92 protein-coding genes and 9 pseudogenes (1 of these 101 running past the window's edge) are annotated in these 115,343 nt (G+C 58.5%); 30 read left to right on the top strand and 71 right to left on the bottom strand.

The window, feature by feature from the left end:
• Positions 1 to 1,113 carry the 5' portion of a PepSY domain-containing protein gene (locus tag XI08_RS08910; protein WP_271574128.1) on the bottom strand. It extends 72 nt beyond the left edge of the window, so 1,113 of the gene's 1,185 nt are visible here — the first part of the coding sequence; it begins with the start codon at positions 1,111 to 1,113; the stop codon falls past the left edge of the window.
• Between the two features lie 30 nt (positions 1,114 to 1,143).
• The gene (locus tag XI08_RS08905; RefSeq protein WP_271574127.1) at positions 1,144 to 2,421 is read right to left on the bottom strand and encodes a M20/M25/M40 family metallo-hydrolase; all 1,278 of its coding nucleotides are present in this window, start codon (positions 2,419 to 2,421) and stop codon (positions 1,144 to 1,146) included.
• A 1,386-nt stretch (positions 2,422 to 3,807) separates the two neighbouring features.
• Between XI08_RS08905 and XI08_RS08900 the strand changes: the two genes are divergently transcribed.
• Positions 3,808 to 4,293 carry a prepilin peptidase gene (locus XI08_RS08900; protein ID WP_161533271.1) on the top strand — a complete coding sequence of 162 codons (486 nt, stop codon included), beginning with the start codon at positions 3,808 to 3,810 and terminating at the stop codon, positions 4,291 to 4,293.
• A gap of 416 nt (positions 4,294 to 4,709) precedes the next feature.
• On the opposite strand, the gene XI08_RS08895 is transcribed toward XI08_RS08900, so the two are convergent.
• The 10 genes from XI08_RS08895 to XI08_RS08850 are packed head-to-tail and all read right to left on the bottom strand — an operon-like array spanning position 4,710 to position 12,886.
• Positions 4,710 to 5,339 carry a general secretion pathway protein GspN gene (locus XI08_RS08895; RefSeq protein WP_271574126.1) on the bottom strand — a complete coding sequence of 210 codons (630 nt, stop codon included), beginning with the start codon at positions 5,337 to 5,339 and terminating at the stop codon, positions 4,710 to 4,712.
• 13 nt (positions 5,340 to 5,352) lie between these two features.
• On the bottom strand, positions 5,353 to 5,916 hold the full coding sequence (gene gspM / locus XI08_RS08890) for a type II secretion system protein GspM (protein WP_271574125.1): 564 nt from the start codon (positions 5,914 to 5,916) through the stop codon (positions 5,353 to 5,355).
• A complete protein-coding gene (locus tag XI08_RS08885; protein ID WP_246740484.1) occupies positions 5,913 to 6,974 on the bottom strand; it encodes a PilN domain-containing protein in 1,062 nt (353 codons plus the stop codon). The genes gspM and XI08_RS08885 overlap by 4 nt, the downstream gene beginning before the upstream one ends.
• A 2-nt stretch (positions 6,975 to 6,976) precedes the next feature.
• Positions 6,977 to 7,915 carry a general secretion pathway protein GspK gene (locus XI08_RS08880; protein WP_161533267.1) on the bottom strand — a complete coding sequence of 313 codons (939 nt, stop codon included), beginning with the start codon at positions 7,913 to 7,915 and terminating at the stop codon, positions 6,977 to 6,979.
• Positions 7,915 to 8,643 (bottom strand): PulJ/GspJ family protein, encoded by a 729-nt coding sequence (locus tag XI08_RS08875; RefSeq protein ID WP_271566372.1) that lies wholly within the window; start codon positions 8,641 to 8,643, stop codon positions 7,915 to 7,917. The genes XI08_RS08880 and XI08_RS08875 overlap by 1 nt, the downstream gene beginning before the upstream one ends.
• Complete coding sequence (locus XI08_RS08870) at positions 8,643 to 9,032, bottom strand: PulJ/GspJ family protein (RefSeq protein ID WP_161533265.1); 390 nt, start codon at positions 9,030 to 9,032, stop codon at positions 8,643 to 8,645. The genes XI08_RS08875 and XI08_RS08870 overlap by 1 nt, the downstream gene beginning before the upstream one ends.
• Positions 9,025 to 9,486, bottom strand: a complete 462-nt coding sequence (locus XI08_RS08865) for a prepilin-type N-terminal cleavage/methylation domain-containing protein (protein ID WP_161533264.1) — start codon at positions 9,484 to 9,486, stop codon at positions 9,025 to 9,027. The genes XI08_RS08870 and XI08_RS08865 overlap by 8 nt, the downstream gene beginning before the upstream one ends.
• Positions 9,479 to 9,991 (bottom strand): type II secretion system major pseudopilin GspG, encoded by a 513-nt coding sequence (gspG, locus tag XI08_RS08860; protein ID WP_161533263.1) that lies wholly within the window; start codon positions 9,989 to 9,991, stop codon positions 9,479 to 9,481. Before gspG ends, XI08_RS08865 begins: the two co-directional genes overlap by 8 nt.
• A gap of 21 nt (positions 9,992 to 10,012) precedes the next feature.
• The gene (locus tag XI08_RS08855; protein WP_161533262.1) at positions 10,013 to 11,224 is read right to left on the bottom strand and encodes a type II secretion system F family protein; all 1,212 of its coding nucleotides are present in this window, start codon (positions 11,222 to 11,224) and stop codon (positions 10,013 to 10,015) included.
• 9 nt (positions 11,225 to 11,233) lie between these two features.
• Complete coding sequence (locus XI08_RS08850; protein WP_161533261.1) at positions 11,234 to 12,886, bottom strand: GspE/PulE family protein; 1,653 nt, start codon at positions 12,884 to 12,886, stop codon at positions 11,234 to 11,236.
• Between the two features lie 1,499 nt (positions 12,887 to 14,385).
• On the opposite strand from XI08_RS08850, the gene gspD reads away from it, so the two are divergent.
• The 3 genes from gspD to XI08_RS08835 all read left to right on the top strand — a co-directional run bounded on the left by gspD (position 14,386) and on the right by XI08_RS08835 (position 19,177).
• Complete coding sequence (gspD, locus tag XI08_RS08845) at positions 14,386 to 16,509, top strand: type II secretion system secretin GspD (RefSeq protein WP_333927151.1); 2,124 nt, start codon at positions 14,386 to 14,388, stop codon at positions 16,507 to 16,509.
• Positions 16,481 to 17,131 (top strand): tetratricopeptide repeat protein, encoded by a 651-nt coding sequence (locus XI08_RS08840; protein WP_161533259.1) that lies wholly within the window; start codon positions 16,481 to 16,483, stop codon positions 17,129 to 17,131. Before gspD ends, XI08_RS08840 begins: the two co-directional genes overlap by 29 nt.
• A gap of 714 nt (positions 17,132 to 17,845) precedes the next feature.
• Positions 17,846 to 19,177, top strand: coding sequence for an MFS transporter (locus tag XI08_RS08835; protein WP_271574123.1), 1,332 nt, complete (start codon positions 17,846 to 17,848; stop codon positions 19,175 to 19,177).
• A gap of 918 nt (positions 19,178 to 20,095) precedes the next feature.
• Here XI08_RS08835 and XI08_RS08830 read toward each other — a convergent pair.
• Positions 20,096 to 21,685, bottom strand: a complete 1,590-nt coding sequence (locus XI08_RS08830; protein WP_442869783.1) for a S10 family peptidase — start codon at positions 21,683 to 21,685, stop codon at positions 20,096 to 20,098.
• 114 nt (positions 21,686 to 21,799) lie between these two features.
• Here XI08_RS08830 and XI08_RS08825 point away from each other — a divergent pair.
• Positions 21,800 to 21,949: pseudogene (locus XI08_RS08825) on the top strand (hypothetical protein); the annotation flags it as partial.
• 526 nt (positions 21,950 to 22,475) lie between these two features.
• Here XI08_RS08825 and XI08_RS08820 read toward each other — a convergent pair.
• Positions 22,476 to 22,766 carry a hypothetical protein gene (locus tag XI08_RS08820; RefSeq protein ID WP_161533258.1) on the bottom strand — a complete coding sequence of 97 codons (291 nt, stop codon included), beginning with the start codon at positions 22,764 to 22,766 and terminating at the stop codon, positions 22,476 to 22,478.
• A 213-nt stretch (positions 22,767 to 22,979) separates the two neighbouring features.
• On the opposite strand from XI08_RS08820, the gene XI08_RS08815 reads away from it, so the two are divergent.
• The 6 genes from XI08_RS08815 (at position 22,980) to XI08_RS08790 (ending at position 29,949) form a co-directional block, all read left to right on the top strand.
• Complete coding sequence (locus tag XI08_RS08815; protein ID WP_271574122.1) at positions 22,980 to 23,156, top strand: hypothetical protein; 177 nt, start codon at positions 22,980 to 22,982, stop codon at positions 23,154 to 23,156.
• 792 nt (positions 23,157 to 23,948) lie between these two features.
• The gene (locus tag XI08_RS08810) at positions 23,949 to 24,299 is read left to right on the top strand and encodes a hypothetical protein (RefSeq protein ID WP_271574121.1); all 351 of its coding nucleotides are present in this window, start codon (positions 23,949 to 23,951) and stop codon (positions 24,297 to 24,299) included.
• 1,761 nt (positions 24,300 to 26,060) lie between these two features.
• Positions 26,061 to 27,131: a cytochrome-c peroxidase gene (locus tag XI08_RS08805; protein WP_271574120.1), complete on the top strand. Its 1,071-nt coding sequence runs from the start codon at positions 26,061 to 26,063 to the stop codon at positions 27,129 to 27,131.
• A 462-nt stretch (positions 27,132 to 27,593) separates the two neighbouring features.
• Positions 27,594 to 28,082, top strand: a complete 489-nt coding sequence (locus tag XI08_RS08800) for a hypothetical protein (protein WP_143279336.1) — start codon at positions 27,594 to 27,596, stop codon at positions 28,080 to 28,082.
• Positions 28,083 to 28,116: 34 nt separating this feature from the next.
• Positions 28,117 to 29,241, top strand: a complete 1,125-nt coding sequence (modC, locus tag XI08_RS08795; protein ID WP_271574119.1) for a molybdenum ABC transporter ATP-binding protein — start codon at positions 28,117 to 28,119, stop codon at positions 29,239 to 29,241.
• A 123-nt stretch (positions 29,242 to 29,364) separates the two neighbouring features.
• On the top strand, positions 29,365 to 29,949 hold the full coding sequence (locus XI08_RS08790; RefSeq protein ID WP_333927153.1) for a DUF2478 domain-containing protein: 585 nt from the start codon (positions 29,365 to 29,367) through the stop codon (positions 29,947 to 29,949).
• Here XI08_RS08790 and XI08_RS08785 read toward each other — a convergent pair.
• Positions 29,846 to 30,364 (bottom strand): hypothetical protein, encoded by a 519-nt coding sequence (locus tag XI08_RS08785; RefSeq protein WP_271574118.1) that lies wholly within the window; start codon positions 30,362 to 30,364, stop codon positions 29,846 to 29,848. The two genes, XI08_RS08790 and XI08_RS08785, sit on opposite strands and share 104 nt — an antisense overlap.
• 936 nt (positions 30,365 to 31,300) lie before the next feature.
• On the opposite strand from XI08_RS08785, the gene XI08_RS08780 reads away from it, so the two are divergent.
• Both XI08_RS08780 and XI08_RS08775 read left to right on the top strand, forming a co-directional pair.
• Positions 31,301 to 31,855 (top strand): peroxiredoxin, encoded by a 555-nt coding sequence (locus tag XI08_RS08780; protein WP_271574117.1) that lies wholly within the window; start codon positions 31,301 to 31,303, stop codon positions 31,853 to 31,855.
• 6 nt (positions 31,856 to 31,861) lie between these two features.
• Positions 31,862 to 32,410 (top strand): carboxymuconolactone decarboxylase family protein, encoded by a 549-nt coding sequence (locus XI08_RS08775; protein ID WP_271566383.1) that lies wholly within the window; start codon positions 31,862 to 31,864, stop codon positions 32,408 to 32,410.
• 207 nt (positions 32,411 to 32,617) lie between these two features.
• On the opposite strand, the gene XI08_RS08770 is transcribed toward XI08_RS08775, so the two are convergent.
• From XI08_RS08770 to nifH, 7 genes are all read right to left on the bottom strand, one after another.
• Positions 32,618 to 32,914: a ferredoxin family protein gene (locus tag XI08_RS08770; RefSeq protein WP_161533252.1), complete on the bottom strand. Its 297-nt coding sequence runs from the start codon at positions 32,912 to 32,914 to the stop codon at positions 32,618 to 32,620.
• 38 nt (positions 32,915 to 32,952) lie between these two features.
• Positions 32,953 to 34,260 carry an FAD-dependent oxidoreductase gene (locus XI08_RS08765; protein WP_271574116.1) on the bottom strand — a complete coding sequence of 436 codons (1,308 nt, stop codon included), beginning with the start codon at positions 34,258 to 34,260 and terminating at the stop codon, positions 32,953 to 32,955.
• 11 nt (positions 34,261 to 34,271) lie between these two features.
• Positions 34,272 to 35,381, bottom strand: coding sequence for an electron transfer flavoprotein subunit alpha/FixB family protein (locus tag XI08_RS08760; protein ID WP_271574115.1), 1,110 nt, complete (start codon positions 35,379 to 35,381; stop codon positions 34,272 to 34,274).
• Between the two features lie 985 nt (positions 35,382 to 36,366).
• The gene (gene nifW / locus XI08_RS08755) at positions 36,367 to 36,708 is read right to left on the bottom strand and encodes a nitrogenase stabilizing/protective protein NifW (RefSeq protein ID WP_097669272.1); all 342 of its coding nucleotides are present in this window, start codon (positions 36,706 to 36,708) and stop codon (positions 36,367 to 36,369) included.
• A gap of 190 nt (positions 36,709 to 36,898) precedes the next feature.
• On the bottom strand, positions 36,899 to 38,047 hold the full coding sequence (locus tag XI08_RS08750; RefSeq protein ID WP_271574138.1) for a homocitrate synthase/isopropylmalate synthase family protein: 1,149 nt from the start codon (positions 38,045 to 38,047) through the stop codon (positions 36,899 to 36,901).
• Positions 38,048 to 38,345: 298 nt separating this feature from the next.
• Positions 38,346 to 39,137: a nitrogen fixation protein NifQ gene (locus XI08_RS08745; RefSeq protein WP_271554240.1), complete on the bottom strand. Its 792-nt coding sequence runs from the start codon at positions 39,135 to 39,137 to the stop codon at positions 38,346 to 38,348.
• 148 nt (positions 39,138 to 39,285) lie between these two features.
• Positions 39,286 to 40,170, bottom strand: coding sequence for a nitrogenase iron protein (gene nifH, locus XI08_RS08740; protein WP_097669307.1), 885 nt, complete (start codon positions 40,168 to 40,170; stop codon positions 39,286 to 39,288).
• 398 nt (positions 40,171 to 40,568) lie between these two features.
• Between nifH and XI08_RS08735 the strand changes: the two genes are divergently transcribed.
• The 3 genes from XI08_RS08735 to XI08_RS08725 all read left to right on the top strand — a co-directional run bounded on the left by XI08_RS08735 (position 40,569) and on the right by XI08_RS08725 (position 42,359).
• Positions 40,569 to 40,778: a hypothetical protein gene (locus XI08_RS08735; RefSeq protein ID WP_271574114.1), complete on the top strand. Its 210-nt coding sequence runs from the start codon at positions 40,569 to 40,571 to the stop codon at positions 40,776 to 40,778.
• Positions 40,779 to 40,852: 74 nt separating this feature from the next.
• On the top strand, positions 40,853 to 41,149 hold the full coding sequence (locus XI08_RS08730) for a hypothetical protein (protein WP_333927150.1): 297 nt from the start codon (positions 40,853 to 40,855) through the stop codon (positions 41,147 to 41,149).
• Positions 41,150 to 41,615: 466 nt separating this feature from the next.
• Complete coding sequence (locus XI08_RS08725) at positions 41,616 to 42,359, top strand: OmpW/AlkL family protein (protein ID WP_271566385.1); 744 nt, start codon at positions 41,616 to 41,618, stop codon at positions 42,357 to 42,359.
• Positions 42,360 to 42,790: 431 nt separating this feature from the next.
• Here the strand turns inward: XI08_RS08725 and XI08_RS08720 are convergent, their stop codons facing one another.
• From XI08_RS08720 to XI08_RS08650, 14 genes are all read right to left on the bottom strand, one after another.
• Positions 42,791 to 43,138 (bottom strand): (2Fe-2S) ferredoxin domain-containing protein, encoded by a 348-nt coding sequence (locus XI08_RS08720; RefSeq protein ID WP_271574113.1) that lies wholly within the window; start codon positions 43,136 to 43,138, stop codon positions 42,791 to 42,793.
• Positions 43,139 to 44,529: 1,391 nt separating this feature from the next.
• Positions 44,530 to 44,979 carry a Rieske (2Fe-2S) protein gene (locus XI08_RS08715; RefSeq protein ID WP_271574137.1) on the bottom strand — a complete coding sequence of 150 codons (450 nt, stop codon included), beginning with the start codon at positions 44,977 to 44,979 and terminating at the stop codon, positions 44,530 to 44,532.
• 609 nt (positions 44,980 to 45,588) lie between these two features.
• Entirely contained in the window at positions 45,589 to 46,743 is a 1,155-nt protein-coding gene (locus XI08_RS08705) for a DegT/DnrJ/EryC1/StrS family aminotransferase (RefSeq protein ID WP_271574136.1), read from the bottom strand.
• A gap of 41 nt (positions 46,744 to 46,784) precedes the next feature.
• On the bottom strand, positions 46,785 to 47,054 hold the full coding sequence (locus tag XI08_RS08700; protein WP_271554231.1) for a hypothetical protein: 270 nt from the start codon (positions 47,052 to 47,054) through the stop codon (positions 46,785 to 46,787).
• Between the two features lie 34 nt (positions 47,055 to 47,088).
• On the bottom strand, positions 47,089 to 47,448 hold the full coding sequence (locus XI08_RS08695; RefSeq protein ID WP_097669278.1) for a DUF3024 domain-containing protein: 360 nt from the start codon (positions 47,446 to 47,448) through the stop codon (positions 47,089 to 47,091).
• 15 nt (positions 47,449 to 47,463) lie between these two features.
• Complete coding sequence (locus XI08_RS08690) at positions 47,464 to 47,703, bottom strand: nitrogen fixation protein NifZ (protein WP_271566388.1); 240 nt, start codon at positions 47,701 to 47,703, stop codon at positions 47,464 to 47,466.
• Positions 47,700 to 48,014: a nitrogen fixation protein NifZ gene (locus XI08_RS08685; RefSeq protein WP_097669310.1), complete on the bottom strand. Its 315-nt coding sequence runs from the start codon at positions 48,012 to 48,014 to the stop codon at positions 47,700 to 47,702. The genes XI08_RS08690 and XI08_RS08685 overlap by 4 nt, the downstream gene beginning before the upstream one ends.
• A 356-nt stretch (positions 48,015 to 48,370) precedes the next feature.
• Positions 48,371 to 48,595 carry a 4Fe-4S binding protein gene (locus XI08_RS08680; RefSeq protein ID WP_271566389.1) on the bottom strand — a complete coding sequence of 75 codons (225 nt, stop codon included), beginning with the start codon at positions 48,593 to 48,595 and terminating at the stop codon, positions 48,371 to 48,373.
• Between the two features lie 10 nt (positions 48,596 to 48,605).
• Positions 48,606 to 50,165 carry a nitrogenase cofactor biosynthesis protein NifB gene (gene nifB, locus XI08_RS08675; RefSeq protein ID WP_271574112.1) on the bottom strand — a complete coding sequence of 520 codons (1,560 nt, stop codon included), beginning with the start codon at positions 50,163 to 50,165 and terminating at the stop codon, positions 48,606 to 48,608.
• Between the two features lie 341 nt (positions 50,166 to 50,506).
• The gene (locus XI08_RS08670; RefSeq protein WP_271574111.1) at positions 50,507 to 51,370 is read right to left on the bottom strand and encodes an SIR2 family NAD-dependent protein deacylase; all 864 of its coding nucleotides are present in this window, start codon (positions 51,368 to 51,370) and stop codon (positions 50,507 to 50,509) included.
• Entirely contained in the window at positions 51,367 to 51,591 is a 225-nt protein-coding gene (gene nifT, locus XI08_RS08665; protein ID WP_097669282.1) for a putative nitrogen fixation protein NifT, read from the bottom strand. The genes XI08_RS08670 and nifT overlap by 4 nt, the downstream gene beginning before the upstream one ends.
• Positions 51,588 to 52,769 carry a cysteine desulfurase NifS gene (gene nifS / locus XI08_RS08660; protein WP_271574110.1) on the bottom strand — a complete coding sequence of 394 codons (1,182 nt, stop codon included), beginning with the start codon at positions 52,767 to 52,769 and terminating at the stop codon, positions 51,588 to 51,590. Before nifS ends, nifT begins: the two co-directional genes overlap by 4 nt.
• Entirely contained in the window at positions 52,766 to 53,032 is a 267-nt protein-coding gene (locus tag XI08_RS08655) for a NifU family protein (RefSeq protein WP_271574109.1), read from the bottom strand. Before XI08_RS08655 ends, nifS begins: the two co-directional genes overlap by 4 nt.
• Before the next feature lie 40 nt (positions 53,033 to 53,072).
• Positions 53,073 to 53,393: a HesB/IscA family protein gene (locus XI08_RS08650; RefSeq protein WP_271574108.1), complete on the bottom strand. Its 321-nt coding sequence runs from the start codon at positions 53,391 to 53,393 to the stop codon at positions 53,073 to 53,075.
• Positions 53,394 to 53,666: 273 nt separating this feature from the next.
• On the opposite strand from XI08_RS08650, the gene XI08_RS08645 reads away from it, so the two are divergent.
• Positions 53,667 to 54,257, top strand: coding sequence for a hypothetical protein (locus tag XI08_RS08645; RefSeq protein WP_271566395.1), 591 nt, complete (start codon positions 53,667 to 53,669; stop codon positions 54,255 to 54,257).
• A gap of 9 nt (positions 54,258 to 54,266) precedes the next feature.
• Here the strand turns inward: XI08_RS08645 and XI08_RS08640 are convergent, their stop codons facing one another.
• The 16 genes and pseudogenes from XI08_RS08640 to ald form a co-directional block, all read right to left on the bottom strand.
• Positions 54,267 to 54,662, bottom strand: a complete 396-nt coding sequence (locus XI08_RS08640; RefSeq protein ID WP_271574107.1) for a Rieske (2Fe-2S) protein — start codon at positions 54,660 to 54,662, stop codon at positions 54,267 to 54,269.
• Positions 54,663 to 55,072: 410 nt separating this feature from the next.
• Complete coding sequence (locus XI08_RS08635; RefSeq protein ID WP_271574106.1) at positions 55,073 to 55,609, bottom strand: hypothetical protein; 537 nt, start codon at positions 55,607 to 55,609, stop codon at positions 55,073 to 55,075.
• A gap of 488 nt (positions 55,610 to 56,097) precedes the next feature.
• Positions 56,098 to 56,382 (bottom strand): annotated as a pseudogene (gene fdxB / locus XI08_RS08630) (ferredoxin III, nif-specific); the annotation flags it as partial.
• Positions 56,383 to 56,397: 15 nt separating this feature from the next.
• The gene (locus XI08_RS08625) at positions 56,398 to 56,598 is read right to left on the bottom strand and encodes a CCE_0567 family metalloprotein (protein ID WP_097669289.1); all 201 of its coding nucleotides are present in this window, start codon (positions 56,596 to 56,598) and stop codon (positions 56,398 to 56,400) included.
• Between the two features lie 8 nt (positions 56,599 to 56,606).
• A complete protein-coding gene (locus XI08_RS08620; RefSeq protein WP_271566396.1) occupies positions 56,607 to 57,071 on the bottom strand; it encodes a NifX-associated nitrogen fixation protein in 465 nt (154 codons plus the stop codon).
• A 6-nt stretch (positions 57,072 to 57,077) separates the two neighbouring features.
• Complete coding sequence (nifX, locus tag XI08_RS08615; RefSeq protein ID WP_097669291.1) at positions 57,078 to 57,473, bottom strand: nitrogen fixation protein NifX; 396 nt, start codon at positions 57,471 to 57,473, stop codon at positions 57,078 to 57,080.
• Positions 57,470 to 58,879: a nitrogenase iron-molybdenum cofactor biosynthesis protein NifN gene (nifN, locus tag XI08_RS08610; RefSeq protein ID WP_271566397.1), complete on the bottom strand. Its 1,410-nt coding sequence runs from the start codon at positions 58,877 to 58,879 to the stop codon at positions 57,470 to 57,472. Before nifN ends, nifX begins: the two co-directional genes overlap by 4 nt.
• A 9-nt stretch (positions 58,880 to 58,888) precedes the next feature.
• Entirely contained in the window at positions 58,889 to 60,535 is a 1,647-nt protein-coding gene (gene nifE, locus XI08_RS08605; RefSeq protein ID WP_161533242.1) for a nitrogenase iron-molybdenum cofactor biosynthesis protein NifE, read from the bottom strand.
• A 93-nt stretch (positions 60,536 to 60,628) separates the two neighbouring features.
• A complete protein-coding gene (nifK, locus tag XI08_RS08600; protein WP_271574105.1) occupies positions 60,629 to 62,185 on the bottom strand; it encodes a nitrogenase molybdenum-iron protein subunit beta in 1,557 nt (518 codons plus the stop codon).
• Positions 62,186 to 62,251: 66 nt separating this feature from the next.
• Positions 62,252 to 63,754, bottom strand: a complete 1,503-nt coding sequence (nifD, locus tag XI08_RS08595) for a nitrogenase molybdenum-iron protein alpha chain (protein ID WP_097669312.1) — start codon at positions 63,752 to 63,754, stop codon at positions 62,252 to 62,254.
• A 433-nt stretch (positions 63,755 to 64,187) separates the two neighbouring features.
• A pseudogene (locus tag XI08_RS08590) lies at positions 64,188 to 65,355 on the bottom strand (cysteine desulfurase); the annotation flags it as partial.
• Entirely contained in the window at positions 65,352 to 66,674 is a 1,323-nt protein-coding gene (gene sufD / locus XI08_RS08585) for a Fe-S cluster assembly protein SufD (protein ID WP_097669295.1), read from the bottom strand. The pseudogene XI08_RS08590 and the gene sufD, both read right to left, overlap by 4 nt.
• A 22-nt stretch (positions 66,675 to 66,696) precedes the next feature.
• A complete protein-coding gene (gene sufC, locus XI08_RS08580; RefSeq protein ID WP_097669296.1) occupies positions 66,697 to 67,449 on the bottom strand; it encodes a Fe-S cluster assembly ATPase SufC in 753 nt (250 codons plus the stop codon).
• 67 nt (positions 67,450 to 67,516) lie between these two features.
• Complete coding sequence (gene sufB / locus XI08_RS08575) at positions 67,517 to 69,013, bottom strand: Fe-S cluster assembly protein SufB (protein ID WP_271574104.1); 1,497 nt, start codon at positions 69,011 to 69,013, stop codon at positions 67,517 to 67,519.
• A gap of 189 nt (positions 69,014 to 69,202) precedes the next feature.
• The gene (locus XI08_RS08570; RefSeq protein WP_035730311.1) at positions 69,203 to 69,397 is read right to left on the bottom strand and encodes a 4Fe-4S binding protein; all 195 of its coding nucleotides are present in this window, start codon (positions 69,395 to 69,397) and stop codon (positions 69,203 to 69,205) included.
• A gap of 741 nt (positions 69,398 to 70,138) precedes the next feature.
• On the bottom strand, positions 70,139 to 71,251 hold the full coding sequence (gene ald / locus XI08_RS08565) for an alanine dehydrogenase (RefSeq protein WP_097669298.1): 1,113 nt from the start codon (positions 71,249 to 71,251) through the stop codon (positions 70,139 to 70,141).
• A 452-nt stretch (positions 71,252 to 71,703) separates the two neighbouring features.
• Here ald and XI08_RS08560 point away from each other — a divergent pair.
• The 6 genes and pseudogenes from XI08_RS08560 (at position 71,704) to XI08_RS08535 (ending at position 82,174) form a co-directional block, all read left to right on the top strand.
• A pseudogene (locus XI08_RS08560) lies at positions 71,704 to 72,605 on the top strand (IS1380 family transposase).
• A gap of 142 nt (positions 72,606 to 72,747) precedes the next feature.
• Entirely contained in the window at positions 72,748 to 74,568 is a 1,821-nt protein-coding gene (locus XI08_RS08555) for an NEL-type E3 ubiquitin ligase domain-containing protein (RefSeq protein WP_271574103.1), read from the top strand.
• 1,505 nt (positions 74,569 to 76,073) lie between these two features.
• Positions 76,074 to 77,396: a C4-dicarboxylate transporter DctA gene (dctA, locus tag XI08_RS08550; RefSeq protein WP_097669300.1), complete on the top strand. Its 1,323-nt coding sequence runs from the start codon at positions 76,074 to 76,076 to the stop codon at positions 77,394 to 77,396.
• A 952-nt stretch (positions 77,397 to 78,348) separates the two neighbouring features.
• A complete protein-coding gene (locus XI08_RS08545; RefSeq protein ID WP_271574102.1) occupies positions 78,349 to 81,021 on the top strand; it encodes a PAS domain S-box protein in 2,673 nt (890 codons plus the stop codon).
• Positions 81,018 to 81,689, top strand: a complete 672-nt coding sequence (locus XI08_RS08540; protein WP_097669510.1) for a response regulator transcription factor — start codon at positions 81,018 to 81,020, stop codon at positions 81,687 to 81,689. Before XI08_RS08545 ends, XI08_RS08540 begins: the two co-directional genes overlap by 4 nt.
• 98 nt (positions 81,690 to 81,787) lie before the next feature.
• Positions 81,788 to 82,174, top strand: coding sequence for a response regulator transcription factor (locus XI08_RS08535; RefSeq protein ID WP_161533237.1), 387 nt, complete (start codon positions 81,788 to 81,790; stop codon positions 82,172 to 82,174).
• Positions 82,175 to 82,288: 114 nt separating this feature from the next.
• Here XI08_RS08535 and XI08_RS08530 read toward each other — a convergent pair.
• The 4 genes and pseudogenes from XI08_RS08530 to glmS form a co-directional block, all read right to left on the bottom strand.
• Positions 82,289 to 82,686 (bottom strand): annotated as a pseudogene (locus tag XI08_RS08530) (IS5/IS1182 family transposase); the annotation flags it as partial.
• A gap of 288 nt (positions 82,687 to 82,974) precedes the next feature.
• Positions 82,975 to 84,939: a glycoside hydrolase family 127 protein gene (locus XI08_RS08525; RefSeq protein WP_271574101.1), complete on the bottom strand. Its 1,965-nt coding sequence runs from the start codon at positions 84,937 to 84,939 to the stop codon at positions 82,975 to 82,977.
• A gap of 1,383 nt (positions 84,940 to 86,322) precedes the next feature.
• A pseudogene (locus XI08_RS08520) lies at positions 86,323 to 86,541 on the bottom strand (IS5/IS1182 family transposase); the annotation flags it as partial.
• A gap of 148 nt (positions 86,542 to 86,689) precedes the next feature.
• A complete protein-coding gene (gene glmS, locus XI08_RS08515) occupies positions 86,690 to 88,516 on the bottom strand; it encodes a glutamine--fructose-6-phosphate transaminase (isomerizing) (protein WP_271574135.1) in 1,827 nt (608 codons plus the stop codon).
• A 1,432-nt stretch (positions 88,517 to 89,948) separates the two neighbouring features.
• On the opposite strand from glmS, the gene gmd reads away from it, so the two are divergent.
• Both gmd and XI08_RS08505 read left to right on the top strand, forming a co-directional pair.
• On the top strand, positions 89,949 to 91,034 hold the full coding sequence (gene gmd / locus XI08_RS08510; protein ID WP_271574100.1) for a GDP-mannose 4,6-dehydratase: 1,086 nt from the start codon (positions 89,949 to 89,951) through the stop codon (positions 91,032 to 91,034).
• Entirely contained in the window at positions 91,015 to 92,034 is a 1,020-nt protein-coding gene (locus XI08_RS08505) for a GDP-L-fucose synthase family protein (RefSeq protein WP_271553295.1), read from the top strand. Before gmd ends, XI08_RS08505 begins: the two co-directional genes overlap by 20 nt.
• Before the next feature lie 271 nt (positions 92,035 to 92,305).
• Here the strand turns inward: XI08_RS08505 and XI08_RS08500 are convergent, their stop codons facing one another.
• The 9 genes and pseudogenes from XI08_RS08500 to bioB form a co-directional block, all read right to left on the bottom strand.
• Positions 92,306 to 93,445, bottom strand: coding sequence for an MFS transporter (locus tag XI08_RS08500; protein ID WP_271574134.1), 1,140 nt, complete (start codon positions 93,443 to 93,445; stop codon positions 92,306 to 92,308).
• Between the two features lie 1,347 nt (positions 93,446 to 94,792).
• Positions 94,793 to 97,897, bottom strand: a complete 3,105-nt coding sequence (locus XI08_RS08495; protein WP_271574099.1) for an efflux RND transporter permease subunit — start codon at positions 97,895 to 97,897, stop codon at positions 94,793 to 94,795.
• A 703-nt stretch (positions 97,898 to 98,600) separates the two neighbouring features.
• On the bottom strand, positions 98,601 to 99,452 hold the full coding sequence (gene panC / locus XI08_RS08490) for a pantoate--beta-alanine ligase (protein ID WP_097669505.1): 852 nt from the start codon (positions 99,450 to 99,452) through the stop codon (positions 98,601 to 98,603).
• Positions 99,427 to 100,338, bottom strand: a complete 912-nt coding sequence (panB, locus tag XI08_RS08485) for a 3-methyl-2-oxobutanoate hydroxymethyltransferase (RefSeq protein WP_097669504.1) — start codon at positions 100,336 to 100,338, stop codon at positions 99,427 to 99,429. The genes panC and panB overlap by 26 nt, the downstream gene beginning before the upstream one ends.
• On the bottom strand, positions 100,335 to 100,769 hold the full coding sequence (gene panD / locus XI08_RS08480; RefSeq protein WP_097669503.1) for an aspartate 1-decarboxylase: 435 nt from the start codon (positions 100,767 to 100,769) through the stop codon (positions 100,335 to 100,337). Before panD ends, panB begins: the two co-directional genes overlap by 4 nt.
• A 242-nt stretch (positions 100,770 to 101,011) precedes the next feature.
• Positions 101,012 to 102,274: an adenosylmethionine--8-amino-7-oxononanoate transaminase gene (locus XI08_RS08475; protein WP_271574098.1), complete on the bottom strand. Its 1,263-nt coding sequence runs from the start codon at positions 102,272 to 102,274 to the stop codon at positions 101,012 to 101,014.
• Positions 102,274 to 102,906, bottom strand: a complete 633-nt coding sequence (bioD, locus tag XI08_RS08470; RefSeq protein WP_271574097.1) for a dethiobiotin synthase — start codon at positions 102,904 to 102,906, stop codon at positions 102,274 to 102,276. Before bioD ends, XI08_RS08475 begins: the two co-directional genes overlap by 1 nt.
• Positions 102,888 to 103,874 (bottom strand): annotated as a pseudogene (locus tag XI08_RS08465) (8-amino-7-oxononanoate synthase). The gene bioD and the pseudogene XI08_RS08465 overlap by 19 nt, the downstream one beginning before the upstream one ends.
• Positions 103,875 to 103,998: 124 nt before the next feature.
• On the bottom strand, positions 103,999 to 105,051 hold the full coding sequence (gene bioB / locus XI08_RS08460) for a biotin synthase BioB (RefSeq protein WP_271574133.1): 1,053 nt from the start codon (positions 105,049 to 105,051) through the stop codon (positions 103,999 to 104,001).
• 123 nt (positions 105,052 to 105,174) lie between these two features.
• Between bioB and XI08_RS08455 the strand changes: the two genes are divergently transcribed.
• The 4 genes from XI08_RS08455 (at position 105,175) to XI08_RS08440 (ending at position 110,040) form a co-directional block, all read left to right on the top strand.
• A complete protein-coding gene (locus XI08_RS08455; protein ID WP_442869593.1) occupies positions 105,175 to 105,813 on the top strand; it encodes a GntR family transcriptional regulator in 639 nt (212 codons plus the stop codon).
• A gap of 1,536 nt (positions 105,814 to 107,349) precedes the next feature.
• Positions 107,350 to 107,466 carry an FMN-binding negative transcriptional regulator gene (locus tag XI08_RS08450; protein WP_333924387.1) on the top strand — a complete coding sequence of 39 codons (117 nt, stop codon included), beginning with the start codon at positions 107,350 to 107,352 and terminating at the stop codon, positions 107,464 to 107,466.
• A 777-nt stretch (positions 107,467 to 108,243) separates the two neighbouring features.
• Positions 108,244 to 108,534, top strand: a complete 291-nt coding sequence (locus tag XI08_RS08445) for a hypothetical protein (RefSeq protein ID WP_202633122.1) — start codon at positions 108,244 to 108,246, stop codon at positions 108,532 to 108,534.
• A gap of 597 nt (positions 108,535 to 109,131) precedes the next feature.
• A complete protein-coding gene (locus XI08_RS08440; RefSeq protein ID WP_271574096.1) occupies positions 109,132 to 110,040 on the top strand; it encodes a TauD/TfdA dioxygenase family protein in 909 nt (302 codons plus the stop codon).
• A gap of 189 nt (positions 110,041 to 110,229) precedes the next feature.
• Here XI08_RS08440 and XI08_RS08435 read toward each other — a convergent pair whose 3' ends face one another.
• Together XI08_RS08435 and XI08_RS08430 are read right to left on the bottom strand one after the other, a co-directional pair.
• Positions 110,230 to 110,472, bottom strand: coding sequence for a DUF2274 domain-containing protein (locus XI08_RS08435; protein ID WP_271567530.1), 243 nt, complete (start codon positions 110,470 to 110,472; stop codon positions 110,230 to 110,232).
• A gap of 9 nt (positions 110,473 to 110,481) precedes the next feature.
• A pseudogene (locus XI08_RS08430) lies at positions 110,482 to 110,859 on the bottom strand (TrbI/VirB10 family protein); the annotation flags it as partial.
• A 650-nt stretch (positions 110,860 to 111,509) separates the two neighbouring features.
• Here XI08_RS08430 and XI08_RS08425 point away from each other — a divergent pair.
• Positions 111,510 to 111,707, top strand: coding sequence for a hypothetical protein (locus XI08_RS08425; protein WP_271574095.1), 198 nt, complete (start codon positions 111,510 to 111,512; stop codon positions 111,705 to 111,707).
• Between the two features lie 450 nt (positions 111,708 to 112,157).
• On the opposite strand, the pseudogene XI08_RS08420 reads toward XI08_RS08425, so the two are convergent.
• The 4 genes and pseudogenes from XI08_RS08420 to XI08_RS08400 all read right to left on the bottom strand — a co-directional run.
• Positions 112,158 to 112,559 (bottom strand): annotated as a pseudogene (locus XI08_RS08420) (DUF932 domain-containing protein); the annotation flags it as partial.
• Between the two features lie 1,050 nt (positions 112,560 to 113,609).
• Complete coding sequence (locus tag XI08_RS08410; protein WP_097670021.1) at positions 113,610 to 113,876, bottom strand: DUF3551 domain-containing protein; 267 nt, start codon at positions 113,874 to 113,876, stop codon at positions 113,610 to 113,612.
• A gap of 384 nt (positions 113,877 to 114,260) precedes the next feature.
• On the bottom strand, positions 114,261 to 114,551 hold the full coding sequence (locus XI08_RS08405; protein ID WP_271567534.1) for a hypothetical protein: 291 nt from the start codon (positions 114,549 to 114,551) through the stop codon (positions 114,261 to 114,263).
• A 411-nt stretch (positions 114,552 to 114,962) separates the two neighbouring features.
• A partial coding sequence (locus tag XI08_RS08400; protein ID WP_271574094.1) for a hypothetical protein occupies positions 114,963 to 115,343 on the bottom strand: 381 nt, incomplete at its 5' end.

Here is a 115,343-nt window from a genome sequence, read left to right as displayed (position 1 = left end):
CAAGCTCACGAGAGGATAGAACATCGTTTTCCCATCGCCAAGCGTCACTGAGCTGCCACTCCAAAATGCGCCGTCCTTATTCTTGGAGTAGTGTACGCGCAAATGCAGTTTCTGCTTCAAAGGACTGACGCCGTACCAGTCCCTATACATGTCCACAACAACCTTCCCGAAAAATTGGGCATCATTGAGCGGTGAGAACGCGCCATTGATATCATCCCCTGCGTTGTTGTAACACCTAAACGCAAAAGGCTCGTTCGTACCTTCGTCAGAGAAGTTCATGTGCTCGGTGAAAACATCTGGGCTATCCATTTGACAGATGCTGCCCTGCTCGTTCACTTCGAAGGGCGGAACGGTTTCGCTTCCATAGGTGTATTGGCCAGTCTTGGCATTTCCGCCAGGCCCCGTTCCTTTTTGGGCGTGTTGTAGGTTTTCATAGGAACTCACCGTTTCGCCTGTGATAGCGTCGATAAACAACACAGGACGTGTCGGGCGTGGAGCTGCTGTTCCGTCCCGGACAGTTGTAAAGAACGACGTGCGGTACACAAGCCGGACCTCGCCATTCTTTTGAACGAGATACACGAGATCGGCCTCTTCATTTTTGTAGCTGCTCCCGCGAAGCGTAGGAGCAGAGGAGAGCACAATCTCCTTAGCTTTTTGAAGCGCCTGCTGTTTGGTGATCTTGGCGGTCAGGGCCGGACCTAGATCGTAGGCGGCAGTTCCGCTTAAGGCAACAATTCTCGTGCCATCAGCAGATCTCTCGGCAACGATCTGCGGGCCCCACACGGGAATTCCGTTGTGCTGCTGCTCAAGGCGGAGGGTGGCGCCGGAACGGTTAGGCAGCGCCTTAAGCGACGAAGAAGTATCGAGTTCGAGTAATCCGGCAACGGAGGCCTCAGGTGATCTTCCTTGAGCTATTTCACCTAGGGGACCGGTTTGAGGTACAACCTTGTTCACCTCACGAATCTCGGCGGCGGTAGCTGACCCTAGCGAGGCACTCAATACAAAGCACGCCAGTGCGTGGATACGGTTATGACGCATGACACTGTCCTCAAGCTCGATTAATCGCTTCGCTGCGCTGAAAGTAGCGAACGTAATTGCTGCGATCTGGCTCAACCTGCATATTCATTGTCATCTCCCCCTTCATCAGTTGCGATAGCTCTCACGACCATCGACGCCTTTTGCTGTTTCGATCACAAACTCAATTGCAAGCTTGGCGAAGCGCGCGGCTTTTGTTGCATCCAACTTGGAGACCACGTCCTCCGAAGTGTGAATGTATGGATTGATACCTTCGAGCGGAGCCTCGAAAGGCCAGGCTGCGCGGATGCCATTTCTCGTCCACGAGGCATGATCAGAGCATGCGTAGCAGCCCTTAGTTTCACCGTGCGTGATCGCATGAGCACCAGAATGGTTGTATTCCTTTAGGAGCTTAGTGAGAAAACCATTTAGTTCGGGGCTGGTGTAATCATCGTTCACCAGGTAGATGTCCCGGGGGGACCGGTCGGCATTGAAGCCGGTCATGTCAAGCTGCAAGGCCGCAATTACCTTTTGCCCTTCTTTGCTGTATCTGTCCGCGATTTCTGCGGAACCTCGGAGCCCTACCTCTTCTGCCGAGTAGGCCATAAACTTAATGGTCCGCTGCGGTTTGAATCCCGTTTCCATCAGCACACGAAGCGCCTCTGTGACGACCGCGACTCCGGATGCGTCGTCGTCAGCACCAGGCGCGTTCTCTTTGGGGTTCTCTTTATTCTTATTAATTGAGTCGATATGCGCGCCAATCACCACTATTTCATCCGGCAGGGACGCGCCTCGGATTGTTCCGATAACCGAGTTCTGAACCCAGCCGTGCGAAAATAGCGCGACTGTGAAGTCTGGACGCTCCTGTCCCATGCTCTCCCATTCTCTACGAACAAACTCAGCCGCTTCTTGCCCTTTGGACGTTTCGAAGTGTCGCGTCCCGAAACCTTGGAGCATTGTGATCGTGCTGAGGATCTTATCGCCCTTAACCCGATCAAGGGCTCGGCTCACGATACTCTGCTGATCAAGCGTCTCCGGAAGGGAAGCTAAGTAGCGAAATCCGGGCTTGTAAGCTGGGTTGTCCACCTCCTTGAGGGCTGCCTCGCGCGACGCGTGAACAGTGAAGCCGCCGCAGCGTGGGCATGCGCTGCGCATCCAATTAGAAAACCTGTCTAAGTCTTTCTCAGCGATGTCAGCAACGGACATGCCGTTGATCACTTGAAACGTGGGAGCAACGAGATCGTCAGCAACTGATTGGCGGCTCGCAAGAGACCGCTGCGCGGCAGCTGCCGCATTGTCGCCAGTGACAACCCAAAGCCTTGAGGATTGTGCATAAGTACAGGGACTGCCCACCAGCAACATGGCTAAAGCAGTTAGAATTGTCTTCGAGCAACTCATTCTTTTCATGCCTACTCCTTTTCGCCGACGCATGAGCATGCCGATGACGCAACCGCGCTACGCACGGTTTGCGGCGGCTGCCGGACAACCAGTCGTCCAGCGATGACTCGCGGCCGGTCCGCTTGAGGTTGATGTCCTTTGCGAGAATTGCTGTGGTCGTGCGAACAGAGCAAGCGGCGTGCCAAATCGAAATTCCAACATTACGCGTGCTTCGTAGCATCTGGGTGCGTCGAAGCTCGATATTGGGCTAACCTGACAATCGGCACGGCTAGTGACCGACATTCGTTGCAGCGTTAGCGACGAAATTGCGACTATTCAGATACTGTGCAATCGGTGCCGCTGAGCGCACCGAGTTGCAGGACCGGCAGCCCGGCCATGGGGATCCGCGCCATCAAGTTCTGTTGAAATGGAGAACCAAGCTAGCCTTGGCGCCATTCTCAAGGTCCCGCAAGTAGCCAGCTTTGTGCTCGTGTTGGATCGTTCAGAACGAGCCGCGCTCACGGCGGGTTGCGCCAGCAGCAACTGAACGCCGGCGAGCGCTTTGTAATGGCCGGGCGGGCAGTTGTGAGAGGCCTTGTCCTGCTCAGCCGCCCGAATTGCTGCTACTAATTGAAACAGGACCGCTCGCATGAGAGCAGGCCTAATCAAAAACCTAGTCGAACTCGGACGGCTGCCAGCGTTGCCGTAGCGACGCGGATCATATTCTCACTGCGGCATATTCCGCTTGTGGCAGGGGGATCCACTCGAGACCTAGCCAAGACCTCGTTGCAAATGCGCGTGCGATCAATAGATGATCCCCGCAGATGGGGCTGCCAGCGCTACATTCTCCGGACGTGCCGCTTGCGGGGAGGAGTATGAAAATTGTAATGCGGCACTGCCGATGGCCTGGATCGCCGTCGTTGTCGAGGGGGACTCAATCGAGACGAAACTATTCCTTTCCGCCGCGGCCCAGGATCTGCAGAGCGGTCGAGTGAATGTGTCGCTGATACCGAATCCTCGTCGGGACTGCCCTTGTTCGGTCAAACCAGGGATGCCGACCTGCGGTTAGCTGGTTTGTGTGTGACGAAACCGCCGGTCACCCTCCGAGGCGAATGACGACTACGCATTCCCACGCCGCTGCTGTGCGCGGGGTACCGTCACCCAGCCTTTGACCGTAGGCGACCGGTGCAAGCAGTGTCCCGCCTCAGTCATTGCATGCCGGTTGCGGCCCGGCTAAGCTCGTAGCGTGCCTATGTGCATCGCAATTACATTCTCATTTGCCGAACCGAGTTCAGGTGGCAACGCGCACCGTCTGGCCACCCCGGTGCTCGGAAGCTGGATCGCCGCGGTCGATCTTGGTGGCCAGCCCCGCTCGCATTGTGAGCCGCCGCTCCGTGTCGTCATGCCGCCCCCTTCATGACAGACTTGACTAACACTATTTGCTACGCGCTGCTGCTGTTCGCGTGTGGCTGGCTGATCTGGACCGATCTCCGCCATGGCATCATCCCTGATTGGATCAACGGCTTGATCGCAGCGCTGGGACTTGCGAGGACGTTTGCAATGGAGGGGGCTCTTGGTCCACTGATCGCGGGCAGCCAAGGCCTGATAATCGCTGCCCTGCTCCTGCTGCTGAGAGTACTCTACTTCCGTTGGCGCAGCATACAAGGGCTCGGCCTTGGTGACGTCAAGTTCCTGGCCGCCGCTACGCTTTGGACTGGACTATTCGACTTGCCGATTCTGTTGCTTGCCGCAAGCGTCGCGGCGCTGTTCGTCGTACTCTGTCTCCATGTTGTCGGGCAAGGCGTCACCGCACGAACGTCGATCCCGTTCGGACCATTTCTGGTCGTTGGCCTACTCGTCGTGCTTGCTGTGCAGACAAGTTTTGCAAGTATCCCTTTCTAAACTATCAATTTATTGGATGGTTTTTTCCCGCCAGGCAGAATACGTCGGACATTCACGGCGCGACAACAACGCGCCGTGCTGCCTCGCCTACAACCGCTCTGGCGCAAGAGAGGTCACATAATGACGAAAATTGATGTCAACGGCGATTGCGGCATTCTGAAGGTGTTTTAGAGATCCCGAGCAACAACATGCTCACGACTAGCTCCTGGACCTTGACGAATTAGCACGCTTACCGGAAATCTGATCGAGAACGTCGTCACGGCACAGGCGAATCGAAATCGCTGGGCGCTCGGGCATTGAATCCATGCAGCGGAGAAGCGTGCAAAGGCAACACGCATTCATTCCGCGACTTCGTAGATTGACAATAAGACGGAACACAGGCGTTGTTTGGGAGGACCGGATGTTGGATCGGACCACTACTGCAGTTGTCGAGGTCCCAGCTCCTGTTCGGCGGCCGTCGAGTTCAAGGGTGATAGCTGGATCTCTCCCTCACTTCCTTTTCCAGGCTGGGGCATAGACATGATCGCCTTCTTGGAGGGGTTTTCCAACATCACCTCGCGAGCACGCACCTCGCGTAGGACCCAGCCATCATGCTGTTCGCCGACCCTCATCCGAAGCGACAACTTGCTGGACTGATCGATGAAGATCCCGAAGCTCTCGAGCCCTCCTACAACGGTTCCAACCAGCGAGAGCGCCGGCTTCTCCGGTCTCTTGGAGGACAGCGGAGGCACGGGCACAGCGGCAATGGGCGTCGACACGGGAAGAACCAGCGCCCGTCGTGAGGGCGAGAAGATGGGACGATCGCGGGTAGCGGATAGCCGGGTCAACGGAATCCCCCACAAGGGATTGGCACTGGATGCGGCCTCTTTCGGCGCCGGCACCGAATTGACGGTCAATAGCGAGGGCTCAGGCTTGTCGACTCCTGCACCACCCTCCCGCTGCCCTATCGAACGAGTGTCCGTCACTTCCTCGCTTTTCACAGCCGCTATGGCCGCGCAGACCGACAGGTTTGTTATGGCTAATACGACGGCGGCCAACCGGATCATTTGATAGGACGCATCATTTGCGTTCCTGCCATTGGCCCGATACCGTCAGCGAAATGCGCAGCTTTCCTGGCGGGGTGGTCGTGACGGTCAAGAACGTCTCGACCAAGAGTTGCTCCACAAAGAGGAATGGAAGACCGGCTTCCAGATCATAGAGCAGTTGCTGTAAGGCTGGTTGTTCGATCTCGCAACTCGTCACTACACTAATGAAGCCTGCTTTCGAATGGTTACCCTGCAGTTCGACCTCGGTCGACAGAACGTTGCCCCCAGTTTTTGTCACGGCGCCCACCACCCTTTGCACCAGTGCAGCGCCTGCAAGGGTCACAGTCTTTCCTTCGAGAAAGGCCGAGCCGCCAGGCCCGGTCAGATTAGGCTCGCCGCGGCGATCTGGCCGAACCGCTCGTCCCTCGAACTGAGCCAATAGCTCTCCAGCGTCGTGGAGCTGGTCGTATCGCGCAAGTAGATCGGTGATGGCGCTTGCGATTACCCAGAGGAAAGCGAGAACTACGATACCATAGCCTGACGCGGCTGCGGCAGGTGATGACCGAAATGCCACCTGAAAGAGAGCGGATCCCCTCATGTGCTTCCCCTGAAATAGGCATTCACATGAACCTCGATGTGAAACCGCTCGCCGGGCTCGTTTGATGATCTGGTTGTCGGCGCGAAAAATGCGGCTCGGCTGAACTGCGGCGACTGCTCGATCAGCTGGATCAGCGTCGGGGCGTCCTGAGTCAGACCAACCAGTTGCAGCCGATCGCCCTCGACACGCAGTTTGGTGACATAGGTACCATCGGGCAGGATGCTCGAAAGATGATCCAGAACCACCACCGTCGCTGGCGTAGTCTGCTTACGCCGAGCGAGCAGCGCGTCGGCAGTTGATGCAGCGTCGCTCGGATCGCTCTTGACTGCTGCCCGCTGACGCGCGATCGTGCTGCGCAGTTCTTGCAATGCTCCGTCTGCTTTGGTGCTGAGCACCATGGTTATTATCAGCACCAATGCAGTCGCAGTCCCAGCGCCGAGCAGAAAAAACTTCAGGAGTTTCGCGAGGTCTCGGCGACCGGAGATTGCCGAACGAAGACCTGCGCTGAAAAGCGTAATCGGTTGCAAGGACAACTCGCTGTGAGTATGGATCGCGACTGTGGCAGCTCCGACATGATCCGCGAACTGGACCAGCGGCTCTACCGTGGCACGCGACACCGCCGCTAAAATGAGGCCGATGCGTTCCTTGGGTGCCGACTGAGGCTCACTAAAACCAAAGAGCGCCTGTTCGGCACTCCAGGGCGTTAGTCGATCGATCTGTGAACGGATCATTCCATTTAGAAATGGTTCTGCCTGCTTTGGAAAGTCGAGCTGCCGAACCAGAACTTGGTTTGGGGCGAGGTAAATGTCCATTACGCACCCGCGCAGTACCCCAATCCAGTTGCTTGGCAGGGTATGGTCGCCGGCCAGCCGAACTTGGGCATTCTCTGGCCGCAGCTTGCGTGCGGAGTGCTGCAGCAGCTGTAGCGTCAGCCCGTCCGCTCCGTTGTGCCAAGCGCTTACCCGCCGGCGCCGGTGGACACGGTTCGCGATCGCTTCAAGAGCGCTAGCCACCGCGGCACACCACGCGTTAAGCGCCGTTTCGATGTCACTTGCCATCTTCATGCCCCACGGCGCGCGCCGCGCGCGTCGTGTGTTTGCGCGCCCTCGTCCTCGTGCGACAGAACTCGATAAGGCAATTTCCCTTCGCCCAATTCAATTACGACCACCGACGACCGCCGCCGACCATCGGCTGCCTCTAATGACACACGCAACCTCCACGCGTTGCTCTTGCCCGCGATGACCCTGGCACTTGCGGGCACCAGCGCCTGCCCAATAGCAGCCGGGTCGGCGGATAACGAGTCTCGTGACGCGAGGAAATCCTTCAGGATTAGCGGCGTCATTCCCGGAACTGAAGCGACCACCTCCGCCGGGGCGGCCAAGATGTCTATCCCAGGCGAGCCGCTGAAGACGGTGACAAACGGCATCACTCGGTCAAGCAACCAGGACGGCGGCCCCAGCACCAGCGGTAGCTCGTCGACATGGACGAAGGGGGCCAGCCTCGGACCATATTTACGTCCCGCCGCTGCATAAAGCGCCTCTTCCGATCGCGCAGCCGCCTTATCCACCGGCTTGGTACGCCACGATACCACCCTATCGGCGTAATCCTGCGCCGCTTCGGCGTCTGCGCCAAGGATATTGAAGAGATTGGCGATCATCTCCTTCGGCGCGGCATTGAGATCGACTCGGGCGGCCTCGGTTAGGAACGAGACCGCCACAACGTCCCCGCCGATCCGGATGCTGAATCCACCGCGCCTTGGCCGCTCCTCATTTTTAGCCATGAGCAACTGATAAGCCGCTAGCTCAACGCCGGCAGCGACCAACGCTTCTGCTTGCAAGGCATCATCATCAATCCGCAAGACTCGCGCCGAGTTCGAAAGGTACTGTGAGAATACCACGATGAGCGCGGCCAAGGCTGCTAGAAACCACAGCACCGCCACCAGGATGAAGCCATCCCGAGGGCCAGCCTTGCGTGACGATTGCCCTTTCGATTGCAACATTAATCGCTCCGCGCGCCACCGAAAGCGGCCTTCGGACCCTGCTGTGGCTCGTCCGACCTCGAGCTAACGCAGTCCCTCTCGCCTTCAATACATCCCGCAACCGGAGCATCGACATGAATCCGGGCCACTCTCGACATTATGGCTAATCCGCCCCGACTACGATCGAGAATAGTCAAGCGAACGGCAGTAGGAAGCCGACCCGCCTCATGCCAATCCGACCACCAAGCGAGGCTCGCATCCGCATAGGCAAAGGACAGTCGGAAGGGAGGAGTAAGCAGCACCACTCGATCGGCGAAATGCAGAGTTTCGGAAAGTGAAACGCCGACGGGCAAAGGTGTGAAAGGGGTTCGCGAGCGCACGAGCGCAACATCGGGTCCGTTAGAAGTTTCGCCAATCTGGACGATGTCAAGGCCAGGCTCGACATTCGGTCCAATCGCCTTGCGAACAAACGTCACCCCCAGCTCTCCCCCTTCAAACAGCGGCCGCGTCTGGTCGCGATTTGACGGGACAAACTCCGCTGCAGAAAGATCGTTGGCTATTCGGCGCAGGGCCAAACCGAGCATCTCCGCACGTTGAACACGATTGACGCCGCGATTCCACGCCGGAAACCATTGCGACGTCATCGTCGCGAGCACCGACATCACGAGCCCCGCGACAGCAAGCGCAGCCAGGGCCTCGATCAGGGTGAAACCGGCCCGCTCCTCACGATATTCTGATGCCGCACACATCAGCCTGCAGTCCGCGCCAGTCGCACTGTGCGCACATCGACGACGGCGCCCGATGCCGAACGGAGACGCAGCTCGACCATGCGAGGAATCCAGCCCGCCTGACCGGCGGCGACGTCCCAACCCGTCCCGATCGGCGCAACCAGAACAGTCCACTCGCCAGAGGCGGACGCACCGCGCAATGTACCGGGTAGCAACCGATCACGGCCTGGAACCGCGGTGACAAGAGCCGCGCTCGCCTCTTGGATGACTGCGACCCTCTCCTCGATCTTACGAACGGCACGCATATTGGTTGATACGACCGTGCCAATTAACCCAAGTGACAGGCTGAGCACCGCGAGCGCGACTAGCATCTCTATCAGAGTGAAGCCAGCGTCACTCTCTTCAGCCATTGATGAGGGAACGAGAGACAACCTCAATCCTCCCAGTCAGCCAGTCGATCCTGATCTCGAGACGCAGGTCAGCCCGCCAGAGTGCAATCGCACCACCGCAGGACAGGCCGTCGGGAAAGAAACTGATCGTCGATAAGACCGGACGTTGGTTGCAGCTGCGTGGCAATATCGCCTCGAATTCGACGTCGTCCGGCACCTGGACAGCAGCGGAGCTGGCCCCCGAACGAATCGCCCGGCCTCGCGGATCAACCAGAGTATCCACCCTGACGCCACCGCCGACCGACATCGCCCGGTCAGCTTTCAGGATCGAGGCGGCCGCAAGAGCATAGGCCTGCAGCCTTGCCTTGGAGGTCTGCCGCGGCACGAACGGCAATAGCACGGCTACGATCATTCCGGTGATCGCGAGCATGCAAACCACCTCCAGCAATGTGAAGCCGCGTTGACCATCACTCATTGCGTGCACTCGTCTGCGCACCGAGCATAATGTCGGCAGCCGTACCGCTACCTCCCTCCTGACCGTCGGCGCCAAAGGATATGATCTCGTATGGGCCGCGCTCGCCGGGGGAGCGATAAACATAAGGCGTATTCCAGGGATCGACGGGGATCGCGCCACCTCTCAGGTACGGGCCATTCCAGGCCGTAATGCCGGCGGGCTGGCTCGCCAAGGCGCGTAACCCTTCTGATGCCGTGGGATAACGACCCGCATCCAGATAAAAGAGGTCCAGTGCGCTCGCGAAGCTCTGCAACTGGATCTTGGCTGCCTTGACCTTGGACTCCCCGAGATAATTGAGGACCCTTGGTCCGATCAGCCCCATGATCAGGCCGATGATGGTGATCACAACCAGCATCTCGGCCAATGTAAATCCGCGCTCGCCTTCGGAGACCTCCACTGGAATACGCCATATAAGTCTCGATTGGTATGCACGACGTTCCGCGACCGGCTGGCATTCTGTTGTCATGCTGATCTCCTCTGCGCTTCGTCAGTCGACGAGCTGCGTGACGGAAAGCAGCGCCGTCATGACCGAAACGATCAGGCCTCCGACGACAATACTGATTGTCAGTATTGCGGCTGGCCCGACCATTCCCAAGACACGATCAAGGCTGCGCTGGAGTTTCGCCTCATAGAATTCCGCGATGCGGCCGGCCAGCACCGGCAATTCGCCGGTCTCCTCGCCCAGCCGTAGCATGCGAACCGCCATGGGCGGGAGCACGTTGGACTCTGCAAGCGCTTGCGACAGCTTGCCGCCGTACCGAACGCGATCAGCCGCTTCGATCCACGGGGCAGGAGACGAGGTTACGGACATCACGTCGACGAGAATGCGCTGCGTTGCGGTGAGATTAACGCCACACCCCAACAACAGTCCCAAGTTCCGACAGAACAGGCTCGTGCGGTGGAAGACGAAGATTCTGCCAATTCCAGGCAGCGTTGCAAGCGCAGCAACGATCGAAGCACGCACCTTCGTCTGCCGCATGAGCCACCAGCCCCCGGCCAGGACGAACGCGCCTGAGATCAACAGCAAAGCGCGGTTAGCTCGCATCAGATCAGAGGCTTCCATGAAGAAGCCAAGTGCCGGGTCAGCGCGGCCGCCGAAATCGCGCAGCACTGATGAAAACTGTGGCAACACAGCCAGAATGAAGAACAGCATAACGCAGCCCGCTGCAAGCAACACGAAAATCGGATAATGCATGGCATCACTGAGCTTCCGCCGAGTTGCCTCAGCCCGATCACGCTCCGCGGCCAGAATCTCAAGGACTTGGCTGAGCGTACCAGAGGCTTCACCGACCTTCATGAGTGCGCCATACATTGACGGAAACAGATCAGGTTGCGCGGAAACTGCATCGGTAAAACTTTCGCCGCCAAGCACGGCCAACCTCAATCGTGCAATCACCGGCCGCAGCCGGCCAACATCGCAATCGCCTGACAGCAGATCAAGAGCGTCATCAAGGCGCGCTCCTGCCTTCAGAAGCAGCGCAAGGTCGCGCGTGAAACTCGTGACCTCGGCGTATGAAGGACGGTTAGGCCAGAATCCGCGGCGAAATACCGACGCGGAACGGGCCTCCTCCACGGCTTCAATCGGTAGCAGATGCAGAGATGAAATCCGGCGCTCGGCCTCTGCTTGCGTCGATGCCACCAACGAGCCGGCAACGATCTCTCCGAACTGAGTCAATGCTCGATAGCGGAAACTTGGCATAATCCTGATTCAGCGTGCAGCAACAACACGAAGAATTTCAACCGGCGCTGTTATTGCAGCTCGGCATTTAGCAATCCCATCGTCCAGCATCGTCGTCATCCCCCCGCCGATCGCCGCCTGATCGATTGCCAGCCCATCGGCATTATCGGCGATCAGCTCACGCAAACCGCTGCTGAGTTCGAGGAGTTCAAATACTCCGATCCGACCGCGATAACCGCTGTGGCTGCAGCGTGCGCAGCCCCGCGGCTGCCACATGATTTCCCCTGCAGATAGTCCGAGGCGGCTCACTCTTGTGTCCTGGCTCTGTTCATCCTCGCCGAACGGTACCGGCGCCTTGCAGTGCTCGCAGAGTTGTCGCACCAGCCGCTGTGCGATAACGCCACGCAAAGTCGATCGCAAAAGATAGCCTTCCACACCGAGATCAAGCAGTCGCGGCACGGCCGCCACGGCCGTTTCGGCGTGCAGCGTCGTGAGCACAAGATGTCCCGTGAGCGCGGCATGGACGGCAACATTCGCCGTTTCCGGATCCCGGACTTCACCGACCATGATCACGTCGGGATCCTGACGAACAAAGGAGCGGAGTGCACTCGCGAAAGTAAGCCCGATGGCAGGCTTGATTTGCGACTGATTGATTCCGGGGATGTCGTATTCCACGGGGTCCTCGACCGTCAGGATTTTCCGTTCTGGCACATTAAGCATGGACATTATGGTTGCGAGAGTTGTCGTTTTGCCGCTGCCAGTCGGCCCTGTGACCACGATCATGCCGTGCGGAGCCGTGATCAGCCTGCGCAGAACAGCCTCATCGCGCTCGGAAAGGCCAAGACGGTCTACTGCAAGCTGGGAGCGGTCCTTCGGCAGAAGACGCAGAACCGCGGACTCGCCATACTGCGTCGGCATGATAGCGACACGCACGTCGATCTCGCGGCCGACCCGAATTCGCGCAGCTCCATCTTGCGGCAGACGTCGCTCCGCGATGTTCAATCCAGCAATGATCTTGATGCGAGAGATGACTGCCTGGGGCAGCACACCCGCTGGCGGCTGAATGGCACGAAGCAGCCCATCGATTCGCAGCCGAACCGTAAGGCCCATTGAGAACGGCTCGACATGAATGTCACTAGCGCGCATCTCGAGGGCTTTTTCGATCAGATCATTGACCGCGCGCACGACGGGCGCGCCGCTTGCCAGGTCGCGCAGACTTTCGATGTCGTCGTCGCGCAGCTGCTGAACGGCGGACTGCCCCCTCTCTTCAGCAGCCCCGAGCTTCTGATCGAGAAGGATAGTAATGTCCTCTATCGAAGCTACCTTAAATGAGGTCGGCACCCCGAATACCAGCTCCGCGGCTCTACGCGAGGGCTGGTCGGTGGGATCCGCCATGGCAAAGACAGGTGTGCCGTCCGAAAGGCGGTGAGGAAACGCGACCACTTCGCGAAGAAAGGCTGGCGAAAACTGATCGATTGCAGGAGCGGCCGCCATCATTTCCTGCAGCGTAATACGCTCGAGACCAGAAAAGCGGGCGGCTTCGTCGGCAAATGACTCTGCCGATAAGTCAAACATCTCCCAAGTTCTCGTCGGCCGATCACCGGTTTGAGCGTCGCCCTCCAGGTGTGCCGAACACATCCGCCGGAGATGCTCGATGAATTGCATTGACGACGTGCCGCACATAACATGATCCGCTCGCGCCCTGGGTCGGCATAGGACCCGAGGCGACTCGTCAAACATCTCTGGCAAGTCACATGCCAAATTGTGAGAGACGCCGACATCGGCTCGCAGTGTTGTTTAGGCAGATCGTCCGCCGGGGAGCCGCGCGCTTCGTCGGCTCGAATGCGCTAGTGTCCGACTCCGAACAAGAAGGGGAACGAAGCCTACAATCCGCGAGCTCCGTCGCGAGCGCGACATATCAGATAGGCGCCATGTCGCCCCTGCAGATTGGTACAGTCCTTGCTGAAGACTTAAAGCTGGAGCGAGCCTGAGACTCTGACCGATTGGGCAATTTGACTTGGGCCGCTCCGCCGAAAGCGACAGAGGGGAGAATGACCCAGAGCACGAGACGAAAGATTGATGCGGCTGATGGGGCTGCAGAGACATGCGATGGAGGGCAATCTGACGCAGCGCTATTAGCTGCATCCGGGGCAACGAACCCAGCAACTTCTGGAGCCGGTGGCCCGCACATTCAAGAGCGGCAGCGGCGAGTACGGCGCAGCAATCATGGAAAGCCGCTGGTCGCAGGCACTGCCAGTTGCTCCGTCTTGTCCGCTCAAGCGCCTATGGGCCGCCACCCGCCGCTAACCAGGCGACGATCCGGCGCTGATGCGGCGGATCGATGAACGTTCACGAGTTACCACGATTACTCCAGCACGACGTCCGTGGCGCTGGCGCTGAGCCTAGAACGATCCCGGTGACCCCGGCCGGCGAGTGAGGCGCGTGGTCAAACCAGCTCAAACATGAAACGCTATCCGCACGAGGACCGTCGTTTGGAGAGACGTTGAGTTTCACCAACCCGCCGGTCGCGAGCGCCAACGACACTCTTCCTATAGCGGCACTTGGATATGTGGGCCTGGGGCGCTTGGCCACTCAAACGGTACGAGATAATGACTGCGACGAACTACACCGCAAACTGGGCACTCGCCGCAACGTTGAGCTCTTCTTGCCATTGCGCCTCTTCAGGGTCGCGATCCGGCTCTTCAGTAACGTCGATGTGGGCGGGGCGACTTCAAGCGCATCAAATACTGCAACGGGCAAACAAGTCATCCATTCCACCTCACTTCGAAGAAGACGCGGGCGGGCAACCGATAAAAGGATGAGTCAGCTGGACATAAGCGATCGAACGCGTGCTCCGACAAGATAACCTTGGTGGCGAGATTACCCATCCTCCGCGGAATGGGCTTCAGCTTCAAACGATTGGCTATCGACATGGAAGTGGTTAATCGCGGCGCATCGGCGCACCCACGTTGCTGGCTTTCGTGCGCGGGACAGTAAATCTGCCGTGGAGCTCCAAGCCACATCCATCACTAGCCTAAGTGGATCGCAATCCAGTGAGTCTTCCAGTAAGTCGAAGTCAGTGCGGTGGAGTCGCGCGCAACGTACTGCTTGTCGCGGCAATGCTTCTGTTCGCTTCATGTAGCATCGTCACGAACGGCGCACCCACGACAGCACCCGCTGATTTGGACGTCCTCGACAAGGTCCGATCGCTCGACATCCTTCCGCGCAGCGAACAGCCGATCGCGTCTTTCCAAGCGTCGCCTAACTCAGACGGTGTGGCAAGCAGCACCTACTCGGGTTCAGAGGTCTTCGAAGCCACGGAGGTGCGGCGGCAGCAGACCCCAAATGGTCCCGGCTACGATCTGAACTTCGAGAACGCGCCTGTCGCCACCGTGCTAAAGGTGATGCTCGGGGACACTCTCGGTCTCGGCTATACCATCGATCCACGCGAGCAGGCCACAGTCAGCCTGGTGTCCGCGCGACCGGTGCCCAGATCTGACATCGTTTTCGTGCTCGAGAGCGCGCTGCGACTTTCCGGCCTTGCGCTGGTACGCGATACGGGCGGATACAAAGTCACTCCTTTCGGCAATGCCACTGGAGCAGGCCACGTCGATGCCGATGCTCGTCGTTCCGAAGCCGGCTATGGTGTGTCAGTGGTACCCCTGCAATATGTTGCAGCGAAAACCATCCTCAAGTTGATGGACAGCTTTGCAACCCGCGCCGGAAGCGTACGTGCGGACCCCACGCGAAACCTGCTTCTGATCCAAGGGACCGGACCCGAGCGGCGAACGGCCGTCGAAACTGCCCTGAGCTTTGATGTCGACTGGATGAAAGGCCAATCGGTAGGCATTTATCCCATTCACAATTCCGCGCCAGAGCCTCTGATCACAGAGCTCGAGAGTATCCTGGATTCCGGCGACAACGGGCTCAGTCATGACCTTGTGAAGCTTCAAGTCGTCTCCAGGTTGAACGCCATCATGGTCGTAACGCGCAAGCCGCCGTTGCTCCAGACCGTAGCGACTTGGATCCATCGGCTCGATCGGGCAGACTCAGCTCAAACCGGCGTTCGTGTCTATCGTGTCCGCTATAGTGACGCCCGCTACTTGGCCAAGGTGCTGAACCAGATGTTCGTCGGCAGCGCCTCGACGTCGATCGACATCGGCGATAAGGAGGTCGCTCGCACGACTTCGGCTGCCGAACGGCTGTCTGCGGATACATCCGCGCCGTCCCCCAGCCTGTCCACCCCCGCGTCGGGCGGCAACGGCGTAAGTAACACCTTCCCATCAGGCTTGAATTCGTCGAACGGAACGGATGCCAGCGGTGGACTTGACACACCAACCGGTGGTCGACCGCCGGTCATGCCCAACGTACGGATCACCCCTGATATCGTGAGTAACTCTGTCTTGATCTATGCCAGTCGCGAAAACTATCGGATTATCAGTTCCACCTTAAAGCAGCTCGATCAACCCGTGCTGCAGGTCGGCATCGAGGCGACGATCGCGGAGGTAAAGCTCACCAACGAGTTGAGTTACGGGGTCCAGAGCTATCTGACCAGCAAGCAGCTTGGATTGAAGACCGACCAGGGTTCTATTCTTAACTCGACCAGCGGTGCGGTGAGTAAGGCAGCGAACGCGCTGCTAAATCGCGCAGTTCCGGGATTCAACTTCCTGATCGGATCGGAGTCACAGCCGGCCATTATTCTCGATGCGCTACACGGGGTGACCAGCGTCAATGTGTTGTCCAATCCTTCACTCGTCGTCACCAACAACCAGCCCGCAACCCTTCAGGTCGGCGATGTCGTTCCGGTCCAGACTAGCAAAACGAGTTATCCATCGCAAAACGGCACCGTGGTTAATACTATCGACTACCGCAACACCGGCATTATTCTTCGCGTTGTGCCGCGTATCACCACAAGTGGACACGTCAGTCTCGAGATCGAACAGGAGATCAGCCAGGTATCCTCGGCCGGTTCATCCGAGCTTACGCCGACCGTGTCCCAGCGCAGGGTGAAGAGCGCGGTCTCTGTGACAAACGGCCAAACCGTGGTGCTGGCCGGACTGATCAGTGAAGACCACAAGGGAGATCGCAGCGGCATTCCGCTACTTGACGAGATTCCCGGTCTTGGCGATGTGTTTTCACACCAGCGCAAAAAGGGGCAGAGGACGGAGTTGATCATCTTCATCCGACCCCAGATCATCCAGACCGGCAGCGATGCGCATCAGCTGGCAGAGGAGCTACGTTCGAAGCTTCGCGGTGCAGTCGGCGCGAGCATTACAGATGACCTGCGTGTCCGCAATGTCCGCTGATCATTCTCATATCCCGCTGTTGGCTCGACGCGACATCATCCGGTTTGTGCTGGCGCAAATGATGGCTCTGCTTGTCGCGTTGGCGCCAGCACGCGCAGACGCCATTGCATCGGCAAGGAGCGCCTACGCACATGGGGACTATCAGAAGGCGGTCCGGCAGCTCACCCCACTTGCTTTACGCGGCGACGCGCAAGCACAGGCGACGCTTGGTTTCATGTACGAAAACGGCTTCGGCGCACCAAAAGCCTACAATGCTGCAGTCGGCCTATATATTCAGGCCGCAAATGCCGGAATTCCATTTGCCCAGGCGATGCTCGGCCTGATGTATGACAAAGGCCATGGTGTTCGGCGGGATGTCGTTCTCGCCTACAAATGGATGAATATTGCGGCAGCTCAGGCCCGCAGCGCTCAAAGGAATTATTTTCTCCGCTTGCGCAACGCGATTGCTTCCAAAATGTCGATGAATCAGATCGCACAGGGGCAGGCATGCGCGCTGGCGTGGACACCAAATCCATGGTCAGGCCGGACGCGCAGCTCCCCCTCGCAGTTCTCGAAGGGCGAAGCGGCGCGGCGGGTTATTCGTTCAAGAGGCGCTCGCGGTGGTACAACCGGGACGCCTTAGCTGACCCAACAGCGAAGGCGTCGCGCTCTCCAGCCGTAAAGGTCTTCTGCGGCGATGGGGGTGATTGCCGGTTTCGTGCGGATGCCGTGCCACGGTCCCAGCCAATGCTACCAAGCATAGCTCAGAAAGTGTCATTCGTGGCGCATCGGTCCAAACGCTGGTCGCCGGCCCTGAGACGGCCTCGAAATGCTCGAGCCGCGTCGTCGGAATCATGGAACTGCTCCGGAATTGCTGGAGCAGAGACGCCAGCCGGTGACGCAGCGGGAGAGGAAGTCACGGCTTTTATCGAACGTGATGCCAAGTAAAAGACCTCGATGGCGCCTAAACGAGAACCGCGCAGCCCCACTGGAGTTCGGAGCTGCCGGATCGCGGCGGCCCTTCGGTGTGAAGAACAGGCACTGCCTGTTCCGTGCCCGCCAGTGTTGTCGCAAACGCGCCATTGCATGGGAGCACAACGACGGAGCCACCCGACAAATTGCAGCGCGTTCCTTTATTCATCCCTGCTGACGATTGCCGCGATCCGTTCAAGGTTTGAATGGGGCTGCAGCAGACAGGCATTTTTATTGCACTCAACGCCCTGAGCTCGACATGTGGAGCGCCGGGGCGCGTGGCCGGCCACCTCAAGCTAGACGACATGTAGAGAACGTGGAATGCGTGCGCGACTTAGCTGGTTGAAATGTTCGGGCCAGCGATCGCGATCGAGACGGATCGAGGATGGCCAGGCAATTTACTGGGAAGAAGCTGGAGCCGGTCCTCCTTGCGGCAGACGAACGCTTGACCGGCCGCGGCGTGTTGGGCGCAACCATCGGCAATATTCTCGAATTCTACGACTTCGGGACCTATAGCTTTTTCGCGATCCAGATCGGTCAGGCGTTCTTCCCGGCGGGCGACCCGTTCGCCAGCCTCATGCTATCACTCGCGACGTTTGGCGCGGGTTTTGTGACCAGGCCGATCGGGGCCATCGTGCTCGGCTCGTACTCGGATCGGGTCGGCCGCCGGCCCGCGATGACCGCCAGCTTTGCAATGATGAGCGCCGCGATTCTTGTGTTGGCGGTTACACCCTCGCACGAGGCGATAGGAGTTGCCGCTCCGTTGCTGGTCATTTTCGCACGTTTGGTGCAGGGCTTCGCGCTGGGCGGTGAGGTTGGCCCGACGACCGCCTATTTGATGGAAGCGGCCCCGCCTGAAAGGCGCGGTCTTGCTGTCTCGTTTCAGCCTGCCAGCCAACAGATCGCTGCAACTGCCGGAGCGTTGATTGGAGAAATACTCTCTCTCACCATGACAAGCGAGGCACTCAATGCGTACGGATGGCGGATCGCGCTCTTGCTCGGCGCCGCTACGCTGCCGTTCGGGCTTTGGCTGCGAAGCACCCTACCCGAAACGTTGCACCGCCCCGAAGTCCCGGCTCCCGTTGTCCAGCCTGCAAAGAGATCGCCTGCCGCTCGCCGCATCATGAGCTTGGGATTCATCATCTTGGCTAGCTGCACGATTATCACCTACATCACGGGATATATGACCACCTATGCGCTGAACACCCTGCAGGTTTCTGCGCCACTCGCCTTTGCGACCACCCTCATCAGCAATACGGTAGGAATTGCTGCCGCACTGCTGGGCGGATGGCTCGCGGATCGGGCCGGACGCCGGCACATCATGATATGGCCGCAGATCACCGCGTTTCTGATGACCTATCCAGTTTTCTTGTGGATCGCAGAAACCCGCAGTGCCCTTGCACTTCTCGGAGGCCTCGGCGCGCTCACCCTCATCGGAACGATTCCCTATAGCGCCTTCTATGTGAGTATGGCCGAGGGTTTGCCCAAGAACATTCGCGGTGGCGCGTTCGCGACGATTTACGCTTTTGCGATAGCGATCTTTGGAGGCACCGCTCAACCAGTCGTCGCCTGGCTCACCCAAGTTACCGGGAACGCGCTGGCGCCCGCCTGGTACATGCTTGTCGCTAGCGCGGCGGGGCTCTGTGCCATGCTTATGATGCCCGAGACCGCACCGCTCAAAATTCAGAGCGCTGTGAATAATCAAAGCCCGCCATAGGGCTGGACAATGTGATCACGGGTCCCCTTCCGGCGGATATCGCGCGCCGCCTCACGCGGTGCAGCAAGAATGTAGGTCGCCGCCTTTGATGCAAACGGTCGCGCGGCCGTCGAGAGCACCGACAGCATGGATGGCTCAGAGAGCGCCCAAGTAGTGCAGGCGTGCGGTGCTCGAAGGTCCTGCTAACCTTGGGTACGAGGTCTCCAAGGGAATGGCGCCTCCTGGGTCCAGAACGGCCACATCATCCTGCGTAACGCGGCCAATCCTGGCTATGGAGTAGAGCTCCTGGGCGGATCGAGATCGAATCTCCTCAGGTGGGAGCTGTGAGCATCGGCAGCTCGGCCGAAGTTCGCGAGGAGAACCGTGACCGCGACATGGAGGCGATCTGGTGCGACGAGTTCGATGGAGGGCATTGGTCGCTAAAGCCGGCGGGAACGTTGCGATGGATTTTGCAAGGCCGGCCGGCGAATTTCCCTCTGAAGATCGTCTTTGATCTGGGTGTAAGCCACGACGCGGCGGATGCCGAAAGGTCATATCGAGCACTACCACTCAACCGCCACAATTTAGCATTTTCAAGAAACCCAGCCACCGGCCTAAAGAGAAAAACATCTCGCAGATGCTGGCGAAGATCACACTGCCCAAAGTATCTTTTTTGCACAGTCGAGAGCTTCTGTGGCGGCTCTTTAATAGCCGCTCCTTGTAAAGGTGACTCTTCTATTGCGCCGCATACAAATTCAGGATTCGGTCTATCAATCTGAAGGATGGCTTCGACGACGTCCTGTCGACCCCTGATTGAAGCGAGTTGGACGAAGGCGTCTGATCGATCGGAGCGGGCGCTAGGATTTCATCTGCACTCGTTGACAAATTATAAATGCCTGTGCGAACGCCAGCTTGCTTGTGATCAGTTCGTCGCCGGCGTTACTTCATCATCGCTTCAATTTCTGCACGAAAAGCTTGGCGCGAGGCGTCTCGTGAATAGAACATGTGACCGCCCGGAAAGACGACAAGATTGACGCGCGGTGTAGAGGCAAATGGCGGCAATTGATCGAGCACGATCTGTGATCCGAAATACGGCGTGGCGAGGTCAAAAAAGCCGTGCGCGACCAGCAATTTCATCTTCCGGTCCGTTGCCAGGATCTGGCGCAACTCCAAAAGTGACTCCGGCGGGCTGGGGCCGAAGTTCCAAGCCTGACCGACCGTGCCGTTGACCAGCTCATAGGAGCCGTCCGGCCGCCAGTTAAGCTTGCGCGTAATGAGATCGACAGTGGCGCTGGTCAAAGGCGCCAACAGCGTATCGCTCGAGGGATCGCCGGAAAGGTGGAAATCGGACTCTGGATATGGATCAAGGCCACGCACCGAGGCGTCATAATTGCCGATTAACTTGCCGTTCTTACGGTCGAATTCACGGCGGAACTCGGCGAGGTTGAAGCGGCCCGCAAGCCTACGACTGACCGCTTGGTCGATGCCGGTAAGCGCTGCGGCCTTGTCGGCCAGACGCGCGGTCGCTTCCTTGTCCGCCTGGCCTTTAAGGAGATCGACCAGAAACTCCCCGCGTGCATAAGCTTCCACGTCGGCGAGATCGGTTCGGTTTACCGGACCTGCGGCTTCACGAAGGGTCGCGACATAGCTTGGCAGCCTTGCGACGTATTGCAGCAGGCTCGTGCGGGCAAACTGGCTGTAGTCGAACAGTGGCGACACCATGATCAGGCCGTTGATGCCTATCCCCTGCCGCATCTGCAACTGGTGGACAACCTTTGGCCCGCGAATGCCGCCATAGCTTTCACCCGCAATGTACTTCGGCGACAATAGCCGGTCATGCTTTTCGAGCCAGCGGCGGACCACCAGCGCTAGCGCGTTGACGTCGCCCTCAACGGAATAGAGCAGCTTGCGCGCATCCTCGCCGGTCCCCACGAACCGGCTATAGCCGGTGCCTACGGGGTCGAGAAACACCAGATCGGTAAAATCCAGCCAAGTTTCCGCGTTTGGCCTCACCGCCGGAAGCGTTGATGGCGTGACCTCGTCAGCATTGATCGGCAGCCGCCAGGGTCCAGCATTGCCGAGCTGCAACCAGGCCGATGATGAGCCCGGTCCACCGTTGAAGAAGAATGTTACCGGCCGCGTGCTGCGATCGGTGCCGTCAAGCTGATAGGAGGTATAGACGATGTCGGCCTGCGGCTCGCCCTTGCCGTCGAACAGGCGGATAGAGCCGGCGGTCGCGACGAAAGAAAGCGTCCGCCCAGGGAGCTCAAGCGTGTGCTTGGTGCTGGAGTCCGGCGGCAAGCGATGCTGCTCGGCTGCCGGCGGCATACTCGACGGTTGGCCGGCGCCACCCTTCTGGCCGACCGGCGTCATGACTTGGCAGGCGGCGGCGCATCTGCGGCCCGTGCGCTTCCCATTACCCCGCAGGCAAACAGGATCAGCGCAAGAGAGGTGCGGCACGGTGCGGCCAACTGCATCGAGTTTCTCCTGTCCCGGCGCGCGCTTTGATGCGCGAGGCGTGTCTGTCAAAAGGGCCTCAATCACTAGCTCATGCCGGGGAACAACAAACCTACTGGATTCAGTAGTAGTCACTATCGCCGGGTGCCCTATCACTCACGGCGTTAAACCCGCCAGTCCAAACCGTCAGCTTCAGCAAATGCTGCCTACGGAGGGCACAATATTATCGAGGGCCGCTTTTGCTGGCTCAAGGATTTCCATAGCGTTGCAACTCGCTACGACAAATTTGCGAGAAACTTCTTGGCATCCGTGTACCTCGCCGCCATTGTCACCTAGTGGACCAATTAAGTCTGAACCTAGTTAGTTCGGCTTTGCCAAGAACGAGTTGATCGCGTCAGCACCTTGTCACAGCGCTAGGATTGCCGTGCCCATGTCTGCATTCGCAGCAGCCGCGATCTTCCATGCGATCGCCGCGGTCATGCCCAAACTCTCGTACCACCAGGCGCCTCAGTCGGCGTATTTACCATCTGGGCAACCGTTTGCTCGCCGACCTGGGGCGTCTGCCAATCCAGCGCTAGGTCGTGCCAGACGTAGTCGGGGTCGAACGCGCCCAAAATATTGATCCTCCAGGATCGTGTTAGAACTGGAAAGTTCATTGCAACGCGCATGACATCTCCCCCAGTCATGCTCCACGAGATCAATCGGTTGCGCCACCTTCCCGAGTTCGCCCACACGCCAATTGAGATAAGCATCAACCGAACAATCGAAGCTGGGTGGGGAAGCTGCCCGAAATCCGGGTGGTGAGAAACGAACAATATTTCGGTCGCTTTGCGGGAGGAGATCGTCCCAGATCGCCTCGGTTTTAAGATTTCGTGAACGAGAACGATTGGCGTAGCCCCACGCTCTCGCGGATGCTTTCCTCGAAACTCGGCAGAAATCCAAATTGAAACTCAACCACCGCCTTTTGCTGGAACACCGAATGGTCCACGTTGCGCAGTTGCTTGTCGCGCGTAACCACCACTGTTGAGAATTCAACGATGTCGCTGGCGCGATCGATTTCGCGTCGCGCCCTCGTGAGGCTAGTTTGAAAGAACATAAGACCTTCCGGGCTTTCACCGCAGCGCTCTGTGCGGCCATCAGCGCTGCCGGTCATCGCCTCTGGCTGGATATGGACCGTCTATTCCGTTCGAGTATTTGCTTGCGAGCGCGGGCTATTCACCCAGCGCGCTTTCGCTGGACGGCTAAAACCGCGATTGTCAGCCATATTCTGCTGCCTGCATCATACCATCATCCAGGCGAGCTCGCGACTTCAACTGGTCAGTGTACTTGACAATGGCTGGCCCGGCGCCCGGTGCCGACGATTGAAATGGCTTTCCTGGCCATCGCCCGCAAGCGAGAAAACTGGCAATCAGCAGGCCGTCCGCCTCTATCTCCATTTGCGATGCGCCGTCAAAGCCTGCCAAGCGGGCTTTTATCTTTCACGCATCAGCAAGCCAACAACCTGTCGCAGCGTGAGATTCAAGCTATTAAATCGGTCCTCTGAACCCGACTGTGGCACAGCGGATGTCGATAGCAATGATTGTCTGCGGAATGCTCATTTGGCGCGACACTGCGTCAAGCCGACATTTTGTCTCGGATAACCAAGATCCAACCCCGGTTGCGTGCGTTTCTTTGATTGAGTCGCGTGTGCCGGGGGATCGCAGTCAGGCTGGCTCGCCTTCCTCAAACGTCGTCCCCTTGGCTTTCCCATGTTGTTGATGAGGTCCAGCTCGCCCATAAATTATTTATCTGGTATGCGATTGCGAATGCCCGGTAGCAGCGCGGGACTGACCACCATCACAGAGGAGACGATCGCAATGAACCCGCCATCGCTTTACACCGCTTCGGCCGCTAGAGATCGAAATCGCCATGTTCCGAGTCGCGAGCGGCTGGCCTAAGTCAGGTCGCGCCCAGCGCCCGAACAGGCAACAAAGCCGTCAAACGCTTGCATATCCCGCTGCCATCGACCGTGGGGACATGCGTTGTGCGTTACCAGCTCCTGCTTGAGCCGTCTGCGTGTCGGACATGGATTTAACTGCTCTCCGGTTTTCCTTTGTGTTCGCGCACCAATCACTCCTGTGGAGCGCAGGAATTGTGCAAGGCACACGATCGCAGCGCCGTGAAAACGCGAGGATCTGCCGCGATTTCTCGTCACAGGCGCGGTGTAGGGTGATATTGATTGATAAGAGTTGCATACATCGAACTGCTCGCCGCCTCCGCAGAAGAACGGGCGGGAGGTCGCAAGTCCTCGGATCAACTATGGGGCAGGAATGCGGAGCCAAGGAATGGCCGCTCGATGACGATCGCCATGCTTGAATACTCCAGGGACGAAGTGAACTACACTGTGATGACTTCAATTGATGATACGTTAAGTGAGATTAGATGGCTGCGGACCGAAATCTGGCGCTGCCGTCGATTACTTAAAACGGGCTTGCCTGGCGCGGAGCGCAAGGCCGTTGAGAAGCGTCTGCTTGAACAGCTTTCTGCCTTTGAACGGCTCTTGTCGACGGCGTTTCCTTTGACCTTGAGCTCTAAAGTGTATTCGGCCAAGAGCACCACGATCGGGCAAAGCGACTCCCCTGAGGCGCCCATCGAGAACGCCGCAATGGCATCAAGCGGTTCCTTCGGGAAGTCGATCGGCGGCTAACAAAAGAGGTTTCCTAGCTCAATTTGTACTGTATCTTGAGCCCGGCAGTCGAGACCAAGCTAATCCCAAGCTGAGAACACTTAGGAAGACCGTGATGGAACAAACCTCCAACGCAAACATTCCGGCAATCTTTTGCCAGTCATAGCCGATTTAGCCACCTGCCCAAAAATACTTGCTCGCCGACCACAACGCCATAGATTGGAGGGCGGTACGGATTCCTGCAGATGCCCGGCCATAACCACCACAGTTGACGCAGATTGTCGTTCGGACCAGTTACAGCGAACCGATGGCAACCTCACGACGGCCTCAAAGTCGCCGAATGGCTGCAGCGCTGAATAAAGCGCAACTGCTGTAGTACGAAATCGAAGTTCAGGGCGCATTACGACCTTGTAACACGCGTGGGCGCACTATCGATCGCTGAACGAGGCCAATCGATTCACGGAGCTAAGTCCCCCAGATGGACTACGGCTCGGCGGGCTGATGCCTCCAGCCCGATCGCCTTTCGGCCACCAAGCTGGCCAAAATCCGGCGCCCGTCGGTCTGAACACCTCACTGTCGCTCGATTTCTGCAACTGCCGCTCGGACGCCTCACTCTCGATGAAGGACGACCGGAAGCCTGTTGAGTCGTCGTCTCGGTCCGCCGTTGCGCTCCGCCGCGGTTGGCATCATGCGGCGGCATTCGCCGCGCAAGTTTTTGAAATTGTCCCTAAGACAAAATATGGCCACGTCCATATCGCTACGCCTTGTAAAGCGGTCACAGAAGCGGATCACGTCTGGTCTGCACGACATCAAGACTTCCTCGGCCCGCCGATCTCGCGCGCGGGCGTGGTCTGTGCACCACGTCGCTGCGATCGCGATTGCCGCGAGGGCGGCTGCACAGCGATACGCATTGCTAGTCCAGCCCATTCGTCGGTCTTGATTCATCAAACCTCTCTTAAGCCGCATATCCTTCACTATTGCTATTTGCCCCGCGAGGGTGATCTGTTTACCGGATTGGGCCGCCTCAGCAGCCACTGTCTCGCTGTTGAACGCAAAGATTACGGCCCCCGTATCATCGTCGCGCCACGCGCAACACGTTGATTGCGAAGACCGAGATACAACAGACATCGGCCGATTAGCGCCTGTGTGGCGATGCTGACTAGGCTGACTCCCAATATCGCGTTCTGTTTCGCAATGCCTACAACCTGACGTTACGGTCGATTCAAGCGCTTTGAGCGTCCGGTAAGTCAGGAATACGTTCTAAGACGGACATACCCACATTGGGAGCAGTAGGACGAACTCTGACAACTGCACGCCTGACCGGCTGCCCCGGGTACGAACGTCCCCGACGTTGGTCGATGACGCTTAGCCTAGTGTTGGGGTTGAAGGCGCAAAGGGCACGCATTGATAAGATCAGCGACAGAGTCAAAGAGTTTTCGGTACGATGGGTTTCCGAGAAGCACAAAGGTTGGACCGACAGGCCAGGACACCGCGACCGGATGGCGATTGTCGCAACTGTCACCTTACAGTCGATTCCACAGCTTCAAGCCGCCTGCTGCTATTCACGGTGGGCAATTGCTTGAAACCCGCTCGGCGGCTTCGACCTTGAACCCGCTGGCACGCCGCTTGCTGCTAACATCGACAGCGCGTCGGCCCGGATGCAGCCTAGCCGGAACCCGGAGACATCATTCGTCGATGACTGCCGCAGGTCTTTCTGCGGACGCACGCGGCGGGCGCGCTACATTCGCGATTCAATGATCTAAGACAAAAGCGAGACTACACATGAGGACATCAACGGGACGCGGGCTTTCCATGGCCGGCACGTTAAGTGTTTTGGCCGCAACCATTTCAATTTCGCCAGCAGCAGGCGCCAACGAGGATTTGATGAGCGCCGCCAAGCGGATTTTCAAGCCGATTCCCTCAGTCGTTCCAGCGGTGAAGGACAATCCTATCACCCATGAAAAGGTCACACTTGGCAAATCCTTGTTTTTCGATCCAAGGCTATCGGCGAGCGAGGTTATTAGCTGCAACACGTGTCATAACCTTGGGACGGGCGGGGTAGATGCCGGCCCGACGTCGATTGGTCATCGCTGGCAGCTGGGTTCGCGTCGTGCGCCAACGGTCTATAACGCGGTCTTCAACGTGGCGCAGTTCTGGGATGGACGCGCGGCGGATCTCAAGGCGCAGGCCGCAGGCCCTGTCCAGGCGAGCGTCGAAATGAATGCGACGCCCGATCACGTGCTCAGCACATTGAATTCAATGACCGATTATGTCGTTATGTTCAGTAAGGCCTTTCCCAATGATGCCGCGCCCGTTACGTTTGAAAATTTCACCAAGGCCATCGAGGCTTTCGAAGCGACATTGATTACTCCCGCCGCCCCCTTCGATCAGTACCTCGAGGGCGATGGACATGCTCTCAGTGATCAGCAGAAAGCCGGGCTAAAGCTATTCATGGAAAAGGGATGCTCCTCTTGCCACAACGGAATCAATGTCGGTGGACAGGATTACTTCCCGTTCGGCGTCGTTGAAAAGCCAGCCGAAAGCCTGCTTCCGAGGGAGGACAAGGGTCGTTTTGCCGTCACCAAGAATCTTAGTGATGAGTATGTTTTCCGCTCGGCGCCATTGCGCAATGTCGCATTGCGCCCCCCCTACTTCCATACTGGTCAGGTCTGGAGTCTTAAGCAAGCGGTTGGCATGATGAGTGAAGTTCAGCTTGGCGCAAAGCTCAGCGATGAAGAAATTGACAAGATTGTCGCCTTTCTGAATTCGCTCACCGGGCAGATGCCAAAGATCGATTACCCGATACTGCCCACGCGCACCAGTGCAACCCCAAAGCCCTCCTTAGACAAATAGACCTTCGCGATAGCGATACGCCACGTCGTGACTAGCGAGAAAGATAGCCTGCCGCAACGAAATCGGGCGATGCCGCGGTCCATGCTGGAGCATTGGATGGCATGGACTTGTGCATCATTGACGAGTTTTACGGCCGCATATTCGCCAAAGCACAATCTCCAAGGCGAAAGGCGATGGTATCATCCTCGGATTCCATCTCGCAGCTCATGCATGTGCTGTAGGTGACGCGAGCGTCCAAATCCCTACAATGAGATGCGGCGATTTACGACGCCGGTAACTTGGGACGCGCCTAGTCGTCGGGCGCGTCCCCTAGCCGCAACGCAATACGCGCTGGTGGAGACCGATACAAAGCCTCTGCTTGCCATTAGCCGCACAGATATTCCTTGAAACGGCACGCGGATTGCTGCGGAAGGATCAACCAGTTGCCGCGAAGGAAGCTGTCGCGGCGGAGCCGGAGTTTCAATGAGGCTTATCCGATTTATCCTGATCGATCTGGCTTTGATGCTGCTCGCACCCGAGAATGCAGAGGCCATGACTATGGCGACAAGCGCAAACTTCAAATCGGCTTCCAAAGCTGCGGGATCCTTGATGCGGATTTCCGGCCCCGAGCCAGTATTCAGCTCTGGTGTGAGCCGACATCTTTACCGCAACACCTCTCAAGCCACGCCATTTGAACATTCAGCAGAACCCCTCGGCCCGGCCAAGCAGGCTGAGAACCTCGCGCTGCTGAAAAGGCGCTTTGCGTCTCATTGGCAGGCGCACCGGGCAGCGTTTGATTGCCACGATCCTCGCGGCGCGAAGATGCTCAACAAGCCTCCGGTCTTAACACCGATCTGCAGTTCGCCGTCCCACCCTATGCCCTCACGCGAGCAGAGACGCCGTGCTGGAGCGGAACGGACTGAATTGTCGGAGACATGGCCATCATCTCCATTGCAGCGATTGTGCTCGTGACTTGGATGGGAAGATACAGCACAGGCGCAGGTTCATGAGAGAAGCAAAACCGGGCTATATTGAGGTTGCCTTCAACGGCTCTCTCGCAAGCATTCCGCTAGATGCGCAATTCAGCCTACCAGCCAAAGGCGTCACAGCGATTTTTGGTCCGCCCGGGTGCGGCAAGACGACACTCGCGCGCTGCATCGCTGGCGTGCAGCGTCTGCCAAACGGATTCTGTGCGATCGATGGAGAGATTTGGCAGGATGAGACCACGTTTCGACCGTCTCATTTGCGTCGCGTCGCATATGTATTCCAGCTACCAGTTCTTTTTTCTCATCTGTCTGTACGGCGTAGCCTTCTATACAACGCGTCAAAATCGAAACCGACACTGATCGATTTTGATGGTGTGGTCGAATTGCTCGCCTTGGCGCCACTGCTCGAGCGTTCGCCATCACATCTTTCCGGGGCCGAGCGACAGCGACTTGCCCTTGGCAGCGCGCTGTTAGGCCAGCCTCGGCTACTTTTGCTGGACGATCCACTCATTGTGCGCGACCGCTCCGCTAAATGCGAGATCCTGCCATTTCTCGAGCGCATGCGGGAAAAGCTACCATTGCCGATGATCTACATCAGCCATGACATCGCTGATATCGAGCGTTTTGCCGATCATCTCGTTATGATGAAAGACGGCGTCGTGACTGCGGCAGGGCCGCTCAATCTCGTTCAGAGCGATCCGGCGCTTGCCAGGCGCGGCGAAGCGGCAGTCTGTCTTGATACAGTGGTCGGCGGCTATGACGGACGCTACGGGCTGATCATTCTCCGCCTCAAGGCTGCGCGCCTTCTGATACCTGGAGCGCCGCTTAGACCTGGCGTGCAGGTGCGGCTGCGCATCGCAGCCGGCGACGTCAGCATTGCCTGCCAGCCCGCGCGGGCAAGCTCTATCCTCAATGTATTTCCGGCACGCATCAAAGCCTCTCTGCCGTTCGACGAGGCTGAGGTCACCTTGGTTCTGGCTCTTGAAACTGGCCGTTCTGGCGTGCTGCTTTTGGCGCGCATCACGCGCCGCTCCTTTGATGCGCTACGGCTCAGCATTGGAGCGGACGTATTCGCGGAGGTCGCGCGCGCCCTTCCGCTCGCGACTGCCGAGCGGTTGCTTGCAACGCCTGCCACATCCGCATGAGAACGTTCGACAGCTATGCCCCGATACGAGAAGCACATCAACAGGATCCCGGCCGTGATCGATAATCTGGATGAGAGAGATCAGAATAGTGTGGGGGCAATTCTCTACCGTCCATAAGACGATATCGATAGGCTACTGGCCGATTTCGCTCAGGATATCGTGCAGCAAGGCGTACGCATCGGCGGCATTATGCAACGACACTCGAGGCGCGCAAATGGCACCCACGTCATGCTCGCAATCGACGTTGCGACGGGACAAGAGATCTCGATTTCCCAGCCACTCGGCAGCGGAGCTATGTCCTGTAATCTCGATACAAATGGGCTTGCTGAGGCCGCAGTTGTCGTTTCCCAGGCACTTCGCAACAAGACCGATCTCCTCGTGATCAGCAAATTCGCCAAACAAGAGGCAGCTGGCCGCGGCCTGCGCCTCGAATTAGTTGACGCGATCACCCGAGGCGTACCAGTCCTGACAGCCGTTCCAAACAACTGCCTTGCCGACTGGCGAACCTTCACCGCGGGCGTTGGCACGCTGCTGCCTTGTGATCGTCAATTCTTGGAGCAGTGGTGGTGCGATATCTCAACGCGCGTGGCGCGCAGCGGGGCCTTCAGCCCCAGCTGCGGTTATTTGGGGACGACGATACCGGACCGCTTAATAACGACAGTGAGACTGTCGAGCACGTGGAGTGTTTCCAATGCTCCACCCACATAGTCCTGCTATTGGCGCTTGCCACCTTCATAAATTCATCTTTATAGGCTGTCAGCAAATCAACATTGCAAGGCAGGTCTTTCAGAGTGACGCCTTTCGGCCGGAGGAACTCGCTGAACATCCGAAGAGCCGTCACGTAGTCCTCAATGGTCTCGGACTTGCGGCTCGCGCCAGCCAGTGCCGTCTTGAACTCTTCAATCAGCTCCAGGTCTGCCTCGGAAGGGCGACTGCGCTTTGCAAAGTCGATGCGAAGCTCCGAATAGACCTCATCCGATTCCGGGCCGCCGGACCACTTTTCACGGTGGCTTCCTCCAAAGACTTTGCTTAGTCCTGATTTGACCCGGGAGAACAGACCGCGGAGCTTGTTGTCTTTCGTCCGGGCCGTAGGTTGTGCTTCCGACGGCGCTGCGTAGCGCATGCTGCTGAATGGCCTGCCCGTAAGTCGGAGCGGTAATCATTTGCAGACTAGCCAAAATGAGGGCGCGAAACATCGACACTGTAGCGCGTGCTACTGAACGAGTCGTTCCGCACATTCAATCGAGGAGGCATCCGCATCGATCCACCAACGTCGGCACGCTGGATATTTTCGTGCGACCGGGCACATCCGCTACAAACCGGGTCGCGCCTGCACAGCCACGTGCTCCAATGCACCCAAGATCTTGAGACGTTGAGGTATCTCCTTGTGATCATGAAGCTTCAGAGCGATCGCCGCATGTATGATCCAGGCTGTACAACCTGACGCTACGTAAGCTTCAAGCCCCCATCGCCGCCGCGGCGAGCCTGGTTAGCTTTCATACGCGTTTCAGGATGCGGCAAATCCTCGCAGCTTTGTGATCTACCGCCACTTCAAGCGCCTCAATGCGCGAGACGCCGTCCCCCATGATCACTAAACACCGTATTTGGCAGCGGCGACGATTTGGGGCCTACTCAGCTCAATCTGATCGTCGCAGAGATACATCCGCTCTCGTTTGCGCCAGATTTCGCAAAACCACGCGGCTTCGTGAGGTTCAGTACTCCCGTTAAAGCCCGGCAGGCCGAGAGCCGTGACTCATTTGACACATCGATGTCTCGATGAAACATTTTGCTCTGAGGGACGCAGAACGGGCTTTGACCAGACGCTTGCAGCCGAACACCTCGGGCGGTCGCGCAAAGGTCGAGTGTTCTCATAAGGTTTTGTATGTGCTCCAGACGACCCTCAACTTAGTGTCGATCGAGGCCCCTAGCGCGCGAGCATGCCTGTACCCAAGCCGCTGGGCTGGTTTCGTTGCGACAATTCCAATCCTGAGAACGGATGGCATATCGTTTGCTTCACCAGTGAGGTCGCGATCTACAAAATGAAAATTGTGAGGACAGCATGCTCGGAATTGGCAGTCGGTTGCCGCCATTCGAAATCACAGGCGTGAAGCCCGGCTTTCAAGCGCAGGAAGAAGAAGGACAGAGTGCATTCGAGACGCTGACCGAAACGAGCTTTCCAGAAAAGTGGAAGATCATCTTCTTCTATCCCAAGGATTTTACCTTCGTCTGCCCGACAGAGATCGCTGAGTTTGCCCGGCTTTCCAAGGAATTCGCCGACCGCGACGCGGTTGTACTGGGTGGTTCGACTGACAACGAGTTCTGCAAGCTCGCCTGGCGGCGCTCACATGTCGACCTGCACAATCTACCAATCTGGCAGTTTGCCGACACAAAGGGAACGCTCGTCGATGGCCTTGGCGTGCGTTCACCCGAAGGGGTTGCCTATCGTTACACCTTTATTGTTGACCCCGAAAACACGATCCAGCACGTCTATGCGACCAATCTCAATGTCGGGCGCAGTCCCAAGGACACGCTGCGCGTTCTGGACGCGCTTCAAACCGACGAGCTCTGTCCCTGCAACCGCGAAATCGGCGGCGAAACCCTGAAGTTTGCTTGAGGCAGCATGTCGTCGATCGAACAATTGAGCCACAGGATTCCCGATTTCGCGAAGGATGTCAGGCTTAACCTGACCTCCTTGGTGGCCGATGAGACGCTCTCGCCGCAACGAAAATACGGGCTGCTGCTGGCGAGCGCGATTGCCACCCGCAATGCAGCCCTGATTGCCGCGATGGAATCGGCTGCGTCCGCCGTGATGACATCTGTGGCGATCTCCGCAGCGAAAGCCGCAGCCTGCGTGATGGCAATGAACAACGTCTACTACCGCTTCGCTCACCTCGTTTCCAGCCCGGAATACAAGATGATTCCGCCACGGCTGCGTATGAACGTGATCGCCAATCCCGGCGTGGACAAGTCCGATTTCGAGCTGTGGTCGCTTGCGGTCTCCGCTATAAACGGCTGCGGTGCCTGCATCGATGCCCATGAGAAGACGCTCCGAGCGGCGGGCGTCAGTTCCGAAGCGATCCAGACCGCCGTGCGCTTTGCCGCGATCATGCAGTCAGTGGCGATCGCAATCGAGGCCGCTGGGCCCAACCCCTCTCAGGCGACGGACTGATCCTTCCTCTGTCATCCGATCGACGGGGTTGTGGCGCCGCAACCAGTCCTTCGCGGCTCCCGAACGAGCGTGACATCCGCAAGTCATGTCTTGCGCAGCGTCCCCATGAAGTATTCCAGGCGCCGAGCAAGTGACGAGGAATGCGCCACAGATACGGTAAGATCCTGTCGCCTAACGTCGGTCGCACCACGGCCCTTCGTTCCACCATCACCCAAACTTGAACAGCACTCCATATCCGCCGCGCGGATGGCTCCATTGAATGTCGCCGGTGGGCTCGGCGATCACGCGGCAGGTACCGCACTCGATGCAGCCGTCAACTGTTACCTCGACCTGGCCGTCGTCGTTGAGCTCGTAGCATCGCGCGGGGCAGGCTTTCAAAAGTGCAAGTAGCTGCGGAGATGGCCTCGTGTGCGCACGGACCTTGACGTGAGGGTGACCGACGTCGACAACATAGCGGTTGTAATACAGCTTGTCTTCGACGCGCACTGGGGGTTCGACATTCATGCTTTGGCCTTCCATTGTTGGAATTCACACTGTTGCGGTCAGCGCCAGGCTCGGGCAAAACGACAAGCATCGCCTAACAGACCTGTCCATGACCGCGCCTTCACAAAGGATTTCAGGGTCGCCTTCTCCTTCTCAGCCTTAGGCGTACCATCGACGCGCACAAAGTTTTGCATCGCCTTGGAGATGAGCTGCGGATAGGTGAGAAAGAAGTTTTGTGAGTGGGTATGCATCAGGGGCGGAAAATCCTTGTACTTCTTTAGATCTTTGATGACGAAGGAATCGTCCAGCATCTTCTTGTAGATCGACAGATTTGTTGCACTCATCGGCTCGCCGCGCGATTTCACCAGACCTATCGCTTCGGCGGCGATGCGGCCGGAAGTCATCGCGAGATTGGAGCCCTCACGATGAATGGCATTGTTGAGTTGCGCCGCATCGCCCACTACGACCCAGCCTTCCCCATAAAGCTGCGGGATCGACTTGTAACCGCCTTCAGGAATGAGATGCGCCGAATATTCCTTAACTTCGGACCCCGCTATCAGCGGCGCCAGGGAGGGATGTCTCTTGAATTGGTCTAGCAGGCCGTAGGGCGTCTGGCCCGTGCGCTGGAAGTCGGCGACGAGACAACCGATGCCGAGCGAAATGCACTCTTTATTGGCGTAGATGAAACCCATTCCGGTCATGCCGCGGGAAATGGTACCGGCCGCCTCGATCACGACGCCTTCATCGCCCTTGAGATTGAAGCGCGCCTCGATAGTCTCGCGAGACAAGAAGTGCATTTCCTTCACCGCGAGCGCAACGTTATCGGGTGTCGGGCGCGCGCGCAGGCCCGCGCGCGTCCCGAGCAGGCCATTGACCCCTTCGGCCAGCACGACGACGTCGGCATGTATTTCTCCGTCTCGGCGATCTGTACGAACACCGACGATCCTTTCACGGTCGTCCCGTGCGAGCTCGGTGACTGTCGTCTCGCACAGCACGGTCGCGCCAGCCTCCCGCACCTTGGAAGAGAACCATTTGTCAAACTGCGCGCGTATAATCGTGTAGCGGTTCGGCCGTTCCTCGTTGAAGTCGTCCGAGCGGTAATGCATGCCGACATGGGAGCGATCGTCCATCATCCAGAACCGCTGCTCGATCAAGTGACGTTCAAGCGGCGCCTCCTCTCGAAACTCGGGGATCAGCTTTTCCATCATGTCGGCATAGAGGATGGCGCCCTGCACATTCTTCGATCCGGGATATTCGCCCCGCTCGAGCTGCAGCACCTTCATGCCGCGTTTGGCCATGGTCAATGCCGCCGCGTTGCCGGCCATACCGGCTCCGACCACGATCGCATCGAATCTCTCTTCAATCATCATCACCTCCTCTAGACCGCGATCCGGGCGCGCGAATTCGGCAAAAGCCGGGCGCGAAATGCGGTCGTCAGCGCCGGTAGCAATTGCATGGCGTCACTGACGATCGCGAGATGGGCGAAGTCGAAGATCGGAGCGTTCTTGTCAGTATTGACGGCGACGATCAGATCCGCGCCCTCCACGCCAACCCGGTGTTGGATCGCCCCGGAAATGCCGGCGGCAATATAGAGCTTTGGCCGGATGGTTTTGCCCGTCTGGCCGATTTGCCGGTCAGACGTAACCCACCCTTTTTGCACCAGAGGACGCGAGCAACCATATTCAGCGCCAAGCAGAGTTGCGAGCTCGCGCACCAACCGAAAGTTCTCAGGCGATCCCAGTCCCAGGCCGCCCGCAACCACGACATCGGCATAGGCCAGATTGGACGTTTCTGCATCGCGGTCGGGTAGGAACGACAAAACTTTTGTGACAATATCGTCTTCGACAAGGCCGAGCGGATGGACGATGATACGAGCGGCATCGCGTACGACGCGCTCAGGCATCGGCATGACCCGCGGGCGGACGGTTGCCATCTGCGGACGATAATTCAAGGTATAGATCGTGCAGAGCAGCGTGCCGCCAAAGGTCGGACGCGTCGCCGCAAGCGAACCATCGGCGTCGACGTCCAGCGCGGTGCAGTCGGCAGTGAGCCCCGTCGACAGGGTCGTCGCCACGGAACCTGCGAGATCGCGACCGAGCGTCGTCGCCCCCAACAGCAGGATCTCGGGCTTGTAGGTGTTGACGAGGTCGGTTAGCGCTTTGGTATAGGATTCGTTGCGGTAATCCGACAAAACATTGTCGCTCACGAGATAGGCCAGATCGGCGCCATAGCAAAAGGCTTCAAGCGCGGCGTTACGTGTCTGCGGCCCCTCCGGACCGATAACGACAGCGGCAAGATTCACCTTTAGCCTGTCGGCAAGCCTGCGCCCCGCACCCATGAGCTCCCAGGAAACCGGATGCACCCGGCCGCGCTCCAGCTCGACAAAGACCCAGACGTGCTTGTACGCCTTAAAGTGCTCCGGCAGTTCTTTTTTGGCTGCTGCGCGGCCGGCCGCCGCCGGCATGGCCGTTCTGGTGACATTGCCCATACTCTAAATTCCCCTCAAAGATAGGCGCGCCCGCGCCACAGGTTCGCTTTTTAGCTTCGTTAACTGAAGATCACCTTTGGTCAGCAGTGGCCGGCTGCTCTGCCCCGTCTGCTTGGTCCGACCGGCCGCACAACGCGTCGTCGCGATAGACGTACCGGTCCGGCCGGACTTGGAGAGGTCTTCCACACTGAAGCCTTCCGCGCCGGGTTCGACGAGCGCCACCGCGGCGGCCAGGGCGCCGCGGTGAACCGGTCGCTTCCATGCCTGAGTTGGCGAGTCCGTTCGCTGCGCAATACCTGCGCCTCAATTTCGGCCCAGCGGCTCCACATTGACGGTGACGACGAGGGCGATCCCGGCAACGCACCTGTCACGCAATCCATGCCGAGCCTCCAGCGCCGACAACCCGTATGGGCCGACGTTGGCCCTCTTGCTGACGCGTGTTCCTATCCGCCATGAGATGGATACAAATCTGAGCGGAATCGCGGACGGATTTGATGCGGACGACGCTGTGCATACCCTCTCCAGATGTAGCGCGAACGGGCGACTTATCCATTGACCAGCATCTCACCGTCGATACGGAACTTCGACCGCGTCAAAGACCATTTCGAACGGACCTGGCGCGATCGTAGGCCACGAGATGATCCCGCAGCGCTCGGCAGGCAGTAAAAGCAGCATCATGGGTATTCCTTCAATCTCATCTCGGACGACTACCATCTGTCGGCAGCGATGAACGGATCGGCAGGACAACAGCAAGTGTCGTACCAGTTGCAAAAACCATTGAAAGTCAGTCGAAAGTAATGGTTTGGGAGACACTTGAAATGGCCGCTGATACCGTGGACACGATCAGTCCAGACATGGGTCGGGAATACGACAGGCGCCGCTCGGGTCATGGCTGCACAGAGTGGACCCGGATAAAGACGAAGGCCCCACATCGGGTTGCCGGGGCGCCCCGTCGGGCACACCTTGCTTGCAGTGGAGCGCGCGATCACTTCAGCTCGCTCAACGGGACAAAAGCCGCGGCCTTCTTAGGGTCTGCGACGGCATCCTTCAAAACCTTGAACACTCGCTGGTCGATCGGTGACGATGCCACGAAATCGGCATAGGCCTGCTCCAGCATCGCCTTGCACCGAGCCCTGATTTCCGGCTCCGCGGCACCAGCAAATTGCTCTTTGGCAAAATATTGTCCCATCCGCTTTAAGATGTGAAGGCGCGCGACATTCACGATTTTAGGGTCGTAATCGACGCCAAGCAGCGAAAAAAAATCCTCTGCCGACGAGGCCTTGCTGAGCCGATCCAGGATACCGGCTGCCGGGCATGAGTTGGTCATCGAAAATTCTCCTTCGGATTAGCTCTGGACGGTCAATGAGATGGGGTGGCGCCTGTTGACTGCTGCCGTCCTGCCTCGCAGAGCTGGTGCGCATCGCCAAAGCCTGACTCCAAAAAGCGGTGCCCTCAACTTCGCTGCCCGGATCGGCGGGTCCGCCGGTGACGACGTCAGTCCCGATGAAGATCCGGGATCAATGGCCACACCACGATCGAGGTTGACGCTCGTCAGGACGGTCGCCGGACTGGAAATCAGCCGCGCGAGAAGGCGCCGATTGGCAGTCGGCGCTGGCGACGAGCTGCAGTTCATCGAGTAACGCGGTGATCGCCGCAAGTCCGGAATGCTTGCCGATCACAAAGCGGTTGCAGCGGCCAAGCAAAACGGGATCAAGCAATTGACAGCTGCGTTGATCCTTCAGAAGGCCAACGACATGAATGCCGGACTCGTGCGTAAATACATGCTCTCCGACGATCGCCTTGTTCATAGGAATCGCACGTGCGGCCGCGGCTGCTACCACCGCGGCAACGTTCTCGAGCTGCGGAAGTATGATGCCGGTCTCGCGCCCGTAGAGCTGCTTGAGTGCGACCGTGATTTCCTCGAGCGGTGCATTTCCGGCCCGCTCGCCAAGCCCGATGACGGTCACTGAGGCGTGGCTCGCGCCAGCCTTGATGGTGGAGAGCGTGTTGGCGGTTGCGCGTCCGAGATCATCGTGACCGTGACATTCGAGTTCGAGATCGGTGGTCGCACGCAAATTCCTGACCAGCGCGTAGGTTGCGTCGGGATCGAGCACGCTAAGCGTATCTGCAACACGAAAGCGACATGCGCACACGGCTTTTGCAGTTGCCATCAGTCTGATGAGAAACTCGATGTCGACGCGGGATGAGTCCTCACCACCGACGGCGACCTTAAGTCCGCGCTCACAGGCACAGCTTACCACTCGCTCCACCCGTTCCAGCGCCAGGTCACGATGACCACCTAGGTTGGCCACGATCTGGACATCGGAGGTCGGGATCGACATATTGATCATGGACACCTTTGCTTCGATCGCCGCGTCGACATCCGATTCCCGCATCCGGCACCAGCCTATGGTGGTCAGCGGAAGATTTGCTTCGACAATGGCGCGGACGGCGGCGATCTCCTCGTTGCCCATCGCCGGCGTTCCCGCCTCGATCTCCGTGATTCCGGCCCGCGCCAGAGCCTGCGCGATCGCCAGCTTTTCCTCTGTGGTGAACGCAACGCCAGGTGCCTGCTCGCCGTCGCGTAATGTCGTGTCGTTGAGCACGGTTGGCTTGGCGCACACCTGGTCGGACCAAGACGATTTGGCGGCGGTGCTGGCGGCAATCACGCGAGAGCTCCTCATAGTTTGATCTACCTACGCTTCAGCAACCAGCATGCCAGCCCGTCGTCCGAGGAAGTCGTCGACGAAGCTAACGCTTCCGTCCTCGGCGTCCTTCCGCAAATGGATTGTCGCAAATCCGACACGCTCATGAACCGGACGCCTTGCCTGTTGCTACGCCGAGTTCGAACGTTAATGTAATTGCGGCGCGCCAGGATGTGAGAATTGTCGCGGAGCACTGGGGACCGCCGCCGCCTTGGACACATGGTCACTCGCTCGCATCGAAACGGCGTCAGCCGCGCCCTCAACCTCCTGTGCGGCTTACCAAATCCGGCGAGGCTTTCTCGGATGACGGTGCGATCGCGGACCCTTGTGGCAGTTCAGATGGCCAGACGCCGGCAAGGACCGGCCGAGCCGCCTGCGGCAGAACATCGCGCCGGCGCTCGGCCATCCGGCTCTCACCGCTTTCTTCGCCGAAGCAGAGGTTGAAGTCGTCACATTGCTTGCACACGGGTGTTGTGCACATCACGAGGCCTTCATTCTCGCAAAGCATGCGGTAGAAGAAGCGCTTCCAGCGCATATTGTTGACATTGCGCGCGGCGAGCGGCGCGAAATGGCGGCTCAGCAGCCGAGAGAGTTCGCCACGATTGCGCAAGCCGAGAGCTTCCCACAGATGATCTGGCCCAATGGCGCGGCGCGCGATCATCGCAGCCAGCCAGCGGCCGATATCCCCTTCCGTCGAGCGTTGCTTGAGCAAGAGATCACGCAGCATTGCGATCTCGTCGTCCTCTTCGCACTTGAAAGCCGAGAGCTGCTCCACGAGCTTGATCTCAAGCGAGGGAAAGTACTGCTCCAGCAAGGCCGCCAGTTCAAGGCCGGACAGGCCGGCCTTCTCGGGAAGGGAGCCACCATCCATTGTGGCAGCCGCCAGGATAGACGCCAGGACATGGCGATCGAGATTGCTGTCAATGGCAATATCGGCATCTGCAGGAGGCACACCGGTGAGCAGGCGGTAGGTTGCAATTCCCCTGTGCATCTGGCCGTTGGAATCAACGGCACAAGCAGCGATGAACGGAAGGAAGTGCGCTTCGGACATAATTTTGCGGGTTTCCACAGTGGTCAGGTTTGCTCCGCCGCACCTGGTTTTGGTCAGGGTCGATCGTCAGAATGCCGGCCTCCCGGGATGGGCGGTGAGGGAGACCGGCATCCGTCGCGCGCCTTCACGAGGCCGCGACTCGCGACCTTTACGAGGCCGCGAGTTCGGCGGCGGTCTTGCCGATGATGGATTCGTCCACGGGCTTCATAATGCCATGCTCCATCAGCATGTCCTCGAGCTCGTCCATGGAGATCGGGGTCGGGATGATGCCTTTGCCGCCATTATTGTGAACCTTGGTCGCAAGATTGCGATAGTGATCGGCCTGCTTGGACTCGGGTGCATATTCGAGCACCGTCATGCGGCGTAACTCGGCATGCTGCACCACGTTGTCGCGCGGCACGAAGTAGATCAGCTGAGTGCCTAGCTTCTTGGCCAACGCTTCCGCCAGTTCCAGCTCCTTGTCGGTCTGCCGCTCGTTGCAGATCAGACCGCCCAGCCGCACGCCGCCAGAGTTCGCGTATTTCAGGATGCCCTTGGAAATGTTGTTTGCGGCATACATCGCCATCATTTCACCGGACATCACGATATAAATTTCCTGCGCCTTGTTCTCGCGGATTGGCATCGCAAAGCCACCGCAAACGACGTCGCCGAGCACGTCGTATGAGACATAGTCGATGTTCTCGTAGGCGCCGTTCTCCTCCAGGAAATTGATCGAGGTGATGACGCCGCGTCCGGCGCAGCCGACACCCGGCTCAGGACCACCGGACTCCACGCAGCGAATGTCCTTGTAGCCGACCTTCATAACGTCCTCGAGCTCGAGGTCCTCCACGCTGCCGGCGTTCGCTGCAAGGCTCAAAATCGTGTCTTGCGCCTTGGCGTGCAGAATCAGGCGGGTCGAGTCAGCTTTCGGATCGCACCCTACAATCAGGATTTTCTGACCCATCTCGGCCAGCGCCGCCAGCGTGTTCTGCGAAGTGGTCGACTTGCCGATGCCGCCCTTCCCGTAGAACGCGATTTGTCTCAGTGAAGACATTTTGCTCTCCATCAACCGATTTGCCAAAAGTTGCGCGCTTCTTGCGCGCGAGCTTGTTTCTCTCTCAGAAACGGGGGCACACGGGATCAAGGGAAGGAGCGCATCGCTCGCCTTACGCGTCGGCGTGCACTCAGCCCTCACTCAGTGTTGCTGCCGCTTATTAGCAACCGCCGTGCCAACGCTGACCGCGCTCCTTAAGCTTCTGATTACGTTTCTAAAAACCAACCAGCCGGTGAGTGATCCTGGCTGTTTTGGATCTGCGCGGCTGTCAGAAAACTAACAACGACCACAACCATCAACGCGAAATGCCGATTTGGCGGGACCTGTTCCGATGCCTTCAGGTGTGGAACGGAACTTGCCGCTCTTCTCGCAAGCCGGGCGATTTGAGGAGAGTGAATATGTCGGTCGGGCTCGAAACCTGGCGGACCAGCGGCGAGTGTTGCACATACGGTACGGCGCTTGGTGCGCTGACATTGGAGATGATCGGCAATAAATTCGAATGGGCTCCCGGAAGCAGCAGCGCCGCGCGAATCGTTCAGCTCAGCGCGTCTACATGGGTATGTCGTGACGACAATGATCTTTTAGCAGAAGCCCGGCTGCCCCACTAACGCGCGTCAGATTCAAGCGCTGAAGTCCGCCAGCCACGACATGATCGCCGAAGACATCTTGAAGGAGCCATGGGATGCGGAGGAATTGCGCGTTCTTCTTCGGCAATATGCCCGTCGAATCCTGGTTCAACCGAGCCGCGCCCCGTATCAAGTCAGGCGAAGTCAATCCCGATACTATCGACGCGGCAATCGCACTCGCATTGATGGTAGGCGATCCGCTCCTGATACGACGACCGCTGATCGACGTAGACGGGGCACGATGTGCCGGACTCGATCATGAGCCCGTGCTGTCACTGCTTGTTGGCAAGACGCAAAATGATGTCGAGGAATGCTTGCACGAAGCAAACCGCACGCGTTGTCCGCAGAGGTGAGGAAACAGCGGAGCGCCCCCCAAACCATCAGACGAAGCAAAGAATGACGTTTCCCACTTCCGGCTTCCTTCACGGGTAGTAGTCGACAGGACCTTCGCTGAGACGACCCGAGCGAGTGGCTGCTCCGCAAGGCGGCATCGCCCATATTGCGCTCGACTGCCGCACTTCTCGCCTATGCAGTGTGTGAGAGGCCGCCGCAGTTGCCGCCTTTATCACGCATAACCTCCGTGGCCCGGATTGGTTCAGAGTACTAAGCCGAGAGGCAGTTTTTTGAAGAGATTCGGCTTAGACGGATTCTTGAATTGAATAACGATCAGAACAGACCACGACGCTTCCCGGCCGTGATCCTTATGCAACTTAGCGGCATAATTGCGCTATGGCCGCTCCCATTTTGATCGGTATCAAATCCTTCGCCATTCCCGCTGTGTGACAGAGATCTCGCGCGGCTCTTCGCGCGGAATTTGGAATGGAGAATAAGATGAGAACAAGGACAGTTCTGACGACGGCATCGCTCCTCGCGCTCGCGACCTCGTTGGCCAGCATCTCGGTACTGGCCGCGGATCTGGGTCCGGCGCCGGTCTACTACAAAGCGCCTCCGATCGAACCTTTCAATCCATGGATGATTCGCCTGCGCGTGCTCGGCGTTTTGCCGGATACCGCAGGCAGCTCGGTCAACGTTGCCGGGGCGCCCCTGCTGTCCTCACCAAGTTCTGGGCTTTCGATCAGCGAGCAAGCCATACCCGAGCTCGACATCACCTATTTCTTCACAAAAAACGTTGCCGCCGAACTCATTCTCGGCGTGACCAGCCATCACATCAGCGGCAATGGCGCGCTCACTGGGCTCGATATCGGCAAAGCCTGGCTGTTGCCGCCAACACTGACCCTGCAATATCACTTCACCGATTTCGGCCCGCTCAAGCCCTATATCGGCGCGGGCGTCAACTACACCGCATTCTTCAACCAATCGGCAGCCAATACGTCGCTCGGCGGTCTTGCCGTAACGGATTTGCGCATCAGCAACCAATTCGGCGCGGCGGTCCAATTCGGCTTCGATTACATGCTTGATCGTCACTGGGGCCTCAACTTTGACGTGAAGAAGCTGTGGCTGCGGCCGGAGTACTCCGCGACCGTAAACAATGCGATTGCCGTCACCGGGCGCGCCAATATCGACCCATGGCTCCTCAGCGGCGGCGTCACTTACAAATTCTGACGCTAGAACAGGACCAGAAAGCGGAATCCGTTTGATCAACCCGGACGCGGCGAGCTTATCGAGCGCGTCCCCTAACCTCACCGCAGTGCAAGCGGGGAGTGAGATGACGCGCCAACGACGCGTCATCTCGCGAGACGCGGGGAGCCATTCGCAGCATTGCTCTCGCTGTGAGCTACGGATCGCGCGGCATGGAGTGACGGTACACAAACAGATCGACCCAGCATATGATCATATTCTTCTTTCGTCGCGCATTGCAAAGGCGCCATTTGCTTATTGGGCCGGAGAACAAAGGCGGCACGCCGCGCCAAGGCAGACCGGGAGCGTGACGCCCCCGCTCAACCTCAGGCGATCCGAGCTCCGAGCGGCCAGCTCATGGATGGACAAGCCGTCCATGCTTACTAGCCCGGGCAAATGGCCGCTAAGCGAAGCCTCTAGCTTCGCTTTAGCACCATCACAAGGCGGTCGACACGTTTGCCCTGCTTGAGGTGGGAGTTTACGATTTCGTCAACGTCCTCAGGCGTGGTCGCGCGATACCAGACTCCGTCGGGATAGACGACCATCAAGGGACCACAGCTACAAAAGCCAAGGCAGCCTGCCATCGTGAAGCCAACATCGTTGAGGCCTTGCGCTTCGATCGCCTTGCCCATTCGATCCCACAGGGCTTGCGCGCCGGAGGCGCCACAACTGCCGTGCGGATGAGTTGGCGGACGCTGCGTGTGGCAAGCAAAGACATGATGCCTATAAAGTTGAGGAAGTTCGAATTCGGTTTCTGAGTTCATGCGCCTACCCTGTGATCAATCGGCTTCATCTGAAAGGAGACAAGGTGTGATCACATCGCCCCCACAATCTATTATGATTGAATGCCGCATCGACCAATTAATGCTACTGATTCCCACTCGCGCTTGCGAACGCAGGCGAAATGAGCGGGCGCCATAGTTACTGTGGTCGCTGAAGATCAGCGATAGATATCTTCGCGTCCGAAGCAGCCTCCTTGATCAATTCCAACCTTCATCATCGCGATACGCATCACTTGCTCACCATCCAACTTCTCAAAAGCAAGTTGCACACCAGACGCGTAACGTTCGTTTCTGCAATGATCCCTTGCTCTGCCTGGCGCGACTCACAATTATTGCCGAGGTTGCGACAATGTCGTTCGCTTCTGTTTCGGACACGACAAACCTCGCATAGCGTTTGACCTCCCGCTTCAACCTTCGGCAGCTTGTACGCAGAATGAGCGAGACTCTCGGTTATTTTTCCCAGCTCTTGCGCTATCATATCTTGGAATGAGCAGCGATCTTCATGATCTTCGTGCCGCCTATCGAGGAGCCTTGATCCTCGACGATCGCGCGGTGGATCGAGCGCTCCGTTCTGCCATGGCGTGGTCGGCTAGCCGCACCGTCCGGCGCGAGCCCACAGCATCTTTTTCGCCCTGAAGCTGGACGCTGCGTTCCGCTGCTGCCGATCTATCGTTTGCCTCAATAGACAGCGGCTGTCGCGAAGGCCCCAACGAGGCAGGGATGATCGCCGAGCCACCTTTTGGGGCTGCAGACCAAGCCGGCCGCAATCCCGATTGGCAGCAACGGCAAACCGGCAACCCAGCGGTCCCAGATTGGGCCCACGCTTCGGACGATACATGTCAAGACGCGCTTGCAGCGGCAAATGCGGAACAACGAGCACGTGCTCATTAATGCATCTGCTCCTAACTGGTCCCTAGCTGACGATGGTGGCGCCATTCGCTAAGGACGTCGCACGAGCTGAGGTTTGGCATTGCAGTTGCAACGCAGGCAATAACGCCAGCTGCGCCGGCCGCCAAAGACTTCTGACACAGGATCGTCATTCCTCCTGCCTAAACGGTCCTGTCAGTCTGGGTCCCCCCAGACGATGCCCTCGGCGAACTTCCAGCCGCCGGGGGCATTTCCCGCTCGAACATACCGCCGGCAGCAGGAAGCATCTCCTGCCAGCCGGCTCGATTTTGGCGAGCTAGCGCAAGAGCAGCTTCTTGGTGCGGCGGAGGTCGCAGGGTGCAAGGCCGCAATCCGGCGGGCTGCCTGTTTTGTCTCACAAGTCAAAAGCCGTGACACGCATCCGCGCTAACGCTCACGAGTACGACGGCCTCATCCGACGGCAAAGCGCCCCAGGCAGCTTGAGCAACAGCAAAGCGATAGGCTCGTTAGTCCGGATGGATCGTGATATCCATGGTTTCGTCGCTGCCCCCGAACGGGACGGCGAACCGATCGTCCTCCAGCAGCTTGACGCCGCATAGGCAGACGTCACCTTCGATCACGGCGAGCGCTACCGGCTCAAGCGATTGTCCATCGCAGGGGCCATCGATGCACATCCCAGTGTCGATCTCGAATCTTGCACCGTGGCGGCCGCATCTGAGAAAGGCGCGGTCCGCCGAGAAAAACGCACCGGAGCCGATGTTGAGCCAGACGCTCTCATGCGGACAACAGTTGACGTAACTAAAATAGTCGTTGCCGAAGGTGCGCACCACAATAATTGGAAACGGCCGGCTCTCGCCACTATCATCGATCTGCGACAGGCTAAAGCCCATGGCGCCACTCCGCTCGATGGCATCGGCCGGACAGACGGCGAAAACCTCGATCTGATCGCTCATCAGGTTGCGGATTATCCGTTCGCTCATCCCGGCCCCGCAGTTTCCTGCTTGAAAGCATCGATCGCAGTCCGGCTCAGCCGAAAAATCCCACGGCCACGAGCGAGCGGCCGATAAGCCGAGCTGGCACGGGCGTTTAGGACATCAAACCATTGGTTCGGCGTGAGCTTCGCCGGACGCTCGCTGATTTGGATCACCCTCCCGTTCGGACCGAAACGGACGTGGATTATGACTTGTTGCGAGTTCATACCGATCCCCTGTTTTGGTAACTTTGACGATTCCGAGCGGAAACCGAGACTGTCGACTGTGATGGGCTTGGTTTCTGGCACCTTGGCGCGTGGGGCTCAAGCCGCGCCTTGGACGCGGCGCCTTTGCTACTATCGAGCAGGTCTTCTTCGCGTTCGCTTGGAGCATTTCTCTTGCGGCCTTCCCAGACGAGTACATTTCTCGAGCGGCATCCGGCGCGCTCCCGCATTTGTGTGGATCACGAGCTGCGCCCGACAACGCTGCCACAAACGACGTATCCTCGATCCCCTTGCCCATCTCTCCCGATGACAAAAACTACGATCATCGCCATTCAATCCTCGTGCTTCCGTGTGGTGGATGACGATCATCTCAGTAGATCGCTGCACCTGCACCCACGTTGATCGACGCATCTTTCATGGTCTCGACGATAAACTCGATCTGCTTGTTCGCGAGATGGGTGTGAAACGGAAGCGCCAGAGCGCGATCGGCTATTTTTTCCGTAACCAGGAAATCGCCACGCCGATAGCCGAAGTCAAAGTAGTGCCGTTGCGAATGCAGCGGTTGGCTATAGGCGGCGGATTCAACCTGTGCGTCGCGTAGATCATCGATAATGGCGGCGCGCCCCGATCGCGTGGAGCGTGTCCCCAGATGAACGAGATAAAGCAACCAGCTCACCTCGGTCACATGGAGGCCAACATAAGGCGGCTTGATGCCCTCAAATGATTGCATATGTACGTTGTAAAGCTGCTCGACCAACCGACGCCGCTCCAGGATTTCATCGAGACGCTTCAGCTGCGCCAGGCCCAAGGCAGCCGCGAGATCGCTCATGCCGGCCTGGTAAGGTGCCGTGCTCCCGACAACAACGGAGGAGCGCTTGTCCAGACGATGGACGCGATGGCGACGCAAGCCGACCGCGATGTCGATATCATCGGTCACCACCACTGCGCCTTCGCCACAGGTTAGGGCCGCCGGCTGGGCAAAGTCGAACACCGCGAGGTCGCCAAACCGGCCGACGAGCTCAGCCTTGTAGCTCGATCCGATCGCCTCGGTGGAATCCTCCAAAAGCAGCAGCTGATGGCGCTGCGTGACCGCGCGCAGTTCCGACCATGGCGCGGGATGACCGCTGGGATTGCCGGCGACAATCGCCCGCGTGTTGGCCGTGATGCGCTCTTCGGCCTTCGCTGGGATCAATGCTCCGGACCAATAGTCGATATCGGCAAATACCGCTCGTGCGCCTGCGAGACTGATTGCATGCGCGGTCTCACGAAAGGAGTAGGGCGAGGCGATAACTTCCTGCCCCGGGCCGATGCCAAGCGCCTTCAGCGCAAGCAGGAGCCCGATGGTACCACTCGAGACCGCAACAGCATATTTGCGGCCAAGATAGGCTGCGAAAGCGTGCTCAAGCGCCTCAGTGATCTGCCCGTTGGAGATTTGCGGCGAACACAGCAGCGTTTCCACAGCAGAGAGCTCGGCGAAGGTGATATCAGAATCGGACAGTGGAACGAAAAATTCATTTCTCTCCACAGTGTGCGCGCCATCAAGCCGATACTCTTCTAGTTCAGTGCTCACCGCCCAACATTCCTTTTGGCCAGTACGATGCCGGTGGCTCGCATCGGATCGGCCGTAATCTGCACGCAGTGATCCGATCCATCGAGGAGATGAAGGTCGAAACGAGGAAACTGCCGGAACGGCTGATCCGCTACATCCGACGCATCACAGCGCACCCAAGCAAGCTGCGGAAAGCGGCGCCGCAGCTCGACAAACGGACCCATCTCGGTGCCATCGGCTGCAAGCAGCCGCTCGATTTCGATCAATTCCTCCTCGGTGAGCGCCATCGTGGCTCCTCTATGACTCGTCGAAGGTGGTTCGTCATTGCCAGAACAAACGCTCCGGATCCGCGTTCAAGTCGTCGATTGCAGAAGTCAAGCGATGGTAAAGGCTGTAAAACTCCCAGATTCCTCGCGCGTGATTCTTGCAAAACAGCTTCCAGATCCCGCTCACGGGATCATAAAGAATCAGCGCGACATCGATGAGAGCGCCATCCTTGTCGATGTTGTGCGAGCAACAGGGGCTCTCGACGAGGTAGCCGCCCCTCACCTGCGTCACGTTCGGCGAGACGTAGAGATAACGCTTGCGCGAGCTCAAGCCGCGCTCGATCCGTTTGCGATCGAGCTCGTTGGGGTGAGGCACCAGCCCGGCGTTTACCTTCCTCATTAGCGCGGCATTCATAGCGAAAGCCTCCCTTCAAAGCACTGTGATTTCTTCTTCAAGACAGCCGATGAGCAGCTGCTCACCAAAATCGACAATATAGATCGGCACGTTCGCTTCGGTATGGATAGCGACGTTGATGATCTCGCCAGTCGCTCCGGCGGCGAGCAAGACTCCCTCGGGCTCCGTATTGGGAAATGAGTGGTCGTTGATGAGGTCGACTGCGGTTTTGACCCGCTGGCCCCGCCGATACTTCGGAAAGCCGGGCTCAGTCATGACTCCTCCGGCAATGGCAGATCATCGATCTCCTCGCAGGCGTCCACCGGCTCTAGTTCCTTGCGCTTCATGCCAACGCGGTAACCGCTTTCCAGAAATTCGACGCCGTAGATGTAGAATTGCTGCAGGAACGTGCCGATCGAGACGACGTAACCCACCTCTCCCTTCTTGACTAAGACGTCGCCAATCTCCTTGCCGCGATAGGTGCCATCATTGCGGATGGTGCGATTGGCTCGCAGCTTTTGGCCAAAACTGAAGACAGGCGGGTCGCTGAGCTCGACGACGTCGCTGTCGCGAACAATGCTGTTCATGTACCGCTCCTCATCCATCCCTTCCTCGTAGAGACGCAGGGACGCCGCCTGGCCACCGCAGGCGAGATCCTGCATCACTTCGCGCTCGTGCGGCATCGTCAGTCATATCGACGATCGCAGCGCTGCCTGGGAGGCCGCTCTCGCCATCGAGAAGCGCCTTTGGACCTCCGCCCGGAATGAAATGCCCCAGGGCCGTGCTGCCGACCAGCAACAGCACTATCGCAGGGCAATCCAGAGCAGTCGCCGTCCGTGAAGGGGACCGAACGTGGGCGCCTGCGACGCCCCCGACGCGCAGCACGAAGCGTGCGACGTTTTCAGCACCAGCTCTTGGCATGCCGTTCATAGGGGCTCACGCTTTAGGCTGGCGCTTGGTAGCGAGGTAAGGACGTATCAACCACGCAGGTATTGTCGAGCGGGCAGGCGGCGACACATTGCGGCTCGTCGAAATAGCCAACACATTCGGTGCATTTCGCCGCTTCAATCACAAAGTTCCCCCCCTTCTCCGAGATGGCAACGTTCGGGCATAAGGGTTCGCAGGCTGAGCAGCTCGTACACTGCGAGGCGATGATCTTGAATGGCACATATTCCCCCTTACGCCGCAGAGATCAGAGCGCCTTGCCGGATCGCGGCGTCGCCGCGCGGCGCGTGCTGGATCTCCCCGCGTTTCACCTTGTCCAGATAGGATCTGAACCAGGCGATCGCCGACTTTTCAATGAACTCATGGGCGAATCGATCGACCGGCTCGATCCCCGCCTTGATCAGATTGCTTTTCGGGCAGCCGCCGATCTTGGCCACGAAGACCGCATGGCAGTCATGGATGCCACGCATGATGGCGGAAAGCCTGTCCTCCTCGCCATAACCGCCCTGGCAGTAAACGTCCACGCGCCGGTGGCCGACGAATTTGGCGCCGGTTGTAGAAAGTTCGTACACCTGAAATTCCTTTGCATGCCCAAAGTGTTCGTTGATCAACCCCGAGCCCTTGGTTGCGACGGCCACCAGAAGAGTGATCGCGCTCATCTCTCCGGCCAATTCCGCAAGCTCCTTTTGGCCGGCCGCGACTTTGGCGGCACGCTCATCCTCTACCCTGTCCTGATAAGCCTTGCGCATCTCTAAGTCATATTGGACGTCCATTTTCATGACCTGATCGGTGGTGAACTCTGCGCTGCGATCCTCCCCGAGTAGACCGACCGCATCGGCGCGGCACTGGCGGCAATGCCGCATCATGTTTATCTCCCCTTCACAAGCATCTTGCAGCGTCTTCAATTCCTGCGCCGTCGGTCCGCGCTGACCGTTGAGGCCAAATACTGTGCCGTGCTCGGGCGCGGAGATCAGCGGCATGATATTGTGAAGGAAGGCACCGCGCGACTTCACCGCCTTGTTGACCTCGACCAGGTGGTCGTCGTTGATGTTTGGGATCATCACCGAGTTGACCTTGCACAGGATACCTCGTTCGCTAAGCATCTCGAGGCCTTGCAGCTGGCGATCGGTGAGTATCCTTGCCGCGTCGATGCCGGTGTAGCGCTTGTGGTTGAAGAAGATCCACGGATAGATCTTGGCGCCGATTTCGGGATCGACCATGTTGATGGTGATGGTGACGTGCTCAATTTTGGACCTGGCGATGGTATCAATATAGTCCGGCAGAGCCAGTCCATTGGTTGACAGACATAGCTTGATGTCGGGAGCCACCTTGGCGACCAGCTCGAACGTTTTGAACGTCTTTGCTGGATTGGCCAAGGGATCGCCGGGACCAGCGATGCCAAGCACCGTCATCTGCGGAATGGTGGTCGCGACCGCGAGCACTTTTCTTGCCGCCTGCTCAGGGGTAAGCTTCTTGCTCACCACACCCGGACGCGATTCATTGGCGCAGTCGTATTTTCGGTTGCAGTAATTGCACTGGATGTTGCAGGCTGGCGCGACCGCGACATGCATGCGGGCGTAATGATGATGCGCTTCTTCGCTGTAACAGGGATGGTTCTTGACCTTTTCCCAGATTTCGGTCGGCAGATCGGCTTGGCCGGCCCGCGAGCCGCAGCTCGCCTGCCCGGTCGTGGCCGAAGCGCAACAGCCCTTATGCTCGGCGGCGGGCTGCATCATCTTGCCGTTATCCACTGCAGCTTTGACATATTTTCCGCGTCCGACGACCGCGTTCATTTTCATTTTCCCTGCAGGCATCATCGGCCTCCCAGGACCATCCGTGAGCGAGCCTCAAGCAGCTGAGTAGCAACTTGCATGCCATGGCGGAGACGATGAAATTGCAGCCATACGCCAACGAGTTAGCGGAAACGATCGGCGCTGGCGCATGTAAGAACAGTAATGATGCGCGTGTTGACGATGCGACAGGTACGTCGTCATTCTCACGCAGAGCTCCATGACTTGCGCATTCATTCTCGCGCCAAGCTCGCCGGAACCCGACTCCATCTGAACGGGTTTTCTCGCGTTGCGGCTCTCACATATGCCGATACGAGCTGGGGGATGCGGGCTTCAGAAGGCCACTAATGGGTCAGCAGTATCTCAACCGCGCGAGGGAGCCCAATCGCAAGCGGCGTCAGGCCTTGCTCGAGTAGAAAGCGGAGCTCGTTGCGAGAGAGCGCGTCCGGATCAACGATCGCATAGTGGGTGTCGGCCGAGCGCTTGATGATCTGCCGCGCATAGCTACGCAACAGCTGGTCGTTGAAGCGACAGCCGATGAAGAGAAAGGTCTGTCCGGTTCGCCTTTCCTTGATGATGTCCGGAATTGGCGTCTGAATGTCGATTTCGGTCAACGCCTCGACATAATCAGCGTCGGAGACAAGGAAATTGTTGGCCGGCTGCACGCTGCCATGCGGCTTGTACAGCACCGTCGCCCAGCTGCCGGCCACGGCACTGTCGACCTCTTGGCCAACCGGATCGTAAAAGCGATACCAGCGATTCTCGCCAATACCTGCGCGGGTGATACCCTGCACTTCGCCCCATCCATCGCGCTTACCCAGCGCCGCGCGCATGGCGTCATCATACCACGCGTCTACTATGACGGGCAGCGACAGGGACGCAAGATGATGGTGCAACCGCGTCGGCTCGACTGGCCGAGCGAAAGCCTGTGTCATCAATGCGGTCACGGCGGACCGATGTTTGCTGATCTCGATATGCTGCGCCGACGCCCACGCATTGCCCCTAGCCCGCCGCGGCAGCGGAACCTTGCTGGCGAAGAAGCCGGCCAATGCCTCTGGTGTGGTCGGCACATCGGATCTGCACAGTTCGGCGAGGCCAGGACCGAGATAGGGAATAATGCTGGCGGCCCTCAGGCCGGCAGCGATGTCCACGAGAGTGGCCTTTGCATCGGCCGCATGGACAAAGTCGATCTGCGGGGGCGCCTTCACGGATCGTCCCCTTTCTCGCCTCGTTTTTTAGCGTTGATTGTGATCGGTAACCGTGTGTCGCTCGCCATCTCGGGCAAATCGAGCACCCAGCCATTGGCTACTTTGATCCAGCCGCCCCATAGCGTCTCGTACTCGGATTCCACGATTGGCTCTTCGAGATCCTTTTTTGGCACGTAGATCGACAGGCCCGCGTCCGGAGACCGGCGGATCATGATTTTCACGAAGTCAACTCCCCGACTGTGACGCAGGAGGTGGCGCGCAGGCGAGCCACGATGTCGGAAACTGCGCACACGACCTCATCGACCTCCGCGAGGGAGGTTTCACGCGACAGAGAAAAGCGTACCGCGCCGCGCATCCGCCACGCCGGCACCTGCATGGCACGCAGAACATGCGATGGCTGCATTGAGCCGGAGTTGCAGGCTGATCCGAGCGACACGGCGATGCCCGCCCGATTGAGATGGTGGGCGATGGCTTCGCCTTCGAGATGGTCGAAGGCAATGTTGGCCGTGTTCGCTAACCGATTGCTGATATCGCCGAGCGAAACGCACTCGCCATTGTGCAAAATTCCCTGCTCGAGGCGGTCGCGCAACGCGCCAATGCGAAGGCGCTCCGGTTCGAGCCGCTCCGCCGCAAGCTCGGCAGCCTTTCCCAGGCCGACGATGCCGGGAATATTCTCAGTCCCGCCGCGGCGCCCTCGTTCTTGTGATCCGCCGCAGATCAGCGGCCGGAATTTTGTCCCTTTGCACAAATATAGCGCGCCGATCCCCTTGGGACCGTGCAGTTTGTGGGCGGATAGCGACAGCATGTCGATCGCACTGTCCTTTAGGTTGACGCGCACCTTACCGATGGCCTGGACCGCATCGGTGTGAAACAGCGCGCCCGCCTCACGGGTCAACCCGGCCAGAAACTCCACAGGAAACATCGTTCCGGTCTCGTTGTTGGCCCACATAACCGAAGCAATCGCTGTGCGTGGCCCGAGCGCGCAGCGAAACGCCTCGATGTCGAGCCGGCCGCGGGAATCTACGGGTACGATGTGCGTCTTGACTCCTTTGGTCGCCAATTGCTCGGTTAGCGCAAGAACGGCGGAGTGCTCTACCGAGGTCGTGACGATCTCGTCGCGGTCCTCCTGCGTCGCAAGCGCAGAGAGGACCGCGGCATTATTGGCCTCGGTCCCTCCCGAGGTGAAAACGATTTCATGATCGCATGCGTTCCCTAGCAGGCCCCGCAAGCTACGCCGGGCCTGCCTCAGAGCGGCTGCGACCTCGCTGCCAAAGGCGTGCGTGGACGAGGCATTGCCGAATTGCTCGGTGAAGAACGGCAACATGGCTTGCACGACGGATGGATCGGTCCGCGTCGTTGCATTGTTATCGAGGTAAATCGGCACTCGATTTTCGCTCAATCCAATGCCTCGGCTGCAGCAGCAACGGGGATTAGTTTATCGACCAGCCGCGCCTGAATGCCGTCCAGCGTCACGCTCGAAAGCTTAGAGAACATACAGGCGCCGGTTAGCCTGATCATAATCCTGCCATCGATGCCGATCAGCTGACAGTCGCCACCGTCGCGTTGCAGATTGGGTCGGATCTCTTCGAGAGCGCCGCGAATACGACGCGCTCGGTCTGTCGCAGTGCACGACGATTGCCTCAGTTGTTCTTCGGCCTGCATGCTTCGATGTCTCCTCCTCATCAGCTGAACGATTTTTTCATCAGCTGAACGATTTTCCGCAGGAGCAGTTCGCGGTGGCGTTCGGGTTATGAAAGGTAAAGCCAGAGCTCTCCAGTGCCATCACGAAATCGATGGTCGTGCCGACCAGATGCTCGCGGCTCTTGTTATCGACGAACACCTTCAGCCCGTCGCGTTCGATCACGGTGTCGTCAGGCTTCGGTTCCTCGGCCAGATCCATCTTGTATTTGAATCCATTGCAGCCGCCTGGTTCGATCATAACGCGCAGACCGCCGCTCGGGTGGGTCGACGATGAAATCGCGCTCTTGATTGCATTCACTGCGCTATCCGTCAGATTGATCACGGCTTATCCTCATCAGCTTGGATTTAGCTGCCAAGGGCAAGTCACGTGCCAGCGTGCAGATGCTTGATGCTGCTCACTTTTTCGGATCGCGCCTGTTGGCTTTGGAACCGGTGTCGGGTTCCTGACGAGGCTATTTGAGGCGATCGCAGCCCACTGACGCGTTTTCTTTCTAAGCTACGCCGAAGGCCGCTACACATGCGACGGCAAGCAATTTGCATCGCATCCGGCACCGGCCAAGGCGTCGGTGAAGAGCTTAGATCGAGGACGACATTAATGACTGCAATCGAGAACACCGCACTCGGCAGACTTGAGAAGGAGGGCCGCCTGCTCAATGCCGTACTCAAAGGCGGGACGACCAAGCCGGGCCGGTTCGGCTTTCGCGGCGACGTCGCACTAAAATTCCAGACTCAAGTCGCGGATGAGAAACGGCCGCCGGACTATTCGATCGAGCAGGTGTTGACAATCGCGCAGGACGGAGAATGGACTATTCCGGTGCTGGCCGGCTACCTGCACTCCTTCGCGTATCTTGCTGACGTCGCGACCGTCCTTGACGGTGCCTTAAGCCCAAACGGCAGCTACTTCATGTTCTGCAACAACATAGATTTGCTAGCGAAATACCAAATCAAGCTCGGTGATATCAACTTCCACGTCCTACCGTGCGATGAATCCACCGTTTGGAAGGAGATGATGGACCTGGTCGGGCTCAACAAGGACGACATCAAGAAGCTCGATCCGGGCGGCAAGCTTGATTGCCTCCTCGATGCCGCAAGGGATCTCGATCTGTCCTATGAGGAGATCTCGTACGACGACGGGCTAACGAGGATAGAGCCCGTGAAAAACCGCAACGAGAACCGGCCGGTCTGAGCGCGGTCTTCAGTTGTTGGTCGATGCATCGTCTTCGACAAGACGCACGCCGAGGACACAGATATCACCATCCAGAACTGCCAACGCGATCGGTGTGAGCGCTCTACCTTGACATGGACCTTCGACGCACCGCCCGGTGCCGAGTTCGAAGGTCGAACCGTGCTTGCCGCACATCAGCCGGATACCGAATGGATCGAGGAATTCGTTCCGCTCCCAGTCCAAATTGACCCTGTTGTGCGGGCATTTATTGACATAGCCAAGCACCTTTTTGCCCCAGCGCACCACAATGATGGACCACGGCCGGTGAGTGCCGTCATCATCGACGACAATAAGATGAAATCCCATGGCCTGGCGGCTCGGAATGTGGTTAAAGCCGCAAATCGCATAGATGGCATCTGGCTGCATTCATCGCTCGTTTATTGCAAGACGTTCTTCACTGTCGCTGTGCAATCAATCCTGCAAGAACCGTACAAGTGCCGGAACGGCTCGCGTTTCTGGCAATCCAACGCAAGCTTCGCCATTGCCGCACACCTCATTGGCCCGGGCGCATAATTCAGACCAATTCGCACGAGCATTGAGCCTTGTTGCCCTTTCCATGCTGGCTGCGCAGCTGCAGCTTTCTCGCTCCAACCTTTCTCAGCTAAACGCGGTGGCTGGTCGTTGCTGCTCGTTGATCGCCACGCTGTGGAAGGCTCGGTTACGATGCCCTCGGATGGGGAATCCCACCGCGGCATCCCAAGTGCCTTCGCAGAAAGGTTGAACGCTCGCTTCCAGCCAGTGAGGGGCGCACGCGGCGAGCGTGTGCCTCCTTCAGGCTAAGACCGTTGCGCCCGCGCGTGGAACGGCGAAATGTCCGTCATTTCAGGCCCGGTGCTGCTGTTGCAGCCACTGTGCGCCACGCTCAGCCCCATAAGAGCGCGCTCCAAGTAAAATGAAGGGTTATCGTCCGAGGAATTCGTCTCGAAGCTTCCCTCAGTATCGATATCACTGCCTTCAGCTTTCGAAAGATACTTCGTAGGCCGGTCGACCCGCTGCCACGGAAACCAGAGAGCATGGCGCCGTTGTTTCGGATGACGACTCACCTGGCTCCATGCCTGCAACTGTTTCCGCAAAGCGCAGGCTATCTCCGCCTTCTCCCGATTCATTAGCTTGGCCAGCGCTTGTGGAGCAGAACTTCCGCCCGGTGCTTTTGCCGCGTGCTCGAGGCGTCCACAAACTCGCATACGCAATTGCACCGTCCATCCAATTCCGGCAGCGCCATCCGGTCCCCAGTGGAGAATTGCGGAGGACACAGGTGCCGCCATCACATGCAATTCAGCGCGATCGGCAATGATCGGGCAGACAATGTCCACGCCCGGCGCACCGCGGCCGATTTACGCTCCTGCCCATCCCGCAACCGGGCACGCCACAGGATAAGATGGGCACCATTGGCTCCGCAGGAACGTCCCCTACTTCGGAAACCAGCAATTCGCAATCTATGAAGACCACGAAGGCAGTTTGATCACCCGCCCAGCGTAAAGGCCAGGGCGCTTTCGCGATAACGTGGACCCTGCGATAGGAGAGCGATTAGCGAGCGGGGCGCCACTCAGTCGGTATGGCTTGCCTCGGGACTAAGCAGATCGTTCCGTCTTGCTGTTCAGTGAAAGATCGGGGCCATTCGAGCCCGCCGCCCGAGTCTCCGTTGCGGGTTTACCCGATCACCAACGAGTCTTCCTATATCTCGCCTGCTGGCTGCGAGAGAGAGAGAGAGAGAGAGAGAGAGAGAGAGAGAGAGAGAGAGAGAACGCCGCCCTCGCTCACGCAGCTTCCGCTGCGGCTGAAATGTGGGTCTGGCGTCCGCTGCGGCTGAAATGTGGGTCTGGCAGTTGGCCGGACAAACCCTGGCACATGCACCGCAGCCGATGCAAGCGCCCGAATCGTTCAGAACCATGATCTTCTTTTCGATTTCATCGTCCTCGTCATTGTCGAGGTCGACAAGTTCCCCCTCCTCGTTCATTCCTTTCAAGGTCATGACATCTCGACCGCACACCTTGAAACAGCGGCCACAGCCGATGCACTTCTTGCTATTGATCGAGATCAGATATTCTGGCGTCCAGTCGCGTCCATCGCGCGTTGCAAATGACATGGGTCGGGCCCCCTTTTAAGTATCTTCCAGCGCTTTCAAATCAAGGGTCTTGCGCTCAAGTTCGGCATAGGCATTGTGCGCCTTCTGCGCCACCACCATGATCGAGGTCCAGTTGACTGGCAATTCTTCCGAAAGGTCGTGCAGATCCATCTTGGCTTGTATCGCCTTGGCAGACAGCTTCTTTAGTTCTGTCTTCAGTGTTTCACGATCGCCCATGAGTGTCCTCAATAGTTCGCCACGTCCGGAAATTTCCGAATCAGGTCGATTCCGTCGCTGACATATTTGTCGCCCTCCTGCGCGAGCTTTACGAAATTATCGAAGCCGAAGCGATGCACATCGCGCAACTGCTTGTTTACGGCGATCAGCCGGCCTCCGATCAGCACCACGCGGCCGAAGCCTTCATGATGCAGCTTCAGAATCGGCTGGATCATCACGCCGGTCACCCTCTCGATCGAGAGCGCGACCGCATCGAAGAATAGCTCAAGCCGCCACAGTGTATCGGGATCAGGATCACCGATAATCGGCAATGCGCGCCGCTTCTCCTTGTCCAGAATATAGGGTTCGAGCAGGTCGAGATCGCTCTTCGCCTCCCAGGCTCCGTTGGTATCCTGAGCGCGCCAAATCTTGATCAACTCCATGAGGAACGGCGCGTCCACGGCACTGCCCTGCTGCTCTATTTTTGTGGTCATATCACCTCATTCGTCGAACTCGAACGTACGCCGTCGGTCCTTTGCCATGGCCTTGCGCAGCCAGGGAGGTGGCGTGCCCTTCAGTACGCGCTCGAGTTTTTCGAGCAACACCAGAATGCTTTCTGGCTTATTCACCTTGATAGGATGGATCTTGTTGGCCACCACTCGCGCAGCCCCGGCACCGCCAATGGCGGCGACGTAAAGGATTGCGCAATCCTTGATCGCCTCGATCTTCGGCGCCAACTTGTCGTCGTTGCCGTCTTCCTTAAGATCGCCCTCAAACTCAATCGCTTTGAGAAACACGTGCCCGCCAGGCGTGACATCGTAGATTGCGATATTCTTTGCCCAGCCAAAATGGGCATCGACGCGTCTCAGGTCTTGAGTGGCAAACGCGACCTTCATGCAGTCGACCTCTCAGCTGCGCCGGTGGAGCTGCGATACCCCGAGCATCGTGGCGATCCGGGCGCAGTCCGCCATCTATCGGGCGTAGGCCGATCGTTCTCCTCGCGGTGCGCAATCACGAGATTGGCGATATCGAAGATCAGATTGCGGGTACCACGATAGCCCACGGATAGTTGGTGGCCCGCGCCAAGTCGATCGAACATCGGAAAACCGGTACGATAGAACGGGACTTTCAGCCGAGCCGCCGCTTGCCTGCCATGCGAATGCGTGATCAGCAGGTCGCAATGCCTTGTTTCAGCAAGCCCTTCCAGATCCTCCAGATCGCCAATGAGTACCTCCTTGGTCTTGATCCGCTCGATCACCCCCGACTGAGTGGTCGTCACGGCCGCGGTCACCTGCGCGCCCATGTCGTGCAGCATGCCGGACAGATCAAACAGGAGGTCTGGCTCAGCGCCGATTGCAAGTTTGCGACCGCCAATATGGAAGTGCGCGTCCAGCATTGCATCGGCGAGCTGACCGCGCTGGCGCCGATATTTCAATGGTATGGGGCGGCCGCTGATCTCGCTCAAGAACATCATAAATTCGTCGTTCGGACAGAGACCACACAGCCGCTCGAAGACACGAAAAGGAACGCCCGTCTTGACCTGCATGACCTCTGCCGCTCGCTGCATCTGCGCGCCGATTGCAATCGTCCAACCGGCGCGGCCCATGCTCGCAATTTCGTCGACGCCGATGCCGCCGATGGTCGTTGGCGTAAACTCATCGGGGATATGCCCATCGAGCGATCCCGCCAGGTCAGGGAGGAAGGATGGGCACAACCCGAAATCCTCCAGTATGACGCGGAGTTCATCGAGGTCGCCGGGCGTGAGGTGACATCCCGGCAGAACATTCACCTTCGATTGATCCCGCAGGCCATTGGCGTTGGGCTCTCCCACCAGCACCTCCACAATGCGCGCCACAGCCCTCTCCCATCCGTCCTGGAACGCGCCCTTGAAATCAGGCGTCGAGACATACACCAGTGGCAACTTTGCGAGTTGCGGATGCTTGCTCCGGATTAGTTTGAGGTAGGCATCCACATCGTCGCCGTTGGTCTCAGTGACACCGGTCGAGCAGATTCCGATGATCTTTGGCTTGGCACGGTTGTAGATGTTCAGTATCGCCTGCTCGAGATTCTCATAGCCGCCGAGTACGGTCGCGACCTCACTCATCGCGGTGGTCTGCAGCGGTACTGCCTCTTTGAAATGCCGGACAAAGAGCGTGAGCCCGAAGGATGTGCACCCCTGGGAGCCGTGCAGAAGCGGCATCGCCCCGCGCAGCCCCATGAAGGCGAATGCGCCGCCGATCGGCTGACTCATCTTCAGCGGGTTGACAGCGCAGGCTTTTGTCGGCGCCGTGACGATGGCCATGACGCCTCCCTATTCTGCGGCCTGTCGAATGGCAGATGGCTCGGACACCAAGATACCTTCGATGCGTCTTTGGCAGCAGCCACCGACCGCATTGGTATGCTCTCTGACCGCTGCGACGCTCCTGAGGCCGTGCGCGTAGATTGCATCCTCGATCGTGCCCAGATCGACCTTGTTACACACGCAGATCTTCCTCGCGCGGCGCGCGGTTTCGGCGAGCGCCGGATCGCGGGCGATCGCGGCCACCGGCGATTGCATCTGCTCCATCGCCTTGGCCAATGCCTCCCATGGTGCCGGTCGACGTAGCTGCTCCCACATCGGACTGGAGAGCGACTTATCGATCTCCTCCACCAGCTTGACCATTCCGACATAGCCCATATAGGCGTGGCAACGCTCCTGGTTGATATCGAGCCAGGGCATCGCCGCTTTCAGCGCGACGAACTGCGACTTGCCGCCCGATAGCATGATGTCCGCGTTTGCGTCCTTCAGCATCTTATACATTTCGCGCGGCGTCATGTCCTCGATCATGTGGGCATCCTGCCCCATGAGCTCCTTGATGCGCTCTTTGTCTTTCCTGGTTGATTTCTTCACACTGGTTCCGACTACCTCAAGCCCGGCTTCCTGGAGTGCCGCAACGACCGACCATGACTTGACGCCGCCGGTAATCAACAAGGCCTTCTTGCCTTCGAATCGTGGCTTGTACGGCTCGATTGCAGCCCAGGCCCAAGCTTCCTCGCGCGCGATCACCGCTTCGGTGCGCCCGAGCAGATCTGTCGGCGCGCCGCGTTCAACCAATAAGCGGGCAAGCTGGCGCAGCGATTCGCTCGAGTCTTGAATACCGTAGAACGACCCCTCGAAGAACGGGATCCTGTAGCGTTGCTCCATCTTGCGTGCGACATTGATCATGGACTTTGAGCATACCAACATCGCCGCCCGCGCGCGATGAGATGAAGCGACTTCGCGATATTTGCCATCGCCGGAGATGCAGGAGAGAATCCGTACTCCAAGCTCGTCTAGCAATGGCTTCACCTGCCAGAGCTCTCCCGAAAGGTTGTATTCCCCGATCAGGTTGATATCGTACGGCGTGGTGTAGTCCGGTTCTTGCGTCCCGATCACATAGTCGAGCAAGGCCTCGCCAGCAAGCTTGTTACCGAGGTTCTTCGAGCCGACGAAGCCCGGGGAGTTGATCGGGATCACCGGCTTTGCGAACCTTTCAGATGCTGCCTTACAGACTGCGTTGATGTCGTCGCCGATCATCGCCGGGATGCAGGTTTGATAGACGAAGATGGCGGGCGGATCGCACTTGTCGATGATCTCCTTGATCGCTTTGCAGAGCCGCTTCTCGCCTCCGAATACAATATCGGTTTCGCTCAAATCGGTTGTAAATGCCGTGCGCCACAGATTCGAGCCGGACGACGCCGCGCCGCGATTGTCCCAGGAATTACCTTCGCACGCGATCGGACCATGCACCAAGTGAGCGACGTCGGTGAACGGCTGCAGCGCAATCTTGGCGCCATCGAAAGCACAGCCGCCGGCAGCGCTACCCGGCTGGAGCTGTTTGGTGCAGCCCTTCTTGCGTTCAGCCTCCGACTTACTGCCATTCTCGGCGCAGCCCGGCTCGTCGAAAATATTCTGGACCGTGGCCGCTAGTGAACTCATCCTTTTTTCCTCTCAGCGCGCACTAGTTACAAGGTCAACCGTCGTGTGCTTGTGCCATCGGAGCTAGGGCGATGGCGCGCGCACAGTCGCTCATCAACGAATGATGTCGAAGCTGTAGTCAGTTTTGCCGACAACGTTGGTCTTCTTGTCGATCTCGTCGAAGATCTTGTCCAGGATCTTCACCAGCACATTCAGGCCGCCCTGATAGCCCCATAGGGGGGAGCGGTGATGGTGATGCCGATCAAAAACCGGAAAGCCGATGCGGATCAGTGGCGTTCCAGTATCACGCTCCAGGTACTTGCCATAGGTGTTGCCAATCAGAAAATCGACCGGCTCGGTGAACAGGAGTGAGCGCATGTGCCAGAGGTCTCGGCCCGGGTATGCTTGGCAGCCCTGCCCAAATGGCGAGCTTGCGAGCAGCGCCTGCATTTTTTCGAGCCAGGCCTTGTTGCCGTTGGTGGACAGCACATGGGTCGGTTCGGCGCCCAGTTCGAGCAGAAACGCAGCCAACCCATAGCAAAGATCCGGATCGCCATAGATCGCGAACTTCTTGCCATGGATATGCGCGCTGGAGTCAGCGATGGCGTCGACCAGGCGGCCACGTTCTCGCGCGAGTTGCTCGGGGATCTCCTTGCCGCTGATGCGTGACAGCGCCATGATAACGTCATCCGTTGCGGATAAGCCCACCGGGTAGTTGAAGGATACAACGTCCTGGCCATGCTCAGCCACGAATGGCAGCGTTTTTTCGGTGCACCACTGCTGCATGGAGATTGTCGCCCCGGCGTGAACCGCGTTGGCCGCATCTTCCAGCGTCGTGCCACCGTCATACATCCGGAATTCGCCGTCTGTCGGAGTATCGAAGACTTCAGAATTATCGGCGAGGATCGTGTGGTGAATGCCCATCAACGCCAAGATGCGCTTGATCTCGCGGAGGTTTCCGACGGTATAGCCATCGAACCCACCAATGATGTTGATCGCCCCGTTCGGCTTGCGCTCCAGCTTCGGCGCTGTTCCGGCCTTGCCGTCCCAAAAATGCTCCAGAATGCCCTTGAGCGCATTGTCATAACCGGTGACGTGGCTGCCGACGAACGCCGGCGTGTGGGCGAACGGCACGTCGAAGTCCGCCGGAACAGAACCTTTTTCTTTTGACGTCTTGATGAAGGCGTTGAGGTCATCGCCGATCACCTCGGCCATGCAGGTCGTAGAGACCGCAATCATCTTGGGTTTGTACATGTTGTAGCTGTTCGCGAGCCCGTCGATCATGTTGTTCAGGCCGCCGAATACGGCAGCGTCTTCCGTCATCGACGAAGAGACGCAGGAGCTAGGCTCCTTGAAGTGCCGTGACAGATGGCTGCGGTAATAGGCCACGCAGCCTTGCGAGCCGTGGACGAAGGGCAGCGTGCCTTCAAAGCCAACAGAGGCGAACACGGCGCCAAGCGGCTGGCAGGCCTTGGCCGGGTTTACCGCCAGCGCCTCCCGCGCAAAGTTCTTTTCGCGATATTCGGCCGTTTTCGTCCATTCCTTGATACGTTCGACCTCGGCGGGATCGCGAGAATTCTCGAATATCTTCTTCTTGGCCAGCATCTGCTGGTATTCTGGACCGCGGAACAGTTCGAGATGATCGAGCACGTGTTCGGCACTCTGCGCCATTGTTGAAATCCTTCACTATCGAGATTGGTATCGCCCCGGCTTTCCCAGAGAGCGAGATGAGTTGCTTTATTCTGCAGCGAGGAGCTTGGCCCTCGAAGCTTCCTTCCAGGGGGCCTTCGTTTTCTTCCAGACCGGCGAGTTGACAGCCATGTCCATGTCGCGCGCAAAGATCGCAAAGCCGTCATAGCCGTGATATGGGCCCGAATAGTCCCAGGAGTGCATCTGCCGGAACGGCACACCCATCTTTTGGAAAACATATTTTTCCTTGATGCCCGAGCCGACAAGGTCAGGCTGGAGCTTTTCGACGAAGCGCTCGAACTCATAGCCATTGACGTCATCGTAGATGAGCGTGCTGTCCTTTACGTAGTGCTGAGCTGTGCGCTGATAGTCGTCGTTATGACCGAACTCGTATCCGGTGCCGATGACTTCCATCCCGAGGTCTTCGTATGCGCCAATCACATGACGCGGACGGAGCCCGCCGACGTATAGCATCACCGTCTTGCCCTCCAGGCGCGGGCGATATTTTGCGATAACGGCGTTCACCAGCGCCTGGTACTTTTCAATCACCCGCTCGGCGCCTTCCTTAATCTTGTCGTCGAAATAGCCCGCAATCTTGCGAAGCGATTCTGCGATCTTTGAAGGTCCGAAGAAGTTGTACTCGCACCACGGGATACCGAACTTCTCTTCCATGTGGCGTGAGATGTAGTTCATGGAACGGTAGCAATGCAGAATGTTGAGCTTTGCCCTCGGCGTTGCCTCGAGCTCGGCCAGTGAACCGTCACCGGACCACTGCGCGATCACCCGCAGGCCCATCTCCTCTAGCAGAATACGTGATGACCAGGCGTCGCCGCCGATATTGTAGTCTCCGATGATCGCAACATCGTACGGCGTCGGCTCAAACTTTGGTTTGCCGTCGGACTCGAGCCGGTCGAAAATCCAATCGCGCACCGCGTCGTTGGCAATGTGATGGCCTAGTGACTGCGACACGCCGCGAAAGCCCTCACAACGGACCGGCACGATGGTCTTGCCGCCGTATTCCTTGGATTTCGCTCTTGACACGGCCTCGATGTCGTCACCGATTAGTCCGATCGGGCATTCCGATTGGATCGTGATGCCGTTGTTGAGTGGAAACAGCTCCTGGATTTCGTCAAGAATTTTGACCAGCTTTTTGTCGCCACCGAAAACGATATCCTTTTCTTGGAAGTCGGAGGTGAACTGCAGGGTCACGAAGCTATCGATGCCCGTCGTGCCAACGTAATAGTTGCGTCGCGAGCCCCACGAATACTGTCCGCAGCCGACCGGGCCATGGCTGATGTGGACCATGTCCTTGATCGGTCCCCAGACTACCCCCTTTGACCCTGCATAGGCGCAGCCTCTGATCGTCATCACGCCAGGTATGGATTTGATGTTGGACTTCACTCCGCAGTCTGACTTGCCGGCTTGGTGAACGTTGAGGTGCTTGGCACGCCGTTTCGCGGTTTTCTCCGGATAGACCTTCAGCACCTCTTCGATCAGCTCTTTGTTGCGAGCCCTGATTTCTGCGATGCTCTGGGTCGTGGCGAGACTCATCTGATGTCCTTCAAAGGTTAGCTGTTGCAAGGGCGGCTTCTTGGCCGAGAGTTTTGCAACCGGCATGCCAGCGCGTCCTGAGCACATAAAAGCAGAGCGATTAAAATCGCTTAGCGCGTCTCTTGCCGGGGCACGGGGTGTTGTTGCGAACGCGACATCACGCTTTGGGCGGAGAACTCTTGGTTTGGCCCTGTCCGAAATAGAACAAGGGCCGGCTATGCGTGAAATTTGCCGCGCCCAATTCTCGATCGCGTCCACGATCGCTGAAGGCGCCGTAACAGGAAGACCGGCTGCAAGGCCGGCTGGCCGACACAGGCCTGCCCATACTATCTATGGTTGCCGAGACCTACAGGTGCTGCGATGACGATGAGGTGCACGACCATCATCCACCAGACCTCAACGCGAGCTGCCTCGCCACCTGGACGTCGTAGAGGGACGCACCGCACGTCGTCAGCACGCCGAAGCGCTTGCGCAGCGGCATCGCACATTGGATCCCCCCGCACCGCTACACCGGCGCGGTCGATGACGGTGGCAATATCATGCGCATGCGCACCCCTCATATCAAAGGAAATGATCGGCCCCTTTTCGGCGGAGCTCCGATCATGCGCACGCAGTTGATGTCCGCCAGCCTCTCCTGCGCGTAAGGGAGCAGTACGCTCTCGTGCCTGCGGATCTGGACCTTGCCTATTGAATTGATGTAATCGATAGCCGCGCCTAAACCGATGGCCTCGACGATCGGCGACATACCCGCTTCGAACCGGTGTGGCGGATCACCATAAATGACGCCGGAACGCGAGACCTCGCGGATCATCTCTCCGCCCGCCATTGAGGGGCGACATCGATTCCAGATGCGCAGATTTGCCCTAAAGCACACCGATCCCCGTCGGATCATAGAGTTTGTGGCCTGTCATGACGTAGAAATCGCAATCAATGTCGCAGACGTCGGCGCTCATATGGACGCATCCTTGCGAACCTTCGACGCAGCACCGAGATACCACGAGCATGCGCGATCCTCACCACGCCTTTCACCGGCAAGACTGTGGCAAGCACGTTCGACATTTGTGTGGTTGCAACCATCTTTGGTGCGCGGGGTCAGCAGTCGCTCACACTTACCGCGCAAGACGTTTCCGTCATCATCCACTGGCCCCCATTTGATCCCTGCACCGAGTCGTTCCCTGAGAAAATGCCATGGCACAATGTTGGAGTGGTGTTCCATAATCGAGAGAACGATCTCATCACCCGGGGTAATGCGTTCACGGCCAAAGTCTTATCGACCAGATTGATTGCCTCCGTGGCGCTCCAGGTGAAGATGATCTCTTCGTTTAAGTGCGCGTTCACAAGCCGCGCCACCTTGGTACGGGCGCCTTCATACGCCTCGGTCGCCGCGTTTTAGCGAGGTAGTGCAAGCCGCGACGAACGTTGGCGTATTCGCTGGAGTACACCTGTATCATAAGGTCAAGTACCGCGTTGGGCATTTGTGCGGATGCAGCGTTATCGGGTGACAAGCGGCTTGCGGTACACCGTCATAGCCGCGCGGGGAAGTCCGTACCCAGACGCTTGACCTCGTAACTATCATCGCTCATCGCGGGATGAGCGCTCATCGCCACCCCTGCAGCCAGTGTTCAGCTTGCGCTGTCACAAAATCGCGCAGATTCTTGGCGGCGATCCCCTCAATCGACTCGCCAAGGAACGCTTTAATCAGCAACATCTGCGCATCCTTCTCCGATAGACCCCGCGCGCGCAGATAGAATACGAGAGCGTCGTCCAGCGCACCCGATGTCGCTCCGTGGCCGCAGGTCACGTCGTCGGCCAAGATGTCAAGTTCGGGCTTATTATCGGCCTCGGCCTGGTCGGACAGGAGCAACGCGCGCGTCGTCAGGGTGGCGTCCGTCTTCCTGGCGGCGGCACGAACGACGATTCGGCCCTGAAACACCGAGCGGCCGCAATCATCGACGACCGCGCGGAACCTCTCCCGACTGGTGCAATGTGGCACGGCGTGGTCGACCACGAACGTTGTGTCGGCGTGCAGCTTGTCCCTGATGAGATTAACCCCGTTAGCCGAGAGCTCGGCTTCCTCGCCGGCCAGCGTGATGAATCCCTGATAGCGACTGACGGAGCCGCTGCAGGTCATGCTGAAGAGGTCGAGCTTAGCCCTGGCGCCGACTGCTATGATCGCCGACGAGATGTTCACGGCGTCAGAGGCATCGGCTGCCACGCGGATAAGCGACAGGCTCGCCTCGTCACCAACCAGGGCGATTATCGCATCGTTGGCTTGATAGCCGCTCGCGCCTTCAGCCGGGACGAAACTTTCCACGATGGACGCATGCGCTCCTTTACCGAGCTGCAGATAGGAGCGTGTAAACGTGGACACCGACACTCCGGTTGCGACGTGAACGATCTGAATTGGACGCTTCACCGCATTGCCATCTGCGATCGTAATCACCAGGCCATCTGTCGCCATTGCGGCATTGAGCGAGATCGCCGCATCGCTAGTCGTCGACAGCACCAGACCGGCCATGGCCCCAGTGGCGGAATTCTCCAGAACCTCTCGCAGCGACCGCACATCGATTTTATTTTCCAGCCTGCCGAGATCGGATAGCTCTGGCGCGAATTTGCCATCCACCAAAACCAGCTTGACCGCCTGATCGGCGGCCACTTGCTTGGCCGACGCCTTTGCACGCACCAGCGCCTTCGCATCCGGTCGCGGAGCGAGTGGCAGCACCTCGCCGATCAGGGCGCGCAGATCGGTGAATTTCCAATCCTCCATGCGCCGGTGCGGGAGGCCGGCACGCTCGTAGGCCTCGAATGCCCTGGCACGGATGTGGGGGACAGCGCCTACGCCAGGCAGCTGTCCACGCGCCGCAGCGAAAACATTGCCCATGGCGCGTCCGGCGTCAGCTTTGGCCATAACCTGCTTCATCGGGGAATTCTCCCTAGAGCCGTCAGGCCGCGTCTTCGAATTGGGCGTAGCCACCAGCCTCGAGCTCCAGCGCGAGTTCCTTGCCGCCGCTCTTCCTGATCCGCCCTTTCGCCATCACGTGCACAACGTCCGGCACGATATAGTCGAGAAGCTGCCGATAGTGAGTAATCACGATCATCGCTCGTTCCGGCGAACGCAAGGCGTTGATGCCGCTGGTGACGATACGCAGCGTGTCGATATCAAGGCCGGAATCGATCTCGTCCTGGATGCACAGACTCGGCTCGAACAACGCCATCTGCAAAATTTCGTTGCGCTTCTTCTCGCCGCCGGAGAAGCCGACATTGACGCCGCGCTTGAGCATGTCATGGGGAATGTTGAGCGAACCGGCCACCTCCCGGACTCTTTTCAGAAATTCGGGGGTGGAGAGTTCCTGTTGGTCGCGCGCCTTGCGCTGTGCGTTTAGTGCCGCCCGCAGGAAGTTCACGGTGGTCACGCCGGGGATCTCGACCGGATACTGGAATGCCAGGAACACGCCCTTGGCGGCGCGTTCATTTGGCTCCATCCTCAAGAGGTTCTCGCCCCTGAACAGGATTTGTCCGCCGGTGATCTCATAGCCTGGCTTACCGGCGATGACGTGCGAGAGCGTCGACTTGCCGGAGCCGTTCCGCCCCATGATCGCGTGCACCTCACCCGCATTGACGTTAAGATCGAGGCCGCGAATAATTTCGTGGTCTTCGATACCAACATGCAAATCTCGGATTTCGAGTAGCGCCATTCTGATCTGATCCCTGAAATGCCATGCGAATGGCGAGCCGCATTCGAGAGGGCTCGCGGAGGTTTGGTTATCCGACAGATCCCTCGAGTGAGATCGAGATCAGCTTCTGCGCCTCCACTGCGAATTCCATTGGCAGTTTTTGCAGAACGTCCTTCGCGAAGCCGTTGACGACGAGGCCAGTGGCCTGTTGCTCGGTCAAGCCTCTGTGCACACAGTAGAACAGCACGTCCTCGGAGATCTTCGACGTCGTCGCCTCGTGCTCGAACGTCGCCGAGGAGTTCTTGGCCTCGATGTACGGCACGGTGTGCGCGCCGCATTTGTCGCCGATCAGCAGCGAATCGCAGGCGGTGAAGTTGCGCGCGCCGGTCGCCTTGCGATGCGCCGTCACGAGCCCACGATAGGTGTTCTGCGACTTGCCGGCGGCAATGCCCTTGGAGATGATCCGGCTCGACGTGTTCTTGCCGAGATGGATCATCTTGGTGCCCGAGTCGACCTGCTGGAAGCCGTTCGAGATCGCGATCGAATAGAACTCGCCGCGCGAGTTGTCGCCGCGCAGGATGCAGCTCGGATATTTCCAGGTGATGGCGGAGCCGGTCTCGACCTGGGTCCAGGAGATCTTTGAGTGGTTGCCGCGGCAGTCGCCACGCTTGGTGACGAAATTGTAGATGCCGCCCTTGCCTTCCGAATTGCCCGGGTACCAGTTCTGCACCGTCGAATATTTGATCTCGGCGTCGTCATGCGCGACGAGCTCGACCACGGCGGCGTGCAGCTGGTTCTCGTCGCGCTGCGGCGCGGTGCAGCCTTCGAGATAGGAGACGTAGGAGCCCTTGTCGGCGATGATCAGCGTGCGCTCGAACTGGCCGGTGTTGCGTTCGTTGATGCGGAAATAGGTTGACAGCTCCATCGGGCAGCGCACGCCCGGCGGCACGTAGACGAACGAGCCGTCGGAGAACACCGCCGAGTTCAGCGTCGCGTAGAAATTGTCGGAGGTCGGAACCACCGAGCCGAGATACTTCTGCACCAGTTCGGGATGCTCGCGGATCGCCTCCGAGATCGGCATGAAGATCACGCCGGCCTTCTTCAGCTCTGCCTTGAAGGTCGTGGCAACGGACACCGAGTCGAACACCGCGTCGACCGCGATCTTGCGGCGGGCCGGGTCTTCCTCGCCCACCTTGGGCTCGACGCCTTCGAGCATGGCGACTTCCCGCAAGGGAATGCCGAGCTTCTCGTAGGTCTTCAGGATCTCCGGACCGATCTCGTCGAGCGAGGTGATCGACTTCTTCGGCTTCGGCGCCGAATAATAATAGAGATCCTGGAAGTCGATCTTGGGATAGTCGACGCGGGCCCAGGTCGGCTCGGTCATGGTCAGCCAGCGCCGATAGGCCTCGAGCCGCCACTGGAGCATCCAGGCGGGTTCGTTCTTCTTTTCGGAGATGAACTTGACGGTCTCTTCCGACAATCCCTTGGGGGCCTTGTCGGACTCGATCAGGGTCTCAAACCCATAACGATACTGATCGACGTCGATGCGCTTCACGCGCTCGACGGTCTCTTGTACAGCTACCATTGCCCGCTCCGCTCGCGCAAGGACAACGGCCGCCGGCGACGATTGCGCGGCGCCCTCTCCGAGTGGATCGCGCGAATCACGGCCAACTCGGGACCAGCCAGTGAGAGAAACAGGAGGTGGATCCAAAGGGCGGCGGCTGTCGATAGCGTCTTCATCATGTTTCGCGTCGGAGCTCCTCTCATCGGCTACCTATGCCGGCACGCAGGTATCAGGCACCGGGCAAACGACGGCGCATTGCGGCGCGTCAAAATGCCCTTCACATTGGGTACACTGGGTCGGATTGATCACATATATGTCGTTCTTCAGGCTGATCGCAGCATTGGGACATTCGAACTCACACGCACCACAGACGGTGCACTGGGATGCGATTATCTTGTAGGCCATCACTGCGCTTCCATGAGCAAAAAGGTGCGGGACAGCTTCTTGCTTTCAAGTCTTGTGCCAGACAGTTTAACCTTGATTTGTCTCGGCTATTTTCGACAACGCAAGTCGCCGCCTCGACACGGTGTCGCAAATCCTACAATCGGCATGACAGCTGCTGATCTCGATGCCGTCGTTTGCGCATGGTCGATCTCCCGGCAGTCAGCCGATCAGGTGAACCGCGTTCGCCAGCACCAGGGAGCGATCTGCGATCCTTCCCAAGGCCGCGGTGCGGCGGCTACGATCGATGCGCCGCGCCACTTCACGTCAGGTCGACCGCGAGCCGCATCTTGTTGGTTCCCCACCCGGGACGGCGGCGGCTTCGGCGACAGCACCACGATGAACAACCGGCGCAGTCGTCACCGGCTTGGTCCGCGTCTCCCCAGCCAGTCCGAAAAGGTCGCGGCGATCGCGTCAGATAATGTCGCACCGGTGATCGCGGGTCCCCTGGGGACCCGCGGGGCGCATTCTCAATTGCCTTGGATTTACCTGGCAAGACCGGCATTCATATACGCTGTATGGAGCAAAAGTACATTGCTTCGCGTCACGAGGGCGACTGAAGCCGGGCGTTCGTCTGGTGATCCTCCACTTCGCTCCGCGTTACAAATAAATGCCGGCGGCGGTCAGCAGATCGATAGAGCCAAAAAAAGCCACCCCGAAGGGTGGCCAAAGTCAGGGAGGAAACGCCATAACGGGCCTCTGGGATCAGGCAGCAGCCTGGTCGATCGGTGAGAAGGGTAGCCCGAGGCTTTCGGCCACCGCCTTGTAAGTTAGCCGGCCTCGATGGACGTTGAGGCCTGCGCGCAAATGCGGGCTTTCGAGCACGGCGGAAAAACCTTTTTGAGCCAGAGCCAAACCAAACGGCAGCGTCGCGTTATTCAGTGCCTGGCTCGAGGTCAGCGGCACGGCGCCGGGCATATTGGCCACGCAATAATGAATGACGCCATCCACTTCGTAAGTTGGATCAGCGTGAGTGGTTGGATGCGATGTCTCAAAGCAGCCGCCCTGATCGATAGCGACGTCCACGAGCACCCCCCCCTTGCGCATCGAGCTCAGCATGCTCCGGCGGACCAGCTTCGGCGCGCTCGCACCTGCAACGAGCACCGCACCAATCACCACATCCGCCGCAAATACCTCTTCCTCCACGGAGTCAATGGTCGAAAACCTGGTGCGAACGCGTCCTTCGAATAGCTGGTCCAACTCGCGGAGCCGAGGTATCGAACGGTCGATGATGGTCACCTCAGCGCCCAGACCGACCGCCATGCGTGCCGCGTGCGTACCAACGACGCCACCTCCAAGCACCACGATTCGGGCCGGCTGAACACCGGGCACACCACCGATCAACAGCCCTCGTCCGCCTGCACTCCGCTTAAGGGCGCTACCTGCCGCTTCGATCGCAAGCCGACCCGCGACCTCGCTCATCGGCGCCAGCAGTGGAAGACCACCATGCGCATCAGTTACGGTCTCATAGGCGATCGCGGTGCATCCAGATTTCAGGAGGCCCATGGCCTGATCGGGGTCGGGGGCCAGATGCAGATAAGTGAACAGGATCTGATTCTCCCGCAGCTGACACCATTCGGACGGCTGAGGCTCCTTAACCTTTACGATCATCTCGCTCGATGCGAATACCTCAACTGCGGAAGTTAGAATCGTTGCGCCAGCATTGCGATAATCGTCATCGGTTGCACCAATGCCAGCGCCAGCATCGGTCTCGATCATCACGCGGTGACCCGCTGCCACGTATTCGCGGACAGCTCCAGGGGTAAGACCCACGCGATATTCGTGCGCCTTGATTTCCTTGGGGACTCCGACCTTCATTTGAAAACTCCTGCCTAGAGCGCCTTTCTAATCGGAAGCGCGCAGCGATATCGCGATGGAGCCGCCAAAATGGCACAGGAATTCAGCGATATTTGACAAATTTCGCAGGATTTCAAACCCACGGCGTGCCGAGCGGCTCGTGTGAGCATGCCCGCTGTGCTTAACCGTCGAAAGTGCGCGATGGCGACGACTTCGTTTCGAATTGCGTTCTCGGCTTGTGGAAAAGCTAGCCCGTCTTATTCGCAAGAGTGCGCCTGAGGGGCTGGCGAGCGTGGTGTAAAGCGCTGATACGGCGTAGGATTCGGTTGCGAAGCCAACCCATCACCTTCAACCGCGAACGCCACGCCCGCCATGACCGACGATACGATTCCGCCCTTTTCGTTTCCAGCCGTTCACGCCAAGAAAGTCACAGCTGCCTCGATGGTGGGCGCCTAACCTCGAATGGGGGCGTGATGCTTCTGGCGATGGCCGAGCGGCGTCTTGGCTTGGCCGACAATTTGGCCCGGGTGTTCCCGGATCGGCGCGATCCGACGCGGGTCGTGCACAGCCTTGTCGATATGTTCCGCGCGCGCATGTTCGCGATCTGCTGCGGCTACGAGGACGCCGACGACCTCGATCATCTGAGGTCCGATCCCGCATTCAAGCTGGCCTGCGGACGGCTGCCGGACAGCGGTCGCGATCTGTGTTCCCAACCGACGCTGTCGCGCCTGGAGAATGCTCCGCGCCTGCGCGACGTGATCCGACTGACTACACTTTGGTCGACGCATGGATGGATAGCTACCCGCGCGAGCCGGCATCCGTCACGCTCGACATCGACGATAGCTGCGATGTCGTCCACGGCCATCAGCAGCTCTCGCTGTTCAACGCTCATTATGACGAGCGCTGCTTTCTGCCGATCCACGTCTACGACACGGAGAAGAGCCGGCCCGTGGCAGTCGTGCTGCGGCCCGGCAAGACGCCGGGCGGCGTCGAGGTGTGTGCCCATCTGCGCCGCCTGGTACGGCACATCCGCACGCGATGGCACGACACGCGAATTACGTTCCGTGGCGACGGGCACTATGCCCGGCCGGAGGCAATGGCGTGGTGCGAGACCAACGGCATCGACTACATCCTCGGTCTGTCCGGCACCAAGCCGCTCGCCAGAAAAGTCGACGAGGTCGCCGACAACATCCGGATCACATGCTTCCGATGGAAGCAGGTAATCGCAACGAACTGTCGAGAATGCGGCTCTCGACGCGGCTCGACATCCCGTAACGCCGTGCCAAAACAGACTTCAGTTCCGTGCGCGTCGCCATGCTCAATCGCCTCATCGCCGCCTCTGCGCTCCGTTGCTATTGGGGAGCAATTTACGTGAGGCAACAACTCCGTATTCAGGAGCATTTCTGACGAGGCAATGCGGGATCGTTCCGAGGCTTGTCAGATTGTCGACAGCAAAGCCTCGTAGCATGAGAACGTCTCCATCTAGACTTCATCTGACGACCGAAGAGACGACATCCATGAATGCAGAACAGGCCCGGCTTGGCGCTGGCACTCCTTCCGAAACTTCAGAATCCGAGGCTTCCGAACGAGGGGCTCCCGCCCCGGCGCAGTGGGTCGAAGCCTTGACGGAGGCGGGCACCGACGCCGCCTCGTCGCGCGACCAGGTCCTGGCGGGCTGGGTTGCCGAAGAGGGGCAGGGCGAACACGAGAATCGGCAAGAGGCGGTTAGTCGAATGAGGGATTGGCGAGAAGCGGGCGATGTCGATGAGGCGCTGGATCTGTCGTCCTTGTCCCTGACCGCCTTGCCCGCCCCCCTCCTGGCCCGGCTGCGCCGCCTGAACGTCGACGACAATCAGCTGAACAGCTTGCCCGATACCCTTCCGGCCGGTCTCCAGCGGCTCTACGCCAGCAACAATCGGCTGACCAGCTTGCCCGACCTTCCAATCGGGCTCCGGCGGCTCTATGCCATCAGCAACGGGTTGACCAGCCTGCCCGCAGACTTGCCGCCCGGGCTGCGTCGCCTGAGCGTCGACAACAACCAGCTGACTAGTCTGCCCCCCCTTCCGGGAACGCTTCAGGAGCTGGACGCCAGTGGCAACAGGCTGACCAGCCTGCCCGAGCTTCCCGCCGAACTCCAGCGGCTGAACGTCGACTACAATCAGCTGACCAATCTGCCCCACCCCCTCCCCGCCGGGCTCGAATGGCTCAGCGCCAGCCACAACCAGCTGACCAGCTTGCCAGAGCCGGTACCGGCCGAGCTCCTGTGGCTCGGCGCCAGCAACAATCAGCTGACCAGCGTGCCCGAGACCCTGCTGACGCAGCTAGGCCAAGAGTCCAGCGTTGATCTGGAGAATAATCCGCTGCCCGAGCCGGTGCGGACCAATCTGGCGATAGCAATGCATGCCGGAGACTATGCCGGTCCGCAGATCTTTTTCCCGGTGCCCGAAGGAGCGATGGAAGTTGAGCCGCGGCCTCTGCACGAGGTTATCGCGGACTGGCTCGCAGACGACCCGACGACACTGGCCGAATGGCAGCACTTTGCGGATGAGCCAGGCGCCCAAGACTACGCACGGTTCCTAGAGCGGCTACGAGGGACCGTGAACCATGGCAATCACGAGTTTCGGCAGGCAGTGACTGATGATTTGCGGCGGGCGGCGGCCAATCCGAGATTGCGCGAGCAGTTTTTCACGCATGCTTCCGAGGCCAACTTGAGTTGCGATGATCGCGTTACTTTGCACTGGAACGGTATGCAGACCGCGCGCCTTAACGCTGACGTCGAGGACGGAGTTTATGATGATCGGCTCGGCGAACTGATCCAGCGCGGCCGTGTTGCGTTCCGCTTGGAGGCGCTGGACGGGATCGCGCGCGACAGGGTCAACTCGCTCGTCAGGGTCGACCCGAGCATAGACGAGATCGAAGTCTACCTGGCCTATCAACATCTGCTGCGCGAGCCGCTCGAGCTCAGTCACGTCGCCCCCAACATGCAATTCCTGGCGGTCTCTCACGTAACCCCGGATGATGCTGCGCGGGCGCTGGACCTGGTTCGGGAGCAGGAAGCGAACCAGTTCGACGCTTACATGGCAACCCGCTGGCACCCCTGGGAGACGGTGCTGAGGCGCATCGCTCCGGGCGAACATGCAGCGATGCAAGACCGGCGCGTCGAAGCCATGGGCGAGGAATTTCAAACCCGCTTGAATCATCGACTGGCCGAGAAGGGCTTGTTAGGCGACCTGGATGCCGAGCGGGTGCTCGGAGCCCAAGTCCGAAACCAAATCGCTGGCGAGATCAATCGCGAAATCATGGACCGACTGCTCGCAGACCGTGGCCTCGAACAATGAGACTTCACCGGGTCACCGAAGGCGGCCCGCCCCCGGTTCCCACAGATCGTGGCGTGCGGATTGTTCCCGCACCGACGCTCTTCGACAGTTGGTTCACAGTGCGTATTTCGCAAAAACCGGACAGTGGTTTCGCTAACTAAGGGACAGCAATTTCGCTAAATCACGGACAGTACTGCTGCGGCGGGCTTTCGGTTGCCTGATTGAAGGAATCGGCAACAGGGGGCCTTGCGAATTAGGGTTTCAGACAACATGGGCTCGCATTCGGTAGATTTGTCATCTCTCTCCCGGCGAGCTCAATCGTGAGCGCAACGGATCCGCAATCTCTGCCGAAAAGACATCCATACGTCAGCCCAACAATGAGATCAGGTCGCCGTATCGGCACAGTGATCGCCTGCACGTCCGGCTCGCCCAGGGATGTGGCGCGGATCGCCCTTTAGTCGCGCGGCACTTTGTAGCCGCCACATTCACGCGCGTCGTTTCTGCAAATCGCAAGCCTCATCGGCAACTCCTGTGACTGGGCCACCTTTCCATCCATCTGACGGCGGCAGCTGCTCGTTCGCCATCAGCAATTCCTGTGCCGCGTGCGCACTGTGGCGCGCTCTATGCTCTACGTGAGAGAAATTCGCATAGACGCACGACGTCGCTGTGGAGCGGATCTAACGATCTGTCAGATTTACGGCATCTTTGTTCCCGAGCAGACAGCGACAGTCGCGCAACGAAACGGCAGCATTTGACGCCCCGAGACATGCCTGTTTGGTTTGTCGATGGCTCAAAGGCCGCACTCGCCGCGCCGGTAATGGAACGGATCGCAGAAAGCCTGCCGTTGGCAGCAACGCGAACGATCTAGCGGAGAAATCATTGTAACGCTGCTTCTGCGACGCGGCAAAAGGCGCGCGGGGCCAAGAGCGAAGGCCGCCTCTCAACCAACCTGCCTAATGGGAATCGTTAGCACACGCCTGGAGACAAATGCCCTTTGCACGAAAACAAGCTTCGCCGCTAGCGACAACGCAGTGCATCCATAGGCGATTTTTCCGTGCAATCGACTTCCTAAATCAGGCTTCCATCGCATGGATGCCTACAATCCAAACTATCAATTTTACCGATGTAGCCTACTGTTGCATCCATCTCCGCAATCGGCGCATATCGATCACGCTAGGCTTCCAGGCCGATCCGTGACTCCGCTAATGCGCCCAGCCGATCAAGTTACGAGTCACGCTGCAACTTCTCGTTCGACCTTGCGAACGCGGTTTGAGCACTCAAGCCGATGCCACCCGGAGACAGGCAGTTTGTCCGCGACTACTTAATCGGCCGCAGTTTGCGCGTCTGGTGCATATCTTGCTTAACGAGAAAGGATACGTAACTGAACGCCTGCCCTTGGAACGACGCGCCGGCTCTCGGAACCGTCTCCAATTGGACCCGGCTAAAAAATGATGAGTCTCGTATGACGCTGTCTCCTCTCAACGACGGGACGGCTCACATTCGAGTATTTTCGGGAAGGAAGCGTCATGACCACCATGGCAACTGCGGCGCCCGCGCGCGCGTCGCAAACTTGGTATAAGATTCTCTACGTCCAAGTGCTGATTGCGATCTTGATTGGCGCCATGGTCGGCTGCCTATGGCCGTCCGTCGCGACCAACGACTGGGTCAAGGCGCTCGGTGACGGGTTCATCAAGCTCATCAAGATGGTGATCGCGCCGATTATTTTCTGCACCGTCACATCTGGTATCGCGCATATTCAAGATGCGAAGAAAGTCGGGCGCGTCGGCGTCAAGGCGCTGGTCTATTTCGAGATCGTCTCCAGCTTTGCATTGCTTTTGGGCCTCGTTATGGGCAATCTGGTCCAAATCGGACATGGCCTTGCGGTTAAGCCGAATGCTGCGGCGGTCGCCAATTACGTCAAGCAGGCGGAAGCCTCGAAGACCGTTGATATCTTTCTCAACATCATTCCCGATACCGTGGTCGGCGCCTTCTCTCGCGGCGATGTTCTGCAGGTTCTCCTATTCGCGATCCTATTCGGCTTTTCGCTGATGGCGCTGGGAGAGCGTGGGGAGCGCCTGCGCGGCATCATTGACGACGTCGCGAACGCGGTGTTCGGCGTAATCGCTATCATAATGAAAGCGGCCCCGATCGGCGCCTTCGGCGCCATGGCCTTCACGATCGGCAAGTTCGGGCCGGCAGCACTCGGCAATCTGATCGGTCTGATCGCGCTGTTTTACGCTACGGCGGCGCTATTTGTGGCGGTGGTGCTCGGTCTGATCGCGCGCCTCGTAGGCTTTTCAATATTCAAGTTCATTATCTATATCAAGGACGAGCTTCTGATCGTGCTCGGCACTTCGTCCTCTGAAAGCGCGCTGCCGCAATTGATGGAGAAGCTCGAACGGCTGGGCTGCTCCAAGCCCGTGGTCGGCCTGGTGGTGCCTACTGGCTACTCCTTCAACCTCGACGGCACCAATATCTACATGACACTTGCGACATTGTTTATTGCCCGGGCACTCGGGGTCGATCTCACCTTTGGCCAGCAGCTCACGATCCTGCTCGTGGCAATGCTAACGTCGAAGGGAGCAAGCGGCGTCACCGGCGCCGGCTTTATCACGCTCGCTGCAACGCTGTCGGTGGTCAATCCGGCGCTGGTGCCGGGCATGGCAATCGTGTTTTCGATCGACAAGTTCATGAGTGAGGTGCGCGCCCTTACCAACATCACCGGCAATGGCATCGCCGCCGTGTTCGTATCCTGGTGGGAAAACGAGCTCGAGCACAAGACGCTGCAGGCTCGTCTCAACCAGCCCACCGTTTCCAGCACTATCGATAGTAAAAGAACAATGAGGTAGGTCCCGGACTTGACCGCCGCCATTCGAAGACGCATCGAATGCAAGCGGAGCCACATTTCTCGCACTTCGAATCCGCACAGTCGACTTGACACGAGCCGGGACTTTCTCACGCGATCTCCAGTGCGCAGCCCTCCGCGTCGCGCCCGGCGGCCGCCCCTGAAAAGATGCCCCACGCGAGCAAAAAGAGTAGGAGCTTTTTAACAGTCATTTCAAGCGCGTCTTTGGCCGTCAATGCTCCCGGCTATCTGAACGCTTGTGCAACATTTTGCCGGGCTAGATAACATGATAGCGACAGAACGTGTCAGCCTGACGGAGCTGGGTGTTGGTCCAGCCAACAAATGCCGATGTGCGCGGTCACTGCACTTGCCTCGCCCGACCACGCACACGGCTGGTGCCGGTCCGGCGTCGTTGCGCGCTCGATTGCGGCTAACTACTCGGGGAAAGGTCCTCCACATCTGGCGTGCTGGCCCTAGGGCACCAAAGCAGTCGCGTAACTTCGCCCTCGCTTTTTGACACATGACCATTGCGCTTTCTTCCGCATGACCGATCGTGCCGGCGAGATGAGTGGTCCGGCAGCTTGTCCCTGCTCTTGCCGGGTTCGGCGAGGGGCGCCTGATTGTTCCGCCTCCAGGTCTTGGGGAAACTGCAGCCGCTGTCCTTGTGCCGTTGGCGTAAGGGGGTTGTCATCGGCCGCAGCCTCAAGCGCCTGCCCTGAGGTTATCGACAGCTGAGGAAAGCAGACATCTCAGCTTCGAATGCAGGCGCGCCGGCGCGCAATATTAGAATGTTTAGAACAACTATACGTATGTCTATGATGCGTTTTTTCTCGGCGCGTGCTGAGTTCCGCAGCAAGCAATCAATCTCGGAACCGCCCACCAGGGGCGCCGGGGATTGCCCCATTTTTGCCTAAAATGTTATAGTTCTCCCGCCGGAAAGGCCGGACGTTATCAAAATGCGTAGCCACATCAGCAATTTTAAACGTTCAGCTCCTCAATTTACTTTCGGCAGCATAACGCTGGCCGCGGTAACACTGCTTTGCTTGTACCTTCATTCGCATTTCGCCGCGACGGCGTTCGCCTATTTGTTAGTGGTCTTGCTGTTTTCATTGATGGGCAGCTTCGTCGCGTCATCAGCGCTCTGCATCCTAGCCATCGCTGCTCTCACCTACTACTTTGCGCCGCCGGCGTTCAGTCTGCGAATCGATGACCCGCAAGATCTTCCGGTAGTTGTTGCTTTTTTTATTGTCTCGATTGTGGGAACGCACCTGATCGGAAAGCTCCGCCAGGAAAGAGAGGCTGCGCGTGTGGCCGCGGCCAAGCTTCAGCAGAGTGCGGCGGATTTAGAGGATCGCGAAAAACGCTGGCGCGCAATCTTCGAGCACAATCCGGCCATGTACTTCATGGTCGATGAAGCCGGCACTGTCCTCAACGTCAATACGTTCGGCGCGACACAACTCGGTTATGCTCGTGCTGAACTGACCGGTCAATCCGTGCTGCGCGTTTTTCTTGAGGAGGATCGCGCGTTCGTTCGCCAATGCGTTCGGAAATGCCTTGAGGATATCGGACAATCGCGCACTTGGGATGTCCAGAAAGTCAGGAAGGACGGCTCGATATTGTGGGTACGTGAAAACGCCAAAGCCATGCTCTGGACCGATGACCAGCCCATCATCCTTATAGCCTGCGAAGATATCACGGAGCGAAAGCGGACCGAACTTGCCCTGCAGCGGAGCGAAGCACATTTGGCCCAGGCGCAGGAGTTGAGCCATACGGGCAGCTTCAGCTGGAACGCCACCACCGGCAAGGCCCTCTGGTCAAAGGAAACATTTCGGATTTTCCAACTAGACCCTGAGACGGTCCCGACGCCGCAGCTCGTCGTTGAGCGCACTCATCCAGATGATAGGGCTTCGGTTCGAGAAACTATCGATCGAGGGATGCGAGACCTGAGCGATTTCGAGCACGAATACCGGCTGCTGCTACCGGACGGCTCGGTGAAGCACATCCATGCGCGGGCACGAGTCACGAGAACTGCCTCTGGTGAGATCGAGTTTGTTGGGGCAGCTACGGATATCACGGCGGCGAGGCGAGCAGAACAGCAGCTGCGCCGGAGCGAGGCCTATCTGGCCGAAGCCCAGCATCTCAGTCACACGGGCAGCTGGTCCTGGGACGTCTACGGTCTAGATTTCGTGTATCGCTCCGCCGAGGTCGATCGTCTGTTTGGCTTTAGCCCACAAGAGCCGGTATCGATAGAGACCATTCGATCGCGCATCCATCCGGACGACTTGCCGCGGCTACAGGAGGTGCAGCGCCAGGCAATTGAACACAAGGAGGGGCGGTTCGAATATGATTTCCGTATCCTTCTACCAGATGGCGGGATCAGGCGCATACACGCCGTTGCGCACGTGGTGGTCGGCAGCGACGGTAACGTCAGCGAGCTGATCGGAACACATATGGATGTCACCGAACAGCACGCAGCTAGGGAACGCCTGGAGAACACACTTGCTGCGCTGCGCGAAAGCGAACAGCGCTTTCGCGACTACGCCGAAACAGCTTCCGACTGGCTCTGGGAGACCGGGCCGGATCATCAGGTCACTCACTTATCCGAGCACACCAGCACTGCGGGAATTTTGGCGACAGAAGTGATGGGCCTGCTTCGCTGGGACATTGCGTGCGACGTCGAAGAGGAACCCGAGAAGTGGCGGCAGCATCGGGCGATGTTGGAGGCCCATCTCCCGTTTCGGGATCTCGTCTACCGCACCGTGACTCGGATGGGATCTCTGATCTACGTCCGCACGAGTGGCAAGCCTTTTTTCGATGGAAAGGGCAATTTTCTCGGCTACCGCGGCGTCAGCACTGATATCACCGCTACCATTCGCGCCGATCAAGCCGAGCAAGCACTACGAAAGGCACAGGCGGAGCTTGCGCATGTGACGCGTGTAACGACGTTAGGCGAGCTGACAACTTCCATCGCCCACGAAATAAACCAGCCACTCGCCGCTATTATCAGCAACGCCGATGCGTGCCTCGGTTGGATGGGTCGCGACGCTCCTGATCTTTCCGCCGCGCGCTCTTCGGTGGAGTGGATCATCGAAGACGCGATCCGGGCAAGCGAGGTGATCCGTCGTGTTCGCACACTCGCGAAGAAAGGCCAGATTGAGATGGTGCCGCTCGATATCAATGAGGTCGTTAAGGACGTCATTGCGCTGGTAACACGAGAGCTGGTTAGCCACCGAGTGACGTTACGAACCGAGTTGACGGCCGCGCTGCCCATGATCTTCGGCGACCGGATTCAGCTACAACAGGTGATCATCAATCTGGTGATGAACGGAATCGAAGCCATGGACGCCGTTACAGACCGGACGCGCGAACTGCTGATTCAATCATCAAAGGACGATCTGGGGCACGTGCAGCTTGCCGTGACCGATTGCGGCGTCGGGGTCGCCGAAGACGACGCGGACCGCGTCTTAGATCCCTTCTTCACCACAAAGGCGAGTGGCCTTGGAATGGGTCTTTCGATCTGCCGATCGATCGTGGAAGCTCACGGAGGGCGGCTGTCAATCGTCCACAAAGATGGACCGGGCGCGACCTTCCAGTTTGCCCTGCCGCTGCATAAGGAGGCCGTCTCGTGACAGGACGATTTGACTCGCCAGGTGAAGGCAGCAATGCCGAGGCGTCGACAAAGCCGATAGTCTTCGTCGTCGAGGATGACATCTCCCTGCGTCGCTCGCTTACGAACCTTTTTCGATCGGTAGGGTTGGACGTGGTTGCATTCGGATCGGCCCGCGAAATGCTGCAGAGCACAGTTCCGGACGTTGTTAGCTGTCTCGTTCTTGATGTCCGGCTGCCAGGCTTGAGCGGCCTTGAATACCAGACCGAGCTGGCGAGGTTAAACATACATATTCCGATCATTTTCATTACCGGCCATGGCGACGTTCCCATGAGCGTCAGGGCCATGAAGGAAGGAGCGGTCGATTTTCTCAGCAAACCGTTTCGCGACCAGGAACTCCTTGATGCCGTGGTTGCGGCGACCGAACGCGATCGCAAAAGACGGCAGGCTCAGCAGACCGTCGCGAAGCTGCAGTCTCTATTTGAAACCTTAAGCCCGCGCGAGCAGGCGGTGATGAAACTGGTCGCGGCCGGCCTGATGAACAAGCAGGTAGCAGCCGAGCTTGGGCTCGCCGAGATTACGGTCAAGATCTACCGTGGACACGTCATGAAAAAGATGCGTGCCCGGTCGCTGGCCGACTTGATCAGAATGACTGAGACGCTGGGAATCCGCGCCAATCGTCCCGAATAAACCCACGTATGATTTTACAATTTCGTCACTCAAGCCCACTTTCGGCGAATGTGGCTACTACTTTGGCAGCCACTATACCCGCGTCGGGAGGGCTCGTGTTGTCTACGCCTTTGATTTCCGTCGTTGACGACGACGCCTCAGTCCGTGCGGCGACAGAGAACCTTTTGAAATCGCGTGGCTACATCGTCCGAATATTTGCGTCGGCCGAGGAACTCTTGCGGTCGCCGCAGTTGAACGAGACATCCTGTGTCATTACCGATGTGCAGATGTCGGCTATGAGCGGCCTGGAGCTGTTGGCAGAGATGCGGACGCGTGGCTACGACGCACCGTTCATTTTCATTACGGCTTTCCCCAACGACCGCGTGCGCGCGTCAGCCCTGGGCGCCGGAGCGATTGGCTTCCTCGCCAAACCCTTTGGCGGACAAGCGTTAATCGAGCTCCTCGATACCGCACTGAAGGCGTATGGTGGCCGAGAGGGCATCTGATGCAATCAACCTGCAGCTTGGGTTCATGTCCGATCTAAACGCTCCACGCGACGACAATCTCGCCAGGACGACGGATTAAGTTGTTCTCCGTGACGAATGCGGACGAGCGCTGATTTAAGCGATCTTTTGAGCCGGGACAGTTTCGGCGAAGGCGCGGATGATGGCAAGCAAGAGTTCTGCGAGCCATCGCGGGAGCAGGCCGAAGTTGTAGCTGGCCGCGGCGAGGACGGCGTTGATGCGGTCACCGACGCGGCCTTTGAGATAGTTCCGGTCCATGCGGTGCTCGGCCTTGACGTGACCGATGACGGGTTCGACAGCCGCGCGACGCTTCATCTCGCTCCGGATGGAAGCCGTGACGCGGCGAACCTGACCCGAGATCCAGACCCTGAACCGGTGCGGGTAGTTGGGCCGCAGTACCCCTTTTCGACGTGGATACGACGAGCCTCCATGCCGGTGAGCTTCTCCATGTCGGCGACCACGGGGCCGAGCGTGTGGCCGTCAAAGGGATTGCCTGCAGCGCCTTGGTACGCTCGTGCCATTGGCATTCATCAGGTTTGATGAGAGGCGGCGAGCACGCCCGAGGATGCTCCTCCATTAGAAATCAGGTCGATCGATGATTGACCTGCTGACGCCGGAGTTGCGCCGCGCCACCTCATGTCGGGTTCTGGTGTCGACGTTGCAGTGGAGTTCGCGGACGAGCCGCCTTCCATATTTTGGCCGATTTCCAGACTTTGAGCAACGATATCGCTAGAAAAGTTATCAAACTTCGATTCGTGGAAGCGCGCCCCGCGCGTTCGGCGTCAATGCTCATTTATCCAAATCCGCATTTCGCCTTCGCCGCGGTTAGCCCAGCTGAACCACGGAATGAATGTCAGCCGCTGCGGTTCTAGCTGTCCAGCCACTTTGTCGTACTGATAAAGCACCGCTTCTTCAGAATGGGTGTGTTGCAACCGCGCCCCGTCAGCCTGCAGCAAGATCTTGCCGTTAAAGAGACCAGTTCCTTCGACAAGGGAAAACCGACTGTCTGCATGAAGCCAAACGTTGTGTAACTCGGTCCCATTGTCGGCTTCCTCCAGACAATAAATTAACGGGCCACGCTGGATGGCCACCTTGCCGGCCAAATTGCGAACTTGTGGATGGCCGTATACGCGACGCACTTGCATCGGCAGCGATAGTTTGACGCGATCTCCCTGCCGCCATGTTCGACGAATGTGCAAATAGCCCTTGCGCGGCTCGCAATTGACAGGCTCGCCGTTCAGGCTCGCCTGCGGCGCGCTACACCATTCCGGCAGGCGCAGGGCGAGCGTGTGGGCAATTGGCGGCGCAGATTCGACGGCGATTTCCACCTCGTCTCTCCAGGGATAGCTGCCGCTTACGAGCAACTGCAGCGTATGTCCGTCGATGGATATAGCCACCCTATTACCAACGTAGAGGTTTACATAGAGCACGTCGGTGCGGGGCGTGTAGATGTAATGACCAATCGATGTGAAAAGGCGTGCGATGTTCGGTGGACAGCACGCGCAGCCAAACCAGCGTCGTCGCACCGGCGAGACGTGATTGTAGATGCCATTAGACCTCAGCGTTTTAGGATGCACTTCGAGCGGGTTAACATAGAAATAGTGACGCCCGTCGAACGCGATACTGCCGAGAACGGTATTGTAGAGCGCGCGCTCCATCACCTCCGCATAGCGACCGTCCAGTTCCATCTCCAGCATACGGCGTGCGAACATCATCAGGCCAATCGATGCGCAACTTTCCGCGTACGCCGTATCATTCGGCAGATCGTAATCGCTGCTGAACGCTTCGCCAGCGACTTGCGAGCCGATGGCTCCGGTAATATAGATCTGGCGCTGGACCATGTTTTGCCATAGCCGTAGGCAAGCTTGGCGCTGCTGCTCGTTCTGGCGCAGACGCGCGAGATGAGCTACCGCGGTCATGAGGTATACAAAACGAACCGCATGACCGATTGCAGTCCGCTGCTCCGAAAGTGGCAAGTGCGCTTGGCTATACGCTTTATTTTTTATCATCCAAGGCGTGCCGTCCGATTTGGGGACGCAGGATTGCTGGCGTTTCTCGTACTCAATGTCGTAGAAGTGTGGCTCCGTGCCGCGTTGCTCCACGAAATAGTTGGCTAGCGTGAGATATCGCTGCTCCTTTGTCGCTTCGTAGAGGCGTGCCAACGCAAGTTCGATTTCCGGATGGCCATCGTAGCCGTGTAACTGATCGCGCTCCGGGCCAAAAACTCTGCCGATGTGGTCAGCAAGCCTGCAAACGACCTCCAGCAATCGCCGTTTGCCAGTCGCCTGAAAGAACGCGACACCCGCTTCAATCAAGTGGCCGGCGCAATAAAGCTCGTGGCACTCCGCTAGGTTGGTCCAGCGCTCCTGAGGCGCGTTCAGTATGAAATAAGTGTTGAGGTAGCCGTCGCCGCATTGGGCCGCCGCAATCAATTCAATCAGCTCATCAGCGGCTTTCTCCAGGTCTGGATTGGGTGCCTGGCATAGCGACCATGCAGCCGCCTCAAGCCATTTTGCGACGTCACTGTCCTGAAAAACCGTGCCATGGAACTGGCCCCTCGCACGTCCGGCGGCAAGGCGGAAGTTCTCTACCGCGTGGCTCGGTATTGCCTCGGGATCGCGATCGTTCAGCACCTCCCATTGGTAGGGAATTGTCACTTCCCTGACCAGCTGCTGGCATTTCCCAATCAGCGGATCCAAGACCTGTAGGTCGTGAAGATCGACTTCGGCCACATTCCGATCATTCATCTCGTTCCTCCTTGGAGTATTGCGAACGGACGCCTAACCCAGCAAGCCAGCTCACTATGTTGCGTTGTTGAGGTTGTGACCCTAAGATTTGCGTGCATAATCGTATTCTCGGTGCGAGCGTTGAAACGATAGAGACGTAGAGGCTGCCCTACGGCGCCGCACTCCCAGACATGCGCTGACAGCAGTCTCGTTCGAGGAGCGGGATAGCAATTCCCATGCCGAGAATGAGGAGCGGTTGTTCTGGTCAACCAGATCTACGGCTCCGCGATAGGAACCCGATGCGATCGCTGGCCCACCAACCGAATTTGCCAGTCGTGCCAAATCCCGCGTCGCCGCGAGGCTGGTCGATCCTGCTATACGAGCCGGTCGGCTGTCGCTGGGTCAGATAATGGCCAATAATACTTGCCTGCCGCACATAGCCGGTGGCGCCGCGTCCTTCCGACGCGGCGAATTACCTGCACTTGATACCAGGCGCTCGGCTTTGCGCGGGAATGTCCGGTTTCTAACGATCCTTTGATGACGCGTAGCAGGTGGAGAGGGCCGCGGTGGCGCGTGCTCAACCGGATTGAATGAGTTGCTGCTACGCGCGATCTAAGGGAGAAACTGGACCGCTAATCCCAAGCAATCGTTTCGGGGGCGAAGCGCGTGCTCAACTTCCCGACGTGGCGCGAATGCTGGCGGTCATGAAAAGTAAGTGATCGCGCGCAGGCGCTGCCAATGAATTAGCCGCGGCGGAGCGACCCGAAGCTGTCTGCACCGATTTGCTCGTCGGCTTCGGCAAGGTGTGAGGATTAGTTCTGCATCGCGTTTCAGGCTGATCTGGCCCTGCAAAGCGGTTGCAGGCTGGGTAACCAGGAGCCGACTTGGATCTCCCAATTGTCCGCAATTCCCGATTGTTATCGACCGTTCCACTCGAGCGGCCCGGTTGGCGCAGTGACGCCGGCAGGATAACGCAACCCCTTTGCTCCACGGCCATTACAGCCGCTTCCTCACTATTACGGGTTGCTCCGCCCCTGACGCATTGCGTCAGGTTCCCACGTTCCGTGTTGAAGCCTGTGACGAGATCATGCCGCCTATGCACCGGCTGCCGCGTGGGCCGTAAACAGGCTCCGCCCACACTCCTCCGAGCGCTACTACCCCACGCCCGTTTTGACAGCGTCTTGAACCCATTTCGATACGTCATCGGCGGTTCGCTTGCACTCATCTTCTTGTCACTTACCTGACGGTTTCATTCACCGCCTTTTTCCTCATCGCTCACCACCGCGCCTTTTGAACGCGGCAGCATGAGGTGGTTTGAAGCCTGCCCCTGCAGGCCGGCTCCGGGAGGCCAGACTCCCATCTTCAACACAGCATCACCGGCGTCGCCGCCGGTGTTCGTGGCACACGGTAATAGGGGTTCTCGGTCCAGCGGGCGCACAGCACCTCATCCGAGAGATTGTGCATGTGCTTCAGGATGAACAGGCCGGCGACAAGCCGCGTCGGCAGGCCAGAACTTCCAGTCGATCAGCGCCGCCAACCGCACCAGCGGGTGGCCCATGTCGATGATCTGATCGAGCGCCGGAAGCACAGCTCTTTCTGGCGATCATCCCGCGGTTTGCTCATCGCCGTCCCCAATGCCGATGACCGCCGTCAGGGAATCACGAATCGCAAAGAACTTGTCCGGTTCCGGCCCCACGAACTCGACGCGACCAAACGCAAGCCCAACACCTCGACGCGGAGGCCTCAATGCTCAGATACTAACACCGCGGCCTCATTCGACAGTCACCGATTTTGCGAGATTACGCGGCTGATCCACGTCCGTGCCCCTTACGAGGGCGGTATGGTAAGCCAAGAGCTGAACCGGAATGGCATAGACCATCGGCGTAAAGCTTGCGACCATCTCAGGCAGCACAAGGGTCATGAGTGTATCCACGGTCGCTTCCAAAGCACCCTTCGCATCGGTGATCAGGATGATCTTGCCGCCCCGAGCGGCAACTTCTTGCATGTTCGAGACGGTCTTTTCGAAGACCTTGTCGTAGGGCGCGATCACCACCACAGGCACGGTCTCATCGATCAGCGCGATCGGTCCGTGCTTGAGCTCGCCGGCGGCATAACCTTCTGCGTGGATATAGGAAATTTCCTTCAGCTTGAGTGCGCCCTCCAACGCCAGGGGGGCCGACGTGCCCCGACCGAGATAGAGCACGCCCCTTGAGTCGGCGATATAATGCGCGAGCTTCTCGATCTGCGGCTCGATCAACAGCGCCGCAGCAATCAACCGCGGCACTTCGATAAGCTCACGCACGAGCTTCGATTCATCGATCTCAGAGAGCTTACCGCGCTCTTTGCCTGCTGCGACGGCAAGCGCTGCCAATACCAACAGCTGGCAGATGAATGCCTTTGTGGAGGCGACGCCGATTTCTGGCCCCGCCAGCGTCAGCAGAACGGATTCGCTCTCGCGTGCAATCGTCGAGGTCGGAACGTTGACCACAGATATCGTGTGCACCCCCTGGCCCCTGGCGTATCGCAACGCAGCCAGTGTGTCAGCGGTTTCGCCCGACTGCGAGATGACGATGGCGAGATCCCCCCGGCGCAGAGGCGCCTCCCGATAGCGGAACTCGGACGCTACATCGATCTCGACAGGCAAGCGCGCCAGCCGCTCAAACCAGTATTTGGCAATGTGCCCGGCATAGCTTGCAGTGCCGCACGCGATAATTGAGATGCGCTGAATGGATTTAAAGTCGAACGGCAATGTGAGCGGCAGGGCGACGCGCTTGGCCGCCATGTCGAGATAATGCGCCAATGTCTTGCCGGCCACCGTTGGCTGCTCGTGGATTTCCTTGGCCATGAAGTGGCGATAATTCGCTTTGTCCACAAGGAATGACGATACGCCAGACTTTGATGTTTCCCGCTGGACGACGGAGCCCTCTGCGCTATAAATCACGCACGTCGTGCGCGTCAGCACGGCCCAGTCGCCGTCTTCAAGATAGGTAATGGTGTCGGTCAAAGGCGCGAGCGCGAGCGCGTCCGATCCTAGATACACTTCGCCGTTACCATATCCGATCGCAAGGGGCGACCCCCTGCGCGCACCGATCAAAAGATCGTCGTGGCCCTTGAAAAGGAATGCCAGCGCGAAGGCACCGCGCAGGCGCGGCAGCGACGCTTGTACCGCATCCTGCGGCGAGTAGCCATTCTTGAGATAAGATTCGACGAGATGTGCCACCACCTCGGTGTCCGTCTCCGAGTCAAAATGGGCTCCATTCCGCTCCAGCTCGGTCCGCAGCTCGCTGAAATTCTCAATGATCCCGTTATGAACGACCGCTACATTTTCCGTCGCATGCGGATGAGCATTGCTCTCGGTCGGCTTTCCATGAGTCGCCCAGCGGGTGTGACCAATACCGGTACGACCCGACGGCGGATAATAGCGCAGCCGCTCCTCAAGGTTTCTCAGCTTACCTTCAGCGCGTCGCCGCTCGATACGGAGACCTTCGAGAGTCGCGAGGCCTGCGGAGTCGTAGCCACGATATTCCAATCGCTTGAGCGACGCGACCAACTGCTCACCGACCGGACCACGCCCCAAGATGCCAACAATGCCACACATATCGATCAACGCTGCCCAAGTTCAAGAAGCCCGACGTTCCTCCTCACAGGAACCCCGTTATGAAATTCGCTCGCCCGGTAATAACAGGCGTCAAGTTCGAGATCTTTCGGGACCGCCTGCATCGCCGCCGCATTCACAAGCGTGAGTCAGATCTCTTCGGCCACCATCACTTCGCCCGGCTACATCCTCAGATGCGCTTGCCCGGCGACATCCAATTCCGACGCAAACAAACTCGCTCCGTTGCGACGACAGCTGTCGTCGCAACAAGCCGCTGCGAGGATAGATCGTGCAGGTAGTCTGGCTCCATGGATTGAGGACATTCGAACAGATAGGCAGGCCAATTATCCTTCGGTAAAACATCTTCTGGTTTGCTCACCATCACTGATGAGCCATTTCACGACTTGCAGCTCAAGTTTCCAAGAAAGTGAGCAGCGATACCGGCGAAACGGGCGGCAGTTGATGTGGGAGTCATTGAGTCCTTGCGTCTCACTGATAGACTCTTCGAGAGGCTCACGTTCGTCTGGGCCTTGGTTCATTGCAGATAGAAAGAAGACACGCTGCCCGTGGCTTCTACATCGTCTGCTGCCGATATATTTGCGCGGCCGCTCTAGCAAGAATTGTCCCATGTCACTGGAAACATTTTTTCCGGCGCTGGTTTAAGATGGCTCATCATACTCGGAACGAGGCAAGTCACGCTCGTCGAGACTAAACGATTGGCGTTGGAGCTCTATTGTACGAACGTAAACTTTCGATATCGGAACGTTCGAAGATTCATACCGACGTTTGCTACTCTTTCTCATTTTGTCTTGCGTCGACCGTCCACTGCCTACCACGAGTTGATATTGCCAAAGGGCACTGATCACGGTTGACGAGGCACCGCCAAGTCAGGGTGTTCTATTCGGAGATTAACGGTACGGGAGCTGTGCAGATTACGAATTGATGCGCAGGCTTGACGTGTGCTCGCTTGCATCGCGTGACGCCGACAAACGCATTGACGACCGCGGCCTCAGCTCGTCACTCTCCCAAGCCATGGCGAGACCACGCGAATGCGTAGATGCGCTTTAGAATAGATAAGGAACACAGACCGTCGGCTTCTATCTCATTGCAAATATCGCCCGCGGGGGAAGCGCGCCCTGGCGCTCGTAACGGCGTTTGCCATCCATCTCGCCTGCTTCGGATCATCGCGGATATCAGGCAGGTTGCGAGGGTTAGTTGACTTTTATGTTTGGAAGCTCAACGTGTCGGCTTCTCCAGTCTAATATAAATCAATGTATATAGTGTGCATTTCCTACACGATGTGTATGACTGGAGTTAATGATCGCTTTCCTCTAATTGCCGGTGGAGCGCGCTTGCGCATCTAGATTTATCGACAAACGGCTTCGCAATAGCATTTCGTAGGTAGGCTTTCTTTCCGACGCAACTAAGAGAGATCATGGCGGCTCAGGACTCAAAGCGGCGCGTTGCGCTGATCACCGGCGTCACCGGGCAGGACGGCGCATATCTCGCCGAGTATCTGCTAGGTCTCGGCTACACCGTGCACGGGATCAAGCGCCGATCGTCCTCGTTCAACACAGCGCGCATCGATCATCTCTACCAGGATCCGCATGCCGGCAACCTGCCGTTTCTGATGCACTATGGTGACATGACGGATTCGACCAATCTGATTCGGCTGGTGCAGCAGATCCGGCCGACCGAGATCTACAACTTGGCCGCCCAGAGCCACGTCCACGTCAGTTTCGAGAGCCCGGAATATACCGCCAATGCCGACGCGATCGGTGTGCTGCGCCTTTTGGAAGCGATCCGCATCCTCGGCATGGAAAATGAGACGCGGTTCTACCAGGCCTCGACCTCGGAGCTTTACGGCCTGGTGCAAGAGGTGCCGCAGAAGGAAACCACGCCATTCTATCCGCGCTCGCCGTATGGCGTCGCCAAGCTTTATGGCTACTGGATCACAGTGAACTACCGTGAGGCCTATGGCATGTTCGCCAGCAACGGCATCCTGTTCAACCATGAGAGCCCGACCCGCGGCGAGACCTTCGTGACGCGCAAGATCACCCGCGCCGTCGCCCGCATCGAGGTCGGCCTCGAGAACACGCTCTATCTCGGCAATCTCGACGCCAAGCGCGACTGGGGCCATGCTCGCGATTATGTCGAGGGCATGCACAGGATCCTGCAGGTCGACGAGCCCGGCGACTTCGTGCTCGCGACCGGCGAGGCGCGGTCGGTCCGCGAGTTCGTCGAGCTGGCGTTTGCCGAGGTCGGGCGCAGCATCGAATGGCGCGGCAAGGGCGTCGAAGAGGTCGGTGTGGACAAGGCGTCCGGCGAGGCACTGGTGCAGATCGATCCGACCTATTTCCGTCCGACCGAGGTTGATCTCCTGATCGGCGATGCCAGCAAGGCGCGCGCGAAGCTCGGCTGGGCTCCGAAGACGCCGTTCTCGCAACTGGTGAGGGAAATGGTCGCCAGCGATCTGGTCCAAGCCAGGCAGGGTGGGGCCAATGGCAAGCACGGCGTTTGAACTGAAGGGCAAGACGGTTTTCGTTGCCGGCCATCGCGGCATGGTCGGCGCGGCGCTGATGCGCCGGCTGGCACGCGAACAGGCCGATCTCTTGACGGTGTCGCGCAGCGAGCTCGACCTGCGCGACCAGGCCACAGTGAATGCCTGGTTTGCCGCGAAGCGGCCGCAAGCCGTGTTCCTCGCCGCCGCCAAGGTCGGCGGCATCGTCGCTAACAACACGCTGCGCGCCGAGTTTCTCCACGACAATCTGGCGATATCGAGCAACGTGATCCAGGCGGCGCATGCCAATGGATGCGAGAAGCTGATGTTCTTCGGCTCCTCCTGCATCTATCCGCGCCTGGCGCCGCAGCCGCTGCGAGAGGATTCGATGCTGACCGGGCCGCTGGAGCCGACCAACGAACCCTATGCCATCGCCAAGATCGCCGGCATCAAGATGGCCCAGGCCTATCGCAGCCAGTACGGCGCCGATTTCATCAGCGTGATGCCGACCAACCTCTACGGCCCCGGCGACAATTATCACCCCGAATACAGCCATGTCGTCGCCGGGCTAATCCGCCGCTTCCACGAGGCCAAAATTTCGGGCGCCGGCAAAGTCGTGGTGTGGGGTACCGGCACGCCGCGCCGCGAATTCCTCTATGTCGATGATCTCGCCGACGCCTGCATCCATCTGATGAAGACCTATTCCTCGCCGGAACTGGTCAATATCGGTACTGGCAAGGACATCAGCATCGCCGAGTTCGCACTCATGGTCGCGGCCGCCGTCGGTTTTCGCGGTGAAATCAGCTTCGACACGTCGCGCCCGGACGGCACGCCGCGCAAGCTGCTCGACGTGGGTCGGCTGTCCGGGCTCGGCTGGCGCGCCACGACCTCGCTGGAGGACGGGATTCAGCTGGCATACCGGGCGTATCGCGCTGACAGCGATGGAGGCACCAGAGTGATTCGCTTGTTCCCAGATAAGGGGCCGATCCTACGATCAATCGGCGGTGAACATCCGGCCTAGCGGACCCGCCGCTCACGTAACGATCAATCGTGATTCGCAGTTGACGAACGTTCATTGTCAACAACGCCCTCAGTTGGCCCCCAAGAAGCCGAGTGACGCGGTGTATCCAAGCTCCGACGCAGCCAGCCGACTTGCAGGAAAAGGAAAAGGAAAATGATCATGATCGAGACGTGCTGCCACAATTGATGGCTCATCGACTCTAAGTCTCAAACGCCGATGGACGATCATTAGCCGGAAGCGTGCCGGTGCCCATTTCCTCTCGAGCAATGTTTTAGCGATGGTCTGTCATCATCATCCTCGCCGACAGCGTAACGATGGACATGAGCGCGCCTAACATCCCGAACGCCACGGGCAAGCCAAACATGTGTGCGATGAGCCCGATGCCGGCTGGCCCGACGAGTATACCCGTGTAGCCGCCTGTCGTGATGACCGCGATCGCTATGCCTGCTGGCATCACCTTCTGTTTGCCGGCGCGTCGACACAGTACGGGAACAACATTTGAAATACCCAATCCAATAAGCAGGAACCCCGCCATAGCAATCAACGCAACGGGCGCCGCCACCACAGCCAAGAAGCCTGTCACGATTGGCAGAGTCCCGAGCATCAATGTGGCACGGTCGCCGATTCGCGCCACCACGGCATCTCCGCTGAGACGCCCTGCGGTCATGGCGATTGAGAAGAGCATACAACCAATGCCCCCGTGCGCTTCCGCGAGAAGATCTCGTTCAACGAGAAGCAAAGCGCTCCAATCGAGCATTGCACCTTCGACAAGAAAGGTGATAGCCGCGAGCACAGCTATCAGCAACACACTGCGATGGGGCAAGACAAACAGTGGTCCCTGCTGTCTCGAACCCGTCGCGAGCAACCCCGGCCAGGCCGACACAATCACGATCGTCATTAACGCCGAACAGACCAACGTCGAAATAAGCGAGCCAAGCTGCAGCGAGAGGAACGAGGTCACGACAGCAGAGCCGGTGAATTCCCCAATGCTATACTGAGCGTGGAAGCCGGACATCAATGGACGGCCGGTGGCGCGCTCCGATTCAATCGCATGAATGTTCATGGCTACATCGATTGAGCCGATTGAAACGCCGAAAGCAAACAGCGTGGCGCCGAGCTTGACAGGTGTGTCGGCAATTGCAAGGCACGGCAGGATGATCGCGAGTCCAAGTCCACCCGCGAGGATAATGGGCTTGCTGCCATACCGGGCATTCGACACGCTGGTCATAAGCATCGCGATGACGGATCCCGTTCCGAGGCAGAGCAGCAGTAGACCAAGCATGCGGTCATCCAGCACGAGCCGCTCCTTGGCGATTGGCACTAAAGGCGCCCAGGCCGCGAGGCCGAATCCGGCCACAAAAAATGTCAGCCGCGTCCCAAGCACGCCGGCAGACCAATTGGCAGATGGTATCACGGACGCTCCTGAAAGAACGGGCTCGCGAGCGCGGCGCCCCTCATCCTGCGTGCGTCGCAAGCGGCGCGCGACTCGACGATGATGGCCTCAAGTTGACGTTCTTCATCACTGCAAATGCGATGCCGTCACAAATGCTGGACTACGTCACAGGGCGAGCGACAAGTAGGGGTGATTGTCGAGCCCGTGGGGGCGGTGTTTCGGCTAATCTTTCCCGGATGAGCTGGCCATACGAAGATGATAGCTTTTTGCTGGTTTGCGACAGCCGGAGGCGCAACGCTCAGTATGGGCTGTCGCAAAGCCTACAAAGCCAACGGCGCCCCACGCCTGTAGTTGGCGCTAACACGACCGTAGGTTTTCCGACAGCTTTTGCAAAATCGGAAGCTCTCATCGCGAGTAACTGCGCTGACCCGCGAGATCAATACAACGAGGACCGCTATCACGCGCAAGCCGTCAATGTCGGCCCGATACTTTTGATATTCGATTGTCCCGGTTCAGGCGGCCAGAAGGTTCCCCATTGGTGTAGAAAACCAGCGCAAGGGGTACCGTGAGCGACGAAAGCCGTAGCCGATGGCTCCATTTACAAAGGCCGCAAAACACGTCGTTGCGGCCAGAAACCAGATAGCAGCATCAAACTCAGGCATTTTCTAAACTTTCCCACACCGGAGGGCGTCGGGTCACGCGTCGGGGGATCAGCGCGGCCACTGGTTACTGGATTGCGGCAGATTCTGACCATTCGCATAGCAGCTCCGGCCGTCTTCGCAATGGCAGTGGCAGTGGTCACGTGCACCGGTTCAAGAGTTGCTCCTGCTCTCGACTTCGGTCGTACAACAGAAGCTGTGCTGCCCTTCCCAATACCCGACTACGATCACTCAGCAATACGTGTCAGCCTGTTCTTCGGTTTGTCGACAATGGTCGTGTCGAAGCCGTAAGTGTCGGTCATGGATACGGGGGCTCCTGACGACCGTTCCCCCACGGAATTGAACTCGTGTCGAATCCTAAGCGGTTCAGCGTCACCTTTTTCAGCTAGCAACGCAACGCGGTCGGACGGAAGCAAACAATTCTCCTTAAAGAGCACTTGGCATAAATAGCAAGGCCACCTTTTATCAGGCGAGCATCAGTTCCCTTCTTCCCCCGGCGAGGTCGAGCTTGGGCGTTCCGCCGCCGTGGATGTACGGTGCAATTCCCTTGACAGAGCAGCCGCGGATCACCGATGACGTATTCTTCGCCGGGCACCTGATGGTTGCCAAGCTCTGCACCACGGGCGTGAAGATCTCGATGCGCAAGGGAGCGTGAAGCGGTCGCACGCTCCTTCGCTCACCACACTGAGCGAAATCTATTCTATCGTCATTGCTTGGCCATCTGGGCATCAGCAGCGCCAGTGAGGTCGAGCTCGGCGGCGATCGTCGCGTGGCCGGAGCTCGCATCGGCACGGTGATCGGACGCGATCGCGACATAGACCGCCGGCAGCACGAAGAGCGTGAACAGCGTGCCGACAGACATGCCAGCGACGAGCACGAGCCCGATCGAGAAGCGGCTCGCGGCGCCAGCTCCCGTTGCAGTCAACAAGGGTATGAAGCCCGTCACCATTGCCGCCGTGGTCATCAAGATTGGACGCAGTCGGACGCGCGCCGCCATCTCTATAGCCGAGCGACGGTCAAGTCTCTCCTTGAGCTGCAGCTCATTGGCGAACTGAACCATCAAGATGCCGTGCTTGGAGATCAACCCGACCAGTGTCAACAGTCCGACCTGGGTGTAGATGTTCATAGTCGCCCAGCCAAAGAATGGCGGGATCAAGGCACCGACGATTGCCATCGGCACGCTGATCATGATGATAAGGGGATCGCGCAGACTTTCGAACTGCGCCGCAAGCACCAAGAATATGATGATGAGTGCAAATGCAAAGGTAATCGCCAGTTGGTTACCCTCGTGCACATATTGGCGGGCGTCGGCGAGGAAGTCGTGGCTGAAGCCTGCGGGCAGTTTCTTTGCCTCGGCTTCCAGGAAGTCCACAGCCTGACCGATCGTGACGCCGGGCATCGGCACGGCCTGAAAGGTCGCGCAGTTGAGCTGATTGTAGTGGGTGAGCGCGTTCGGATCGGTCGCAGTCTCGGTGGAGACTACGGTAGACAGCGGGAGCATCGAGCCCGTCGCAGTCTTCACATAATAGCTCCCAATTGCTTGCGGGGCCAGGCGTTCCTCGCGCGGCACCTGCGGGATCACCTGGTAGGAGCGACCCTGCAAATTGAAGCGATTGACGTAGTTTCCGCCAAGTAAGGTGGCGAGCGCGTTACCGATGGTCTGCATGGTGATGCCAAGTTCGTTGGCCTTGGATCGATCAACCTTGATTCGTACCACCGGCTGGTTGAACTCGAGGTCGGAGTCGCTCACCATGAACAGACCGCTCTTGCGCGCGGCATCCTTCAGCTTCGACATCTGCTCGTAGACGGATTGGAAGCCAAGCGTCGAATTGATCACCATCTGCACTGGTAGGCCACCCGAGCCGCCCGGAAGCGGCGGCAAGCTAAAGGCAAACGCGCTAATGCCTTCGATTTTCGACAGCTCGGCTTGGACAAGAGACTTTAGCGCGGTCGATGATCGCTTGCGCTCGTCCCATGGCTTGAGCAACATGCCGGCCATGCCACTCTGCTGGCCGCTAACGCCATTGAGCACGAAGCTCAAATCAGTCTCGGAAAACTTCTGGAACGCTCTTTCGAGCTTGGTGCCGTAATAGTCGAGGTAGTCGATATTGGCGTATTTCGGCGCCTTGGTTAGTGCGAATACGACACCTTGATCCTCCTCGGGTGCGAGTTCCTTGGAAGTATTCATATATAGAAAGCCGACGAGGCCCAACATGGTCAACGCAAACAGCCCGGTAATCGGACAGTAGTCGAGCGAGCGGTCGAGCTTGCGGCCGTACCATCGTGTCAGGGCGCCGAACCCGCGGTTCACAAACCCTGCAAACCGCCCCCTCTCGGCGCGCTTCAGAAAGAGCGAGCACATCATCGGCGACAGCGTCAAAGCGATTACGCCCGACACGATCACCGCTCCCGCTAGCGTAAACGCGAACTCGCGGAACAACGCCCCGGTGAGACCGCCGAGAAATCCGATTGGGGCATATACAGCAGCCAAGGTAATCGTCATGGAGACAACGGGGCCGACGATCTCGCGCGCGCCCCTTGTAGCAGCCTGGAGGGGCGGCGCCCCCTCTTCTAAATGGCGATGAATGTTCTCAACCACCACGATCGCGTCATCGACCACGAGACCGATCGCGAGAACCATCGCAAGGAGAGTCAGGAGATTGAATGAAAACCCAAGCACCAGCATCATGCTGCAGACACCAACGAGCGATAACGGAATAGCGACTACAGGAATGATGACCGACCGCAGCGAGGCCAGGAATAGGAAGATCACCGCCACCACGACCACGACGGCCTCAAGGAGCGTCTTCTCCACTTCATCGATCGACGATTGAATGAATTTGGTGGAGTCGTAGGCCACTTTCATCTTCAGTGACGGCGGCAGGTTACGCTCCATTTCTGGAAACAGCGCCCGAACGCCTCGCACTATGCTTTGCGGATTGCCCTGCGGGCTCGCCTGAACGCCGATAAAGACCGCGTGCTCGCCGTTCATGGCGACGCTGATGTCTGTGGTCTGCGCGGCAAGCTCGACTACCGCAATGTCCTCCATGCGCACAAAGCCGCCGTCATTGGCTTTGACGATCATGCGCTTGAAGTCATCGACACTCCGCAGATCCGTGTTTGCGGTGACATCGGAGATAGTGAAATTGCCCTTGGTCTGGCCGGCCGCGGCCTGAAAGTTGTTAGCGGCGATTGCAGCCGACACTTCAGCCGGCGACACGCCGTACCCTGCCATTCTCGCAGGATCGAGCCATAGCCGCATCGCAAAACTCTGGCCGCCCAAGATGTCTGCCGCTGCGACGCCATCGACGGTTGACATAACGGGTTGCACGACGCGCGAGAGGTAGTCGGAGATCGCGCTGGCCGTCAATTCCTCGCTGGAGAAGGCGATATACATTACAGCGGTGATCTGACCGGTCGACTTAGTGACGACCGGATCGTTTGATTCCTTCGGGATCAAATATTTGACTGAGTTGACCTTGGAGAGCACCTCGGTGAGCGCCTCGTTGGGATCGAAATTCAGCTTGATGTAGACTTGGATCGTCGAGGTACCGAGCACCGATGAGGAACTGATGTAGTCGACGCCCTCGGCGGAAGCGACTGCCTGCTCCAGGGGAGTGGTGATGAACCCCTGGATCATGTCGGCGGAGGCGCCAGGATAGGAAGTCGTGATATTGACGACCGTATTAGATAGCTTGGGAAATTGCCGGATCGGCAGTACGGTGGCCGCGCGCAAGCCAATCAGCAAGATCAGGACACTGACGACGATAGACAATACCGGACGTTTGATGAAAAGCTCGGTAAATGCCATCGCGACTCGCATTTCGAGAGGGGGATGCAAGTACGCCAGCAACTTGCGCTACGGCAACGATCATCAATGCGGCGACTGCGCTAAAGCCCGTAGTATGAGGGAAGCGTTATCGGCTACTCTAAGGGCTCACACGTTCCTGAGCATAGCGTGCCCAATCCTCCGCTTCTCCATCTCCGTCGCTTGAATAAACGTTGGCTGAGCTGTTCTGATCGCTGATCGCGATCTGGGTACCTTCTTAAGATAAAGCCCCTGTCTTTTTTGCGTGCAATCGGCCAAAGGTCCGACTCAAGATGTTCGTCCTCACACCTGATTGGGACGCAACGACTTCTAACAAGGCATCAGTTTAGGCTTCGCACCGACTCGTCGATCGAATGATCCAGGTTCGACATCGAAAGTACAGACGACCTGACGGGCGCTCAACTCTACAAAGGTAAGTCGGTAATATAGCATGGGCTGCAAAACACTATACCAAGGTTTGTCGAAACGGTCTCTGGTCGCAGCCGCGAGAAACTTGTGATGTTGCCAGACGCAAAGTTCTCGGTCCCACAATATTCCGCAAGCACCCCCTATCGCATCGCTAACTCGCTGAACAACGTCGGCTCGGGGTTCGCCCTTTGCTACCAGGTCGACACGTCTGTAAACAGTTGGCCTTGAGCACTTCTTCCAGCTCAATATGCTGCGTACGGTTTGACTACGCATTGCGCTACGGAGTTGGCGACGCCAGTATTACGTTGTCGATCAGCCGGGTCGAGCCGACGTAGGCTGCCGCACAAAGCGCCGCGGGGCGTCGCAGTGGACTATCGGCGGTGTTGAGCGTGTCACCGTCGACAAGTTCAAGATACTGCAGTCGGTCAACTGCCTCTAAATGCCCCTTGGCGATAGCAATCAGCCTTTCTACGTTGCGCTCTCCAGAGCGAAATTCATCGAGCGCGGCGGATAGCCCACGATTGATCGTAAGGGCCCGCTGACGTTCTTCCTTGCTGAGATACCGGTTGCGACTGCTCATCGCGAGCCCATCCTGTTCGCGAACGGTTGGTACGGTGACGATCTCGATGGGGAGATTGAGATCAACCGCCATGCGACGCACGACTGCACATTGCTGAAAATCCTTCTGGCCAAAAAACACGACGTCGGGCTGCACCATGTTGAACAACTTGCATACGACAGTCGCGACACCGCGAAAATGTCCAGGCCTGAATGCTCCGCACAGAGGTTTCGCTAGGTCGCCCGGTTCAATGAAAGTCTCGAAATGGCTCGGATAGACTTCCTGTGCATCCGGCGCAAAGAGGATCGCAACCCCGGCATCGCGGCACAGTCCCTCATCGCGCAAGAAGTCGCGCGGATAGGTGCTGAGATCCTCGTTTGGTCCGAACTGAGTGGGGTTGACGAAGATGCTGACGACCGTGACGTCGCATTGCGCCTGGCTCGCCGCGATCAGCGCCAAGTGGCCATCGTGGAGATAGCCCATTGTCGGCACGAATCCGACCCGTTGATCGGCACTGCGGGCTTTTGCGAGAGTGCGGCGAAGCTCAGCGACCGTCGTGATTGTTTGCATGTCGACCTTTACATCGGTTTGGGTTGGACGGCGCCCAGTTGGTAATTGCCTCGCCGACGCCTTCAGGAAGTCGATAGGACTCTTGCGGTCCCGGGAATGCACCACTGCGGACATCCGCGGCCCAGCGCGAAAGCGCATCATGCAACTGCTGGAAGCCTTCCGCATAGGCGCGAACGAATTTGGGGCGTTGACCTTCGGTCAGGCCCAGCACGTCGTGAAACACGAGCACCTGCCCCGAACAGTCCGGGCCGGCGCCGATTCCGATCGTCGGTATTGTCAAGGAGTCGGTTGCTCGAGCAGCAAGCTCGGCCGGAATGCCTTCCAACACCAAAGCGAAACAGCCGGCCTCCTGCAGACGGTGAGCATCATCGAGCAACCGCAGCGCTTCATCCGCTTTCCGGCCCTGCACCTTGAAGCCGCCCATGACATTGACGCTCTGGGGCGTAAGGCCCAGATGACCCATCACCGGAATCTCGCAATCGACAAGGGCACGTACCATCTCGATACGCTTGCCGCCGCCCTCGAGTTTCACCGCGGCTGCGCCTCGCTGCAGGAATCCGCCGGCATTGCGTATGGTTTCCTCGACGCTGAGGTGGAAGCTAAGAAACGGCATATCGGCGACGAGTAAAGCTCGAGGCTTGCTGCGTGCAACGGCTTCCAGATGATGGTTCATCATCGCCACGCTCACCGGTAGCGTGTTTTCAAATCCAAGGCAAACGTTACCGACACTATCACCGACGAGAATTATATCGACGGAAGGATCCGCGATACGCGCCAGAACCGCGTCGTAGGCAGTGGTCATGACGACACGCCGGCTCTCCTCCTTCCACTTCTGCAGCATGGGAATCGTGATGCGCTCAACCGGCGGCTCTAAAACGTGGCTCATTGGACCCCCATCGCGTCGACGACTTCAGTTCGATTATGCGGCGCGAAGTCGCCTGCTGCTTCCGAACTGACCGAGTATGTCAGGTGTTCAGTAATCTGGTTGCTGCGATCGAAAGGGCGACTCTTCGGCCTTAACTCAACAATTTTCTGCTCGTCCAAGAAGGACGAACTGCAAACAATGAGTTGGTCGCCGACTTGGCAGGTCCGCGCCGCAGCGCCGTTGAGGACACAGCAACGTGAGCCGCGTACGCCGAGAATGACGTAAGTCGAGATTCGTGCCCCGGAGTTCTTGTTCCAGGTCTCCACGAACTCCGTCGGTGGAATGCCCGCCTCGTGACAGCGATCTGGATCGAGGGTGACGGAACCGGGATAATAAAGACTGGCCTCTGTGACATGGATGCCGTGCAGCTTAGCAGAGAGCACTTTTCTCATTTGAAATATCGTTGAGCCTTTGCGGACCAGGTGCTTCCTAGGGAGCTTGGAAGAAAATTGTCAACCTGCGAAGATAAAAAGAAATCGATGCCTCGAAAATGACCCGCGAACGGATGAAAATTCCTTTTGGTTGCGCGATCACCAGACGAAGACTTTCTCGGCCGGTGTGTTGGGTCATGCGGGCGTGGCCAATGACTTCGGCAGATTCGCGTGTGGCGATCGACGACCGATCCGGCCTGCTTCTAGACCAGCTCATCGGCTGCATCGTTAACTCCAGCGTAGATTTCCTCGAGGTCCGCCGACGTGACACAATACGGCGGCATAACATAGATCGTATTGCCAAGCGGGCGCAGCAGCAGATCTCGATCTCTAAAAAACGCCTGCAGTCTCGGCCCGATATTGGCGAGGTACCCCTCGTCGCACACCTTCAGCTCGAGTGCTGTGATAGTACCAGTTTGACGGACGTTCCCGAAGCGCGCGTCCGCGCGAAATGGTTCGATTTTCTGTTTCTGCATTGCAGCGACGGAGGCCACACGCTCGTAGGTCTCATGGTTACACCAGAGATCCAGGTTCGCCTTGGCAGCGGCACACGCCACCGGATTTGCCGTGTAGGAACTGGAATGGAAGAAGGTGCGGGTTCGGTCTTTCGAATAGTGTGCGTCGAAAATCTCCTCGCGGCAGAGCGTCACCGCAAGCGGAAGAGAGCCACCCGTGAGGCCCTTGGAATAGCAGGCAATGTCGGGCGTGACACCAGCCTGCTCGCAAGCGAATAATGTTCCAGTGCGCCCCCAGCCAGTCATGACCTCGTCGGCAATGAACAGGACGCCTGAGGCCTCACAGATCCGTTTCATTTCATTTAGGACCCAAGCAGGATACATAAGCATCCCGCCAGCCCCCAGGATCAGGGGCTCGACGATGAAGGCAGCCGGGTTTTCGTTGCGACACGCGACCTCGAGCGCGTCGAGCGTGGCCTGTTCATGACCCAGCGCCGGGAACGGCACTGAGGTAACCTCGAACAGCAGAGGTTCGTAGGCCGCATTGAACACACCACGCGCGCCGACCGACATCGTCCCCACCGTGTCGCCATGATAGGAATGCTGCATCACGACGATACGTGAGCGCGACCCGCCTATGTTGCGCCAATAGCCGAGCGCCAATTTCAGCGCGACCTCCACGCTGGTCGAGCCGCTGTCGGAGAAGAAGACGTAGTCGAGGCCACGGGGCGCAAGCTTCAGAAGCAGGGATGCAACCTCTTCGGCGGGTTCATGAGTGTGGCCCGCGAAGATGATCTGGTTGAGCTTTTCCGCCTGCTTTTGAATGGCGCTCACGATGTAAGGATGGCAATGGCCATGGGTCACTACCCACCAAGACGCGATCGCGTCGATGATGCGACGGTCATCCGCGGTGTAAAGATATGCGCCCTGGCCGCGCAAAACCTTTATCATCTCGCCTTGCAGCGCATGTTGGGTAAACGGATGCCAGATCCGCGACTTTGCTTTGCACATTATGAATCGAAATCACCCCCATGGAACGAGGCCTTAAAGGCCGCGCGAAGCGCGTTGGCCGTGAGTGGAACAAGGCACGGCAGCCGGCCCAGCTTCCGCACTTGTCCGATCCTGCAAATGGTGCTCTCGGTGTCGACGTTCTCTTCGCCGATGAACGCGATACCGCGAATTTCAATGTTGCGATTGTGCAAGGCCTCGAGCGAAAGCAGCGAATGATTGATGGTACCGAGGGCAGTGCGCGCGCAGAGAATGACTGGCAGCCGCCATCGTGCAAAGACGTCGATGTAGAGTTCGTTGCGATTGAGCGGTACCATCAGCCCGCCTGCCCCCTCGATCACGAGCGGGCGATCCCCGGTGTCCGGCACATCGAGTGAGGTGGCGTCGATATGAAGGCGATCGAGTTCTGCTGCGAGATGTGGTGACGCTGGCGTCTCAAGACGATACCGCTCTGGCACAATCCGATCGTCTGGAAGTTCAGCCAGTCGTTTAACGACCTGGGAATCGATCTCCCCTCGAAGACCAGCCTGGACAGGTTTCCAATAATAGGCATCAAGAAAATCGACGACTCCTGCGGAAAAGATCGTCTTGCCGACCTCAGTGTCGGTGCCGGTGACTACGAATCGCCGAGCCATCTTGCCTCGCTTCCGGTTTCTTCCATCAAAGCATCGAGCAACGCACGCACATCATCCTCTCGGACATTCAGCGTCAGGGAGATTCGCAGCCGATCTGTGCCCGCCGGCACAGTCGGTGGTCGGATTCCGCGAACGTCGGATCCGCGAGCCTGCAGCATCGATGCCAGTTTCATGGCGCGCGCGTTGTCGCCGTGAAGGCGACCAAGCGGTTGACCATGAAGTCGCGCAGCACCCGGCTCGCGGTGACGAGGGCACCGGCGGCGCCCAACGCCTTGCCGCACGGATGAACGACCACCAGGTTCTCGCGCCCTTCGTAGGGGGGCGGTCAGCCCCTTTCCCTGCTCACCATACACGCCAGTGGCATGAGCTTCGTCTACCAAAAGGAACGCATCATGCCTGTCGGCGATTGCGACAAGCTCCTTGAGCGGCGCGAAGTCGCCGTCCGTGCTGTACAGACTTTCAGCCACGATCCAGACGCGGCCCGTCCCACCTTTCACTCGCCAGTCGCGGATTGTGTTTTCGACCGACGTCGGGGCGTTGTGAGCGCTTTCGCGAAACTCGGCTCGTCCGGACCGTGCGCCTTCGTGAATGCTCGCGTGCACGAGCGAATCGAGTACCAGCAGATCGCCCCGTTGAGGCAACAGGATCGCAAAATTCGCCACATATCCGTCGCTGAAAAACAGCGCCGTCTCGGCTCCGAAAAGGTGCGCGGCCTCCAGTTCGAGACGTTCGTGCTCGTCGCAATTTCCGCGCAGGAGGCGTGACCCGCCGGCCCCGATTGGAGTGCCGGATTCCAGCGCTGCCGCCATAGCCTTCTTTATGCGCGGTGCACTCGCCAGTGCGAGATAGTAATTCGATCCAAAATCAATGCCCGAACGCGGCGCTAGGCGCCGCAGCCCGTCCTGCTCGTTCAGGGCCCGCAAGGCGGCGTGATAAGTGGCCACCTTGCCCGCGCGTGTTGAAGTCATCAATCAATCCCGCGTGTAGTAGGGGTGCTTGCGTAAATCATTTGGGCAGTCGCTATCGCGAAGCCCCGCTTCTTCCTGACATTCTTCAAGGGGTTCTCAAGGGCGGCGGACGCCGCTTTGGGCGTCAATTACTGTGAACGCTATCGTTGGCCGGCGCAGATTGCCTGTTGACCGGCCGCGCCTGGTCGAGGCTGGATTTGATGCCGAGCCGCTCGAGCAACTCCATGTCGCGCTCGCGCTGCGAGTTGCGCGTGGTTAGAAGCGCGTCGCCGATAAAGATCGAGTTAGCGCCGGCGAGAAAGCACAGCGTCTGCAATTCGTCGGTCATGTATTGCCGCCCGGCGGACAGCCGCACCACGCTTTGTGGCATCAGGATGCGTGCGACCGCGACGAGACGCGCGAGGGAGATTGGATCGGGGCGTTCCGCGATTTCCATGACCGGCACGCCCTTGACCTCGTTCCAGAGGTTGATCGGCACGCTATCCGGATGGCTCGGAAGATTTGCGAGCAGCACCAGCATGGCGATCCGGTCCACGACGCGCTCCCCCATGCCGATGATGCCGCCGCTGCAGACCTTGATGCCCGCCGCGCGCACCTCAGTGAGCGTGTCGATACGATCCTGCAAGATCCGCGTGGTGATGATCTGGCCATAGAATTCGGGCGAGGTATCGACGTTGTGGTTGTAGAAGTCGAGGCCGGCCTCACGCAAACGCTGCGCCTGAGGAGCGGTCACCATTCCGAGCGTCACGCAGGTTTCCATTCCGAGACCCTTCACCGCGCTGACCATCTCGCAGACATGGCCTAGGTCCCGGTCCTTCGGACTGCGCCACGCAGCCGCCATACAGAACCGCGCCGCGCCGGCCGCTTTCGCGCGCTCGGCGGCCGCGATCACATCCACCTTGTCCATCAGCCGCGTCGCTTTCAGCCCCGTGTCATAATGCGCGCTCTGCGAGCAATAACCGCAATCCTCTGGGCAGCCGCCAGTCTTGAGGCTGAGAAGGCTCGCGGTCTCCAAATGATTGGGATCAAAGCGGCGGCGGTGAACAGCCTGGGCGCGGAACATCAGGTCGGAGAACGGCGCGTTGTAGAGCGTCGTTGCCTCTCCAACGGTCCAGTCGTGGCGAACGGGTTCGATGTCGCAGCCATCCTCCGATTTTGTTTTCGCGCTTGGGGCTATCCGAGCCACGAGGCCTCCTTCGAACTATAGATAATCCCTATGATTATCTATCATATTTCATCTCGAGGTATGCTAGCTGACGTCTGGCCACCACGCACGATGTTTTATAGTAGATAATCTATGATGCCTTTGGGCGATAACGCGACAACTGCGCAACGCATTGCGCATTCGATCGCGCACCGCATTATCAGCGGCGCGCTACAACCAGACGCACCGCTGCGGCAGGACCATATCGCGCGCGAATTCAACTCGAGCCACGTCCCCGTGCGGGAAGCTTTTCGGCAACTGGAGGCACAACATCTCGTTGTTGCCGCCCCCCGCCGCGGCGTGCGCGTTGCATCGCTCGACGCGAAGTCGGTGAAGGAGATCGCCGAGATGCGCGCCGCGTTGGAAGTGGTCGCGCTGCGGAATGCCTCGCCGAAACTTACGTCGGCTCATCTGGCGCGGATTGAGCTGGCCCTGATCGAAGCAGACAATGCGGACACAATTCAGGAATTCGAGATCGCGAATCGCGCATTTCATCACGCCCTTGTGGCGCCCTGCGCAATGCCTCGATTGCTCGCCTGCCTCGATGGACTGCAACTCGCAAACTCGCGACTGGTGTTCGCGATGGCGCGCAGTGCCGGATGGTGTCCGCGCTCCAATCAGGATCACCGCTTGATTCTGCAAGCATTACGATCGCGCAATATCGATCAAGCCTGCGATCTGCTTGCGCGTCACATTCAAACCATTGAGCGCCTCGTCCTCCCGGCGTCATTATGAGGGACAACAATGCAATCGCAACCATGCGGCGTCCGTCGCTGGCACGATACCAAGATTGCCCTGCGATCAGCCTTCATCTCACACGAGCCAGAGCCAGCTATGATTCGCCACATCGTCCTATTCACAGCCAAAACAAGACCACATCGTCGAATCGCCGACGGACTCTCGGTTCTTACCCCCGTCCCACATGCACGACGGCTCGAGATCGCGCGCAACCGCAAAGGCCGATCAGCTCGGTAATGACATCGACTCGTTGCTTACGATGAATTCGAGAATGATTCTGAGATCGCCGCCCATAAGGGTGCACGATCGCTACAAAGAATCGATCGAACGGGTACGACCACTGCGAGAGCTTCGATTCGCGGCCTTGGCGGATGTCGGCTCGTAAGCCTGATGCACGTCCCCGAATTGCCCTGGATCGAGCCGGTCGCGGCGATGCGACGTCTCGCACATCAACCCCTCGACAGCGCAGCAAACACGAATTACTTGGACGGTTGTCATATCTGGCCTGCGATCCGTTCAGCAGCTACGAGGGCAAGACGATTGTACTGACTGGTATAAGCCATCCGGTGGAGCTCCGTCAGTTCCTCCAAGGGTCCGCGCACCGGCGAAAGACATCAATCTCCTCTAAGATCCGCAGCGAAGGCGCGCTGCGCTGCGCTTCGCTTGTTCGAACGCCTGTCTCATGGAAACAGTCGTCTGATGGCGAAGGGGCCTCCGAGTTCGCTCAGGTCAAACCTGAAGGCTAGTCTCTCGAGATGGCGACGGGCGCGTCGACCACGAGGATCTTGCCGTATCCAGGCTGTCCATGAGCAAGATGCCGTTTGGAAGCTGTAACTGGAGCGCATGGTATCGTTCCGGATCCGCGCGGCTCGATCACGAACTGGACCGCCAAGTAAGGCGAAAGCTTCGGGTGCCACGGATTCGACGACGCTGAGACGCCAAGCGCCTGTAGGAGAAGCGACCGAAACCTACGGAATCGCGGCTCGGACGAAGCCCGTGTCCAAAGATTGAATTTGCAACCTAAGTGAGCAAGATCTGCGCGGCTAAAGCTGCGTGATCTCCTCCGGTTCCGCCGGCTTCATGCGGAAGGCGGGACACTGAAGAACAGAAAGAAAATCGAGTGGAAACTGATCACCGACCTGCCCGTTCAGTCACGCAAGGACGCCGTTGAGAAGCTCGAATGGTATGCGCTGAGGTGGAAAATCGAGGTGTTCCACAAGATTCTCAAATCGGGCTGCGAGGAAGCGAAGAAGCTCTCCGGGAACGACCGAAACTGGCAGTTTTCAGCATATTGACTTGGGTTTATCTCGACGACTGCCAACGGAGAGCCTTCATGTACATATCACCCCACTTTCGAGACGACGACCCCGAGAACATTTGAGCGACAATCCGCTGCTCAGATGGGCCACTTGAAGGCGAACACGACGCGCTGTAATCCGCAATGGCACGGCCTCGATCGGAGAAGCTCTTGCGATCTGGCGCAGAGGCTTATGTGACGCCATCCTAGTATCCAGCAAGCGACAAGCTGAACATGTGGTGCCGACATGGAACTACATCGCGGTTCACGCCAATAGGCCGATTGAGTTCTTCGAGGATCCCAATCGCCTGCTCGAGATCGTGACGCGTCTGACGAATATCCATGAGACGTGACGCGCGACGCCTTGGGCCGTCAGCGATGCTCCCGCGGATTTCATCGCCGCTCAGTTGCGTGAAATCGTCGGCGCGCGCATCCCGATCACCATGGTCGAAGGCAAGCGCAAGATGAGCCAAAACCGCCCCGCGCCTGATCGCATTGGTATCGCTAAGGGCCTAGCGGCGAGCAAACTGGCGCGGGACCAAGGAAGTTGCAGCTCTTATCTTGGTTCAGGACTGAGACGACAATGTGCATGCCCCGCCAACCGCGACGCTCGACAGAGAGCGATCTTACATCTACAGCTCTCACAGGCTCCAGCGGGCGGGCCATCAATTACCTCGCGAAATTCACTTACGGAACGATCAGCTCCAAACTTACGCACTGTGTAGACGCTTGTACGTATTCTAACAGAGACGCAATGTCGCGTCAGGTCCAGTACAGCGCGCATAGTAAGTGTTGAGACTTTCGAACGCCCATTCGGCATTGTGGCTTTCCCAGCACCGCCTAGCATGGCATGGCTTAAAACAAATCGATTCAGAAACAGAGCCCACAAAAACAGCAATGCTCACACTCTCCAAACCATAGGAAGAACGGTGCTCCCGTTCAGCTCACTAACGTGCGGTACACCCCTTCCAGCTCTGTTCGGACATATCTACTACGACCACTCCAGACATGTAGACCAGCAAATTCCTAGTCTCGAACACATTACCGCGCGATGACGTGCCGAGGTTCACGCATGAAATCCGCCATTTTATTTCAACTGGAATGGCATACTCCTCGATCACGCAAATGCGATGTTGCAAACGGTCAATGCCATTTTGGGCGGGTTCAGCCGCGCAACGATCGATATGGATAGGTTTCGAGAGGAGTTTGAGCTCCCTTTCTCCATTCTTTTCCGCAATCCGGGTATGTCGAGAGATGAAATCGAGCTCGTGCATGGCAAGGATGGCGCCATTTTTCACGATACCTACGAATTCTTAGCGCGCAACGCTGCCTTACGCAAAGGCGTAAAGGGGCGTGAAATGTCTTGCTCGCCGCTGATCAGAGAGCCGTTCAAACCGTCATTGTCAGCAATCAATTGTTGAACTAGTTCGCGCACAAGCGCAACGACTTCGAATGAGACTCATGTCAGCGACATTTTGGCATTTGAGCCGCGCAACTAGCATGGGCAAGCAAGACCGGCTGCGCTTGTATATGCAGATCAATGATTATCCCAGAAAGAACTGTCATCGTGGGCGATATGCTAGTTGAGACGGAAATTGCCCGCAATCTCGGTCATATCAACGTATCAATCGTGGGAGAATTTGTTTTCGAAGCGCGCTTGAGCCCGGCAAGACCCAACTACATGATTCACGACCATCATGAAATATTAGCAATTTTACAGAAGCATTGCTTTTCTCAACACCATTGATGATCACAAAAACATAACTGAAGATCTGCCGTTGGCGCGCTCCTGCTCTCCGTTACGTCTTCACGATTCGACAATCGAAGGGTGAGGTCGTCGATCGAGTTCTTTCGCCACTCGGCCCAGCCATCGGCTCAGTTCGATGACTCGCGCCAAATACCGCGATTCGTTCAGTGCCCTTTGGCGAGTACATGTCGTCTTTCGCTTGGCACGATGCTTGCTGAAGATCATTCGCTCCAGGAGGCGAGGAAGAACTACAAAGGCTTGGAAAAGAAAGATGAACACAATGGCTTTGGTCGGTGGCGTCATTCCGAGCACCGATGTTGTGAAATGTGCAGCGCGCATCGGTGCCGAAGTCATAAATATCAAGCTATCAGGCGATCTACCGGATCAGGCTATCGCCGCGATCAACAACTTATTGCTTGAGCACAAAGTGATCTTCTTCCGCAATCAGGGGCATCTCAATGACGCCGAGCAGGAGCGCTTTGCCGCCCGTCTCGGAAAGCTAGTGCCACATCCGATGCTCGGTGCCACCAAGGGGACGGCGTCGCTCCTCGAACTGGACTCCACTCGCGGCGGCGGCCGCGCCGACGTTTGGCATGCGGATGGGACCTTCGCCGACGCCTATCCCAAGATTTTGGTCCTGCGGGCCGTTGTAATGCCACCGTTCGGAGGCGACACTGTGTGGTCGAACACGGCTGCCGCTTATCTTGATCTGCCGCCGCCGCTACAACGGCTTGCCGAGGGCCTATGGGCCGTTCATAGCAACGTTTTCGATTACGCCGGCATCGCGCGTGTCCGCGAGGTCGACAAGAAACACTTTGACGAGGTATTCACCAGAACGGTTTTTGAGACCGAGCATCCCGTCGTACGCGTTCACCCCGAAACAGGCGAGCGGACGCTAGTGCTCGGCGCTTTGGTGAAGCACTTTGTTGACGTCCCCAAATACGACGGACAAAAGCTGTTCGATCTGTTCCAGTCTCACGTCACCGCGCCCGAAAACACTGTGCGCTGGAACTGGTTGGAGGGCGATATTGCGATATGGGATAACCGCGCAACGCAGCATTACGCGGTCAACGATTACGGGGACCAGCATCGCGTCGTACGTAGGGCCACGATCGAGGGCGACGTGCCTGTCAGCGTCGATGGCCGGAGCAGTGTAACGCGCCTGAAGGTGACCGAATAACTGCACGTCGACGCCCAGCGCTCTCGCGTCTGAAAACCGAGAAAACCTGGTAATGGGAGTTGTTTCGGGCAGACGCGGGAACACACTTTCCGACACGATATCTCAGCTCTTAGCGCCAACTCGGCAGCGCCAGGTTGATGCATCGCGTCTATTTTAACGTCGACCAACGGCTTCGAGAAACCTTGAGCATTACTGTCCATCGCCAGCGTCCGGTACGTGGCCTTCACGTTTCAGTTTAGAAACTCCTCGATCCGTGGCCATAAAGCGCCCCAATATGGGGGCGATGAGTTTAGTCGGATCGACCACTTGACTACCTTGACGCGTAAGCGCTTCTGCATACGCAACGAGATCACGATGCACGGCCGCAGGCAGCTCCGTACTCACTTTGACAGGCTTGTCGTCTGGAAGCTCTCCTATTTTGAGTTTTGGCATGTTGTCACCCTACGGCGTAAGTATGAGGTCATGATTGACAAGAACACGAACCAGGAAGCCAGGTCGCACGGTCAGAGTAGGCTGGATGCTGAGACTGCGGCGAACGACCTGCTGCCCGGTCTGGTTTAGTGAGCCCGAGGCACCGTGTCGCAATGCCTGAGCCGGCCCCCAGTTCAGTTCCGATCGCCAGAAACGTCGATAGTGCCGCAGCTTTGAACAGCTCGCCCCAATGATTGTCGACCTGATCTTCGAGACCTGCATACCCGGCAGTATCAGCGCCAAGCTGCCGCGCGAGAACGATAGAACGTATATTCGGCTTGATCAGCCGTGTGCAGACGAGCAGGGCGACTGGCCGAAGGTGACCTGGCTATCGTAGATGCCGATCACGTGCGGTCGGTTCGGACTGGCTGATACGGCCGCTCCCGGGAGCGCCAACGTGCAGGCGCATCAGGTGAAGATTGTACGGAGGGGTCTCAGCGCCGGTTTGCGGGTCGATGCGGCGGGCGACATTAGGAGCGCGCTCCCAGATCGGTACACCTCTGCCGGCCATCCGGCGCGCCTCGAGCCATTTGGCCGTCCGCGCTCGATAAGTCTCGGCGACGCTTCTCCGCTCTGCACGTCCTTTGCCATCCGTCGCTCACAACGGGCTTCACGGGCATCGAGCTCCGTTCGTGCCTCCGAGACATCCGGCGCAAAGACATCGAGGTATTTGAGCGACCAGCGCAGCATGGCGCCGATGATCGGTTCGGGAATACGCGCCGTAGCATTCCCGACCGGTGCCGGCGGCCGCTTGGCAACATGGTGAGCCGCACGCCCACGCCACGGCAGAAAGCGAATGCCGCCTTCCGTCAGCTATGGCGACAGATGATGCAGATCGATGGGGAGACGTCGACGTACTTCACTGTCTCGTGTGGGCGTTCGCCGGCCACCATTGCGATCTTCAGCCCAGCGATCGGCGGCCGCGTCGACCAGCTCCTGCGCCTCGGCAAACTGTCGAGATAGATGTAGGTACTGGTCACGCTGGCGTGGCCTAACAGGTGCTGGAGCTTCTGCAGCGGATCCCCAAGGATCCGGCGGTAGGCTGCGCCATGCCGATCCTGCGGATCGAACAGATCCCGATTTTCTCACGGATCAGCATGGAGAGCATGTTGACGGCGAAGGTGTGCCGCAGCGTGTGCGGCGTCACGTTGACGTCGATGCCGAAACGGCGGCAGCGCGCGCATCCATTAAAATGAATGGCATACCGTCGATCAGCCCGGCGCGCTCGGCGACGTCGAGCGCGCCGGGCGCGGTACTCACTGCAAGACCATCAATGGAAGAAGGAAGAAGGAAGAAGGAAGTGGACGCGACAGCGCGTCAAGGTTCGTAAAGTACAACTGCACGCACATACCTAAGCGGAGCGCCGTCGGCGCACCCTTTCTGTTTCGGATGAGGGATTCCCCTCGCGCTCTCCCGCTCGCCGCGTGGCAGGGTTGCAGGGTTGCAGGGTTGCAGGGTTGCAGGGTTGCAGGGTTGCAGGACTTCGCCTGCCCCCCTTTGATTAGCGTGTGGTGGCGCCGCCGCGTCAAGCGTTGTCCTCGCTACGTTGCGGGAACGCTTGACTCGGACGTCTGAAGAGCTTCACCGCAACACAGGTGACGCCGCTCCATGCTTGATTCTGGGACAGGATCACACTGTTAGGATAAGGCGCGATTGGCGATCAGGCCATGTTGCAGGTTGACGCGTGCGAGTGCCGCGGGAAGTTGTCGGAGGTAGGCAGCCGGAGCGCCAACTTGGCTCGCAAGCTGGCCAAAACTCCAGTGGGTCAGCGCGACCGGCGTGTCCGAGCCGGGCAGCATCAGGGCCAAGCGCTCGGGGTCGGCACGGTTTGCTTCTACATGGATGAGCGCGCTGTCGACCACGCGCGTCCGGCTGCGGTCCGTGCGATCACGCACCGTGCGGGCCAATTCGTCGAGCGACAGATAGCGCTCATCGGCCGGACGGGAAAACCACTCCGAGGATACCCGACCGACGCGCTCGCCGCGGCTCACATCCACCCTGTAACCGCCGCTGACATCTCGGCGGACATCAAGAACCTGCATATTCATGGGCGCAATGTCCATGACGGGCGCCGGAGGGCTCTCCTCCGGCCCTCAACTCGTCATGGCCAACGCCGCGCCACTCTTCCTCACCTGCATCGTCCATGGCCGACGCCCGCGAATTTGCTCCCGCCACAGCTTGCGTCAGGGATGAAAGCCCGAAGGGTGAAAACCCGGCAGACCGCCGGGGTTTCAGCGAAGCCGACAGCCCGGTCCCGATAGGGAGACGCCCTACAGAAGTTGTCAGGTCCTGCCGCGCTTGTACCAAGCTCTCCTCATCAGCGCGACGAGCACCATCAGGATCATGAGTTCTGATTCCGTTCGATCGATGAGATGAAGGACCCTGCTCGGGATCACGACTGCTAGTGCGGGCGCATCGAAATCCACGCAAAAAGGCAATCCCTACTCGATCGTCGCTGCAGGACCGGCTCAGCGGCTCTTCAGTGACCGATCATACTTGGCGAGCCTATCGCCTCACCGGCGGGGCTTTGCAAAGAGCATCGCGACCGATCTGTGTAAGGCGGTCAGGTCTTATTTCTCCTGTGCTCGCAGCTTCCAGAATTGTCGAGGCAACATGGGTGCGAGCACCGGTATCGTACCGGGAAAGATTCTTGCAGACGTTGTCGAGGACCACCCGTAGGAGCGCGGTGGTGGGGGCATCTAACATTTGGAAGATCTCCCTCGTTTTCTAGCAGATAATGCAATGTAGCTTTCGCGTGACGAGCGCCACGTAGAAACTACCCAAAGTCGAAAACTCGAGAGGTCACCATGGTAGAAGAAGCTGACAAAAACGCAACAAGCAGATGTCTGTTTGACGCATTCCCGCTGTTTTGAATTGAATTAAAGAGCGACGCGCGACTGCGCGTGACGCAGATGAGGCCGCATCTCGATCGGTCCTGCGTCTCGTCCGACGCACCTGAGGTGACTGCATCGCGCGGCTTGCTCGAACGGGGGCTCGTCCGATCGGCGGAAGTCCAACGTCTCTCAACCCTGCACCGCAGGTCCATTTGTATGAGCAGGACTCAGACTAATGTCTCCATCACGCTTGACCATCGGACATCAGCGCGATTGCGCTCTCTGTCGCGCGAACGCGTAGACCGGATTGATGCCGCAATAGGCGTAGGTGCCGGATGCAGTGGCCATGCACTGATCATAGGTCGAGAACTGGCAATTGCCCGGATATCCCCAGGTACGTCCCTGCAAGCAATAAACGTCCTGCCGAGCCGGGGGGATATACGAACGACCCCGCGGAGCGGCGGTCGAGGGCGATCCAAAACCGATGACGATGGGAAGTGCAAGCACACCGATGAACAGAAGGTTGCGCATGAGACCTCTAGCCTCCGTTAAGTCTTGCAGAAGGATAGCGGATCCGGATTTGATGTCTTGATCTTTGTCAATGGCAAATGGCGGGTCGCCGTCCGTGGGCCGATTGCCTTCGAAGAAGCTCGGGTGGGACGGAGCTCCGAGTTCAGAGCAGCAATCCTGCTGCTTGTCGAAAGGAACGCATCTTTCCAGCGTCACGAGGTACATGTGCGGCGGAAAGCGCTAACGGGGCTTGAGAACTCTCGCGCTCCGGAAGGAATCGATTCGGGGTGGCCCTAAGTCTACGGAGAGCTTAGCAAGGCCGAAACGCGGAAAATTCCCGGGCCTTTAGGTTTGCCGTCGAGCGTGTATTGCTTGAGCTGCACGACTTAAGGGACTTGGCGGAGCTCATGAACCGTTCAGCGAGCTCTTCTGGGTGATCGGCCTGATCCGGCGCAGCAGTGACTCGGCATATTCCTCGCGCTCGCGCGTAAAGCGCTCTTGATGCGCTTTGAAACTCTCGACCCGCTTCCTGATCTCATCGCGTTCGCTGCCGCCATGGTCGGGCACGCTGAGGCCAGCGAGCTCGACGATTTCCTTCTGCTGAGGCCGCGGCAGCTCGATCTCGACCTTCAGCGATTTAGCGAACGCCGTCGTTTCAGCGACGAGCGCATCGAGTTCGCTCTTCCAGTCATGCATTGACGTCCCCCCCCCGCACGACTCGGCCACGCGGGACGAGCCAGTTCATCACCAACCAGGCTGCGACAATGGCGCAGACGCCAACTGCCAGATAGGGCAGCCCAACCCACCGCTTCTCCTTGAAAAAAGCCGCCGACAATACCGCCGACGGCCCTCCGGGTTCAAAATGCTCATCGTGAAAAAATGCAATCCAGCCCCGGTGGCATGATCCTAGACCCAAAACGCATCGTTTCCAAGTTTTCCCGATCAGGAAGCTTAACGCAGGTTGTGCCGGCCCCGTTGGAACCGTGGCGCGGCCGGCGTCCAGAGGAACCACCGCGCCCTCTTTCAAACAATGTGCACGGCCCAGACCTGTCTCGGACGGCTTGCATCAAGGCGTGTAATGGTCTTGTCTCGACGCGGTCAGTCGTATTACGGCGACTGCAACGGGTGTTGGCCAAAATTAGGAAGCCGGTGACGCCCGACCATACATCGTGAACTAAATTTTTGAGTTAGTGAGCGTTCGAAATGACAGATTGTGTGATTGTCCGGGCCTCCGGCAGGCAATTGGATCACTTGCGCGAAGAGGCATCGCGCATTGCACGACAAAGCAAAATCGACTGGTCGATTGAGCGAGGTGCCGAAGGAGCGCATTTTTGCTTCGAGGATGCCGAGGCGAAAAAAGCTTTCGTCACGATCTGCGAGGGCTTTGCTATCCCGCACAGAGAGGCTTAGCAACCGAGATCGCGTGCAATAGGTCGGTAAGGCCAGAATCTGCGCCGGCCGCACAGCGAATCCGTCGTGATCGCAGAA

Source organism: Bradyrhizobium sp. CCBAU 11361, from assembly GCF_028128935.1.
GTDB classification, from domain to species: domain Bacteria; phylum Pseudomonadota; class Alphaproteobacteria; order Rhizobiales; family Xanthobacteraceae; genus Bradyrhizobium; species Bradyrhizobium niftali.
Note: the sequence above shows the minus strand (reverse complement) of the source record. Positions and strands in the feature narration are given on the sequence as shown.

Coding starts and splice junctions, on each gene's coding strand:
- nifB (WP_271574112.1), bottom strand. CDS start 50,165: ATGAACGCGGTCGTCGGACGCGGAAAATATGTCAAAGCTGCAGTGGAT.
- XI08_RS08685 (WP_097669310.1), bottom strand. CDS start 48,014: ATGAACAGCATTGTTCGCGACAGCGACGTCGTCGAGCTCAGCGACCCG.
- gmd (WP_271574100.1), top strand. CDS start 89,949: ATGGCGGCTCAGGACTCAAAGCGGCGCGTTGCGCTGATCACCGGCGTC.
- XI08_RS08570 (WP_035730311.1), bottom strand. CDS start 69,397: ATGGCCTACAAGATAATCGCATCCCAGTGCACCGTCTGTGGTGCGTGT.
- nifX (WP_097669291.1), bottom strand. CDS start 57,473: ATGAAGGTCGCGTTTGCCACTCAAGACCTGAGACGCGTCGATGCCCAT.
- XI08_RS08505 (WP_271553295.1), top strand. CDS start 91,015: ATGGCAAGCACGGCGTTTGAACTGAAGGGCAAGACGGTTTTCGTTGCC.
- XI08_RS08695 (WP_097669278.1), bottom strand. CDS start 47,448: ATGAATGCCGCGCTAATGAGGAAGGTAAACGCCGGGCTGGTGCCTCAC.
- ald (WP_097669298.1), bottom strand. CDS start 71,251: ATGAAGGTCGGAGTCCCCAAGGAAATCAAGGCGCACGAATATCGCGTG.
- XI08_RS08850 (WP_161533261.1), bottom strand. CDS start 12,886: ATGTGCGGCACGTCGTCAATGCAATTCATCGAGCATCTCCGGCGGATG.
- XI08_RS08555 (WP_271574103.1), top strand. CDS start 72,748: ATGAATGCAGAACAGGCCCGGCTTGGCGCTGGCACTCCTTCCGAAACT.
- XI08_RS08435 (WP_271567530.1), bottom strand. CDS start 110,472: ATGCCAAAACTCAAAATAGGAGAGCTTCCAGACGACAAGCCTGTCAAA.
- XI08_RS08700 (WP_271554231.1), bottom strand. CDS start 47,054: ATGGCGCTCACCGAGGAGGAATTGATCGAAATCGAGCGGCTGCTTGCA.
- XI08_RS08870 (WP_161533265.1), bottom strand. CDS start 9,032: ATGGCTGAAGAGAGTGACGCTGGCTTCACTCTGATAGAGATGCTAGTC.
- XI08_RS08885 (WP_246740484.1), bottom strand. CDS start 6,974: ATGGCAAGTGACATCGAAACGGCGCTTAACGCGTGGTGTGCCGCGGTG.
- XI08_RS08900 (WP_161533271.1), top strand. CDS start 3,808: ATGACAGACTTGACTAACACTATTTGCTACGCGCTGCTGCTGTTCGCG.
- XI08_RS08865 (WP_161533264.1), bottom strand. CDS start 9,486: ATGAGTGATGGTCAACGCGGCTTCACATTGCTGGAGGTGGTTTGCATG.
- XI08_RS08880 (WP_161533267.1), bottom strand. CDS start 7,915: ATGTTGCAATCGAAAGGGCAATCGTCACGCAAGGCTGGCCCTCGGGAT.
- XI08_RS08735 (WP_271574114.1), top strand. CDS start 40,569: ATGTCGGTCGGGCTCGAAACCTGGCGGACCAGCGGCGAGTGTTGCACA.
- nifN (WP_271566397.1), bottom strand. CDS start 58,879: ATGGCCATCGTCACGGCGCCGACAAAAGCCTGCGCTGTCAACCCGCTG.
- XI08_RS08730 (WP_333927150.1), top strand. CDS start 40,853: ATGCGGAGGAATTGCGCGTTCTTCTTCGGCAATATGCCCGTCGAATCC.
- XI08_RS08875 (WP_271566372.1), bottom strand. CDS start 8,643: ATGTGTGCGGCATCAGAATATCGTGAGGAGCGGGCCGGTTTCACCCTG.
- XI08_RS08495 (WP_271574099.1), bottom strand. CDS start 97,897: ATGGCATTTACCGAGCTTTTCATCAAACGTCCGGTATTGTCTATCGTC.
- XI08_RS08445 (WP_202633122.1), top strand. CDS start 108,244: ATGTTGCAAACGGTCAATGCCATTTTGGGCGGGTTCAGCCGCGCAACG.
- XI08_RS08765 (WP_271574116.1), bottom strand. CDS start 34,260: ATGATTGAAGAGAGATTCGATGCGATCGTGGTCGGAGCCGGTATGGCC.
- panB (WP_097669504.1), bottom strand. CDS start 100,338: ATGAGCCACGTTTTAGAGCCGCCGGTTGAGCGCATCACGATTCCCATG.
- XI08_RS08785 (WP_271574118.1), bottom strand. CDS start 30,364: ATGCGCTACGCAGCGCCGTCGGAAGCACAACCTACGGCCCGGACGAAA.
- XI08_RS08905 (WP_271574127.1), bottom strand. CDS start 2,421: ATGAAAAGAATGAGTTGCTCGAAGACAATTCTAACTGCTTTAGCCATG.
- gspM (WP_271574125.1), bottom strand. CDS start 5,916: ATGAGGGGATCCGCTCTCTTTCAGGTGGCATTTCGGTCATCACCTGCC.
- XI08_RS08760 (WP_271574115.1), bottom strand. CDS start 35,381: ATGGGCAATGTCACCAGAACGGCCATGCCGGCGGCGGCCGGCCGCGCA.
- sufB (WP_271574104.1), bottom strand. CDS start 69,013: ATGGTAGCTGTACAAGAGACCGTCGAGCGCGTGAAGCGCATCGACGTC.
- nifH (WP_097669307.1), bottom strand. CDS start 40,170: ATGTCTTCACTGAGACAAATCGCGTTCTACGGGAAGGGCGGCATCGGC.
- XI08_RS08775 (WP_271566383.1), top strand. CDS start 31,862: ATGTCGTCGATCGAACAATTGAGCCACAGGATTCCCGATTTCGCGAAG.
- bioD (WP_271574097.1), bottom strand. CDS start 102,906: ATGGCTCGGCGATTCGTAGTCACCGGCACCGACACTGAGGTCGGCAAG.
- XI08_RS08805 (WP_271574120.1), top strand. CDS start 26,061: ATGAGGACATCAACGGGACGCGGGCTTTCCATGGCCGGCACGTTAAGT.
- nifK (WP_271574105.1), bottom strand. CDS start 62,185: ATGGCGCAGAGTGCCGAACACGTGCTCGATCATCTCGAACTGTTCCGC.
- panD (WP_097669503.1), bottom strand. CDS start 100,769: ATGAGAAAAGTGCTCTCTGCTAAGCTGCACGGCATCCATGTCACAGAG.
- XI08_RS08835 (WP_271574123.1), top strand. CDS start 17,846: ATGGCCAGGCAATTTACTGGGAAGAAGCTGGAGCCGGTCCTCCTTGCG.
- sufC (WP_097669296.1), bottom strand. CDS start 67,449: ATGGCGCTACTCGAAATCCGAGATTTGCATGTTGGTATCGAAGACCAC.
- XI08_RS08525 (WP_271574101.1), bottom strand. CDS start 84,939: ATGAATGATCGGAATGTGGCCGAAGTCGATCTTCACGACCTACAGGTC.
- XI08_RS08820 (WP_161533258.1), bottom strand. CDS start 22,766: ATGACCGGCAGCGCTGATGGCCGCACAGAGCGCTGCGGTGAAAGCCCG.
- XI08_RS08720 (WP_271574113.1), bottom strand. CDS start 43,138: ATGAACTCAGAAACCGAATTCGAACTTCCTCAACTTTATAGGCATCAT.
- XI08_RS08810 (WP_271574121.1), top strand. CDS start 23,949: ATGACGATCGCCATGCTTGAATACTCCAGGGACGAAGTGAACTACACT.
- XI08_RS08815 (WP_271574122.1), top strand. CDS start 22,980: ATGGCTTTCCTGGCCATCGCCCGCAAGCGAGAAAACTGGCAATCAGCA.
- modC (WP_271574119.1), top strand. CDS start 28,117: ATGAGAGAAGCAAAACCGGGCTATATTGAGGTTGCCTTCAACGGCTCT.
- XI08_RS08800 (WP_143279336.1), top strand. CDS start 27,594: ATGAGGCTTATCCGATTTATCCTGATCGATCTGGCTTTGATGCTGCTC.
- XI08_RS08895 (WP_271574126.1), bottom strand. CDS start 5,339: ATGATCCGGTTGGCCGCCGTCGTATTAGCCATAACAAACCTGTCGGTC.
- XI08_RS08645 (WP_271566395.1), top strand. CDS start 53,667: ATGACTGCAATCGAGAACACCGCACTCGGCAGACTTGAGAAGGAGGGC.
- XI08_RS08780 (WP_271574117.1), top strand. CDS start 31,301: ATGCTCGGAATTGGCAGTCGGTTGCCGCCATTCGAAATCACAGGCGTG.
- gspG (WP_161533263.1), bottom strand. CDS start 9,991: ATGACAACAGAATGCCAGCCGGTCGCGGAACGTCGTGCATACCAATCG.
- XI08_RS08455 (WP_442869593.1), top strand. CDS start 105,175: ATGCCTTTGGGCGATAACGCGACAACTGCGCAACGCATTGCGCATTCG.
- XI08_RS08625 (WP_097669289.1), bottom strand. CDS start 56,598: ATGGGCGATCGTGAAACACTGAAGACAGAACTAAAGAAGCTGTCTGCC.
- dctA (WP_097669300.1), top strand. CDS start 76,074: ATGACCACCATGGCAACTGCGGCGCCCGCGCGCGCGTCGCAAACTTGG.
- XI08_RS08655 (WP_271574109.1), bottom strand. CDS start 53,032: ATGCAGGCCGAAGAACAACTGAGGCAATCGTCGTGCACTGCGACAGAC.
- XI08_RS08855 (WP_161533262.1), bottom strand. CDS start 11,224: ATGCCAAGTTTCCGCTATCGAGCATTGACTCAGTTCGGAGAGATCGTT.
- XI08_RS08770 (WP_161533252.1), bottom strand. CDS start 32,914: ATGAATGTCGAACCCCCAGTGCGCGTCGAAGACAAGCTGTATTACAAC.
- XI08_RS08545 (WP_271574102.1), top strand. CDS start 78,349: ATGCGTAGCCACATCAGCAATTTTAAACGTTCAGCTCCTCAATTTACT.
- XI08_RS08440 (WP_271574096.1), top strand. CDS start 109,132: ATGAACACAATGGCTTTGGTCGGTGGCGTCATTCCGAGCACCGATGTT.
- XI08_RS08840 (WP_161533259.1), top strand. CDS start 16,481: ATGACCTGCGTGTCCGCAATGTCCGCTGATCATTCTCATATCCCGCTG.
- nifE (WP_161533242.1), bottom strand. CDS start 60,535: ATGAGTTCACTAGCGGCCACGGTCCAGAATATTTTCGACGAGCCGGGC.
- XI08_RS08475 (WP_271574098.1), bottom strand. CDS start 102,274: ATGTGCAAAGCAAAGTCGCGGATCTGGCATCCGTTTACCCAACATGCG.
- XI08_RS08690 (WP_271566388.1), bottom strand. CDS start 47,703: ATGACTGAGCCCGGCTTTCCGAAGTATCGGCGGGGCCAGCGGGTCAAA.
- XI08_RS08405 (WP_271567534.1), bottom strand. CDS start 114,551: ATGCATGACTGGAAGAGCGAACTCGATGCGCTCGTCGCTGAAACGACG.
- XI08_RS08725 (WP_271566385.1), top strand. CDS start 41,616: ATGGAGAATAAGATGAGAACAAGGACAGTTCTGACGACGGCATCGCTC.
- XI08_RS08745 (WP_271554240.1), bottom strand. CDS start 39,137: ATGTCCGAAGCGCACTTCCTTCCGTTCATCGCTGCTTGTGCCGTTGAT.
- nifD (WP_097669312.1), bottom strand. CDS start 63,754: ATGAGTCTCGCCACGACCCAGAGCATCGCAGAAATCAGGGCTCGCAAC.
- glmS (WP_271574135.1), bottom strand. CDS start 88,516: ATGTGTGGCATTGTTGGCATCTTGGGGCGTGGTCCGGTCGGTGAGCAG.
- sufD (WP_097669295.1), bottom strand. CDS start 66,674: ATGAAGCAGGTTATGGCCAAAGCTGACGCCGGACGCGCCATGGGCAAT.
- XI08_RS08640 (WP_271574107.1), bottom strand. CDS start 54,662: ATGCAGCCAGATGCCATCTATGCGATTTGCGGCTTTAACCACATTCCG.
- panC (WP_097669505.1), bottom strand. CDS start 99,452: ATGCAAACAATCACGACGGTCGCTGAGCTTCGCCGCACTCTCGCAAAA.
- XI08_RS08410 (WP_097670021.1), bottom strand. CDS start 113,876: ATGCGCAACCTTCTGTTCATCGGTGTGCTTGCACTTCCCATCGTCATC.
- nifW (WP_097669272.1), bottom strand. CDS start 36,708: ATGACCAACTCATGCCCGGCAGCCGGTATCCTGGATCGGCTCAGCAAG.
- XI08_RS08620 (WP_271566396.1), bottom strand. CDS start 57,071: ATGACCACAAAAATAGAGCAGCAGGGCAGTGCCGTGGACGCGCCGTTC.